Below are 115343 nucleotides of genomic sequence, written 5' to 3' on the forward strand. Positions count from 1 at the left end.
GCGGAACTGCTGGGCCGCTGCCAGTCCAAAGGCCTCTCGATCGGCGAGATCATGTTCGTCAACGAGCGCGCCTCCCGCACCGAAGAAGAGATCCGCGAAGGCCTGCTGCACATCTACTCCGTGATGGAAGGCTGCGTCGAGGTCAGCCTCAAACGCACCGGGCTGCTGCCCGGCGGACTCAAGGTCCGCCGCCGTGCGCCGGACTGGCACGAGCGGCTGATGAAGGAGGACAAGGATCGGGACCCGAAGTACTGGCAGGAATGGGTCAACCTGATCGCGCTGGCCGTGAACGAGGAAAACGCCTCCGGCGGCCGCGTGGTCACCGCCCCCACCAACGGTGCCGCCGGGATCATCCCCGCCGTGCTCTACTACGCGCTGCACTTCGCCCCCGGCATGGACAAAGCCACCCAACAGGACCGGGACGACGTGGTGGTCAAGTTCCTCCTGACCGCCGCCGCCATCGGGGTGCTTTACAAGGAGCAGGCCTCGATCTCCGGCGCCGAGGTGGGCTGCCAGGGCGAGGTCGGCTCGGCGTCCTCGATGGCCGCCGCAGCCCTGGCCGAGGTCATGGGCGGCACCCCCCAGCAGGTGGAGAACGCCGCGGAAATCGCGATGGAACACAACCTGGGCCTCACCTGTGACCCGATCGGCGGGCTCGTCCAGGTCCCGTGCATCGAACGCAACGCGATCGCCGCCGCCAAAGCCATCAACGCCGCCAAAATGGCGCTCTGGGGCGACGGCACCCACCGCGTCTCCCTCGACGAAGTCATCGTGACCATGCGCGAAACCGGCAGGGACATGAGCTCCAAATACAAGGAAACCGCAATGGGCGGCCTCGCCGTCAACGTCGTGGAGTGCTAGGAAGCTGACCGTGGCCGGCTGGGGCTGACTGGCGCTGGCTGACGGGCTCCCGCTGGATTGGCGCTAGTTATGCAGCGCCGCCCACAGGTTCAGCGAGGATGCGTACACGATCCAGGACAGGTAGGGCAGCATCAGCAGCCCTGCCGTCCGGCTGATCGGCCCGAAGAGCACCACCGTCACGGCCACGGCCACGGCCAAAGCCACGATGATCCCGAACGCGATCCACAGCGCCGGCGTCCCGAGCACCGGGTACAGGGCAAAGAAGACCGGCGTCCAGAGCAGGTTCAGCCCCAGCTGCACGCCGTAGGCCGTCAGGGCAGCCTTGGACCCCGCGGCGTGGCGGCGCCAGACCAGCCACGCCGCCAAGGCCATGGCGGCGTACAGGACCGTCCAGACCGGACCAAAGACCCAGTTGGGCGGGGACCACGGAGCCGTGTCCGCGGTGGCGTACCAGCCGTTGACGTGGTTGGCCGTGGCCAGGCCGCCGAGGGCCGCAACGAGCGCCGACGCGCCGAGGAACAGCAGCAGCGCGATCACCTGGGAGAAGCCGCTGCGGGCACCGCTGCCGGAACCCAATGATCGGCCGCCGGGCGCCCCCGGGCGGCCTTCCAGCGGTTGTTGCTGAGCCTGCATGAGACCAGCGTAACCGCCTGGCCCGGACCGGCGGCAGGGTGCGGACCGATAGACTTGGGGCTGCATGTCCGCATGCCGCCGAAGCTCGTACCGCAATGATTGGATACCGCACCCTTGCGAGAATTCACTGCCCGTTTTGCCTCTGCCGAAGAGATTGCCAACTGGGATGCCCACGTCACAGCGAACCCCAACGGCGGCAATCTCCTGCAATCGGAAGCCTTCGCCGAGGTCAAGCAGCACTTTGGCTGGAAGCCCCTGCACCTTGTTTATGAGTCGGCCGATTACACGAGCTACAACCTGGTCCTGGAGAAGTCCTTTCCGCTCCTCGGCAAGCTCTGGTACCTCATCAAGGGGCCCGATGTGGCGTGCGTCGAGGACATCCCCGGGATCGCAGCGGCGAACGCGGACTTCGTCAAAAGGGCCAAGCTGGGCGTCTTCGCGATCAAGATCGAGCCGGATGTCGTTTTGTCCGACGACGCCGCGCGGATCCTCGAGGGGGCGGGCCTGGTCAAGACCCACAACCTGCAGCCCAACGACTCCACAGCGCTGCTCGATATTGCGCCCGAGGAAAACCAGCTGCTGCGCAACCTGCACTCCCGGGGCCGAAACGCCGTGCGCCGCGCCATTCGCGAGGGCGTGGAAGTCCATAACGTCGAGCCCACGGAAGAGAACTTCCGGGCCATGTATGCCCTGATGACCACCACGGTGGAAGCCAAATCCCAGGTCCGGGTGCGCGAGTACGAGTACTACCGCCAGTTCTGGACCAACTTCCTGGCCCGTGACCAGGGCCGGCTGCTCTTCGTGTACGAAAACGGCGTGCCCTCGGTGGGCGCTTTTGTGATCAACTACGGCCGCAAGGGAACGTACAAGGACGGCGGCTCCCTGCAGAAGCGGGGCCAGTACGGCGACTCGCACCTCGTGCAGTGGACCGCGATCAACCAGGTCAAGGACCTCGGCTGCATCGAATACGACTTCTGCGGCACGCCGCCGAGCGACAAGCTCAAGGACACGTCGAACCCGTTCCATGGGCTGGGGCTTTTCAAGACCAGCTTCAGCAAGACCGTAACCGACTTCGTCGGCTGCTATGACCAGGTCCTGAGCCCGCTGAAGTACAAGGCCTGGATGACGGCGGGGGAGCGCGTGGCACGCCAGGTCTACACCCGGCGCACGGGCCAGCAGTTCTACTAAACAGCCAACAGGGACAGTGAGGAGGCCGGAATGAACAACGGAAACAACGGCCACCGCAGGCCGCCCACGGACGGCCTGCCCCGGACGCAGCCAATGTCGCCCGTGGAGGTTCGCCAGAACGCGGCCGCGAAGCGCATGTTGCGCAGGCTGGTCCAGGGCGAGAACCCGCCGACGGCGCCCATGAGCATCGTGGACCGGCTCGCCGGCAGCCCCTATGCGAACCCGATGATCCAGGTGGGCGGCGTCGACGCCTCGGCCCGCAAGACGATCGACTTCGCCCTGCATCTGGCGGAATCGATGTTCCGGTACGGCGCCGGAGCCCTCGAAGTCGAGACCAGCATCATCGCCATCACTGCCGCCCTGGGACTCAAGAACATCGAAGTGGACATCACCAACCAGTCGGTGGCCATCAACTATGCCCCCAAGGACCAGACGCCCATCACCCTGCTGCGTGTCGTGCGGTCCTGGACCAACAACTACGCCGGCTTGGCCAAGGTGCACCAGCTCGTCACGGACATCGTCTCCGGCGGCGTGGGACGCGAGGAGGCCGTGCGCCGGCTCGAGGACATCACCCGGAGCGCCAAGCCGTTCCCGCGGTGGATGGTCACCGTGGCCTTCGGCGTGTTCTCTGCCGTCTTCGTCGGCGTCCTGGGCGGTGGGCTGGGCGCTTCGATCGTCGCGTTCCTCTCGAACCTGCTGGTCAGCCTGCTGGCCCGTCAGTTGGGCCGCTGGCGTACGCCGGACTTCTTCATCACTGCCTCGTGTTCGTTCCTGGTGACCATCGTCGCCCTGCTGCTGTGGCGCTTCGGCAGCCCGTTGGGGGTGCAGATTGCCCCCGAGATCGTGGTGGTCGGCGGGATCCTGCTGCTCCTGCCGACCGGACGGCTCGTGTCGTCGGTGCAGGATGCGATCAACGGCTTCCCGGTCACGGCGGCCGGCAGGTTCCTGTCCACCATGCTGACCTTCGGCGCGCTCGTCGCCGGCATCGCCGTCGGCTTCGTTGTCGGGGACATGACCGGCATGGATCCCATAGACGTCACCAAAACATTCCCGCCCAAGTATGACTTGTGGGTGATCGTCATCTTGATCGCCATCGCTGTCCTGATGATCGGCATCACGGAACAGACCAGCTGGAAGCTGCTGCTGCCGACGGCGGCCGTGGGGGTGGTGGGCTATCTGGTCCTGATCGGGGGTGACGCTTTGGGGATCGGGTCCCGCTTCGCCCCGGCCCTCGCCGCCGTGGTGATCGGACTCCTGGCCCGAGTGGTGGCCCTCCGGATGGGCGCCCCGCAGCTGGTGGTGGCCGTCCCGGCAGCCCTGATCCTGCTCCCCGGACTCACTATATTCCGGTCCATGTATGTATTGACCATCGAGGAATCGGAAATCCTCATGGGCGCCGGCGGGATGCTCAACGCCGGGGCCATCGTGCTCGGTGTTGCTGCCGGGATCGTGCTCGGCGACACCCTGGCCCGGCCCCTGACGCGGAGCCTGGCGAGCAACGAGCGGCGCAGGGCCCGCCGCCGCTAGCTCCTGCGAAGATACCCCGTCTGGCTACCCTGAGGCGCCGCGTTTCCCCACTTTTGCCGGGACACGACGGCGTGTCGGCCCGCCAGGCCGGCGTGTCCCGGCGTCGTGGTGGCAAAGGAGGGGAATATCTTGCGCTGTTTTAGATCTTGCGCCGTTAGATCTTGCCGATGGGAAGCTTCTTCTCCGCCTGGAAGTCATCCTCCACCCGGCCCTTGGCCCAGTAGCCCGAGAGGGACACCTGGGCCCGCTCCAGCCCGCGCTGCACGTAGAAAACCTCCCGGAGGCCCTTCATGTAGCCCCGCTCGCCGTGGGCAAAGACGTGCACCCGGCCCTCGGGCCACTCGGCGTCGCGCACTGCCGTGACCAGCAGTCCGCTCTCGCCGGCGGGGGCACCGCCGCGCAGCAGCCAGCGCAGTTCGACGCCGGCCGGCCCGTTGATGGACTGGATGTCGGCGTCACTGTCCACTTCTAGCAGGGCGAGGCCGCGGGCGTCCTCGGGCAGGGACTCGATTGCCGCGCCGATGGCCGGCAAAGCGGATTCATCGCCGGCGAACAGGTACCAGTCGGCGGCCGGATCCGGGTTGTACCCGCCGCCCGGGCCTGTAAAGGTCAGGCGATCGCCGGGCCGGGCCGAGGCCGCCCAGGGACCGGCGAGGCCCTCGTCGCCGTGGATCACAAAGTCAATGGCGAGTTCCTGCGCCTCCGGGTCCACCCAGCGGACCGTGTAGGTCCGGGTGTGTGGCCACTGACTGCGCGGCATGGCTTCCCTGATGGCCCACAGGTCCAGCGGTTCCGGGTATTCGACGCCGGGTTGCGGAAAGACGATCTTGACGTACCGGTCCACGTAGTCGTTGTTGACGAACCCGGCGAAGCCAGGGCCGCCGGCGATGATCCGGACCATGTGCGGGGAGAGTTGTTCCCTGCGCAGGACCATCAGGTCGGTCTGGGGACGCGAGTTCCGGGTGGCGGTGGTGGCGGCGGGGACGGAGGTCATGAAGCTAAGCCTAACGAAGAACCCTGGCCGGGAGCTTTGGGCGCAGGCCTGTTACGGCAGCGGCGGAAGTTCCCAGTCGACCGTCCCGTTGCCCTGTTCCTGCAGCAGGGCGTTGGCCCGGCTAAAGGGCCGGGACCCGAAGAAGCCGCGCGAGGCCGAGAGCGGGCTGGGGTGGGCGCTGGCGATCACGGCAGCGGACCCCAGCAGCGGCCGCACGGACTCGGCATCCTTCCCCCACAGGATCACCACGAGAGGCGCGTGGCCCACCCCGGAAGCGGACGAGCGGTCCGCGACTGCACGGATGGCTGTCGCCGTGACGGCCTCCCAGCCCTTGTTCCGGTGTGAGCCCGCCGCCCCGGCCCGGACACTGAGCACCCTGTTGAGCAGCAGTACGCCCTGCTCCGACCAGCGGCTGAGGTCCCCGTGGACACGCGGGGGAAAGCCGAGATCGGCCTGAAGTTCCTTGTAGATGTTGGCCAGGCTGCGGGGGATTGGCCGGGTGGCACCGTCCACGGCGAAGGACAACCCCACAGCGTGCCCCGGCGTCGGATACGGATCCTGGCCCACCACCAGCACCCGGACGCCGGCCAGCGGCTGCCGGAAGGCCCGCAGCAGGTTTGGCGGCGATGGCAGCACGCCATGTCCGGCGGCCACTTCGTCGGCGAGGAAGGCCAGGGCTTCCCGCAACTGCGCCTCCACCGGCGCCAGTGGGGCCGCCCAGTCCGGAGCGACCAGCTCGCTCAGCGGCCGGCGCGCCAGGTCCGCGAAGCTGGGGCCGCCGGCGGCTCCGGGTTCCAGCTCGAACAGCGCGTCGGCGTCAAACCCGGGATCAGAAGCGGAGTCAAACTCGGAATCAAACACAGCACCCATTCTTCCGCAGGCGCCGCCCATTTCGGCCCCCCGCCGAATGACAACCCTGTCATTCGGCCGTAGCATGGGGACTGACTTTTACCGGATCCAGCCAAGGAGTGTGTCGTGGCCGAAACAGCGCAAGAGTACGTGCTCGCGGGGGACTATGTAGCCGACGCAGCCGCCGGCGCGGGCCTGGACGGGGTGTCCGCGGAGTCTCCTCTGAGCGCCCGCGACCAGCAGATGCTGGCCTTGGAGCGGCAATGGTGGAAGTACGCCGGGGCCAAAGAACAGGCCATCCGCGAGCTGTTCGATCTGTCCGCCACGCACTACTACCAGATCCTCAATGCCCTCATTGATACCGAGGATGCGCTGGCCCACGATCCCATGCTGGTCAAGAGATTGCGTAGACTACGTACATCACGCCAACGTGCCCGCACTGCCCGTCGTCTGGGAACAGATTCGTAAAGTCGCGTCACGAGCAGTCGGATGCGCACGTCCTGTTGCGTCCGTTCCGGCCTCGGGCACCCCGTATGAAATCAGCAAGGACGTCGTCTTACCATGACCAAATACGCTCGGGATGAATTTGACCGGGTCCCGGAGACCTCTACCCGGCAGGGTGTCCACCGGGCCGTCGCAGCATCGCGCCGCCGGAGCCTGGCACCCATCCTGGCGGCCGGCTGCGTAGCCTTGGCCGTCGGCCTGGTGGCCTTCCTGCTCCTGCCGAAGCTCGGATTCCCCGCAGGCCAGGCCGCAGCCGTGACCGCAGGTGACAGCGCGTCCGCATCTGCCGGCAGTAGCGCGTCCGCCTCGAGCCCCGTGAGCCCCACGCCGACGAACCCGGAGCCGGCCGGCACGGAACCCGCCGCGGCGCCGTCGGCTTCGCCTTCAGCGACGCCCAGCGCCCCAGCCGCCGCTGTGGACAAGACGCAGCCGGTGACGATCTACAACGCGACCACCACCGCTGGCCTCGCCACCAGGGTCGGCGGCACCGTCACGTCCGACGGCTGGGCCCTGGGCGAGAGAGGCAACTGGGGCGGAGTCCCGCAGCAGACGTCGGTGATCTTCTACAGCGGCGTCGAGCAGAAAGACAATGCGGAGGCACTCGGAACCCTCCTCGGCATCGACACCCTCGTGGACTCCGCCGAGTTCAACATGCCCCTTGTCGTTGTGCTCGGCCCCGGCTACCAGTAGCCAAATCCGGTTACGCCTCAATAACTATTAGGCGGCGGCCCTGCCCGCCGCCTGCGTTCCTGGGGGACGCTGTGGGTACAGTATCTGCGGATTTCTCTTCGCAGTCCGCGGCCCACATCGAGGTGGGCCGCACGCAAGCTAGCTGAAAGTGTGGACACCATGGCACTGGGAACCGTCAAATGGTTCAACGCCGAAAAGGGCTACGGCTTCATCACCGTGGACGGCTCCGAGAACGACGTCTTCGTGCACTGGTCCGCGATCGTCGGGGAAGGCTACCGCGCCCTGGACGAGGGCCAGCGGGTGGAGCTGGAAGTCGGCGAGGGCGAAAAGGGCCCGCAGGCTGAAAGCGTCCGGCCCGCCTAGTGGCACTGGCTGCCGTCAAGAACGCCCCGCGGGACGCGGCGAGGCGCACGGGAGGACCTTTGCCGCTGGGCCGCGCCCTGGCGGCAGGCACAGTAGCGGCCCTGGCCCTGACGGGCTGCCTGGGCCCTGCGGGCAGCGCCCGTGTGGCCAGCGCCGACGCGAGCGGTGACGGCACCCTGCGCATCGGCCTGATCCTGGACAACACGGGGAAGCAGAACTTCCTCAACGCCTCCCAGCTCGCGGCCGCCAAGCTTGCCGTCAAGGAGATCAACGCTGCCGGCGGGCACAAAGGCAAACCGGTGGAGCTGCTGCCGGAAACCATCAGCACGGACACCGCCGCCCAGGCCAAAGCGCTGGTTGCCGCCAAGGCCGACGTCGTGATTGGCCCGACTGATTCCAGCCGCGCCCCGGCCGCCATCGACGTGCTGGCCAACGCCAAGGTAGCCGTCATCTCCCCGGCCAACACTGCTGCCGCGCTCAGCAACTACAAGAGCGGCGGCTACTATTTCCGCACCTCGGCCGCCGACATCGCCCAGGCATCCGTCCTCGCCAAGCTGGCCAAAGACGGCGGCGCCAGAACCCTGGCGGTGCTGCACGAGGAAGGCGACTACGGCAAAGAGGTCGCCGCCGCCGTCGGCGGTGCGGCAAAACAATCCGGACTGGAAGTCGTGGCCGACGCGGAGTTCACTCCCGGCCAGGCACAACAGGCTGCCGCCACCGCGAAGGCCGCCAATCCCGACGCCGTCGTCCTGGTCTCGCGCGACGGCGCTCAGGGTGCCATCGCCGAGCTGAACAACGCCGGCCTGGCCGGCAAGAAACTGGTCCTCAGCGACGGAGCAGTCAGCAAGTATGGCTCCGGCCTGGGCACGCGGGCGCTCGACGGCGCACGCGGGATCCTGCCCGGCGTCTTCCCCTCCGCCACCTTCCAGACGGACCTCGTCGCCGTTGATCCGGGACTGAAGGACATGGTGTTTGCCGCCGAGACGTACGACGCCGTCGTCCTGGCCGCCGTCGCTGCCGCCGCGGCAGAGGACGACGCCGGAACCTCCATCGCGGCGTCCCTCGTAGCGGTCTCCGGCGGAACTGCGGCAGCAGGCGCGCCGGGCGGCGGCCAGCCCGCCAGCCAGCCGCCCAGCAAGTCGTGCACGAGCTACAAGGACTGCGCTGATGTCCTCCGGGCAGGCCAGCGCCCGGACTATGACGGCCAGTCCGGACGGATCAACTTTGATTCCCACGGCGACATCACCGAAGCGAACTACATGGTCTACACCTACGGCGAGGACAATCTGCCCACGGCGCACGGCACGGAAGCTGCCAGCAGCAGCGGCGGCTGATCGCTCGTAGCGTATTGTGCCCGCGTGGCGGGCGGTTCCGGCCGGGCACTGCTTGCACTCTCCCCGGGGGAGTGCTAATTATTGAGTTAGCACTCCAGCGCGCTGACTGCTAACACGACGCCCGGTCCGCCCGGCCGCGAAGTGGGGCAGCCGGTCCAGGAGCTAAAGGAACACCTTGCTGGGGTGAGATCCCGGACCCAGCGGCATACAGAGGCCGCGGGGTAGGGATCGTCCGTCGCGGGCACCACAGCGAAGGTTCATTCTTAACGACTGTCCCGAAAGGACTACTGCCGTTATGGCCAAGATCATTGCATTTGATGAAGAGGCACGCCGCGGTCTTGAGCGGGGCCTGAACATCCTCGCCGACGCCGTCAAGGTCACCCTCGGCCCGCGTGGACGCAACGTCGTCCTCGAAAAGAAGTGGGGCGCCCCCACGATCACCAACGATGGTGTTTCCATCGCCAAGGAGATCGAGCTGGACGATCCTTACGAGAAGATCGGCGCCGAGCTGGTCAAGGAAGTTGCCAAGAAGACGGACGACGTCGCAGGCGACGGCACCACCACGGCAACTGTGCTGGCACAGGCCCTGGTCAAGGAAGGCCTGCGCAACGTCGCGGCCGGCGCTGACCCGCTGTCCCTCAAGCGCGGCATCGAGAAGGCTGTTGACGCCGTGACCATCGAGCTCCTGGCCTCCGCCAAGGAAATCGAGACCAAGGAAGAGATCGCCGCCACCGCGTCCATCTCTGCCGGCGACAACGAGATCGGCGCCCTGATCGCCGAAGCCCTCGACAAGGTCGGCAAGGAAGGCGTCATCACGGTCGAGGAGTCGAACACGTTCGGCCTCGAGCTGGAGCTGACCGAAGGCATGCGCTTCGACAAGGGCTACATCTCGGCCTACTTCGTCACCGACGCCGAGCGCCAGGAAACGGTCCTTGAGGATCCGTACATCCTGATCGTCAACTCCAAGATCTCCAACGTCAAGGAACTTGTTGCTGTCCTGGAAAAGGTCATGCAGTCTTCCAAGCCGCTGCTGATCATTGCCGAAGACATCGAGGGCGAGGCCCTGGCCACCCTGATCGTCAACAAGATCCGTGGCACCTTCAAGTCCGTTGCCGTCAAGGCTCCGGGCTTCGGCGACCGCCGCAAGGCGCAGCTGGCCGACATCGCCATCCTCACCGGCGGCCAGGTCATCTCCGAGGAAGTCGGCCTCAAGCTTGAGACCGCCGGACTCGAACTCCTTGGCAAGGCCCGCAAGGTTGTTGTCACCAAGGACGAGACCACGATCGTCGAGGGTGCCGGCGACGCCGACCAGATCGCCGGCCGCGTGTCCCAGATCCGCGCCGAGATCGAGAACTCGGATTCCGACTACGACCGCGAGAAGCTGCAGGAGCGCCTGGCCAAGCTGGCCGGCGGCGTTGCAGTCATCAAGGCCGGCGCCGCAACCGAGGTCGAGCTCAAGGAACGCAAGCACCGCATTGAGGACGCCGTCCGCAACGCCAAGGCTGCTGTCGAAGAGGGCATCGTCGCCGGCGGTGGCGTTGCCCTGATCCAGGCCGGCGCCAAGGCCTTCGCGAACCTGCAGCTCTCCGGTGACGAGGCAACGGGCGCGAACATCGTCCGCGTTGCCATCGACGCCCCGCTGAAGCAGATCGCCTTCAACGCCGGCCTCGAGCCTGGCGTCGTCGTGGACAAGGTCCGCGGCCTGCCCGCAGGTCACGGCCTCAACGCCGCCACCGGCGAGTACGTCGACCTGCTGGCCGCCGGCATCAACGACCCGGTCAAGGTAACCCGCTCTGCCCTGCAGAACGCGGCTTCCATTGCCGGCCTGTTCCTCACCACCGAGGCCGTTGTAGCCGACAAGCCCGAGAAGGGTGGCGCCCAGATGGGCGGCGGCGACGACATGGGCGGCATGGGCGGCATGGGCGGTTTCTAACCACCCTCGCCAGCCATTACCGGCTGTTCGACGACGGCGGTCCCACCTTCGGGTGGGGCCGCCGTCGCCGGTTAAGCGCGGTCCCCGCCCGAGGGAGCGTCAGTGGGCGTCGGCGGGTTCTGGCAGGATAGGTCAGTGACGATTACAGCAGCGGCCGACGGTTCGGCCTTAGGAAATCCTGGCCCGGCCGGCTGGGCCTGGTACGTGAATGACGACTGCTGGCGGGCCGGTGGATGGCCCCACGGTACGAACAACCAGGGCGAATTGATGGCGGTGCTGGACCTGTTCCGGGCGACGGCACACGTGCCCCGGGAAGACCTGCTGATCCTCTGCGACAGCCAGTACGTCATCAACGCCGTGACCAAGTGGATGCCCGGCTGGAAACGCAAGGGATGGCGCAAGGCCGACGGCAAGCCGGTGCTGAACGTGGACCTCCTCAAGGACATCGACCAGGCGCTGGTGGGCCGCAAGTACACCTTCGAGTGGGTGCGGGGCCACGCGGGGCACGAGCTCAACGAGGCGGCAGACGTCCGCGCCCGGGCAGCGGCCACGTCGTACCAGCAGGGCGTAGCCGTCCGGCAGGGCCCCGGGTTCGGGACTCCGGACGGCGAGACGCAGCCGGCAGGCCCCGCGGGCGAGACGCAGCCGGCAGGCCAGCCGGCCTCCACGGTGCCGCAGCCGGCCCCGGCACAGCCCGCTGCACCACAGCCCGCCACGTCGCCGGCCGCGACCCGGCCGCAGGCAGCCCCGGCGCCTTCCGGCCAGCAGGAACTCTTTGGCGCACCAGGGACCTACGACGAACCAGACCTCTTCAGCGAACTCGAAGAAGAACCTGCCGTGGCCTTGGCAGAGACCAGCCCCGAAGCCGTCGTCGAGTCCCTCGAACGGGAACTGCTCCGCCCGGAAACCCGGGAGGACCTGGGCCGCACGGGCGTCCTGCTCCACCCGGACTTCACCGAAATCGGCAGCTCCGGCCGGATCTGGACCCGCGACGCCATGATGACGTCACTGGAGGACAACCCGGGCGGACCCGTGGAGCTGGAGCTATTGGGCGCGGACCGGCTGGGCGAGAAGACCGTCCTCTTGACCTACCGCAGCCACACGCGCGAGGGATCAGCCCTGCGCAGCTCCCTGTGGGTCCTTGAAGGCGCGCAATGGCGTCTGCGCTTCCACCAGGGCACACCCGAGGCCTGACGCCGCGTGGGGCTCACGTGAAGCGCTGCGCATTGCCCAGCTCCGCCTGCGCGTAAGTGGCGGCCGCGGAATTCAGCGCGAGGTTAATGGACGCCAGGGAAGCCTCGACCCTGCCCTGGGTCAGCGTCCACTCGGCCACCAGGGTTTGGAAATTGGTCGCCGCGGAGCCCCGCCAGCTGCCCTGGAGCTCGTCCAGCCCCCGTTTCATCGCATGGACGTCCGCGCTGATCCTCTCCACCGTGGCCTGGACGTTGGCGGACTTCAGCTGGAGGAGTTCCGTATCGACGGAGATGATGCTCATGGGAATGCCTCTCGAATGTTCGGGAGGCGGCCGCGGCCCGGCGGAGCATGGTGAACGTCAGCGGTGGGGTCTGCGGTGAGGGTTTCGTGAGGGTTTGCGGTGTGAGCTGGTGGGGGAGCGGCTGCCTCATCCGGATCTTCCGGACACCCCGAGCGTAGGCGGGCAGCGCGCCGGCCGGACACCGCCGTCGGCTCCTATGTGGATAAATCTGCTGTGGACAGTTCCTTGGCCTCTTCGTTCAGGAACGGGATGCTGACCACCAGCGTGGCCCCGCCCCCGTCAGTCTTCCCGACCCGCACGGACCCGGAATGCGAGCCGACGATGGCGGCCACGATCGCCAGGCCAAGTCCGCTGCCGCCGGTCTCCCGGGTCCGGGAGGTGTCGGCCCGGTAGAAGCGCTCGAAAATACGGGCCGCCTCGTCATCCGGGACGCCCGGTCCGTGGTCGCGGACCTCGATCACGGACTGCCGTGCTCCGTCCGGTGCGGTCCGGACCCCGACGCCAATTTCGACCGGGGTGCCCTCCGGCGTGTAGCGCAGGGCATTGCCGACCAGGTTGCTGACCACCTGGCGCAGCTTGGCTTCATCGCCCAGCACCGGGGCGGCAGCGGGGGCCCCGCCGTCAAGGCCGGTGAGGGTGATGGTGCGGCTGCGGTCGGTCGCCTGGGTGTCAACCACGGCGTCGTTGGCCAGCAGCAGCAGATCCGCGGGTTTCTGCTGCAGCGGGCGCTGTTCATCGATCCTGGCCAGCAGCAGCAGGTCTTCCACCATGGCTCCCATGCGTTTGGCTTCGCTTTCGATCCGCCCCATCGCCGTGGCCACGTCCTCCGGAGTGGACAACGCCCCGTGCCGATACAGCTCGGAGAACCCGCGGATGGTCACCAGCGGGGTGCGCAGTTCGTGCGAGGCGTCGGCGGCGAAGCGCCGCATCCGTGCCTCGGACGCCATCCGGGCGGCGAACGCCGTCTCAATGTGCGCGAGCATGGCATTGAGCGAGCTCCCAAGCCGGCCCACCTCCGTGCCCGGGTACTCCACTTCCACACGCTGGGACAAATCTCCCGCCGCGATCGCCGCGGCCGTCTTCTCCACCCGGGCCAGCGGCCGGAAGGATCGCGAGACGGTCCACGTGGCGATGAAGAATGCCAGCACCAGCGTCAGCAGGCCCACGCCCACCACCACCAGGGCGGCATGTTCCATCACCGAATCCACGGGGTCCAGCGGCAGCCCAATCACGACGACGGCGCCGCGGTTGTTGTTGTCCACCACGGAGACGGCCACGACCCTCCAGTTGCCGCCCTCGGATCCGCGGACTTGGAAGGGCATCTGCTGGCGTTCCCGGGCCTCGACCGAGGAAAAGGTGCTGATGGCGGGGTGGGAGTCCTTGTCGCCGCCGAACATGTAGGGCGGCAGGCCGGGGCTGAAGAGCATCAGCGAGTAGTCGGTGGGGACGGTGGAGTTGGTCTCCTGCAGCTGGCTGAAGGACTGCTGCTGGCGTGCGGATTCGACGGCGGCCCTGAGCTTGTCATCCACCTGGCCCTGCAGGAAGCTGTGCAGCAGCGTCAGTGTGCCCGCCCCGGTGGCCGTGAGGGCCACCAGCATGATCGCCATCATGATGGCCACCAGCTGCGAGCGCAGCGACGCCGATTTCCAGCGGTACAGCAAGGTCAGCGCTTCTCGGCAGTCCGCAGAACGTAGCCGACGCCGCGCTTGGTCTGGATCAGTGCCGGGGCATCGGGATCGATGTCCACCTTGCGGCGCAGGTAGGAGATATAGGACTCCACGATCGAGGCGTCGCCGTTAAAGTCGTACTCCCACACGTGGTCGAGGATCTGGGCCTTGGACAGGACCCGGTTCGGGTTCAGCATGAGGTAGCGCAGGAGCTTGAACTCCGTGGGCGAGAGCTCGATTACGGTGCCGCCGCGGCGGACCTCGTGGGCGTCGTCGTCCAGCTGAAGGTCATCGACCCGGATCACGGCGTCGTCGTCGACCTGCGGCTGCGTGCGGCGGAGCACGGCGCGGATGCGGGCCACCACCTCGTCGAGGCTGAAGGGTTTGGTGACGTAATCGTCCCCGCCCACGGTCAGGCCGGTGACTTTGTCCTCGGTGTCGTCCTTGGCCGTGAGGAACAGGACGGGGAAGTGCTTGCCGGCGGCCCGCAGGCGGCGGGTGACGGTGAAGCCATCCATGTCCGGCAGCATGACATCCAGCACTGCCAGATCGGGGGAATGCAGTTCAGCAGCAGCCAGCGCCTCGCGTCCGCTGCCGGCCGAGACGACTTCGAAACCAGCGAAGCGCAGGGACGTGGACAGCAGCTCGCGGATGTTCGGTTCGTCATCGACGACGAGCAGCTTGGCTTCGGGACCGTTCTTCTTCATGTTCCCATGATGCTCCCAGACTCTGGGAGTTTTCTGAATGGGAGATGTGTGTTGCATAACCGAGCCGCGGCAGCCGCCTAGCCTGCGGTGCCGACGTCCTTGGCGTCCATGATCCGGTAGGCGTAGCCCTGCTCGGCGAGGAACCGCTGCCGCTTCGCGGCGAAATCCTGGTCCAGGGTGTCGCGGGCCACGAGCGAGTAGAACCGGGCGGAGCGGCCGTCCTTTTTCGGGCGCAGCAGCCGGCCCAGGCGCTGGGCCTCCTCCTGGCGGGAACCGAACGAACCGGAGACCTGGATCGCGACCGACGCCTCGGGCAGGTCGATGGAGAAATTGGCCACCTTGGACACCACTAGGGTCTGCACCTCGCCGGCGCGGAAGGCGTCGAAGAGCCGCTGGCGTTCCTTGACCGACGTGTCGCCCTTGATCACCGGCGCGCCCAGGCGCTCGCCGATCTCGTCGAGCTGGTCGATGTACTGACCGATCACCAGGAGCTGCTCGCCGGCGTGTTCGGCGACGAGCTCTTCCACCAGCCGGGTCTTCGTCTCGGAAGTGGCGCACAGTCGGTATTTGTCGGCGTCCTCGGCCATGGCATAGGCCACCCGTTCGTCGCGCGGCAGGTCCACCCGCACTTCCACGCAGTCGGCCGGGGCGATGTAGCCCTGGGCCTCGATGTCCTTCCACGGCGCGTCGTAGCGCTTCGGGCCGATCAGGCTGAAGACCTCGCCCTCCCGGCCGTCCTCCCGCACCAACGTGGCGGTGAGCCCGAGCCGGCGCCGGGCCTGCAGGTCCGCCGTCATCCGGAAGATCGGCGCGGGCAGCAGGTGGACCTCGTCGTAGATGATCAGGCCCCAGTCGTTGCCGTCCACGAGCTCCAGGTGCGGGTACAGCCCGCCGCGCTTCGTGGTCAGCACCTGGTAGGTGGCGATCGTGACCGGCCGGACTTCCTTGACGGAGCCGGAGTACTCGCCGATCTCCTCCTCGGTCAGCGACGTGCGTTTGATGAGCTCGTCCTTCCACTGCCGCGCCGCGACGGTGTTGGTCACCAGGATCAGCGTGGTGGTGGAGCTTGTGGCCATGGCGGCCGCCCCGACCAGCGTCTTGCCGGCACCGCAGGGAAGGACGACGACGCCGCTGCCGCCGGCCCAGAAGTTCTCCGCGGCCAGTTGCTGGTAGGGCCGCAGCTTCCAGCCGGATTCGTTGAGCATGATGGGGTGCGGGGTGCCGTCCACGTAGCCGGCCAGGTCCTCGGCCGGCCAGCCGAGCTTGAGCAGCAGCTGCTTGAGCTGGCCGCGCTGGGAGGAATGCACCACCACCGTCTCGCCGTCGATCCGCGGCCCGAGCAGCGGGGCGATCTTCTTGGCGCGGCTGATTTCCTCGAGCACCGGGTAGTCGGAGGTGCGCATGACCAGGCCGTGCTGCGGGTCCTTCTCCAGCCGGAGCCGGCCATACCGGGACATGGTCTCTTCGACGTCGATCAGCAGCGAGTGGGGCACGGGGAACCGGGAGTACGTGAGCAGGGTGTCCAGCACCTTCTCGGCGTCCAGCCCGGCCGCGCGGGCATTCCACAGCCCCAGCGGCGTCAACCGGTAGCTGTGCACATGCTCCGGGGCCCGCTCCAGCTCGGCAAACGCCGCGATGGCGTGCCGGGCTTCCGTGGCTAGTTCGTGATCGACCTCCAGCAGGATGGTCTTGTCACTCTGGACGATCAGGGGCCCGTCATTCACTGGAACAATTCCTCTGTAGCTTCAACGTCGATAATCCGGTGGATGGACAGCACCCGCTCGATCTCCTTGTCCGGATCGAACACCCGCACCCGCCCGCCATTCACAGCTACCGGAACAACCGTCTCGCGGGTGGCATTCCCCATGCTGTCAACGACGTTCATGATGACCCGCTGCCTGAGGCGGATCGCCTTCAGGAGGGTCTCCAGCCCCAGCTGGGTCGCTTCCTCGCTGCCCGGGGCAGCCGCCGGCGGGTGTGAGCCGGAGCCCGGCGCCCGGGCCCCGTCGGCGCGCAGCACGGTCAGTTGGGCCTCGATGTCGGCCTCCGGCGGGGCGGTCCGCGGGGCGGTGTAGACCGGCCGGCCGCTGCCGGGCGCGGGGGTGCTGCGGCGCAGCCGGACGACGGCGGAGGCGGCTTCCTCCAGGATGGGGGCGAGGCCCAGACTCCGGAGGACCTGGGCGGTTTCCCGGGGTGCGGCAGGGGAGACGACCACGGTGGGCGCGATGCGCACCAGCCCGAGGCCGGCGGCGGCCGGGGCGTTGAGCAGCTCCAGCAGGGCAGTCTCGTCCTCGCTTTGGATGAAGCTCGCCGCGGCCCCAACACGGAGCCGGGAATGGCGCGCGGCGGTGTCTTCGATGAGGTACTGGAGGGGCTGCGGGATGGCGGTGGCCGAGTGCTGGCGCAGGAAGTCCAGCATCGCCGCGGCGTCCTGGCCGGCGTCGAGGGCCCGGCGGACGGAGGTGACGGAGAAACGGTAGATGGTTGCCGGTCCCTGCCCTTCGGCCACGGCCATGGTCAGGAGCCGTTCGCTCAGTTCGGGGTCGAGGTAGCCCGGCGCCACCGCCGTCAGGTCCGCCTGCAGCAGGACGTGCTGCAGGGCCGCCGGCAGGTGTTCGCCCAAAATCCCCAGGGCATCATCCGGCTGCTCGGCGGCGATCGCGGCGCCCAGCTGGCTGAGCGCCCCGGAGCCGATCAGGCCGAGCATCTCGGCCTCCGCGAGGATGCCGCGGATCAACGAGCTGAAGCGCCTGGCCATCCGGGGCTGCGTCCATTCGGCACGCTCCAGCACGGCGGCGGTGTCGAGAACGGGGGCCTGCCCGTCCGGCGCCGCGGCCTCGAGGGTGAGTTCGTGCAGGATTTCCAGGACCCGTTTGCGGACCACCGGGGCGTCCGGGCGCTGCGCCTCGGCAGAGAGCGCATTGATGGTGGTCCCGGCCGGGCCCCGGTGGCCGGCCGGGCCCGGGGCGGCAGCATTCACGGGCTGGCCTACGAGGGACGGCGCGCGCTCGCTGGCCAGCCAGGCGTTGACCAGCCACAGCCACTGCTCCTGCCGCGGCAGCGCCAGCCACTCCAGCTGCGGCGGCTGCACCCACGCAGAACTGTCGACGTCCAGGCGCAGCAGGCCGGCCATGCCGCAGAGCTCCGCGAGTACGCCGGCCTCGTGTACGTCCATCCGCAGGGAATCCGCCAGCCGCTTCATCTCCCGGACCCCGACGCCCCCGCTGCGCAGCGTCGCCAGGGGCTGTTCGCGCACGGTGTAGAGCACTTCGCCCACGAGCCGCAGCGTCTCGGCGATAGCGCCCAACGCGGCGTTCCGGCGCAGCCCTGCGCTCGTGTGGCCAAGCCGGGGGACGGGCGGCGCGAGGGAAAAGTTCTCGATGACAAACCCGCCGCGCAGCGACACTCCGACGCTGTGCGGCAGTTCGACGTGGGCGGCGTCGAGCGGCACCAGCAGCCCCCGCGCCAGCAGCCAGTCCACGGGGCCGACGTCGGCGCTTTCGTGGAGCACTGACGCCCGGCGCTGCGCCTGCGGGACGGCGCCCATCGCCCAGTTCCCGAACCGGGCCAGAAGGGCGGCGGTCCGATCCGGTGCGGTGGCCAGGATCTGCTGGAGCGATTCCGGTGTTGCAGTCCAGTGCTGCAGGGACAGGGCTGCTTCCATCGGCGTCGTGGCGGGGGAGATGGACGCCCCGCCGCGGTGCAGTTCCGCGACCAGCTGCACCACGCGCTGCGCAAACGGGGGCTGGAGCCGCACAAGTTCGGTGTAGCTGCGCCCCAGCCCCGCAGGGTAGATGCCGATCACGTCCTTGAGGCTGCCGACCGGAAGGTAGTGGCGCTGCTTGGCGGCGGCGGGAGTCGCGCCGTGCGGCGGATCGGCTCGGTTGACCAGGGCCAGATCCTGCAGGGAATGGAGGAGCCGGTCGATGGCGGCAACCGAGGAGCCGTTGATCAGTTTCTTCAGCATCGCCGCCGATGCGCTGTGCCCGGTATCGGCGTTGGTGCACAGGTGCAGCGTTTCCAGAACCTGCATCTGCGGGCGGTTGAGCCGCTCGAGCGCCCGCTGCACGCTGACGCGTCCGCTGGCACGGGCGGCGAGGGCGGCGAAGTCCGGGACGCCGGGAGAAATCAGGTCCGGCCGCGCGGAGAACAAGGCCCGCAACGATTCGTCGCTTCGTGCCTGAAGTTCCTTGCTGAGCGCGCGGATGAGAGACATCGCTCCAACGTTACCTTTCGCCGGGCCCGCGTGGGCGGCGCCGTGCAGCCACAGCGTCCACCACCAGCGCCACCATGAGCAGGAATGCCATCGGGAGACCGTAGAGGGCCGTCGAGGTAATCCAGGCAGGTGCCACGGCATTGTTGAAGGCCATGGCCATGACGGCGCCGACGGAAGCAAGGGACAGCACAGCAAGCGTGGCCGCAACGATCATGAGGGGCCGCCGGTAACGCGTCAGTGTCATGTGGGCAACGCTAACAGTCCAGCATCCCCCGCGCCTCAAGCCGCTAAAGTGAACCAGGCAGGATAACCTTGGAGATACAGACCAACACGGTCCAGGCAGTCATACCCTGAACCCGCGTATCCATGCGGATGCGGTGACCGCCGGCCGTGTCCCCGCAGAACGAAGAAGGTTGATTACGTGCCTACCGGCAAGGTCAAGTGGTATGACAAGGAAAAAGGCTTCGGATTCCTCGCGGGCGAGGACGGCCAGGAAGTCTTCCTGCCCAAGTCCGCGCTGCCTGAGGGCATCACGGAGCTAAAGGCCGGAACGCGTGTTGAATTTGGTGTAGCCGACGGACGCAAGGGTGCCCAGGCCCTCGGCCTGCGCGTACTGGACAAGACGCCGTCCATCGCCAAGGCCAAGCGGCCCAGCGCCAGGGACCTCGCCCCGCTGGTCCAGGACCTCGTCAGCGTGCTGGACAACCTGTCCGGGACCCTGTCCGCGGGCAAGTACCCGGAAGGCAACAAGGGCAAGGCGATCGCAGCGGCCCTCCGTAAGGTTGCCGACGAGCTGGACGTATAAGGCTCTTGATGACTCAGGAACCTGATCAGTTGCCGGCGCCGGATGCCGGACCCACAGCGCCTGCCGGAGCCAAGGCAACCGGCTCCAAGCAAGGAATCCGCCCGCGCGCCGGCGTACCCGCCTGGCGCACCGGCAAGCCTGACGCCTTCCTGGCCGCCGCCGTCGACGTCGCCCGCACGGCGGTGGAGGGCATTGCCCCCGCCGAGCAGATCGGCGAGCACATCGGCGCCCGCAGCGAGGGCGACCGCCTGGTGACCCACCTGTTCGAATCCAGGCTGCCCGGATATCTGGGCTGGCAGTGGTACGCCGTGCTGACCCGCAACTCGCGGTCCAAGGTTGTCACGGTGGACGAACTCGGCCTCCTGCCCTCCGAAGACTCCATCCTGGCACCGGCCTGGGTTCCGTGGGCCGAGCGGGTCCGCCCGGAAGACGCGCAGGCTGACGAGGCCGCCGACGAGGCGTCCGGCTCCGAAACGCCGTCGGCCACTGATCGGCAGGATACTGACCAGCAGGACGCTGACGAGGCTCCTGAGACCGACGCCGCGGCGACGAACGACGACGCCGACGAGGCGAACGACGACGAGCGGGAACGCTCCGCGGGCGAGGCCGACTAGCGGTTGGAAGCGTCCGGGAGCGTGTTTGGGGAGGGCTGGGGCTGATGTCCACGTTCAAGTCCCTGCATATCCTGAACTACCGGATCTGGTTCGTTGGCGCACTCATCTCCAACATTGGCACCTGGATGCAGCGCACCGCCCAGGACTGGCTGGTGTTCGCCCACCTGACGGCGCACGATGCCGGGGCGGTGGGAATCACGATGGCCCTGCAGTTGGGCCCGCAGCTGTTCCTGGCACCTGTGGCCGGACTGGTCGCCGATCGCTTCAACCGCAAGCGGCTCCTGGTGCTGACCCAGTCCGCCATGGCGCTGCTGAGCGCCGGGCTGGGCATCCTGGTGGTCACGGGCGCGGCGCAGCTCTGGCAGGTCTACGCCTTCGCCCTGATGCTCGGGGTGGTCTCCGCCCTGGACGCCCCTGTGCGGCAGACCTTCGTTTCGGAACTGGTCCAGGACGACTACCTCTCCAATGCCGTGGCCCTCAACAGCGCGTCCTTCAACGTCGCCCGGATGATCGGCCCGGCAGTCGCCGGCGTGCTCACGGCCGTCGTCGGGCCCGGCTGGGTCTTCCTCATCAATACGCTCACCTTCGTGGCCCTGTTGCTGAGCCTGGCGAAGATCCCGGCGTCGTCGCTGCGGCGGCTGCCGCGGGCGCCGGCGGGCAAGGGCAGGATCCGGGAGGGGCTGCGCTATGTGAGGTACCGTCCGGATCTCGTGGTGGTGCTGGTCGCGATCTTCATCGTGGGAACCCTGGGGCTGAATTTCGCCCTGTTCATCGCGGCCATGGTGGGCACGGAATTCGGCCTCGACGCGGGGGCCTTCGGCCTGATGAATTCGATCATGGCCATCGGTTCCGTCGCCGGGGCGCTGTTGTCCGCCGGCCGCGGCAAGCCACGGCTCCGCGTCATTTTCGGGGCGGCCGGTGCCTTCGGCGTGACCTCGGGCATCGCCGCGATGGCGCCGAACTACTTCTGGTACGGCGTCGCGCTGGTTCCCGTGGGGCTGTTCGCGATCACCATGATGACGAGCGCCAACGGGTACGTCCAGACCACCACGGACCCCGTCATGCGGGGCCGGGTGATGGCCCTCTACATGGCAATCTTCATGGGCGGGACTCCCATTGGGGCGCCGCTCGTCGGCTGGGTGGCTAACACCGCCGGCCCCCGCTGGTCCATGGCGGTGGCCGCAGGCGCCGGCCTGCTGGCGGCCCTGATCGGGCTGGTGTGGATCATCCGCGCAAAACACCTGCGGCTCCACTTCAACCGCCGCGCCCGCGGGCTGCGGTACTTCCGCGTCGAAAGCCGGACCGGCGCGGCCGGTGCCCGCCCGGACGGGCAGCCGGACCGCCTGCCGGACCGCCAGTCCGGAAACGACGACGGCGCCGCCCCGGCACGCGGCCGGGACGACGCCATCGGGCGCTGAGGCTACTTCTTCAGTTCTGCCACAACGAAATCGATGCACTCGAGCAGTGCCGAGACGTCGGCCGGCTCGATCGCCACGAAGGTGGCGATGCGCAGCTGGTTTCGGCCCAGCTTGCGGTACGGCTCGGTGTCGACGACGCCGTTGGCGCGGAGCACCTTGGCGATGGCCGAGGCGTCGATCGATTCGTCGAAGTCGATCGTGGCGATCACGTTGGAACGGTCTTCGGCCCTGGCCACGAACGGTGTGGCGTAACCGGACGCCTCGGCCCAGCGGTAGATGCGGCCGGCAGAATCCGCGGTCCGGCCGGCGGCGAAGTCCAGGCCACCGTTGGCATTGAGCCACTGCACCTGGGCATCCAGCGTCACCAGGGTGGCCAGCGCTGGGGTGTTGTAGGTCTGGTTCAGCCGGGAATTGTCGATCGCCGTCTGGAGGTCCAGGAAGTCGGGGATCCAGCGGTTGCCGGCCTTGATCCGTGCCGCCCGCTCAAGCGCCGCCGGGGAGAACAGGCCAAGCCACAGGCCGCCGTCGGACGCGAAGTTCTTCTGCGGCGCAAAGTAGTACACGTCGGACTCCGCCACGTCCACGTCCAGCCCGCCCGCGGCCGAGGTCGCGTCCACCAGCACCAGGGACCCCTCGTCGGCGCCTGCCACGCGCTGGACGGGGGCGGCAACGCCGGTTGAGGTCTCGTTCTGCGGCCACGCGTAAACGTCGACGCCGGCCTCCGCCCGGGGGGTGGGGCGGGTGCCTGGTTCGGCCTTGATGATGGAGGACTCGGCGAGGAACGGCGCCTTGTTGGTAGCCGAGGCAAACTTCGAGCCGAACTCGCCGAAGGACAGGTGCTGCGCCTTGTTCTCCACGAGTCCGAAGCTGGCAATGTCCCAGAACGCGGTGGATCCGCCCACCCCGAGCACCACTTCATAGCCGTCCGGGGCGCGGAAGAATTCGCTGAGGCCGCTGCGTACCGAGCCGACCAGGTTTTTCACGGGTGCCTGGCGGTGCGAGGTCCCCAGCAGCTTCGACGATGCCGCGGCCAGGGCGTCCATCTGTTCCGGCCGGACTTTGGACGGGCCGGCGCCGAACCGTCCGTCCTTGGGCAGGAGGTTGGCGGGGATCGTGATGCTGGTGTCGCTCACAGTGGCTCCAATTTTCGGCTGGTTCGTAGCGTGGCTGGGAGGTGGCGGGCAGGGATGGCTACACGGACACCCTTTTCATTCTGCCTGTTTCATTCTGCCTGACAGCCCCCGGCGATACGGAAAAAGGCCTGTCACAGTCCGGTCATTGAGACGCACGGGAACGGCTGGCCGGCGGAGGCTGGGACCGGGCTCCGGGCCGATCGAAAATTATCCGGAGTAATTCAAAATAGGCTAGGCTAGCAGCTGACGTACGGCGGTTCCCGCCAGGGCGCATCCTGCATGCAGCCCGCACGCGGTACGGTGGGAATGACGCTAGGACTGCGCTCGAGGAGCTGAGCTGAATGACGGATCTGATCGATACCACGGAGATGTATCTTCGGACCATTCTGGAACTTGAAGAAGAAAACATCGTTGCCCTCCGCGCCCGCATCGCCGAACGGCTCCGGCACTCCGGCCCCACTGTCTCCCAGACCATCGGCCGGATGGAGCGCGACGGGCTGGTGATTGTTTCGGGCGACCGGCACCTTGAGCTGACCGAAACCGGACGGAAACGCGCAATCGGCGTTATGCGCAAGCACCGCTTGGCCGAACGCCTCCTCGCGGACGTGATCGGGCTCGACTGGGCCTACGTCCATGAGGAAGCGTGCCGCTGGGAGCACGTCATGAGCGAACGCGTTGAGCGCAGAATTTTCGAGATGCTCAACCACCCGACAGTCTCACCCTACGGAAACCCGATTCCAGGGCTTGCGGATCTGGGCGGCGTGCCCAATGGCGCCCCCGCGGACAGGGCCGTGAACCTGCTGGAGGCCATGGCCGGCTACGGTGCAAGTTCGCGGGTCACGGTCAACCGGCTCGCGGAGCCGATCCAGGTGGAACCGGAGCTTCTGGCACAGCTCGACGAGGGCGGAATCAGGCCTGGCGCGCTGGTTTCGCTGGAGCGGGTGGGGGAGTACATCTCGGTCCGCGTCCCCGATATCGAGGGCGCCCTGGAACTGCCGCCCGAGGTTGCCGCGCATGTCTTTGTAACAGTCGCCTGACCAGCCACAATGCGCCGGTCATGGGACGACCCATGAGTTGTGCACAATTGCGATTACGGATTTATTACCGGGCGGCTTAATCGCCTATAGTTAGTGCCCAGTACCGATACCAAAGCGTTACCTGATCCGAAGCCGAGCCCTGCCAGCGGATCAGTCGCAGAACCACCTTCTGGCAGGGGCGGGGGAACCACTTTCGGCTGCTACTTCGGCAGCCTCGGGGTGAAGTCCGTCAGCGGCAAGCAGCTTCCACCGAAGAATCCCCTGGGGATGCCTCTGTGCCTGGCTGCTTGCAACGGCGGACCGGGTCTTTGATCTCTCTGACCCGAATCCGACAGCTAACTTCGCAGGCTCTCCAGAGAGGAACCGTTCTTGACCACCCAGACCGCCAGGGGCCGTCGCCGCGCGACCGGTCCCGCTCCGGAGCCGCGTCCTGTCGTCGAGCACATGGCCGAACGCCCGCGTGACGTGCACCGCGATGAACGGCGGCGCCGGCGCAGTCCGTTCCGTCAGGTAACGGAATTTGCCGCGGCCAGCGGAGTAGGGCAGAAGGCCGGGATCGCACTGGCCGCAACTGGACTGGTTCTTACCGTGACGGTCCCCGTCACGAGCCCGGTGATGGCTACAAACGCCGGATCCGGGGCTCTCTCGGCTGCCGTGCAGCCGGATGTCACGGCTGCCGCGGCTGCAAAGGTTGACTTCAGCCGCACCGCCGTCACCACAAAGGGCGATCCGGACGGGAAGCTCAAGCAGCTGCTGAGCGCCCAGTCTGTGGGCACCATCACCCGCGCGGCATCGGCGGGCACCCTTGGTGCGCCGCTGGACCAGTTGGTCACGGCCTCGCCCTTCGGCTACCGCGTCAGCCCCATCACCGGGGGCGCGGGGGAGTTCCACCGCGGCCAGGATTTCGCCGCCCAGTGCGGCACGGCGGTCCACGCAGCCGCCAGCGGCACCGTGACCTTCAACGGATGGCATCCCTTCGGCGGCGGAAACCGTGTGGTCATCGACCACGGCAACGGCCTGGAGACCACGTACAACCACCTGTCCTCGGCCTCGGTCCACGTCGGCCAGAAGGTATCCCGCGGTGACGTCGTTGCGATGAGCGGGACCACCGGCGCCTCCACGGGCTGCCACCTCCACTTTGAAGTGATGGTCAACGGCGACGTCGTTGACCCGCTCGGATGGCTCTAAAAAGACGATGGGCTGCTCTCATCTTCTTGTGACACGCCGTGATCTGAATGTGACATTGAATCCAGACTGCTGTAGGGTTTGAAGCACGCCAACTTTTCCGAAGTTGGCGCTCTTGAGTGGATTGCCTAGCTCTGCCACCGCTCAAGGTCCGTTCGCATTACATCGTCTGGCAGGGGCGGGGGAACCAATTTTGGCCTTCGAAAGAAGGCCTTGGGGTTAAGTCGCAAAGCTTCCCAGGAAGCAGCGCGGCCGGGTGACTCCCATCCGAATCCGACAGCTCACCTCGCAGGCATTGGGAGAGGCTACTTTCGTGTCTTCACGCCACAATTCTGCGCGCATGCGCACCGGCGAGGCTCTGTCGAGCCCGCTGGAATCCACATCACGTGCCGCCCTTGCCGGCGCCCGGATTGGATCACGTTCCGCAGGCTCAATCTCTACCGAGCCCGGACAGCATGCAGTTTCCGCTTTTGGCGCGTCTTCGCAGTACACCCTTCGCTAAGTAACCCATTTCGGGGCGATCCGGCGTACCCCCAAGATGCCGGAGCGTCCTCAGCCCGTGCCCGAAAGCGCGCGGTCCAAGGATCACGAAAGAGAGAACTTAATGACTACTCGTGCAAACGTTGCACGGCACCGCGCCGAGGTCACCAAGACCAACTCGCTGGCTGTTATTGCCAAGGCTGTCGGCGACAACGCCGGCGGCGTGGGCCGTCAGGCCGCGGTCATCGCCGCAGCTTCCGGTCTGGTCCTGACCAGTGGAATCGCAGCCAACGCTGCTGAAACCAATGTTCAGCGCGAATCCACCTCCGCTTCGGCCCTGGAAGTCCAGTCCGCAGCTCCGGCCACCATCTCGGCCGCCTCCACCATCGCGATCTCCTACGAGAAGCCCGCCGTGACCACCACGCCGGCTCCCGTCGTCGAGGCTCCCAAGCCCGTCGTGCAGGTCCAGGACGCCACGGCCTCCCGCGCCGGTGGCACCGAGCTCGGCGTCAGCGGCGGCGTCGCTGCCCAGGCCCCCGCCGGCATCGGAAGCGGCGCCGGCGCGACCATCGCCGCCGCTGCCTACGCACAGATCGGCGTGGCGCAGGACTGCACCGCCCTCGCCACCAACGCCCTGGCCGCCGCCGGCATCCACTACCACGGCTGGCCGGCAGGTTACCTGTCCCTCGGCCGCACCGTGAGCGCCGCCGAGGCACGCCCGGGCGACCTCGCCTACTACCAGAACGGTGGCGTGGGCATGGCTCACATCGCCGTCTACGTCGGCAACGGCATGGCAGTGCACGGCGGCTGGAACGGCGGCACCACCGCGCTGTACAGCGTAAACGTCGGCTCCGGCCCGGTCTTCATCCGCGTCGGCGCCTAAGCAAGAACCCCAGCACTTTTCGAAAGACCCCCGCCTCCTGGCGGGGGTCTTTTGCGTTGCCGCGCAGTGAACTTTCCGCGCCGAGGACTGCGCCGGTGAAAAAATATTCGGTGATCCGGCACTTGAGTGTTTACTCTTGTGTTGTCGATCCATAGCCCGACCATGCAGAGGGCAGCCGGCCCTCGTGCCGCTGGCGGGTGCGGCCGTGAAGAGGTATGCGGATGCGCACTCTCGTTCTGAATGCTGGATATGAACCGCTGGCGGTCATCACCTTCCGCCGGGCGCTCGTCCTTGTCCTGACCGGAAAGGCCAGCGTGGTGGCCGAAGGGGACGACCCCGTTGTCGGCCCGCAGGACATTCTGGGCCGCCCGTCCGTGATCCTGCTGAACCGCTACATCCGGCCCAGGTACAACACGATGACAGCGGTGAGCCGCCGCGGCGTGCTGCGCCGCGATGCCCACCGTTGCGCCTACTGCGGCAAAGCTGCGCACACCATCGACCACATCCAGCCCAAGTCCCGGGGCGGGGCCGACTCCTGGGAGAACCTGGTGGCGGCGTGCCTGCGGTGCAACAACGCCAAGAGCGACCATACGCCGGCGGAGATGGGCTGGAAGATCGGTTTTGTTCCGGGGCCCCCAAAGGGGGCCATCTGGCAGATCAAGGAGCTCGAGAAGCCGACGCCGGCCTGGGATCCGTTCCTGCTGCCTGAATCAGCCGCCTGACCTGCCGCCTGATCAGCCGCTGGAATTGCTGCCGGCGCAGGTCAGGCCTGATTCGGTGGCAGCAGGCGGCGCGCTAGGCTGAACCGGTGGAGTTCGATGCCATCATTCTCGCCGGGGGAAGGTCCTCCCGCCTTGGCGGCGTGCCCAAATCCGGGCTGATTTACGACGGCGCCACTCTCCTTGGCCGGTCCCTGCAGGCCGCGGGTGCCGCGGGCCGCACGGTCGTCGTCGGCCCCGACCCCGGGGACTTGCCCGGCGGCGTCCTGACCTGCCGGGAAGACCCGCCCTTCGCGGGGCCGGCCGCTGCCATCGCCGCGGGGCTTGCCGCCCTGGCCGCCGACCACGCGAGCCGGCACGCAGCAGCCGCTCCCTTTACCCTGGTCCTGGCCTGTGACATGCCGCGGTCAGCCGACGCGGTCCGCGCCCTGTCCGGGGCGCTGGCCGCGTCTGCCGCAGGTGCGGCGGAACGGGACGGGCGCGACGGCGTCATGGCCGTCTCGGCCGACGGCCGGAAGCAACCGCTCGCGGGCTTTTATGGCACAGCTGCGCTACAACGTTCTGTTGAGGACGCCGCAGCCCGGGGCAGCCTGGAAAACGCGTCGGTCTTCGCCCTTCTTGCTAGGCTGGACGTGCGGGAAGTTCGCGTTCCCCCGGGGTCCACGGATGATGTCGACACTTGGGATGACGCGTCCGCATTAGGGGTATCCGGCAGGAATCCCGACCGCGGTCCGGGCTCCGGCCCGGCTCTCCGCAGCTGAACTCGACCATGGAGGCAAACGGTGAAAAGCCAGGATGAAACGCTGGAAGACTGGTGCCGTGCCCTGCTCCAGGCCTTGGAGCTCGACGACGTTGAGATTGACGTGAATGAGGTCCTCGCCCTGGCCGGCGTGGCCGCCCACTCCGTGGTGCGCCCGGCGGCACCGCTGACCACGTTCATTGCCGGCTTTGCCGCCGGTCTGGCCTCGGGCTCCGGGCAGGCCACGGACTCCGCGTCTATGGAGGCCGCGATGGCCGTGGCCCGCCGGCTCGCCACGGACTACGCAGCCGCCGAAGCTTCCGGGGCATGACGGCGGCGGCCCCGGACGGCAGCGGAACCACCGCCCCTGGCAGAGACGGCGCTGGAGACGGCCTCGGGGACCCTCACATTCCGGCGGGCGAGGACGCTGCGAACCAGGACCCGGTGCACCCCGAGACGGCCGGCGAGGCTGCGGACGAGGAAGTTGCGGACGAGGACACTGCGGAGGAGCCGCACGGGCACCTGGCCCACACCTGGCAGGAGGCCCGTCAGCTCGCGTTCGACTGCGCCACTCCCATCCCGGCCGCCCCTGTCCCGCTCCGGCAGGCGCTGGGCCGGACCCTCGCAGCGGACGTCGTTGCCCAGCAGGACATACCCCATTATGCTTCCTCCGCCATGGACGGCTGGGCCGTCAACGGCGGCGGCCCCTGGATCCTGGCCGAACCCGGCCAGCGGCTGGCACCGCATCAGGCAAGCCCGATTGCCACCGGCGGCCTCATCCCGGCCGGGACCAAGGCGGTGCTGCGCAGCGAAAGCGGCATCATCGACGCCGACGAGGACGGCCTGCCCGTCCTGAAACTGGGGGGCAATGCGAAACCGGGAGACCCGCGCAATGGCGACCACATCAGGAAGGCCGGGGAGGAAGCCGCCGCCGGAGACGTCCTGATCCAGCGCGGCACGGTCCTCAACCCCGCCCATCTGGCCCTCGCCGCGCTGGCCGGAAGCGACACCCTTCCGGTGCTCGGCAAGGCCTTGGTGCGACTCGTCTTCACCGGCTCGGAGGTCGTGACGAGCGGGATGCCGGCGCCCGGGCAGGTCCGCGACACCTTCGGACCCCAACTCGCCGCCGTGGTGGGAATGCTCGGCGGGATCTGCACCGAAGAAGTGAAAGTGGGCGACACCGATGCCGAATGGCTCGCCGCCCTCGAAGACACCGATCCTGCCGGTGAAAACCTGCCTGCCGACGTCGTGATCACCACCGGCGGTACGGGACGCTCCGGAACGGACCACCTTCGGCGCTCGGTCGCCGAGCTCGGCGGCCGCCTGCTGATCGACGGGATCGCCATGCGGCCGGGCCACCCCGCCGTGCTGGCCGAGCTGCCGGACGGCCGTTATGTCCTCGGCCTGCCCGGAAACCCGCTCGCGGCCATGATGGCGCTGTCCACGATCGGGGCCCCGCTCATCGCCGCCCTGGGGCACGGAACCGTCCCCCCGCTCAGCGAAGTGCCCTGCGGCTCGACTATTGACGCCGATCCGGGCCGGACCCGGCTCATGCCCTTCCGGCTGCTCTATGGCATGGCATCGCCGGCGCAGCACACCGGCTCGGGCATGATGCGCGGCCTGGCCGCCGCCGACGGTGTTCTGGTGGTCCCGCCCCATGGCGTGCAGCTGGGGGAAATGGTCCCCGCCTTCGCCCTCCCGTGGGGTGCGCCGCTGCCTGACGCTTCGGCGGCGGCCGCCGCACAGAAGCCGGCGGCTAAGCGGCCCACCAGGAAAACCGCGGCCAGCGACGGACCGGTGGACTGGAGTGCCCTCCTGGGCTGAGCCCAAGCCTGTTGCGCCGGCGTCAGGACCTGGCGGGTGGCTTCAGGATCAGGCACTTACAATGATGGAACCAGCCAAAGAATCAACAGCTGCAAGATTCAAACAGCCGCACAATATGTTGCTTAGGAGCACCGGATGGGCCGTGTGACGCAGCGCCGCAAGGTGCACAAGATCGTCCTGGACGGGTCCCCGCAGGCCCTCGAATTTCCGGTCCGGCACCGGGAGGACGTCCTCGCCGTCGAGGAACCGCTGGAAATCCGGCTCGGCGACATGTCATTTTCCGTCACCATGCGAACGCCGGGCAATGACTTCGACCTCGTCGCAGGTTTCCTCGTCTCGGAGGGAATCATCTGGGCTCCCGAACAGCTGGTTTCGCTCAGGTTCTGCGCCGGTGAAGACGCCGACGGCATGCAAACGTTCAACGTGGTGGAGGCTCAACTCCGGCCCGACGTCGTACGGCCCGAGACCGGACGCAACGTCTTTACCTCCAGTTCCTGCGGCATCTGCGGGACGGACTCGATCGATGCCGTGCGCAAGTCCTCGCACTACAGCCCCGCACAGGATCCGCTGACCCTTCCCGTGGAAACGCTCGCGGCCCTCCCGGACGCCCTCCGGTCCGCCCAGGAGGTCTTCGAGGTCACCGGCGGTGTGCACGCCGCCGGACTCTTCAGGATCGCCGACGACGGTTCGGCCGAGTTGCTGTGCCTGCGCGAAGACGTGGGCCGGCACAACGCGGTGGACAAGGTGGTGGGCTGGGCGCTCCGCGAAGGCCTGCTCCCGCTCCGGGGCACCGTGCTGCAGGTGTCCGGCAGGGCGTCGTTCGAGCTGGTCCAGAAAGCGGCCCTCGCCGGAATTCCGGTCCTCGCCGCTGTCAGCGCCCCCTCCAGCCTGGCGGTCGAGCTCGCCGAGGCCAGCGGGATGACCCTGGCCGGGTTCAGCCGCCGGACCAGCCTGAACGTATATGCAGGCCAGCAGCGCGTCGCGGTTCCGGCGCCCGCCGCCGGCTAGCGGCAACACTTGGCCAACAGGTTCCCCGCGGCGTAAGTTTTATCCATCGATTAGAGTCGATCGGACCCCCAGCGCTGAAGAGGACCACATTGCACGACGACCGCCGTCTTACGGAAGTCCGGCTTGACCGCTTTCTGCGTGACCGCATCGCACCGGCCGTCTACCCGCGCAGTGTGCCGCTGACGCTTAGCAGCTGGGACGCGCCGGACGAACCCGTGCCGGTGCTGGAGGCACTGCGGCAGGAGTTCGCGCCCCAGGAACACGGCGCGGCCTGGGGCCGGCCGTGGAGCACCAAGTGGATCCGGCTCCGGGGTGAGGTGCCGGACGGCTGGGGAACCGCGGCGGGCACCTCGGTGGAAATCCTCGTGGACCTGGGCTTCAGCGGCGACCTCCCGGGCTTCCAATGCGAAGGCATTGCCTGGCGGTCCGACGGGACGATCATCAAGGCGATCTCGCCACGGAACCAGTACATCCCACTCAAGCTCCTGGGCAGCGGGATGGCCGTCGACTTCTACGTCGAGGCCGCGGCCAACCCCGACTTGTCCCAGAACTGGACCTTCGCAGCCACCCCCTACGGTGACAAAGCGACGTCGGGCAGCGAGCCGAAGTACCGCCTCGGCAGGATCGCCATCGCCGAACGCAACCAGACGGTCTGGGAACTGCAGCAGGACATCCTCACGCTCAGCGGGCTCATGCACGAGCTGCCCATGGACCTGCCCCGCCGCCACGAAATCCTGCGGGCACTCGAACGCATGCTGGACATCATGGACCCCGACGACGTTGCCGGGACCGCAGAGGCCGGACGGGCCGCCTTGGCCGGTGTCCTGTCCCGGCCGGCCTACGCCTCGGCACACCAGCTCGTGGCCACGGGCCACGCCCACATCGATTCGGCCTGGTTGTGGCCGGTCCGGGAAACCATCCGCAAGTGCGCCCGGACGTTCTCCAACGTCGTCGCACTGATGGACGAGGATCCCGATTTCATCTTTTCGTGCTCCTCAGCCCAGCAGCTCGCGTGGATGAAGGAGTACTATCCGGAGCTCTTCGGGCGCATCCGGGACAAGGTCCGCGCCGGCCAGTTCGTTCCCGTCGGCGGGATGTGGGTCGAATCAGACTCCAACATGCCCGGCGGCGAGGCCATGGCGCGGCAGTTCCTCGAGGGCAAAAGCTTCTTCCTGGCCGAATTCGGAATCGATTGCCAGGAGGCCTGGCTGCCGGACACGTTCGGGTATTCCGCCGCCCTGCCGCAGATCATCAGGGCCGCAGGCAGCCGCTGGTTCCTGACCCAGAAGATCTCATGGAACCAGGTCAACAAGATGCCCCACCACACCTTCAACTGGGAGGGGATCGACGGCACCCGGGTGTTCACCCATTTCCCGCCGGTGGACAGCTACAACTCCGATCTCAGCGCCCGGGACCTGGCGCACGCAGAACGGAACTACCGGGACCACGGACGCGGAGGCACCTCGCTGGTTCCGTTCGGGTACGGCGACGGCGGCGGGGGACCCACCCGCGAGATGCTGGCCGCGGCGCAGCGCGCGGCGGACCTGGAAGGATCCCCGAAGGTGCGGCTCGGCTCGGCTGCCAGCTTCTTTAGCCAGGCCCAGGCCGAGTATGAGCCCCTGCCGGTCTGGGTGGGGGAGATGTACCTGGAACTGCACCGCGGCACCTACACCAGCCAGGCCAAGACCAAGCTGGGCAACAGGCGCAGCGAGCACCTGCTCCGGGAAGCCGAACTCTGGAGCGCCACCGCGGCTGTGCGGGCCGGGCACAGCTACCCGGCTGCGGAGCTCAAGCGTCTCTGGCGGCTGGTCCTGCTGCAGCAGTTTCACGACATCCTGCCGGGGAGCTCCATCGCGTGGGTCCACCAGGACGCCGAAAGGAACTACGCCGCCGTCGAACGTGGGCTGGAAGCGATCATCACCAACGCCGCGGCGGCGGCCCTCGGCACCGGGAGCCGGGAATTCCTGCTCAACGCCGCCCCGCACGAGCGCCAGGGCGTGCCTGCCCTGGCCGCTGCCGAGCCGGTCCGGCCCGAGCAGCCGGTAGGGGTCATCGAGGCCGGCGGCGGCTACATCCTGGACAACGGCATCATCCGGGCCGTGGTGGATGCCAACGGACTGCTGGTCTCCCTCGCGGACCGTGCCACTGGACGCGAGGCGATTGCTCCCGGCAAGGTCGGCAACCTCCTGGAGCTGCACCGGGACACGCCCAACGAATGGGACGCGTGGGACATCGACGCCTTCTACCGCAGGAACGTTGTCCCACTGGTAGAGGCGCGTTCGGTGACGCTGGAGCGCGACCCCCTAGGGGAAAGCCCGGACGCCGTCGTGGTGGTGGAACGGACGGCCGGCTCCTCGGCCGTGACCCAGCGGATCGCACTCGCCGCGGGCGCCGACTCGCTGGCGATCACCACAGTCGTGGACTGGCAGGAGAGCGAAAAGCTGCTCAAGCTGGGCTTCGCGCTGGATGTCAAGGCGGACCGGTCGGCGGCGGAGACGCAGTTCGGGCACGTGTTCCGCCCCACCCATGTCAACACGTCCTGGGAGGCGGCGAAATTCGAGATCTGCGCCCACCGCTGGATCCACGTCGCCGAGCCGGGCTACGGGGTGGCCATCTCCAACGCGTCCAGCTACGGCCACGACGTCACCCGTAACGTCCGGGAGGACGACGGCGGCACCACCACCACGGTGCGGCTCTCGCTCCTGCGGGCACCGAAGTTTCCGGATCCCGGCGCGGACCAGGGCAGGCACGAGCTGTACGTCACGATCCGCCCGGGCGCCACGATCGCCGACGCCGTCAAAGAGGGCTACCGCACCAATCTTGCGCCGCGTGTGGTGCATGGGGCCCACGGGGTGGAACCGCTGGTCACCGTGTTCAACCATGCCCTCGTCATTGAAGCGGTCAAACTCGCTGAAGATGGTTCCGGCGACGTGATTGTCCGGCTGTACGAATCGCTGGGGGAACGGTCCACCGGCCTGGTGAAGGCCAATTTCCCGGTCCGCGGGCTGCACGCCGTGGATCTGTTGGAACGGCCCGTCGATGCCCCGGGAGTGACGGCAGGCCGCGATTTCGCCGAGCTCACCTTGCGGCCGTTCCAGCTGGTCACGCTGAGGTTTGTGCGCTGAAAGGCAGGGGCCGCTCTCCCGCCGGGGAATCCGGACAACACTGTCGGGAACAACCGGAAAACGCCGTTAAACAGGCTGAGTGGGAGCGGTCCAACCGGACCGCTACCACTCATCCCCCCAATGGCGCTTGGACGGCTGCCTCTGCTTCGCACGGCTGACTTCCGTACACGAAGCGATTGCCGCTTTCACACATTCATGATTCTTTCACGATCTAATGATTTTGTGAATGGCTTACCATTCGTTGTTGCGGAATGTTGCGCGAGTGTTACCAGATTTCTTCGCAACGAGCCCGGACGCCCAGAACAGTCCCAGGCCCAGGACATAGCCCAGGACGGCCAAATAGTTGACCGTCTGCTGCGCGAGGAGCCAGGCTTCGGGAGCAAAGGAAGCGGGGACGCTGCAAGCGGTGGCGAGGGCGCCCAAGCATGTCAGGAGGGCCGCGGCACGCACCAGCCGCGGCAATTGGCTCCTAGTGGTGGCCAGCAAGGCCGGCAGCAGGGCGAGGGAGACAAAAGCAGGATATGTGCGGCCGGCCGCGGCGTAGAACGGCGCCAGGACTGCATTCCGCCCGCCGTTGTCCGCGATGCCCAGCAGGCCCGTCGAGGATCCGCGGGTGTCCATGAGGAAGAAGGTCACTGCCACGGCGACGGCGCTGACGGCCAGGGCCCAGCGTCCGGCCGGGCCCGCAATGTAGCGGTAGCCGCGCTCGTCGGCCAGTCCCGTCGCCACGCGCAGACCTACCAGCAGGACGGCCGCGAACACGAGGAAACGCAAGATGAGATGGGTGAGGTTCCATCCTCCCAGCGCCCCGTCGATCGCCTCATAGGGGCCGGTCACTGAGAGCAGGCTGCATAGGGTTGCGAGCACCAGGATCCAGAAGACGGTCCTGTTCCGCCCCTGGATCGCATCCGGAACGCGAAGGAGGAGCACCACGGTGCAGATGATCAGCGTGCCCCACTGGAGGGTTGCAATCATTCCGGGTTTCCCCCCACGTCGCTTGCCTGCTCAGCCCGCAGATGGTCAGGTTATGCCAGCTTGCTTCTTTGGCGCCCGCTTCGCAAGAGTCTTGGCCAGCCAGATCAGGGACAGTCCGAGGACCAGGCACAGGACCGCCGAGTAGTTGAAGACGTACCGCATGAATCCGAGGGACGGAGGTATAACCGGGGAGAGCAGGCTCAGGGAAATAGCCACGGTGCCCAGTGCCAGCAACGCTGCGCTGGACCGTACCAGGACGGGGAGGCCGCTGCGCAGGGTCCGCACCATGGCCGGAAACAGGGCCACGGTGATGAACGCCGGGTAGAGGCGCCCTGCGGCCCCGTAATACTCCACCAAGGCTGCATTGCGGTCATCCTTGGCGAACACGGCGACCAGCCCGGCCGAGGAGCCGGCCGTGTCCATCATGAGGAAGACCAGCACAACCACCGCCGAGGCAGCTGCGGCTACCGCAATTCCAACAGGGCCGGTGATGAGCTGCAGGGCGTCGCACGCGCTGAAGCCCCGGGCCACCCGGACACCAAGAAAGAAGATGACGGCGAAAATGACGAAGCGCAGCACCAGGTTGGCGATGTTCATGCCTCCCAGGGCTTGGTCCACCGCCAGGTACGGGGCATCGATGCTGAGCAGGATCGCCAGGGTCATGAGCGCAAAGATCCAGAACAGGGATCGGTTCTCGCCCCGGAGGACGCTGGGCACGCGGACAAGCGTGGCGACGCAGCACACCGCCAGCGTGGTCCACTGCAGGATCGCGATCATCCGAGGTTCTCCCAAATCTTTTCTGTTTGTGCCTGCTCCTGCTCATGGCGCCGCAACGATTTTCCGAGCGCCTGAAGCCGCTCCCCGGCCAGGGCGCTCAGTTCGCCGTCGGAAAGGGCGTCCAACGCGGCCTGCCTCGCCCCTGGCGTCCAGCCGGCCTCAGCCTCGGTTATCAGGCCCGTGGCGACGAGCCCGCCCGTGAATCCTACGCCCGCCGCGCGGGCAGTCGCGACCGCCAGCTCGGGGGACAGCCGGTTGGCCGTGAGCTGGGCCGAATAATTTTGCGGTGCCACGCCGGTGGCAGCCGAAACCCGGTGACGCAACTCACCGTCGTCAATCGCATCCACCCAGTTCCGGACAGACGTGGCGTGCGGGGCGGGCGTCAGTGCCGGGGTCATTGAGCTGCCATGGTCTCCATAGCCGCCGTAGGCAGGGGAAGAACGGGAAATGACTGCACGCAACAGGTCCATGGTGGCAACCTGGCTGACGAGTTCGCCCGGGGTCGGCGGCTGCGGCGGGGCGGCCAGCTCCGCATAGTGGTCGAAGGAAGCGAGTTCCGCCAGCGGACTCAAATCCAGAGCCCGGCTGATGCTGACCAGAGTGGTTTCAGCTACTTTTCCGCGCACCAGCTGCTGCGCGAAGGTGGTGCGCTTGATCCCGGAGATCCTGCAGAGATCGGCCGTGCTCGCGGATGGGGCAACCCGGTGAAGCCAGAGTTGGAACGCCTTTGCGGGTAATGGCATCTAGGGCTTCCTGCGGAGTCGATGGGCAGTATTGCTACTGGCATGCGGTAGGGCAGCGGCGATTGGGGCGGGGGGTGACAGCGGCGTCACGGGGTTGGCTGGGATTTTACGTGAGGTGCTAATTCAACTATGCTAAATGGTCGAACCCGCTGGTCCGTACACCCCCCAAGTCCGGACCGGCGGGTTCTTCTATGCCCGGCTGGTTTTCGGCCCGTCGGAACGGGCGGTTTCTCCCAGTCGGGACGGCCAGTTTGGGCCGCAGTGAGAGGATGAACTAATGACTGCAACCCTTGTTGCCAAGGACCTTTCCGGGGGTCACGATCACCGCACACTCTTCTCAAAGCTGTCCCTGACCGTAGCGCCCGGTGACGTCGTCGGCGTCGTCGGCGCCAACGGTGCCGGCAAATCCACGCTGCTGCGGCTGCTGGCCGGCGTCGACGATCCGCAGGAAGGCACCGTGAGCCTGGCCCCCGCCGACGCCTTTGTAGGCTGGCTGCCGCAGGAACACGAACGGATTGCCGGCGAAACGGTCGCCGGCTATATCGCCCGGCGCACAGGCTGCGCCCAGGCGACCCTGGAGATGGAGTCCACCGCAGAAGCGTTGGGCTCCGGCGCTCCGGGCTCCGACGACGCCTACTCCCTGGCGTTCGACCGCTGGATGGCCTCCGGCGCCGCCGACCTGGAGGACCGCATCCCGCCCGTCCTGGCGGACCTTGGCCTCGATGTGGGCCCGGACGCCGGAATGACTGGCCTGTCCGGCGGCCAGGCGGCCCGTGTGGCGCTCGCCGCCCTGCTGCTGAGCCGGTTCGACATCGTGCTCCTGGACGAACCCACCAACGACCTGGACCTCAACGGCCTGGCCAAGCTCGAGGCCTTCGTGCAGGGCCTGCGCGGCGGCGCCGTCCTGGTCTCGCATGACCGCGAGTTCCTGGCGCGCTGCGTCACCACGATCGTGGAACTGGATCTGGCCCAGAACTCGGTCGCGGTGTACGACGGCGGCTACGAGGCCTACCTGGAGGAACGCGCCGTCGCCCGCCGGCACGCCCGGGAACGCTTCGAGGAGTACGCGAACACCAAGGCGGACCTCGTCTCCCGGGCGCGCACGCAGCGCGAATGGAGCTCCCAGGGCGTCCGGAACGCCATGAAGAAAAACCCGGACAATGACAAGATCCGGCGCGCGGCCAGCACCGAGTCCTCCGAAAAGCAGGGCCAGAAGGTCCGGCAGATGGAGTCCCGCATCGCCCGGCTCGAAGAAGTTGAAGAGCCGCGCAAGGAATGGCAGCTGCAGTTCAGCATCGGGGCGGCGCCACGGTCCAGCGCCGTCGTGGCCACCCTGCGCGACGCCGTCGCGGTGCAGGGCGACTTCACCCTGGGCCCGGTGAACCTGCAGCTGAATGCGGGGGAACGGATCGGGATCACGGGTCCCAACGGAGCCGGGAAATCTACCCTGCTCCGGCTCCTGCTCGGCGTCCAGCAGCCCGACTCCGGTGACGCGTCCATGGGTGCGTCCGTGGCCGTCGGGGAGATCGACCAGGCCCGCGGCCTGCTGGCCGGCGAGCTGTTGCTCGCAGACGCCGTCGAGGCCGTCCTGACGGACCAGACACCGGCGGAGGTGCGCACCCTGCTGGCCAAGTTCGGCCTCAAAGCCGATCACACCAACCGGTCGGTGGAGTCCCTCTCCCCGGGGGAACGGACCCGGGCCGCCCTGGCTCTGCTGCAGGCCCGCGGCGTCAACCTGCTGGTGCTGGACGAACCCACCAACCACCTCGACCTGCCCGCCATCGAACAGCTCGAGGAAGCCCTCGACAGCTATGACGGCGCGCTGCTGCTGGTCACCCATGACCGACGGCTGCTGGAAAACGTTCGCCTTGACGTGCGCTGGAACGTCGAGAACGGCGTCGTCACCGAGTTGCACGCCGATGCCCCGAAAGGCGCCACCACATGAGCATGGACCGGGTTGCCTGGAGCTCCCTCTACAACATCACCCGCGCCTCCAGCGGGTCCAAGCCGTTCTCGAAGGAGACGCTGAAGCGCGTCTTCAGTTTTGCCCGCCCCCACCGCGGCAAGCTGATCGCCTTCGTACTGCTGTCCATCGTGATGGCCTTCCTGGCAGTCGCCACCCCGGTCCTCGCCGGGCAGGTGGTCGACGCGATCATCGCCCACGCGGATGCCGGAACCGTGATCTGGCTGGCCGTCCTGATCGCCGTCGTCGCGGTCGCCGAGGCCGGAATCGGCCTGGTGACGCGCTGGATGTCCTCCACCATCGGTGAAGGCGTGATCGTAGACCTGCGCACGAAGGTCTTCGACCACGTCCAGAAAATGCCGATCGCCTTCTTCACCAGAACTCGGACAGGGGCCCTGGTCAGCCGGCTGAACAACGACGTCATTGGAGCGCAGTCGGCATTCGCCGGCACGCTCTCCGGCGTGGTCAGCAATGTCGTGGCCCTGGCGCTGACCCTTGCGGTGATGCTGAACAAATCGTGGCTCGTGACGGTGCTCGCCATGATCCTGCTGCCGATCTTCCTGATCCCGGCCCGCCGGATGGGTTCCAAGCTGGCCGATCTGCGGCGCGAAGCCGCCGAACACAACGCCACCATGGGCACCCAGATGACCGAGCGCTTCTCCGCGCCCGGCGCCACACTGGTCAAACTCTTCGGCCGCCCCGATGAGGAATCCCACGAGTTCGCCCTCCGGGCCGGCCGGGTCCGGGACATCGGCGTCCGCACCGCCATGCTGCAGTTCACCTTCGTCACGGCGCTGACGCTGGTCTCAGCCCTGGCCCTCGCCCTGGTCTACGGACTGGGCGGCTGGCTCGCGCTCGAGGGTCAGCTGGCCGCCGGCGACGTCGTGGTGCTCGCGCTGCTGCTCACCCGCCTGTACGCGCCGCTGACGGCCCTTTCGAGCGCACGGGTGGAGGTCATGAGCGCCCTGGTCAGCTTCGAGCGTGTCTTCGAGATCCTGGACCTCAAGCCGCTCATCCAGGAGAAGCCGGACGCGGTGGCCTCCCCGCCCGGTCCGCTCTCGCTGGAGTTCGACAACGTCCGGTTCGCCTACCCCTCGGCGGAGAAGGTCTCGCTGGCCTCCCTCGAGGACGTGCTGACCCTGGACACCCGCGGCGGCGAGGAAGTGCTGCACGGCATCAGCTTCCGGGTGGAAGCCGGGCAGACCGTGGCCCTGGTCGGCTCCTCAGGGGCGGGCAAGTCCACCATCGCGCAGCTCCTGTCCCGCCTGTACGACGTCGACTCGGGCGCCATCCGCTTCGGCGGCACCACGCCGGGCACGGACGTGGACATCCGCGACCTCACGTTCGCGTCGATGCGCGGGACTCTCGGCATGGTGACGCAGGACGGCCACCTGTTCCACGAGAGCATCGCCTCCAACCTGCGCCTGGCCCGCCCGGAGGCCACCGAAGAGCAGATGTGGGATGTGCTGCGCCGTGCCCGGCTCGAAGACATGATCCGGTCCCTGCCCGATGGCCTGGACACCGTGGTGGGGGAGCGCGGCTACCGGCTCTCCGGCGGCGAGCGGCAACGCCTGACGATCGCCCGCCTGCTGATCGCGCAGCCGCGGGTGGTCATCCTCGACGAAGCCACCGCCGCGCTGGATTCCACCAACGAGGCCGCCGTCCAGGAGGCGCTGGGCGCCGCGCTGGAAGGCCGCACCGCCGTCGTGATCGCCCACCGTCTCTCGACGATCCGCGCAGCGGACGCGATCCTCGTGGTGGAGGGCGGCTCGATCGTGGAGCGCGGTACCCACCGGGAGCTCCTTGCCGCCGAGGGACGCTATGCGGAGCTGTACCGGACGCAGTTCTCCGAGGCCAGCGCGGTCGCTCAGGAGGCTGTGCCCGGCTACTGAGACGGTGGTTGGCGGCCGGTGCGGTCCGGTACTGGTCCTAGCCCGCTGAAGGTTTGGCGGACAGGGCAGGCAGCACATGGTCCGTCAGCAGCGGGGCGAGGTCTGCCGGCAGCTCGGCGGACAGGTCCAGCCAGCGAATCTCTGCGATTTCCGCCGACGGCCGGGCGCTCCACACCCCCGGTGCCGTGAAGACGGTGGCCTCGATCTGGGTGGCCGCCTCGTTGGCGGCATCCGCCAGCCAGCAGCCCAGCAGGTCCAGCCGGTCCGGGGCCAGCACGATCCCCACTTCTTCCTGGAGCTCGCGCGCCGCTGCCTGGGCCGCCGTTTCGCCGGGCTCGGGTTTGCCGCCGGGGTGCATGAACTTGTCCGTGCCCCGTTTGCGGACGGTCAGGAGGCGTCCGGAGCGATCGAAAACGCAGACGGCGGAGACGACAATGCGCGGATTCACCCTGCACGCCTTATGTCCGGCGCGGCATCCGTCGATGCGTCCGGTGCAGCCTGTGGTGCCCGGCCTGGTCCTGCTTCCAGCCGACGCAGGACGGACTCCAGCAACTGGTCCTTGGCAGGCCCTGTGACGTCCCAGTGGTAGCCCCATTGGGCCGGTCCGAGGACCCTGTACGTCACGCGGTAGGTGTCAGGGTCGCACCAGTGCTCATCCTGGTTGGCCTGGCCGGCAAAGCCCATGCGGTGGAAGGGGCGGCCGTCCGGGAAGTACACGTCCAGGACATCGGGCGTGTCCGCCGGCTGCAGCAGATATTCCCGGCTCGCCTGGGCGGTGAACGGCGTGCCGCCTACGGTTGCCCACCGCACGGTGCCTTCTTCACGCCACAACAGGCCGTCGTCGTCGGCAGTGAAGCGTACGACGCCGGTGAAGGTTCCGCGGGTCCCGGTGGCGCGGTCCAGCAGTGTGCGGTCGACGGACCAGGAGCCGCGCAGGTAGGCACGGAGATCAAAGTCCGGACCCGGGTCCGGGGTTTCGTCCGGGGCAGGAATGTTCAAGTGCCCTCGATTGGAATCGAACCAACGACACCGGCTTTAGGAGAGCCGTGCTCTATCCACTGAGCTACGAGGGCGGGCATCCGCGGGCGGCCGGGGCCGGTCCGGTCGGACACGGATATAAGCATACAAGGTGAGCGCGCGTACTACGCTCTTGGCATGACTGCAGGAACCACCGAACTTTCCGCCGGAGCCCTCTACTACCCGGATGTGGCCGCGACCCGGTTTTACGTTGGTGCCCTCGCGAAGCTGAGCGTGCTGCAGTATTTCGTGGCGGAAGCGGCTGTGATCGGCGCCTGGGCGGGAGAGGATCCATACAGCCGCCGCACGGGCTACATCAGCGACCTCGGCGCCGTGGCGTGCGGGGAATTCGACGGCCGGGACGTCTGTTCGCCGGCGCATCTGTTGATGAACGCGTCCTTTGTGATCCAAGGCCTTGGCATGATGATCGGGGCGCTCCTGCTCGGCTCGGCGCTCCTGTGCTGTGCCGCGCGGGCCGRCGTGCCCTTCAGGCGCGGCCGGGCGCCGGGCCGGGCGCGTTGGGGCGCGGGGGCCGTGGCCGCGGGGGCCGCCCGGCTGCTGACCGGCACCGCCGGGGCAGGAACAATCATCGTGGGGCTGGTGCCCGAAGACACGGGATCGGCCTGGCACATGGCCGGCGCACTGATGTACTTCGCAGCCGGGGCCCTGGCGCTCCTGGTCCTCGGCTGGGTTTGGCTAAGGCAGACGCCGCTCGGGTGGTTCATCCTGGCCTGCGGCGCCGTGTCTATGGCGGCGCTCATTGCGGGCGGACTGACGGGCATGCACGTGCCGGAACCAGGCACCCTCGAGCGGCTCATGGGTTACCCCATAACGGTTGGCATCGCCGCGGCCGGCCTCGTCATCGCCCAGCGGGTCCAGCACGAACGCACAGTGCGCAAGCACGCCCGGGCCCAGACCCGCTGAGGCAAACTTGCCCGGGCCCAGACCCGCTGAGGCAAGCTCGCCCGGCCCGCTGGGCCGGGGCCCTGGAGAAGGCGCTTAGGGTGTCGGCGCAGCGGTCGCCGTCGCCTTGGCCATGATCTTCATCAGTTCCTCGTCCCGCAGCTTTGACCACGGCGACTCCGGCGATCCCTGCAGCGCAGCTTCGGGGCTGTCGGTCTGGGTCCACCATTTTGCTTCGAAGACCCGGCCTTCGAAGAGCACCCGGGCGCCCTTGCGGTAGACCGTGGCCGGCTGCCACGCGGGGGCCGTCCCGGCCGGTGCCGTCAGCTGCGGCGTCGGCCGGTCGGCGGCCAGGACCGGACCGATAATGTGCCAGGGGGTCGCGGTGCCTTGGAGGACGGGATCATCCGGGGTGTCGGCGCGGGTCCACCATTTGGCCTCGTAGACGTTCGAATGCCACACGATCCGCTCTCCGGCGGTGTAGGCGGTGTTCTCGGACCACACCGGATACGGGCTGGTGGAGGGGTTGTCGCTGACGGCCGGGACCGGCGTCTGCGCAGCCGCGGCGGCCGGCGCAGCCGAGGGGCTGGCCACGACGCCCGCGCCGAGGATCGTGGCGAAGGATGAGCTTCCCTGGTCCACGCCGCTGCAGCCATCGGAAACCTTCGTTACGTCCGGGAAATTCTGGCTGCAGGTGCGGTCACGGTTCAGGGACCACATGGAAAGCCGGCCGATGCCGCGGGCACTTGCGTAGGCGCTGAGTTCCTGCGCGTCCTTCAATGTGAAAATCTCGCCGGCGACGTCGTTCTGGCCGATCATCGGCGTCAACCCGACCTTCCGCCAGACCGTCCCGCTGCCCATCTCGGTGCCGGCGGTCCGATAAAGGCCGGTCAGCTGCTGGTGGGTGGCTTCCGCGGCGGACACCGCGTTCTCGTACATCGACCGGCCCGGCAGCATGCTCCCGCCGTAGTCCATGGTCATGGCGTTCACCCCGGCGAGGTCGACCCCCGCAGTGATCATCTTCTGGACGGCCTCGCTGCCCGCCGCCGTGAGACCGTTGGGATCCGCCGGCAGTGTCAGCCAGACACTCAGGGACTTCCCGTCGCGCTGGCGGTCCTGCTGGAGCGCGGCGATGGCCGCCGAACGCCGTTCAAGGGCCGCGGCGTTGGAAAGGGCCTCGCCTTCGACGTCCAGATCGATGCTGCTGACCTTATAGCGGTCCAGGACGGTCCGGTAAGCCGACTTGAGCTGGGCAGGATCGGTGCACGTAACGGCCAGCTCCTGGTTGGCCAGCCCGCCGAAGGACACCGCCACGGTGCCGCCGAGCTGCTGGAGCCGGGCCACCCGCCGGTCCAGGTCCAGCGAGGCCGCGGCGTCGGAGAGGGAGTAGGCGGCCCCCCAGGAAGGCGAGCACGGGTCCTTGGGATCAGCCACCACGAAGGACAGCACGACTTTTTCGGCTTCCTTGGACGCCGGGTCCTCGAATGCGTACCGGGGCGTCGCCGTGACGTCCACATATCCCGAGAAAACGGACGGGATGGCCTCGGCCGCCCGGACGTCCTGGAAGTTGCCCCATGCGGCCACGCCGCCGGCGGCGGCCGCCACGACGGCGCCGACGAGGACACCCAGCCGGACCACTGATAGTTTGCGGCCTGGGAAGCGTTCGGACACGGGGTCCCCCTTGTGTGTCTTTCGGTGAGCAGCCGGGCATGCGCCGGCAGCCGGCATCAGCTCGTGAAATTTCCGGGGTGTCTGATGTCCGGCAAGCCTCTGACCTTGCATTATCATAAGGGCACTCACCGGAACATTCCGGTGCGGCGTGCGGGTTTTGCCGTAGGCGCGCGCCAATATGCCGACTTTGCAGTCTTATGGGGACTAATGCCAGATCAGCTTGTCTTGCCGCGCGTGGATTCGGAAAGCGCGACCACCGAACAAAAAGGTCCGGTCCGGCGCCGTCAATGGGGGTCAGAGCGGCGTTCCGAGCCGCTGTCGATTGTTCATCCGAGGCCGTCCCGGCGCAAAATAATCCTCGGCCGCCTGGGAATTCTCACGACGCTGGCGGCTTGGGTAACCTACGTTATTTCCACCATTCTGAAAGAGCTCGCTGACAACCCCAATGCGGGTTTCAGGTTTCAGTTTGAGACGGTTTCCTATCTTGTCGTCGTAACATTTCTGACGTTTTCGGCCCTCATGTATCTGATGGCCCGGCAGGGGGCCCTGTACCGGTTCCGCGACCATGCCAGGGTGCCTCGCGGCGAGCTGGACCGGCACTTCGCCGAGTCCTCGGAGGGCATCACGGTGTTGGTGCCCTCCTATGCCGAGGAACCCCAGGTGGTGCGGGCCACACTGTGGTCCGCGGCGCTGCAGGAGTTCCCGGATCTCAAAGTGGTGCTGCTCCTCGATGACCCGCCGCATCCCTCGGACCTGGGTGACCGGGTCCGGCTGGACAAAACCCGCGGGCTGACCGCGGAGATCGCCGCCGAGCTCAGCGTCCCGGCCGCGCGCTTCAACGCTGCCCTGGCCGAATTCCGAAGCCGGGATAAGGCGCACGGGCGCGGTACTGCGGCCGAGGTGGCCCTGCTGATCGCCGAATATGAGGCAGCCGCCGAATGGCTTGAATCGATGGCGGCTGCCGAAACAGTGGAGGATCACGTCGACGAGTTCTTTGTCGACCTCGTCCTGATGGGCCTGGCCCGCGAGCTGAGGCTCGTGCTCCTGGGACTGAACGGCGCGCTGGCCCAGCAGACCTCGCCGCCGCGCACACGGATCGAAGAGCTTTACCTCCGGCTGACCTGGATCTTCAACGTCTCCACCGAAACGTTTGAACGCAAGAAGTACGCCAGCCTGTCCCACGAGGCGAACAAGGCCATGAACCTCAACGCCTACATTTCGCTGATGGGTCACACCTGGCACAAGGAAACCACCGCCGACGGCGTGGTTCTGCGCAAGGTAGCGGCCGGCGTCGTTCCTGACCTGGACGGCGAGATCATGGACGTCCCGGACACGACCTATCTGTTGACGCTCGACGCCGACTCGCTGCTTTTGCGCGATTACTGCCTCCGGCTGGTCTACTTCCTGGAATCGGCCGGCAACGAGCGCGTCGCCGTCACCCAGACGCCGTACTCTTCCTTCCGCGGGGCCCCTACCCGCATCGAGCGGGTCGCCGGAGCCACCACTGACCTCCAGCACATCCTCCACCAGGGCATGACCTACTACGGTGCGACCTTCTGGGTGGGCGCCAACGCCGTCATCCGCAAACGCGCCCTGGAGGACATCGTCGAGGTGGAGACCACCGGCGGCTTCGAAATCCGGACCTACATCCAGGACCGAACCGTCATCGAAGATACCGAATCCAGCATCGATCTCGGCCAGCACGGCTGGACCCTGGTGAACTATCCGGAACGGCTCAGCTACAGCGCCACACCCCCGGACTTCGGCTCCCTCGTGGTCCAGCGCCGTCGCTGGGCGAACGGCGGCCTGCTGATCCTGCCCAAGCTGTGGGTCCAGCTCCGCCAACACCGGTCCGAGCGCCGCGCGATCCTGTTCCGGGAGGTGCTGCTGCGGGTGAACTACATGGCGTCCATCGCGTGGGCGAGCTTTGGCCTCGTCTTTCTCCTGGCGTACCCCTATGACAGCAGGCTGCTGAGCCCGATCGTGTTCATCGCCGCCCTGCCGTATTTCCTGGCCATGGGCAGCGACCTGCGCGACTGCGGGCACCGCTTCAGTGACATCCTCCGGATCTACGGCTTCAACCTCGTGCTGCTGCCGGTAAACCTGGCCGGCGTGCTGAAATCGCTGCAGCAGGCCGTCACAGGCGACAAGATTCCCTTCGCCCGCACCCCCAAAGTCAAGGACCGCACCGCCGCCCCGGCGATCTACGTCCTGACGCCGTACGCAATCGTCGCCTTCTCGCTGCTCACCGTCTGGCGGGACGCGCAAGTGGGGAACTGGGGCAATGTGGCCTTCGCCTCCGTCAACGCCGTCCTGGCAGCGGGCGCGATCCGCGCTTACATCGGAGTCTTCAATTCCGCGGTGGATGTCTTCCTCGGGGTGGTTAACTGGCTATATGTCAGTCCCAGGCCCAAGAAGGCGCAGGAGAGCCCCGTGATTGCCAAGTCAGCCGAGGAAGTCGACTGGGAAACGATTCTCTATCACGGCGACCGGCGGCTGAACCGCGACCTCCGGGGCTCCACCGACCGCCGCCGTCGAATTGCGGTGCGATGACGCTCGAGGCCCTGGCCGGGCCCGAGGGGCGGCGGCCGGAGGGGCTGCCGGACACGGCAGCGGCCGCAGCCGGCGCCGTCCTGGGAGCGGCGGCACTGGCCGCGGCCCAGGAGATCGACGGGTCGCTTGCCGACGGTGGCGCCGCCCGTAGCATCGGGGTGCGCATGATCGACGGCGGAATCATCGAGGTCCTGCTGCCCCCAAACCAGGAAATCGAGGGTCCGGAAGCGCGCATCGCCGGTGACATCGTCCGTTCCCTCGCCGCGGGACGGCGGATGCCGGTGCTCCTGGTGATCACCGGCGTCGTGGGTGTCAGCATGGAGGCGCGCCAGATCTACAGCGGTTCCATAGCGGCGACGGCGTTCGCCCTGGTGGGCGAGAGCCCGGTGGATCGGGTCATTGCCCACTACCTCCTGCGATCAAGAAGCGAGACGATCCCGGCCCAGTTCTTCACCTCTGAATCCGCGGCCGTCGAGTGGCTAAGGCAGTACACCCGTGAAGAATGAAGCACCGGACCCCAGGCTGCACGCCCTTGTCGAGGGCATCGTGCGGATCGCCGGAGGCGATCTGAGCACCCGGATCCCGCATTCCGGAGCCCGCGACGACGTCGCCGCCGTCATTGCCGGCATCAACCTGATGGCCGATGACCTGCAGACCATCTACCAGGAGCTGGAGGAGCGGGTCGAAAGCCGCACGGCCATGCTGCGCGAGGCGCAGGTGGAGCTCGAACGCATGGCGCTGACCGACCCCCTGACCCAACTCGCCAACCGGACGGCACTGAACTCGGTCCTGAGCCATGCCCTGGCGGAGTCCTCGCGCGGCGAAATGCCGCCGGCCCTCCTGATTCTCGATCTCGATTCCTTCAAGGGCATTAACGACACCCTGGGGCACAGCGCCGGCGACGACGTCCTGCGGGCTATCGCACGCCGGCTCCAGGACGCCGTTCGCGAAACGGATACTGTGGCGCGTCTTGGCGGCGACGAATTCGCCGTCATGCTGCCGAAGTCCAATCTGGTCCGGGCGCGCAGGGTGGCCAACAGGATCCTCAAGGCGCTCAGTGAGAGCCTCGACGTCGGGGACCTCAAAATCACGTGCGGAACGAGCATCGGCCTGCGGATCGCGGAACCCGGCCAGTCAGTCGATGACCTGGTCATGGAAGCCGACACGGCCATGTACGCGGCCAAAGCGCAGCAGCACAGCAGCATCAAGGTCTTCGAGCCGGCCCTGCTGTACGCGCGCAGGCTGCAGAGCGTCATGGTTACGGAAATGCGCGAAGCAATCCGGCAGGACCAGCTGACCCTGCACTACCAGCCGGTGGTGGACCTCGCCACGGGCCGAATTGAGGGCGTCGAGGCGCTGGTCCGGTGGAACCACCCGGAGCGTGGTCTGCTCATGCCGGACCAGTTCATTCCCCTGGCCGAGGAAACCGGCATGATCGTTGATTTGGGTCACTGGGTGCTGCGTAATGCTGTGCGTCAATTGCGGAAATGGCAGCAGGAATTGAAGGTGGACAGCACCTTCAACGTCCGCGTCAACATTTCCACCACCGAGCTTCAAAATCTCGAGCTGATCGAACATGTGCGCGACATCCTCCGGGAAACCGGTGTGGATGCATCAAACCTGATCGTGGAGCTGACGGAATCCATGGCCGTCACTGGCGGTGACGTCGACCAGTATTCGCTCAATGGCCTGCGGCGTCTCGGCGTGCAGCTTGAGATCGATGACTTCGGGACCGGCTATTCCTCCATCAGCTACCTGCGCAAGCTGCCCGTGAACGTGGTCAAGATCGACCGCAGCCTGATCAGCGGCCTGGGCGACGACGAGCAGCAGCGGGACTTCGTGGCGGCGGTGCTGCATCTGATCCACGCCTGCGGCCTGAAGGCGCTGGCCGAGGGGATAGAGACGCAGGAGCAGGCGGACGTGCTCCGCGAGATGGGCTGCGGCAGCGGCCAGGGCTACTATTTCGGCCGGCCCGCACCGGCCGCCGACGTGGTGGCGTTGTTTGGCCGGAATTAGTAAGTTCGGTTCGTAGTGCCGAGTCTTGATGGTTATTTTCGGAAGTTTAAACAGCGACGGCGGGTGCCGGAATCAATTCCGACACCCGCCGCCTGTCAAAGCAGTCTCCGTTACTTCTTGATGGAGTCCGGCCACCAGCCGATAGCGGCGATTGAGCTGTGTCCGGAGGTGTCAGCTGCAGCAGAAATCGCTGCGGAGGCGGACATTCCAGCGGTTGCCAGCGCACCGGCGACGAGGAGTGTTGCAAGGGTCTTCTTCATTAGGACTCCTGATACGTAAGAGGCTGATGTGACTCATGTGACTTGTGGTGCAGATTTAGTATAGGGCCAAACGACACGCCGCTGTATAACGATTCGCTCCGCAATGTGCGAAGTCGTGTTACTCGCGCGAAGCTTCGGAAGTCCTGAGTCAATATTGCGCAGGTCTTGCTTGCGCGGTTTGTTCGTTTCCGCTCCCGCGGCAACGGATAATTGAGACATGCAACAAAGCTCCGTTTCCCCCTCGTACGCCGCTGCAGAGCTGCAGGCGCGCGAGCTCCGGTCCAGTCACGACTTCAGCGAGGCCGCGAACGCCGCGCAGATGGCCGCGGATATTGCCAGTGCCGAAGGTGATTCGTCGTCATGGTGGCACATGACGTTGTTCCGGGCCGAGAGCCTCATTGCCGCCGGAGAAATTGAAGCTTGCGCGGAACTTGCCGGCACATTGATTGCTGAACCCCGGGGCGGGAACCGGCAGCTTCAGGCCCAGGTACACATCCTCCTGGCCCTGACCCGCCGGGGCATGGGTCTGCTTGAAGAGGCAGCCGACGAGGCCAGAATCGCAACGGACCTCATGGACGGCGAAGACGACGTCGAAATCGCGGTCAAGGCCCGGCAGGCCCTCATCGCGGCGCTCGCGGACAGCGGAAGACTCGACGAAGCATGGGCCGAAAGCCTCATCATGGCCGACATCATCTCGGGCGAAGTCGATGATCAGTTGGTGGGCAAGGCGTACTGGGTCATCGGAAACGTCGCGTTCCTTTGCAGCAAAGTCGCCGAGGGGCTGCACTATCACGAGCTCGCCGCCGGCACGTTTTCGCCGGCGCGGAACCTCACTGTCTGGGCAAAGTTCAATAAGGCTTCCGCTGCCATGCGGCTCGCCGCCGACGTTGCGGACGCGGACACGCTGCGCTGTATTGAGCGCGCGGAACTCGCCACCGACGTCATTGGCGGCACTGAGGAAGACCACATTCTGCTCAAGTTGAACCGCGGCCACTGGAACTTCCTGGCCGGGGACCAGAATGCGGCGATCGCTACTCTTGATGGCATCTTCCCGGTCCCCGAAAAGACGTCGCCGCAAATACTGGGCGAGGCATATCTGCTGCTGGGCCGGTCGCACGCCGCTTTGGGAAACAGGGCCGAAGCGCGGAAACACTTACTGGAAGCCGCCGACCACTTTGAGAAGGCAGGAGCCCCACAACGTGCGGAGCAGACCCTTGAATTCCTGAACGAAGTGCCCTGACTCCGCGCTGAGGTGGACATGCCCTCCGCCGACGGTGAGGGTTGGACATAATGGCAAGATGTCCACGGGCAGCGCCCAAGGATGGACATGCTCCGCGCTCGAGGCCGCGTGCGAGGGACGACTCCACCCGCCGCGACCAAGGCTGGGCATGTCCCGCGTCCTAAGCCGCGGGTAGGTAAATGGCTCTGGCGCGTGGATCAGGACTGGGCATGTCCCGCGGTGGGGGAAGCCGCGGCAGCCTTGCGTCCAAGGAACACGGCCGCACCGCCGGCCAGAAGGCTCAGCGCCAGGAGTACCCAGCCGGCCACGGTGAGCCCGGAGGCCAGGGCGACCTGGCCGCCGTCGAGAGTGCGGACGGACATCATTTCGTCGATCACCGTGTTGCCCCACAGCCGGACCACGACAAAGAGCAGCGGCAGCGCCCACAGCGCCCAGCGCAGAGATTTCCGTGCCACGTTGGTTCCGATCAGCAGCAGCCAGGTGAAGCCAAAGATCAGCGGGAAGAGCATGCCGGCCGTCTTGTGGACGTAGTTCAGCTGGCCCCGGGCGTCGGCGTCCATGGCCGCGCGCAAGTGCTCGACGAAGCCTTGGTCAAAGCCGCCGACCAATGAGTCGGGCATTGCCTGGCCGCCCGACAACTGCGTGAGCTGGTTGAGGGTGAGCAGGTGCAGATACCAGAACAGGAACAGGCTGGCCACGACTCCGGCGATCACAATCAAATTGCTGTTGCTCTGTGCCTTCTGCGGTGTCCGGTTGGTGGTCGGATTGATCACCGGCGGGAGATGGTGCTGGGGGACCGCCGCGTTAGCGCCGTGCTTTTTGATCCGCTGCGCGGGTGTCTTGGCCATGGCTCCATTATCGCCCGTTCCGCACGGCCATTCGGAACAGCAGTCCGCGCCGGCTGTTCACTGTCAACGGGCGCCGATAGTCTGGGACGCGTGACCGAAATAGGAAAACACCGGCTTGGCCGGCATAGCACCGCAGATCTCGACCCGTCACTGGATGACTACCAACTGGCCGAGGCCCTGGTCCGCGAGGCCGGCACGCTGGCGCTGTTGATGCGGCAGGCGGGTCTTGAGGGCAGGCAGAAGACGTCGGTCTCCGACGTGGTCACGGCCGCCGACCACGCCGCCGAGTCCTACGTGCTGGAACAGCTTCGGCGCTGCCGGCCCGATGACGCCGTCCTGGGCGAGGAGGGAGCCTCCGTGGAGGGCAGCACCGGCCGGACCTGGGTCATTGACCCCGTCGACGGGACCTTCAATTTCCTGCATGGATCCACGTACTGGTGCTCGGCCATCGCCCTGAAGGATTCCTCCGGTGCAGGACTCGGCGCCATCTTCCAGCCGGAGGAGGACAAACTCTGGCTGGGCGGGACGTCCCGGGCAGCAACGCTCAACGGCGAAAAACTGGTGACTTTCCTCCCCGGCGCGTCCGGAGGCACCGGGCGCTCTGACACGCCGGTGTCTGAACTCGGCGCGGCAACGTACATCCACCCGACGTGGCTTGCCGATCCAATGTGTGCCATGYCCTGGCACGCAGCAGCGACGTCGGCGGCCTCGCTTCGCATGTTCGGGTCCGGCTCCTGCGACCTCGGCCGGGTGGCGGACGGGGAGCTCGGCTGCTGGTTCCAGCACAGTTGCCCCGAGTGGGACTGGCTGCCCGGGAAGGCAATCGTCGAGGCGGCCGGCGGCGCGACCGACGTCGTCCGGGTCAACGGACTCGACTGGTTCATCGCGGGAGGCACGACGGCGGTGCGGCAGTTGCGTGCCGCGCTCAGCTCCGGCGCCGTCGGCTAGGCTTCCCACCCGGAGGACCTGGCCGGGGGGACATGCTCATTCCTTAGCCCCAGGGTCCGTGGGACATGCTCATTCTTCGCGCCGAGGACCGGGCAAATGGGATGGTGTCCGGTGGTGGCGGTGTCCGCGGAACATGCTCATTCCAAAGTCCAATCTCCGGGGGACATGCTCATCCTTCGCTGCCCGGGCTGGACATAAGGGCACTATGTCCACTCGACGCGGGTGGGGGAGGGCATGCTCATTCCCAAGTGCAGTCTCCGGGGGACATGCGCATTCTCTGCTGCCGTGCCGTGCCATCTCTTGGGGACATGCTCATTCGTTAGCGAAGTCTCCGCGGGACATGCTCATTCTTCGCGCCGAGGACCGGGCAAATGGGGATGGTGTCCGGTGGTGGCGGTGTCCGCGGAACATGCTCATTCCACAGTCCAATCTCCGGGGGACATGCTCATTTCTCAGCGAAGTCTCCAGAGGGCATGCTCATTTCTTAGCGAAGTCTCCAGAGGGCATGCTCATTCCTTGGTGAAGTCTCCGTGGGACATGCGCATTCTTCGCGGCCAGGGCTGGACATAAGGGGATTATGTCCGGTGGTGGCAGTGTCCGCGGAACATGCTCATTCCACAGTCCAATCTCCGGGGGACTTGCTCATTTCTTAGCGAAATCTCCAGAGGGCATGCTCATTCCTTGGCGAAGTCTCCGTGGGACATGCGCATTCTTCGCTGCCAGGGCTGGGCATGAGGGGATTATGTCCACTGGGCACGGGCAGGGGAGGGCATGTCCCGAGGGGCGGACGCGGCTGTCAGTGGCACCGCCTAGACTTAGATACACCATGGATATGTTGTTTGACCCTTACGCCGACGGACCCTTCCAAGCTGCCTCCAAGGCGGCGGCAGGCACAAAATCGCGGGCCGGGTCCGGCCTGGCCGGCGTGGATTCAGGGTCGGATCTTGCCCCGCACGGCGGCCCGCACGGCGGCAGCGCGCACGGCGGCGGCCCGAACGGCGGCAGCGCGCACGGCGGCCCTGACGGCGGCTGGGACCGCCCGTCGCTTCCGAACGCCAGCGAACTCCTCGAGGGGCTGAACCCCGAGCAGGAAGAAGCGGTCAAGCACGCCGGCAGTGCCCTGCTGATTGTGGCCGGGGCGGGATCGGGCAAGACCCGCGTGCTCAGCAACCGGATCGCCTACCTCATCGCCACTCGGCGTGCCCACCACGGCGAGATCCTGGCCATCACGTTCACCAACAAGGCCGCGGCCGAAATGCGGGAACGGATCGAGGCACTGGTCGGCGGCCGGGCCAAGACCATGTGGATTTCCACCTTCCACTCCTCCTGCGTCCGGATTCTGCGTCGCGAGGCCAAGAATGTCGGGCTGAACTCCAACTTCTCGATCTACGACTCCGCCGACTCACTGCGCCTGATCACGCTGGTCGCCAAGAACCTTGACCTTGACCCCAAGCGCTTCGCGCCCAAGGCCATCCAGCACAAGATTTCCGCGCTCAAGAACGAGCTCATCGACGCCGACAGCTACTCCTCCAGTGCCAATTACAACGAACCATTCGAGCAGGCCGTCGCCGAGGTCTTCAAGGGCTACACCCAGCGCCTGCGCCAGGCCAACGCCATGGACTTCGATGACCTGATCGCCGAGACCGTCTACATGTTCCGGGCCTTCCCGGCGCTCGCCGACTCCTACCGGCGCCGCTTCCGGCACGTCCTCGTGGACGAATACCAGGACACGAACCACGCCCAGTACGCCCTGGTGCGCGAGATCGTCGGCGAGGGCCCCGATGCCGCCGAGCTCACCGTCGTCGGCGATTCAGACCAGTCCATCTACGCCTTCCGCGGCGCGGACATCCGCAACATCGTGGAGTTCGAGAAGGACTACCCGGACGCCCGCACCATCAAGCTCGAGCAGAACTACCGCTCCACCCAGACCATCCTCAGCGCCGCCAACTCGGTGATCTCCCGCAACCCCAACCGGCCGGAGAAACGGCTCTGGACGGCCGAGGGCGACGGCGAGAAAATCGTCGGCTACGTCGGCGAGAACGAACACGACGAGGCCCAGTTCATCGCCAAGGAAATCGACCGGCTCCAGGACGAGGGCAATCTGCGTCCCGGCGACGTCGCCATTTTCTACCGCACCAACGCCCAGTCCCGCTCGATCGAGGACGTCCTGGTCCGGGTGGGACTGCCCTACAAGGTGGTCGGCGGCACCCGCTTCTACGAGCGCAAGGAGATCAAGGACGCCCTCGCCTACCTGCGGGTCCTGGTTAACCCCGACGACGACGTCAACCTCCGCCGCATCCTCAACGAACCCAAGCGCGGCATCGGCGACCGCGCAGAGGGTGCCGTCGCCTCCCTCGCAGAGCGTGACCGGACTTCCTTCATGGCTGCCGCGAGGCGAGCCGATGAAGCCCCGGGCATGGCGACCCGCTCGGTCAACGCCGTGCTGGGCTTCGTGAAACTCCTCGACGACCTCGCCGAGGTGGCCTCCGGCTCCGGCGCGGCCGCGGCGCTGGAAGCAGTGCTCGAACAGACCGGCTACCTCGCCGGGCTGCGTTCCAGCACCGACCCGCAGGACGAATCGCGGGTGGAGAACCTCGCCGAGCTGGTCGCCGTCGTCCGGGAATACGAACGCGACAACCCCGAGGGCTCGCTCGGAGCCTTCCTGGAGCAGGTCTCCCTCGTGGCCGACGCCGACCAGATCCCGGACGCCCCCGGGGCCGATATCGACGCCGCCGTCGCCGAAGCCAAACGGCTCGGCGTCGTGACCCTGATGACCCTGCACACTGCCAAGGGCCTGGAGTTCCCGGTCGTGTTCCTGACCGGCATGGAGCACGGGCTGTTCCCGCACCAGCGCTCCGCCACGGATCCCAAGGAACTGGCCGAGGAACGCAGGCTGGCCTATGTGGGCCTGACGCGGGCCCGGAAGCGGCTCTACCTGACCCGCTCCGAAGTGCGCAGCATGTGGGGCCAGAGCCAGTACAACCCCGCCAGCCAGTTCATCGAGGAGATCCCGGCCGAGCTGGTCGAATGGAAACGGGAAGGCGCCAGCCGCCAGAGCGGGGGCTGGGGGAGCGGTGCCGCGATCGGGTCCAGCCGCTACGGCGGATCGTTCTGGGGTGCCGGGACCGCCCGCGGTGCCGCAGCCAGCCCGTCCGCGGGCTTCAACGCCGATGTTCCCGCCGCGGTGGCCAAGAACAGGGTCCAGCCGCAGAAGGAAGTCGTCGCCGTCAGCGTGGGGGACAAGGTCAACCACACCAGCTTCGGCAACGGCACCGTCCTGGCGGTGGAAGGCGCCGGGGACAAGACGGTCGCCAAGGTGAAGTTCGACGTCGGCGAGAAGCGGCTGCTGCTGCGCTACGCGCCGCTGACCAAGCTGGACGCCTAGCTGGACGCATAGCTGAACCCCTAGCGGGAGCCGGGTGACTGGTCGGCGTCAGCACCCCGCGCTGCCGGCGGCACCCGTCCGCCGGCGCCCCGCGCTGCCGGCGGCACGGGCTGTTCCCGTACATTACGAACCCGCCGCTGCAGCCGGCGAACATCCCTTCCGCACGCCGTCGGACACCCCAAAAACCCCGTAATCTAGCGGTTTTTCTACGCTCCATAGAATAGTGTCCTTACTCACATAACGGGTACTCTGGAACGGGCTGGTCCGATCGAAGGACTAGAGTTCCCAAAGGAGCATTGCGCCGTGTGGCTCGTTTCCAAGCTTGTCGCAGGGTGCGTTTATTCCGCAGCCCGGTAACCGCGAGTACGTGGGGTCCGGCTGTACAGAAACTACTTCGACGTAGAAGGACACTAAACCGTGGACCTGTTTGAATATCAGGCGCGCGATATGTTCGAGGCGCACGGTGTACCCGTGCTTGCTGGCATCGTGGCGCACACCCCTGAAGAAGCAAAGGCAGCTGCCGAGAAAATCGGCGGCGTAACTGTCGTAAAGGCGCAGGTCAAGGCCGGAGGCCGCGGCAAGGCCGGCGGCGTCAAGGTCGCGAAGACCGCTGACGAAGCGTTTGAACACTCCACCAACATCCTCGGGATGGACATCAAGGGCCACACCGTCCACCGCGTGATGATCGCCCAGGGTGCAGACATCGCCGAGGAATACTACTTCTCCGTCCTTCTGGATCGGGCCAACCGCAACTACCTGGCCATGTGCTCGGTAGAAGGCGGCATGGAAATCGAGCAGCTCGCCGTTGAGCGCCCCGAAGCCCTGGCCAAGATCTCGATCGACCCGGCCGTGGGCATCGACCAGGCCAAGGCTGACGAAATCGTCGCCGCTGCAGGCTTCGCCGAGGAACTGCGTGGCAAGGTCGCCAGCGTAATCCTGAAGCTCTGGGACGTTTTCAAGAAGGAAGACGCCACCCTCGTGGAGGTCAACCCGCTGGTCCTGACCGGCGCCGGTGACATCGTTGCCCTCGACGGCAAGGTCTCCCTCGACGAGAACGCCGACTTCCGCCACCCCAAGCACGCTCACCTTGAAGACAAGGACGCTGCTGACCCGCTCGAGGCCAAGGCCAAGGCGCAGGACCTCAACTACGTCAAGCTGGACGGCGAAGTCGGCATCATCGGTAACGGTGCCGGTCTGGTCATGTCCACCCTCGACGTCGTTGCTTACGCCGGCGAGAACCACGGCAACGTCAAGCCCGCCAACTTCCTGGACATCGGCGGTGGAGCGTCCGCCGAGGTCATGGCAGCAGGCCTCGACGTCATCCTGGGCGACCCGCAGGTCAAGTCCGTCTTCGTCAACGTCTTCGGCGGCATCACCGCCTGTGACGCCGTCGCCAAGGGCATCGTCGGTGCACTGGCCGAGCTGGGCCACTCCGCGAACAAGCCGCTGGTAGTCCGCCTCGACGGCAACAACGTTGAGGAAGGCCGCCGCATCCTGGCCGAGGCCAACCACCCGCTGGTTACTCTGGCCGCCACCATGGACGAGGGCGCCGACAAGGCTGCCGAGCTCGCCAACGCAGCGAAGTAGAGGGACTCGACTATGTCTATTTATCTGAACAAGGACTCCAAGGTCATCGTCCAGGGCATCACCGGCGGCGAAGGCACCAAGCACACCGCCCTGATGCTCAAGGCCGGCACCAACGTTGTTGGCGGCGTCAACGCCCGCAAGGCCGGCACCACGGTCCTGCACGGCGACAACGAGATCACCGTTTTCGGCACCGTCAAGGAAGCCATGGCCGAGACCGGCGCTGACGTTTCCATCGTCTTCGTGCCGCCGGCATTCACCAAGGACGCCGTCGTTGAAGCCATCGAGGCCGGCATCGGCCTGGTCGTGGTCATCACCGAAGGCGTGCCGGTGCAGGACTCCGCCGAGTTCTGGGCACTGGCCCAGTCCAAGGTTGACGCCAACGGCAAGCAGGTCACCCGCATCATCGGACCGAACTGCCCCGGCATCATCACCCCGGGTGAGGCCCTCGTCGGCATCACCCCGGCGAACATCACCGGCAAGGGCCCCATCGGCCTCGTCTCCAAGTCGGGCACCCTGACTTACCAGATGATGTACGAACTGCGCGACCTCGGCTTCTCCACCGCCATCGGCATCGGCGGCGACCCGGTCATCGGCACCACCCACATCGATGCCCTCGAAGCCTTCGAAGCCGACCCGGAGACCAAGGCGATCGTCATGATCGGCGAAATCGGTGGCGACGCCGAAGAGCGTGCCGCCGACTACATCAAGGCACACGTCACGAAGCCTGTTGTTGGCTACGTGGCCGGCTTCACCGCTCCGGAAGGCAAGACCATGGGCCACGCAGGCGCCATCGTCTCGGGTTCCGCGGGCACCGCCCAGGCCAAGAAGGAAGCCCTCGAGGCTGCCGGCGTCAAGGTCGGCAAGACGCCGTCCGAGACCGCCAAGCTCCTGCGCGAGGTCTTCGCGACCCTCTAGGTCCGAGGCACCACAGCACTACAAGCGACGCGGGGTCACTGACGGCCCATTCCACTCGGTGGGATGGGCGCGAAGGGACCCCGCGTTGCTTCTTTAAATACAACTTTGAGTACGACGGCGGCAGGCCACCTTCCCCCGGGAGGTGAGCTGACGCCGTCGTACTCTTTAAGGCCCCTGCGTTCCTAGACCTTGGCCCCGGTGAGGACTTCCTCGAGCTTTTCGTAGGCTTCGGACAGGCCGCCCTCCATGCCGGACTGCGCCATGCCATCGCGGGCCTCCATGCTGGGGTAGACCGCGTGGGCGCTGAGCCGCGAACGGCCGCCGCCGAGGTCCTCGAAGGTCAGGAACTCAATGCTCACCACATCGGGGTAGCCGTCGAACTCGAAGGTCTGGATGGCGAAGTCGTTCTCGCGGACGGTGTGGAAGACGCCGCTGAAAACATAGGCGCTGCCGTCCGGCCCGGTGTGGGTGTAGCGGTAGCCGCCGCCGGTCCTGAAGTCGTAGTGGCTAACGCTCATGGTCATCTGCCGCGGCCCCAGCCACTGGGCCACGAGCTCCGGGTCCTTGTGTGCCCGGAAGACCTCGGACACGGGAAAATCGAATTCGCGCTCGATATCGATGAAGGGCAGCCCCTCGGGGACCGTCAGTTTCAGTGCGTTGCTCATGATGCGTCCTTTGCCTGTGTGCCGCCGCGGGCGGCGCGGATTTCAAGCACGGCGTCAAGGCTGCGGAATTGCCCCTCGCGGACCAGCCGGTACTGGTCGATCCAGGCGGTGAGCGCTTCCAGCCGTGCGGGATTCAGGTGCACGGGCCGGCGCTGGGCGTCACGGGTGCGCGTGACAAGTTGCGCCTGCTCGAGGACCTGGATGTGTTTCGAGACTGCCTGCTTGCTGATCGCGAAAGGCTCCGCCAGTTCATTGACGGTGGCCGGACCCCGGCTGAGCCGGGCGATGATGCGGCGGCGGACCGGATCGGCGAGGGCGAGGAAGGCCGCGTCGAGCTCGGCGTCGTCACGTGCTTCCACTCGGTGTCCCACCTCCTCGTCCCAAAGTCTCCGCGTCCCAAATCTCCGCGCAATCAGGATCTCTGCGCAACTCAGATTGTAATCAACGAACTCGTTGATCAACCTCTACGTTGTTAACGTACCGCCGAAGCCGTAGTCCGTGCAATACCCCAAACGGCGTGGAAATCCTTGCGTCCCTTCGTTCGAGTTTGTTAGTATGTCAGGACAAACTACCGAAGGAGATGCGAGTGCCTCTCGTGCGAATTGATGTCAATCAGGGCCGCAGTGCGGAGCAGCTCCGCGGAATCAGCGGGGGAATCCATGCTGCGATCGTGGCCGAATTTGGCATTCCGGAGCGGGACTACTTCCACGTGCTGACCGAACATTCCGCCGGGCAGATTGTCGCCCAGGATGCCGGGCTCGGCTTCGAGCGAACACCGGATGTGGTGATGATCCAGATCTTCACCCAGGCCGGGCGCAGCCAGCCAGCCAAGCAGTCTCTGTTTGCCGCCATTGCAGACAGGCTGGCCGACGTGGGGGTTGCCGGCGAGGACGTTTTCATCGGATATGTGGAGAACACCGCGGGGGACTGGTCGTTCGGCTTCGGGCGGGCCCAGTACGTCACCGGTGAGCTTGGGGTCCCTGCCAAGTAACTGCCGCGGCGATCCCGGCCCTTCTGGCGCCGCAGCGACACCCGGGCCGAGGGGCTTTTGAAGGCTCCCGTGTCATGTTGTAAATATGTCAGTACAAACCTTTGACAGTACATGGATTCTAAGGCAAAGTAGTGGTTGTGGCCCGGCTCACGCCGGCCCCTAAGCACCGAATAAGCACCGAAGCTCAGGCTGCGCAAAGGTATCGAGTTCACACCAGAAAGGTCCACGATCACCGTGACCCACGAATTGCTTACGATCGGGCGAATCAGTGTTGATATCTACCCGAACGACATCGGGGTGGATCTGGAGGATGTCACTTCCTTCGGAAAGTACCTTGGCGGATCCCCGTCCAACGTAGCGGTCGCCGCTGCCCGCCACGGCCGGCGCACCGCCGTCATCACCCGCACCGGCGACGACGCCTTCGGCAAGTATCTGCACCGCGAACTGCGCAAGTTCAACGTGGACGACTCCTTCGTCACGGCGGTCAAGGAGTGGCCCACAGCAGTCACGTTCTGCGCCATCAAGCCGCCGGAAGACTTCCCCCTCTACTTCTATGGACGCTTCCCCACAGCACCTGACCTGCAGATCAAGGCCGAGGAGCTGGACCTGGACGCCATCAGGGACGCCGGAATCTTCTGGTCCACCGTCACCGGTCTCTGCCAGGAGCCCAGCCGTACCGCCCAGCTCACGGCACACGAGGCACGGCCCCGCACCGGCCTCAAGGAAGGCCAATTCACCATTCTGGACCTCGACTACCGGCCGATGTTCTGGACCTCCGAGGAGGATGCCCGGGAACAGGTAGCCAAGATCCTGCCGCACGTCACCGTCGCGATCGGCAACGACAAGGAATGCGCCGTCGCCGTCGGTGAGGGCACACCGGACGAACAGGCGGACCGGCTGCTCGCGGCCGGCGTCGAAATCGCCGTCGTGAAGCTGGGCCCGGAAGGGGTCATGGCCAAAACCCGCACCGAACGCGTGGTTTCCGCCCCGGTACCTGTGGAAACCGTCAACGGCCTCGGTGCCGGCGACTCCTTCGGCGGGGCCTTCTGCCACGGCCTGCTCTCCGGCTGGCCCCTGGCCCAGGTCCTCGACTTCGCCAACGCCGCCGGCGCCCTCGTCGCCTCCCGCCTGTCCTGCGCCGACGCCATGCCGACGCCGGAAGAAGTCACGGGCCTGCTCGCCGAACGCGGCCGCCTGCTGCCGGGTACCTACGCCCCCGAAGGAGCAGCACTGTGAGTGCAAACCCAGCCGGCGCCACCGTTGCGGTGAACGACGATCCCCGCCGCTATGAGCACCTGAGCATCATCCGGCTCGAAGACCCGGAAGCGATTGCCCGCGCCGCCAAGGCCCGGCGCCGCCACCCCGGCGTCCGGTCCCACCGGCAGAACTTCATTGTCGCCGCCGACCACCCCGCCCGCGGCGCCCTCGCCGTCGGGAACGATCCCGTGGCCATGGCCGACCGCCGCCAGCTCCTGGACCGCCTGCGGATCGCCCTGGCCAACCCGGACGTGGACGGTGTCCTCGCCTCACCGGACATCATGGACGATCTGCTCCTGCTCGGCGCGCTCGACGGCAAGCTGCTTTTCGGCTCGATGAACCGCGGCGGGCTCTCCGGCCTGGTGAACGAATTCGACGACCGCTTTACCGGCCACACCGCGGCCGCGCTCGAGGCCCTGGGCGCCGACGGCGGCAAGATGCTGACCCGCATCTGCCTCGATGACCCGGACACGGTGGCCACCCTCGAAGCGACCGCGAAGGCCATCGACTCCCTCGCCGAACGCAAGCTGATCGCCATGGTGGAACCGTTCCTCTCTGTCCGTGAAAACGGGAAGGTCCGCAACGACCTCTCCACCAACGCCGTCATCAAGTCAGTCGCTATCGCCGAAGGCCTCGGCGCGAGCAGCGCCTACACCTGGATGAAGCTCCCCGTGGTGGCCGAGATGGAACGCGTCATGGCGTCCACCACGATGCCCACCGTGCTCCTCGGCGGAGACCCGGAGGGCAGCCAGGACGACGTGTTCTCCAGCTGGCAGGCTGCCCTGGCCTTGCCCGGCGTCCAGGGCCTCACCGTCGGCCGGACCCTGCTCTACCCGCAGGACGGCGACGTCGCCGGCGCCGTGGCAACCGCCGCCTCACTGCTGCACCACACCGAATCCACCCGCACCAAAGAAGTATCGGAGTAGCTTCCCATGGGAATGAGCCCTGCATCAGGAACACGCAGAATGACGGTCGCCCAGGCCGTCGTCGAATACCTGTCCAAGCAGTACACCGTTGATTCGGTCGGCGGCCAGGACTTCCGGGAACGCCTGATTCCGGGCACGTTCGGCATCTTCGGCCACGGCAACGTGGCCGGCGTCGGCCAGGCCCTCAAGCAGTACCAGCAGCTCGATCCGACGATCATGCCGTACTACCAGGGCCGCAACGAACAGGCCCAGTCCCACCAGGCCGTCGGCTTCGCCCGCCACACCCGCCGCCGCCAGACCTTCGCGATCAGCACCTCGATCGGCCCGGGTTCCTCGAACCTGCTCACCGGTGCGGCGCTGGCCACCACGAACCGGCTGCCGGTCCTGCTGCTGCCGAGTGACACGTTCGCGACCCGCGCCGCCGACCCCGTGCTGCAGCAGCTCGAACAGCCCTATGCCTACGACATCACCGTCAATGACGCGTTCCGGCCGCTGTCGAAGTTCTTTGACCGCGTTTCCCGGCCCGAGCAGCTGTTTTCCGCGTTTCACCACGGCCTCCGTGTCCTCACCGACCCGGCCGAGACCGGCGCGGTCACAATCTCGCTGCCCCAGGACGTCCAGGCCGAAGCCTTCGACGTGCCCGCGGAATTCCTGGCCGAGCGCGAATGGCGGATCCGCCGTCCGGACGCCGACGACGAGGACATCCGCCGCGCCGCCGAGGCGATCCGCGCCGCCAAGCGCCCGCTGATCATCGCCGGCGGCGGCGTGCTCTATGCCTACGCCAACGAGGAACTCGCGAAGTTCGCCGAGCTGACTGGCATTCCGGTCGGCAACACCCAGGCGGGCGTCGGCGTCCTGCCCTGGGACCACAAATTCTCCCTCGGGGCCATCGGCTCCACCGGCACGACGGCGGCGAACGCCATCGCCGCCGAGGCGGACCTCATCATCGGGATCGGCACCCGCTACGAGGACTTCACCACTGCGTCCCGGACCGCGTTCGAGAACCCGGCCGTGAAGTTCATCAATATCAACGTCGCCGCCATCGATGCCTACAAGCACGGCACCTCGCTGCCGATCGTGGCCGACGCCCGCAAGGCCCTGGTGAAGCTGAACCAGGCCCTCGGCGGCTACCGCATCGGCGCGGACCTCGAACAGCAGATCGCGAACGAGAAAAAGCGCTGGGACGCCACCGTGGACGAGGCGTTCGATACCCGGTTCACGCCGCTGCCGGCGCAGAACGAGATCATCGGCGCGAYGAACCGCGCCATGGACCCCCAGGACGTCGTCATCTGCGCCGCCGGCTCGCTCCCCGGTGACCTGCACAAGATGTGGCGCGTCCGGGATCCGTTCGGCTACCACGTCGAATACGCCTACTCCTGCATGGGCTACGAGATCCCGGGCGGCCTCGGGGTCAAGCGCGCTGCCCTGGCCGAAGCCGCGAAGGGCGGGGCGCAGCGCGACGTCGTCGTTATGGTGGGGGACGGCTCCTACCTGATGATGCACACCGAACTCGTCACCGCCGTCGCCGAGCGGATCAAGCTGATTGTGGTCCTGATCCAGAACCACGGCTACGCCTCGATCGGCTCGCTCTCCGAATCCCTCGGCTCCCAGCGCTTCGGCACCCAGTACCGGGCCCTGGACGAGGAGCACCACAGCTTCGACGACGGCGAACGGCTCCCGGTGGACCTGGCCCTGAACGCCGAAAGCCTCGGCGTGAAGGTGATCCGGATCGAACCGGGGGAGAAGGTCATCGCGGAGCTCGAGCAGGCCATCCGCGATGCCAAGGCCGCCCCCGAACGCGGCGGCCCGATCGTCATCCACGTGGAATCCGATCCGCTGCTGGATGCGCCCAGCTCCGAGTCGTGGTGGGACGTTCCGGTCTCCCAGGTCTCCGAGCTCGACTCGACGAAACAGGCTTTCCAGACCTACACCGCCCACAAGGCCCGCCAGCGCAAGCTGCTCGGCTGACCCCCCTTCAACACCACGAACAGCCACAGACCAAGGAAGTCCATCACCATGTCAACGACGACCGTCACCACCATCCGCCACTTCATCAACGGCGCCGAAACCGCCGGCGAGGGCACCCGCACCCAGCCCGTCTACAACCCCGCCACCGGCGCCGTCTCCGCGGAGCTGCGGCTGGCCAACCGGGCCGACCTGGACGCCACCGTTGCCGCCGCCCGCGCCGCCGCCGATTCCTGGGGCGATATTTCCCTGGCCAAGCGCACCGCGGTGCTGTTCAAGTTCCGCGAACTCGTCGCCGCCCACGTGGACGAGCTCGCCGAGCTGATCACGGCCGAGCACGGCAAGGTCCTCTCCGACGCGAAGGGCGAGATCGGCCGCGGCCTGGAGGTCATCGAGTTCGCCTGCGGCATCCCGCAGCTGCTCAAGGGCGACTACTCGGACCAGGTCTCCACGGGGATCGATGTGTTCTCCTTCCGCGAGCCGCTCGGCGTCGTCGCCGGCATCACCCCGTTCAACTTCCCGGTCATGGTGCCGCTGTGGATGGCCCCGATGGCGATCGCCACCGGCAACGCCTTCATCCTCAAGCCCTCCGAGCGCGACCCCTCCGCCTCCATGCTGCTCGCCAAGCTGTGGAAGGACGCGGGCCTGCCCGACGGCGTCTTCCAGGTCCTGCACGGCGACAAGGAAACGGTCGACGGCCTCCTGACCCACCCGGACGTGGATGGCATCTCCTTCGTCGGTTCCACCCCGATCGCCCGGTACGTCCACGAGACCGCCACCAAGCACGGCAAACGCGTCCAGGCCCTGGGCGGCGCGAAGAACCACGCGATCATACTGCCCGACGCCGACCTCGACAACGCCGCCGACCACCTCGCCGCCGCCGCGTTCGGCTCCGCCGGCGAGCGCTGCATGGCCATCTCGGTCGCGGTCGCCGTCGGTGACGCAGCGGACCTGCTGGTCAAGAAGGTCGAAGAGCGCGCACTGGCCGTCAAGGTCAACAACGGCACGGCCCCCGGCGCCGACATGGGACCCGTCATCACCCCGGCATCCAAGGAACGCATCGTCCGGATCGTCACCGAAGCCGAAACCGCAGGCGCCGCCTTGGTGGTGGACGGCCGCGACCTGGTGGTCCCCGGCCACGAGGACGGCTTCTGGGTCGGCCCCACCGTCCTGGACCACGTCAAGTCCGAGATGACCGCCTACACCGAGGAAATCTTCGGGCCCGTCCTCGTCGTGGTCCGGGTCGAGGACCTCGACGCCGGCATCGCCCTGATCAACGCCAACCCCTACGGCAACGGCACCGCGATATTCACGTCCTCCGGCGCCGCAGCCCGGAAGTTCCAGCGCTCCGTCACCGTGGGCATGATCGGCATCAACGTCCCGCTGCCCGTGCCGGTGGCCTACCACTCCTTCGGCGGCTGGAAGGCCTCACTGTTCGGCGACAAGCACATCTACGGCCCCGAAGGCGTTTCCTTCTACACCCGCGGCAAGGTGGTCACCTCCCGGTGGCCCGAAGCCAGCCACGCCTCCGGCGCCTCCTACAGCTTCCCCTCCAACTGATCCCCACCTCGACCAACCACGATCGATTGCTCCGTAACCGCCGTTTTGAGCGTCGAAAACGGCACTTGCGGAGCAATCGATGAGAAGGATTCGAAATGACTGAGAACAAGCTGATCATTGGCACCGCGCCGGACTCCTGGGGCGTCTGGTTCCCGGATGACCCCCAGCAGACCCCGTGGGAGCGCTTCCTCGACGAGGTCGCCGAATCCGGCTACAAGTGGATCGAGCTGGGCCCCTACGGCTACCTCCCCACCGACCCGGCGCGGCTGGCTGAAGAGCTCAAACAGCGCGACCTCAAGGTCTCGGCCGGGACTGTGTTCACCGCTTTCCACCGCGGCCTGGACCAGTGGGACATCGCGTGGGAACCGGCCCGCAAGGTTGCCGAACTCACCGCCGCGATGGGCGGGGAGCACATGGTGGTCATCCCGGCGATGTGGCGCGACGACGTTACCGGGGAAGCCGTGGAGAGCGGCGAGCTCAGCGAAAAGGCCTGGGCCGACCTCTTCGCCGGCCACAACCGGCTGGGCAAGACGCTGCTGGAGGACTTCGGCCTGAAACAGCAGTTCCACTCGCACGCCGACTCCCACGTCGGCGCGCAGGAGGACATCGAAACCCTGCTTGCCGCCACCGACGCCCAGTACCTCAACCTCTGCCTGGACACCGGCCATGCCGAATACTGCGGGGCCTCCAGCCTTGAGCTGATCAAGAACTACCCGGACCGGATCGGCTACCTGCACCTGAAGCAGATCAACCCGGACATCCTCAAAAAAGTAAACGCGGAAAACATGACCTGGGCCGCCGCCAACCTGGCCGGCGTCATGACCGAACCGCCGAACGGCCTGCCGGACCTGCGCGCCGTCATCGAAGCCGTGGAGGCGCTGAACCGGCCGATCTTTGGCATTGTGGAGCAGGACATGTACCCCGTGGCCTTCGATGTCCCGATGCCGATCGCCAAGCGCACCCGCAACTACCTGCTCTGCTGCGGCTCCCGCACCGCCGTCAACTAGTTCCACTAGATTCGAAAGAAGACCCACCATGACAAAGATCCTCCGCGTGGCCGTCATCGGCGCCGGCCGTATGGGCGCAGATCACATCCAGCGGCTCAACACCCGCATCCACGGCGCGGAAGTCGCCGCCGTCGTCGACGTCGACCTCTCCCGCGCGCAGGCCGCCATCGAAGGCATCCCGGGCGCCGTCGCCCTGACCGACGCCGAGGAAGCCCTCAACAACGGCGACGTCAACGCCGTGCTGATCGCCACCCCCGGGTTCCTGCACGAGGACATCCTGCTCAAGGCGATCGCCAAGGACATCCCGATTCTCTGCGAAAAGCCGCTCACCCCGGATGCCGGGTCCTCCTGGAAGATTGTCGAGGCGGAGCAGAAACTGGGCCGCAAGCGCATCCAGGTCGGCTTCATGCGCCGCTTCGACGCCGAGTACGCCGCCCTTGGCAAGATTATCCGCGACTCCGAACTCGGCGAGCTGCTCATGCTGCACCACCAGCACCGGAACCCCACCACCCCGCCGGGCTTCACCAACGAGATGCTGATCAACGACTCCGTGGTCCACGAATTCGACGCCATCCGCTACTTCACCGGCGAGGAAATCACGTCCGTCCAGGTCCGCCTCGGCAAGCCCACGAGGAACGCCCCGGCCGGCCAACACGACCCGCAGCACGTGCTGATCGAGACCGAATCCGGTGTCCTGGCCGACGTCGAAATCTACGTCAATGCGAAGTTCGGCTACGAGGTGGCCACCCAAGCCTCCTTCGAGGACGGCATCGTCAGCATCGGCGGGGACAAGGGCCCGTACACCCGCAGCGACGGCCGCTGGGGCGGTAATGTCACCCCCGGCTTCGAGGAACGCTTCGGGGCAGCGTACGACGTCGAAATCCAGTCCTGGGTGGACGCGGCCCTGCGCGATGAGATCGGCGGCCCCACCGCCTGGGACGGCTACGCCACGGCAGCGTGCTGCGAGGCCGGCGTCGAGGCGCAGAAGAACGGCGAGAAGGTCACCGTAAAGCTCAACGCCAGGCCCGCCCTGTACCGCTAGGAACCCTGCCGGCCGGCGCCCTCTCCTGCCAACATCGCGGCGCCGGCCGCACGTCCGCCAGATCGACCATGGAGTGTTCACCGTGAAAATCGCCCTTGACCCCACCCCGTTCCACCACAGCCACGGACTCCTCGAGTTCCCGCGCGTGGTGGCCGACCTCGGCTACAAGTACATGCAGATGACCCCGCACGCCGATTTCATCCCCTTCTTCAACCACCCGAAGGCCGACGACGAGCTTGTGGGCCAGCTGAAGGCGGCCTGCAAGGACGCAGGAATCGAGATCGCGTCGGTGCTGCCCGTGCTGCGCTGGTCGGGCCCGGACGAGGACGCACGCGAGGCCGCCGTCCGCTACTGGAAGCGCGCCATCCAGATCACCGTGGACCTGGGCGTTGGCACCATGAACACCGAGTTCAGCGGCCGGCCGGAGAAGGCCGAGGAATCCGAGCGGGCCTTCTACCGCTCCATGGAGGAACTGCTCCCCATCATCGAGCGGGAGGGAATCGACCTGCTGATCGATCCGCACCCGGACGACTTCGTCGAGGAGGGCCTGGCCGCGATCCGGGTGATCCGCGGGCTGAACTCGAAGAACGTGGGCCTGGTCTACGTGGCCTCGCACAGCTTCCACATGAAGAACGCGCCGCTGGAGATCATGCGGGCCGCCGGGGACAAGCTCCGCCTGGTCCACGTCGCCGACACGATGGACCACCACGCCTCCCACGGACTGCGCTACATCACCAACCCGCCCGGGAACCCCGTCCGGGTGCACCAGCACCTGAAAATCGGCGACGGCGACGTCAACTGGGACGAGTTCTTCGGCGGGCTGCAGGAGATCGGTTTCCTGGACCGCGAAGACACGGTGATGGTCTCCAGCGTCTTCGCCGAGGACGACAACGCCGAGGAGGTCTCCCGGTACCAGCTGGAGACCATGAAGCAGCGCGTCGCGAAGGCGAGCCTATAACTGCGGCCGATATGAGGTCGCTAGCCAAACCGGCGACAAACTAGTCCCCGCCCGAAGAAACCCCCGCCCCGGCACCACCCAACTGACTCGCAGTTAAGGCCGTTCTGAACCCTCATAACGGCCCCTGCTGCGAGTCAGTTGGGTGCGGGCGGGGGTTTTTGCGTTGTGGCGGTTGTGGCGGTTGTGGCGTTGTCGCGCGCGAGGCGGTTGGCGGGCTAGACCGCGGCGTGCAGGCGGGGGAGGGCGTCGACCAGCGGCGCCAGTTCCGGCACCTCCTGGGCCTCGGCCAGTGCCCGTTCCAGTGTGGCGTCGTGAACCGGCCTGCTCTGCTCGAGCAGCGTGATGCCGCTGGGGGTGAGCTCGGTGTAGATCCCGCGGCGGTCATCCGCGCACAGGATCCGGGTCAGCAGACCGCGGTCTTCGAGCCTGTTGACCAGGCGCGTGGTGGCACTCGCGCTCAACGCGGTGGCGCGGGCCAGTTGCTGCATACGCATGTGCCAGCCGTCCTGCCGGCTCAGCGCGTCCAGCACGGTGTACTCCACCACGGAGAGCTGCGCCTCGGCCTGCAGGGAACGCTCCAGCTCGGACTCGATCAGCCCGTGCAGGGCCGCCAAGGTCCGCCAGCCTTGCGCCCGGACCTCGACGGCGTCGTCCTTGATGCCCATCAGGTGTTTCCCTTCAGTTCGTATGCCCGGCGGGGTGGTGACGGGCACATTAAATGATAGTTGCTTGCGCGCTCTATCTGCTTGTGCAAGAATAAATAACGCGTCTGCAACTACTAGCTTACGCGCCATACCCCATCCCGTACAGCTTTGTAAGGAGCACCCCCATGCCTGTTGGCCTGATAGCCCTCGCCCTCGGCGGGTTCGGCATCGGACTCACCGAGTTCGTCATCATGGGCCTGCTGCCGCAAGTGGCCGCAGACTTCCACGTCACCGAGGCCACCGCGGGCTGGCTCATCTCTGGCTATGCGCTCGCCGTCGTGGTCGGGGCGCTTGGCCTCACCGCTGCCGTGACGCGCTTCGAACGCAAGCCCGTGCTGGCCGTGCTCATGGTGCTGTTCATCGCCGGTAACCTGGTTTCCGCCATTGCGCCCGATTATTCGCTGATGATGATCGGCCGCATCATTGCCGCGCTGGCGCACGGCGCATTCTTCGGTATCGGCGCGGTGGTGGCCGCCAGCATGGTGGCGCCCAATAAGAAGGCCGGCGCGATTGCGATCATGTTCACCGGCCTAACGGCGGCGAATGTGCTCGGTGTCCCGTTCGGCACCATGCTGGGACAGGCCGCGGGCTGGCGCTCCACGTTCTGGGCCATCACGGTCATTGGCGTCCTCGCCCTGGCCGGCATCCTCGCCCTTGTGCCAAGGACCGGCTCCGGCGAATCAGCCGCTGGTTCTGCCTCTGGCGGCCTGCGCGGCGAGCTCCGCGCCTTCCGGTCCGGGCAGGTCTGGCTCTCCATCCTCGTCACCATCCTCGGCTACGGCGGCATGTTCGGCGCCTTCACCTACATCGCCTTCACCCTCACCGAGGTCACCGGCTTCTCCGCCGCCACGGTGCCGTGGCTGCTGATCCTCTTCGGCGTCGGGCTCTTCATCGGCAATACCCTCGGCGGCAAGGCGGCCGACAAGAACGTGGACCGCACGCTGGTCGTTGTCCTCGCCATCCTGGTGGTGGTGCTCGTGCTCTTCGCCCTGACCGCGGGCAACCAGCCGGTGACCATCGCCACCATGGTGCTGCTGGGCGGCTTCGGCTTCGCCACGGTTCCGGGACTGCAGATGCGCGTCATGAAATACGCCAGCAGCGCTCCCACCCTGGCCTCCGGCGCCAACATCGGCGCCTTCAACGTCGGCAATGCCCTGGGCGCCTGGCTGGGCGGCGTCACCATCACCGCCGGGCTCGGCTACACCTCGCCCATCTGGGCCGGCGCCGGGATCACCCTGCTTGGCCTGGCCGTGATGGTCTTCGCTGCGGCACATGCCAAGCGCCTGCCGACGGCCGGCGGATCAACCGCTCCCGTCACCGCAGCGGCGGAAACCAGCACCGACCTTCACGCCACCGAGGCCGCAGCCGTTGCCCGCTGACCGCCTGTCCGCTGACCGCCCGACCGCAACCACAGGAGACACCATGAACTCAATTCCCCATATCGTCCTCAACAACGGGGTGCGGATGCCACAGCTGGGCTTCGGCGTCTTTCAGATTCCCGACGCCGAGACCACCGAGGCGGTAGCAGCGGCGCTCGAGGCCGGCTACCGGAGCATCGACACGGCTGCCATCTACGGAAACGAGACCGGAACGGGCCGCGCGCTCGCGGAATCCGGTATCGCCCGGGAAGACCTGTTTGTCACGTCCAAGCTCTGGATCGACGACCTCGGCTACGAACCAGCCCTGGCTGCTTTCGACGCGAGCCTGGACAAGCTGGGCCTCGACTACCTCGATCTTTACCTGATCCACTGGCCCGCTCCGGCGTCCAACCAGTACGCCGACTCCTGGCTGGCACTTGAGAAACTCCTTGCAGACGGCCGGGTCAGGGCCATCGGCGTCTCCAATTTCGAGCCGGGGCACCTGCAGCGGCTCATCGACCTGGGCGGAACGGTGCCGGCCGTCAACCAGGTGGAGCTGCACCCGGCCCTGCAGCAGCACGACGTGACGGTGTTCAACGCGGCACACGGCATTGCAACGGAGGCCTGGAGCCCGTTGGCCCAGGGTGCCCTGCTGGCAGATCCGGCCATCCGGGAGATCGCCACCCGGCACGGCAGAACCCCGGCGCAGATCATTCTGCGCTGGCACCTGCAGCAGGGAAGGATCGTCATTCCGAAGTCAGTGACGCCGGCCAGGATCCGGGAGAACCTGGATGTGTTCGGCTTTGATCTCGCCGCGGGCGAACTGGCAGCCGTGGATGCCCTTGAGCGAAGCGGACGCACGGGACCGGATCCGGCCACATTTAATGGCTAGCCGAACGGCCTAGCGGCCGAATGGCAGCCGCGGGTCCAGGTCCTGGCCCTCCCAGGTCTGGCGGATCCAGCCGTGGTGCGGGTCATCGCTGATGAGCCAGTCGCGGACCGGGCCAGGGCCGGCCATGACGTTGAGGTAATACATGTCGTAGCCGGGGGCGGCCATGGCAGGTCCGTGCCATCCGTAGGGCACCAGGACGACGTCGCCGGTCCGGACCTCGGCCGCAACGTCGATGGGCCGGTCGTCGGAGGCGTAGACGCGCTGGTACCCGATGGCGTCCTCGGCGCCCGGGCGCTGCGGCGCCCCGGGCGTCACACGGGTTTCGAAGTAGTAGATCTCCTCGAGGCTGGTCTCGCCGTCCTTCTCCTCATCGTGCTTGTGCGGGGGATAGGAGGACCAGTTCCCAGCCGGGGTGAGGACCTCGCAGACGATGAAACGGTCCGCCTCCAGCGCGGCGGGGGTGCCGAAGTTGTGGACCTGGCGGGAGCAGTTGCCCGCTCCACGCAGTTCCACCGGCGTCTCGGCGGCGGTGATGAGGCGGGTCGGGTAGGAGGCTTTGGCCGGCGCGGTGGCTACCGCCACGCGTCCGCCGTCGGCCGAGGTGATGGCCACCCCCTTGCCGGTTCCCGTGTAGAGCACGTCGCTGGGGCCGCTGAAGACGCTGTCCCGGCCGGCCAGGGGATAATCCTGCCCGGCCACGGTCGCCACGAAGGAGCCGTTGAGCGGGATCACGATGCGTTCTTCCGCGGCGCCGTCCAGTCCGACGGCGCCGCCGGCCGCCAGGGTGGCGACCTTCAGCCCGGTATGCGCCCAGCCGTCCACCTCCAGTGCGGAGTCGGACGTTCCGATGGAAACGTCCCACTTGCCTTCGGCGGCGGTGCCGAGCGGATAGACCCAGTTGGCCATGGAAGCTGCCCTTTCGTTGTCGCGCCGGAGGAAGGCGCGTGTGTGTGCGTGGTTGGAGCCGGTGGCGCCCGTCGCTGGGCGCCTACCTCTGGACGCTTATCTTTGAACACTTACCTCTGAACGAGTGTCATTTCGAAGCTGTAGGAATCCGCCCGGTAGACGTGGTGACCGGTTTCCACATTGCGTCCGGTGTCGTCCACGGCGGTCCGCTCCATGGTGACCAGAGCGGAGCCGGGCGTGGTCTCGAGCAGCGGCGCCTGGTAGTCGTTGGCGATCATGGCGCCGATCCGCTGCGAGGCCAGGCGGAAGTTCACGCCGCCGTTTCGCAGGATGGCGTAGAGGCCCTGCGAACCCAGGCTCGCCTCGTCGATGGCCGTAATGTCGTCCCGCACCCAGTTCTCCATCAGGGCCAGCGGTTTGCCGCCCACTTTCCGGAGCCTGGTGAAGTGGTAGACCTTGGCGCCGACCGGCAGGTGCAGGGCTGTCCGGGTCACTGCGTCCGCCTCTTCGTGCGAGAAGCTGAGCACGTCGGTGGTGGGCTTGCTGCCGTTGTTGCTGAGGTCGTCGTAGAGGCTGGACAGTTCCAGCGGGCGGCGGACCTGGCTGGAGACCACCTGGGTGCCGACGCCGCGCTTACGGACCAGAAGGCCGGAGCGGACCAGCTCATCCATGGCTTTGCGCATGGTGGGCCGGGAAAGGTTCAGCTGGGCGGCCAGGTCGATCTCATTTTCCAGCCGGCTGCCGGGCTCCAGCAGCCCCGTGTGTATCGCTGCCTCGATGCCCTGCACCACTTGGTGGTACAGCGGCACCGGGGAAGAGCGGTCGATCCGCAGATTAAGTTGATTCGCCACTGGGCGTGCTCCCTTGCGCTCCGCGGCGGCCGAAGTGCCGGCCGCTCCGCGTATGTCAGGCTATGTTCGCTTGATAGGACATACTGCCTTTTTCTGATAGTAGCAGGGCCGCCGCGGGCAGCCAAGGGCCGTCCTGAGGCGCCGGGAGAGTAGGGGCTGGGCGGACACGTTCGGCATGGTCAGGTCCGAAAATTTGTGGACTCTTCGGCATTGTGTTACGTCAAAACATCCTAATGTCAGGACAAACTATTGACAACTGTGATTGGAGTCACCATGATCGGTTGTAGATGGCTCACGGACTGACGCGATGAAGCGGTCGGCGTGGCCCGGAATCAAAGGAGATTGATCGTGACCAAGTTCTCGTGGCGGAAGGCGACCCTCGTGGCGGCCGTTGTACCCATGCTGGCCCTGAGCGCGTGTTCCAGCACCGGCGGCAAGCCCGCAGACTCAGGCGCTGCGGCCGGCGGCGGCCAGGTTGCCTCGACGCCCCGCATTAAGATCGCCTTGATAACCCACGCACCGGCGGGTGACACGTTCTGGGACACCGTCCGCAAGGGCGCCGAGGAAGCGGCCGCGAAGGACAATGTTGAACTGCTGTACACGGGTGATCCGGAAGCCGGCCGGCAGGCCCAGCTGATCCAGCAGGCCGTGGACCAGAAAGTGGACGGCATCGCCGTAACCCTGGCCACGCCGGACGCGCTGAAGGACTCGCTGAAGAAGGCCACTGACGCGGGCATCCCGATTGTCAGCCTGAACGCCGGCGAAGGGGTCTCCCAGGCACTCGGAGCCTTCACCCACTTCGGCTCCAACGAGCAGCTCGCCGGTCAGGCCGTGGGCACGAGGCTCGCTGCCGAGGGTTACAAGCACCCGGTCTGCGTCATCCAGGCACAGGGTCACGTAGGCCTGGAAGCCAGGTGTGCCGGTGTGAAGGCCAAGGTGCCCGGCACAGAGATCCTGTACGTGAACGGTGCGGACATGACCTCCGTCGAATCGACGGCAACCGCCAAGCTGCAGGCATCCAAAGACGCTGATGTCATCATCGGTCTGGGCGCTCCCATCACCCTGACCCTCCTGAAGTCCGTTGCGACGGCCGGAAGTTCGGCCAAGGTTGCCAGCTTCGACCTGAACAAGGAACTGGCCCAGAAGATCGACGACGGCAGTGTGCTGTTCACGGTGGACCAGCAGCCGTGGTTGCAGGGCTACAGCGCGGTCGATGCGCTGTGGCAGAACAAGCGCGGCGGATTCAAGATCGGCGGCGGCCAGCCCGTCCTGACGGGACCCGCGATCGTCGACAAATCAAATGCGGCCGATGTCCTGAAGTTCGCCGAGCAGGGTATCCGCTAACAGCCCGCTGGCCGGGCCGGTTCGCGCCGGCCCGGCAGCAAGGAGAATTATCATGACCATCACCCAGACAAAGACCACATCGCCGGCGCCCGATGAGCGCGTCGCCAAGCGCAGTCCGTTCCAGAAACTTCTCGGACGTCCCGAGGTCGGTGCCCTCGTGGGCGCGATCGTCCTCTTCATCTTCTTCGCGTTGGTTTCCCCGACGTTTACCCAGCCCGGCGCCCTGGCGACCATCCTCTACGGCAGTTCCACGATCGGGATCATGGCGGTGGGGGTGTCCTTGCTGATGATCGGCGGCGAGTTCGACCTTTCCACCGGCGTCGCCGTGATCACCTCGGCGCTGACGGCGTCGCTGTTTAGCTGGTACTTCACCACGAACGTCTGGGTCGGCGTCGGCCTGGCCCTGGTGGTGTCCCTGTCCATCGGCTTCATCAACGGCTGGATCCTGATCAAGACCAAGCTGCCTTCCTTCATCGTCACCCTCGCCACGTTCCTGATGCTGACCGGCCTGAATCTGGGCCTGACCCGGCTGATCGGCGGCTCCGTGTCCTCACCCTCGATCTCCAACATGGAGGGCTTCGCCTCCGCCCGGGCGATCTTCGCCTCCTCGGTGAACATCGGCGGCGTCGACATCAAAATCACCGTGTTCTACTGGTTCGCGCTTGTCGCGGTGGCCACCTGGGTGCTGATGCGGACCCGGGTGGGCAACTGGATCTTCGCCGTCGGCGGCGACGCGAACGCGGCCCGCGCCGTGGGCGTGCCGGTCAAGGCCACCAAGATCGGCCTGTTCATGGCCGTGGGGTTCTGCGCCTGGGTCCTGGGCATGCACAACCTCTTCGCCTTCGACACCGTGCAGTCCGGTGAAGGCGTGGGCAACGAGTTCCTCTACATCATCGCCGCGGTGATCGGCGGCTGCCTCCTCACCGGCGGCTACGGCTCGGCGATCGGCGGCGCGATCGGCGCGTTCATCTTCGGCATGGCCAACAAGGGCATCGTCTACGCGCAGTGGAACCCGGACTGGTTCAAGTTCTTCCTGGGCCTGATGCTGCTGCTGGCCACCATCGTCAACCTCATCGTCAAGCGCCGCGCGGAACTGAAGTAAAGGGGCCCCGAGAAAATGAATGCCAAAGAGATCGACCAGCAAACGCTGCTCCAGAACGAAAAAGACCCCCTCACGCACACGCCCGTGCACCTGCTCTCCCTCGACGGAGTCGGCAAGCACTACGGCAACATCATCGCCCTGTCCGATGTCACCATGGCGGTGGACAACGGCCGCGTCACCTGCGTGCTGGGCGACAACGGCGCGGGCAAGTCCACCCTGATCAAGATCATCGCCGGCCTGCACCAGCACGACGCCGGGGTGCTGAACATCATGGGCGAGGAACGGAAGTTCGATTCACCCCGTGACGCCCTGGACGTCGGCATCGCCACCGTCTACCAGGACCTCGCGGTGGTGCCCCTGATGCCGATCTGGCGGAACTTCTTCCTCGGCTCGGAGCTGACGAGCGGTTTTGGCCCGTTCAAGAGCATGGACGTCGAGAAGATGAAGGACATCACGCTCAAGGAACTCGCCGAGATGGGCATCGACCTGCGCGACGTGGAGCAGCCCATCGGCCAGCTCTCCGGCGGTGAACGCCAGTGTGTCGCGATCGCCAGGGCCGTGTACTTCGGCGCGAAGGTCCTGATCCTGGATGAGCCCACCGCGGCCCTGGGCGTGAAGCAGTCCGGCGTGGTCCTGCGCTACATCCTGCAGGCCCGCGACCGCGGCCTCGGGGTCATCTTCATCACCCACAACCCGCACCACGCCTTCCCGGTCGGTGACCGCTTCCTGTTGCTCAAACGCGGCAAGTCGATCGGCTACTACGACAAGAAGGACATCACCCTGGACGAACTCACCGCCCAAATGGCCGGCGGCGCCGAACTCGCCGAACTCGCCCACGAACTCGAACAGCTCGGCGGCCACGGTGACGTGGTCAAGGAAGTCCAGGGCGAAGTCGCCGACGTGTCCCAGACCACCGGCAAGAGCTACGAGTAACTGCCGTCCCAATTCCTGAAAGGACAAGCCTTTGGCTTATCTCAACCGCAACCCGTCCGACGCCGCCGTGCCGGTGCGGATCGGACTCATCGGCTCGGGCTGGATGGGCGCCTTCCACGCAGAGAGCATCGCCCGCCGGGTCCCCGGCGCCGTCCTTGCCGCCATCGCGGATCCCAACCTTGAATCCGCCGGGGCGCTGGCCGGCGCCCTGGGCACCACGAAGGTGACCGCCGACGCCGCCGACCTCCTGGCAGACCCGGAGATTGACGGCGTCGTCATCGCCAGCCCCGCACGCTTCCACTCCTCCCTGATCGGCCAGGCCGCAGCCGCCGGAAAGCACGTCTTCTGCGAGAAGCCCGCCGGGCTGGGACTTGAGGAGCTCGACGCCGCCCTTGCCGCCGTCGACACCGCCGGGGTGCACTTCCAGATCGGCTTCAACCGCCGGTACGCCGCAGACTTCCAGGCAGCCAAGAAGGACCTCGCCGCCGGAATCGCGGGGCAGCCGCAACTGCTGCGTTCGCTGACCCGGGACCCGGGCACCGGAAGCATCGGCCACGCCGCAAGGATCCCGGCGTGGACCATCTTCCTCGAAACCCTGATCCACGACTTCGACACCCTGAACTGGTTCAACGAAGGCGCCGAACCCGTGGAGGTCTACGCCGTCGCCGACGCGCTCGTGGAACCGGGACTGCGGGACCAAGGCTTCCTGGACACCGCCGTCGTGACCATCCGCTACAGCAACGGCGCGATCGCCGTCGCCGAGGCAAACTTCAGCGCACTCTACGGCTACGACATCCGCGGGGAGGTCTTCGGCTCCAAAGGCATGGTCCAGGCCGGCCGCGCCACCGAAACCGCAGCCCGCCGGTTCACCGCCGAGGGGATGTCCGCCGACACCCCGCGGCTGAACGTCGAGCTCTTCCGGCAGGCCTACACGGATGAGCTGGTGGACTTCGCCGACGCCGTGTGCGCCCGGCGTGACGGCCGAAGCGACGGCCGAAGTCACGGTATGGCGCCGGAGCCGAAGCCTTTCACCCTCACACCGGGAGCCAACGACGCCCGGCGCGCACTGGCCATGGCGCTGGCCTGCATCGAGTCGGTCAAGCAGGGCACACCGGTGCCCGTCAACGAGAAGGCAGTCCTCTGATGCGGCTCGCCGTCTGCGCTGAGATGGTCTTCACGGACCTGCCGTTCACGGAGCGGGTGCGCCGGCTCCACGACGCCGGCTTCGACGTCGAACTCTGGGACTCGCGGTCCAAAGACATCGGCGCGCTCCAGGCCACCGGGGCGGTGTTCTCGTCCATGACCGGATACACCGCCGGCAGCCTCGTGGATCCGGACACGGCCGACGAGGTGGTGCGGACCGCCGAAACCCTGATCCCCACCGCCCTGGAGCTGGGTGTCAGCCGGCTGGTGGTCCACCCGGCCGAACTCGTCAACGGCCACGCGGCCCGGCCGGTCTACCGCTCCAGCGGCCACATGTGGGCCACCGGTGCCCGGACCCTGGAACGGCTGGGGCACCTCGGCGAGAAGCACGGCGTGACGTTCTGCCTCGAGAACCTCAACACCATCCTGGACCACCCCGGCATCCCGCTGGCCCGGGCCAAGGACACCCTGGCGCTCGTGCAGGCCGCCGGGCACCCGAACGCCAGGCTCATGCTGGACCTCTACCACGCCCAAATGGGGGAGGGGAACCTGGTCGAGCTCGTCCGGACCGCCCTGCCGTACATCGGCGAAATCCAGGTGGCGGACGTTCCCGGCCGCTGCGAACCCGGAACCGGGGAAATCAACTACGCGGCCGTCGCCAGGGCGCTCACGGAGGCAGGCTACGAAGGGACCGTTGGCATGGAAGCCTGGGCCAGCGGCGATAGTTACGCCGCCCTGGAGGCCTTCCGTTCAGCGTTCACCGTGACCGCCAAGGCAGCGGCATGAAGGACGTCGTTCTCGGACTCGTCGGCGTCGGCCGGATCGGCGTCATGCACGCCAACAACATCGCCGCCCTCAACGGGGTCCTGAATCCGCAGGGCATCAACGTCCGGCTCCGGCTCACCGACGTCGCCGAGGAGCATGCCCGGACGGTGGCCTCCGGACTCGGCGCCGACTTCCTGCCCTCGGTCCAGGCCTTGCTTGGCTCCGGCCTGGACGGCCTGGTCATCGCCACCGGAACCGGAACCCACCCCGAGCTCATCAAGGCGGGGGTAGACGCCGGGATCCCGGTCTTTTGCGAGAAGCCCGTGGCCCTGAACGTGGCCGACGCCCTGCCGGTGCTCGACTACATCCGGGACCGGCAAGGCGTGGTGCAGATCGGGCATCAGCGCCGGTTCGACGCCGGCTATCTGGAGGCCCGCCGCGCCTACCAGGCCGGCGAGCTGGGCTGGATCCATTCCCTGCGCGCCGTCACGTGCGACATGACGCCGCCGCCGGTCGAGTTCCTGGCCGGCTCCGGCGGGTTGTTCCGGGACTGCTCGGTGCACGATTTCGACATCCTGCGCTGGCTCACGGGCCGCGAAATCGTCGAGGTGTACGCCAAGGGCTCCAACAACGGGGATCCGGCCATTGGTGAGGCCGGCGATGTGGACACGGCCCTCGCGCTGGTGACGTTCGACGACGGCACCGTGGGAACGGTCTCCGCCACCCGCTACAACGGGGCCGGCCACGACGTCCGGCTCGAAATCCAGGGCTCCCGCAACTCGCTGATGGTGGGTCTGGACGACAAGACGGCGCTGGCCTCCGCCGAGGCCGGGATCACCTTCCCCGCGGGGAAGCCGCACCAGACGTTTGCGGAGCGGTTCGAGGCGGCGTACCGGTCCGAAATGGCTGCCTTCGTCGAACTGATCCTGGGCCGCAGGGAAAACCCCTGCACCCCGGAAGACGCCGTGGCGGCCTCCCGGGTGGCCGATGCCGCCCAGGAATCGTTGGCCACCGGCGTCCCGGTCCGCGTGGCGGTGAGCGTCGCCGGCTGACCGCGGCCTCAGGCCCGGGTGCGGCACACCTCGACGAAGGCCCGGAACGGCGCGAGCCGCTGCCCGGCCGGGAGTTCCAGGGCCTCGGGGTGCCATTGGACCGAGGCCACCCAGCGCTCCGGATCCTCCAGCGCCTCGACGGTCCCGTCCTCGGCCACGGCCGTCACCTGCAATCCTCCGGCCACCCGGGCCACGGCCTGATGGTGGCCGGAGGCGATCTTCACGCTTCCGGCACCGGAACCGCTGCCGTAGAGGGCGGCCACCTTGGAGCCTGCCTCGAGGCCTACCTCGTGCCAGGCCCACGGCCCGTTCCCGTGCACCGGCGCGGGCTCGTGGTGCACCACCGTCCCCGGCGCCATGTCCTGGACCAGCGTCCCGCCGTAGAGCACGTTGAGCAGCTGATGCCCGCGGCAGATGCCGAGCACGGGCAGCCCGGCATCGATCGCAAGACGTGCCACGGCGAGATCCAGCGCGTCCTGGGCATGGTTGACGTCGTAGCAGAGATCGGTTTCTTCCTCGCCGTAGAGGCCGGGGTCGAGGTCGCCGCCGCCGGGAAGAACGACGCCGTCAAGGGACACCAGCGCCGCGGCGAGACCGCCGTCGTCGGGCCCCAAAGCGGTGAGCAGCACCGGTTCGCCACCGCCCTCACGCAGCAGCTCCACGATGTACTCGAACAATGCGTTGGCTTCCGCGACGCGCGGGTCGGGATCGGCGGAACTGCTGAGGCGGACGGGAACGCCGATGCGCGGCCGGCCGCGGAGGGGGTTGCGGGAAGTCTGCATGCCTCATTCTGCAACACGATCGCGGACTAGGATTACTAGATGAACCCCCGCTATCTCGTGTCCCGCAGCCGGTACATCCCCGCAGCCCCGGAGGCCATCTTCGAGGTGCTCGCCACGCCTGCCCTGCACAGCGTGATCGACGGCTCGGACACGGTGAAGGGCGTCCAGCCGCGCGGGCCCCGCCGGCTGTATCTCCGGGCCAGGTTCGGCATGCAAATGAACATGCGGGTGAACTACAAGATCCTCAATACCGTCTGCGAGTTCGAGGAAGGCCGCCGGATTGCGTGGCGGCACTTCTACGGCCACGTGTGGCGCTACCTGCTCGAACCGTCCGCGGGCAAGGACGGCACCGCCGGCACCCTGGTCACGGAGCAATGGGACGCGCGGCGGGTGCCCGGCAAGAGCCTGCTCCGGGTGGCAGGCTACCTGCGCCGCCATCCGGCCAACCTGGAACAGACGCTGGCCAACCTCGACGCCTACATGGCTGCGCAGCCGGACATGGGTAATGTGGATGGCAGCACGAAACGAGACTGAAGGTGGGAACTGGGATGGGCCGCAGGACACTGGTCGACGATCTCGTCGACGGCCTGCTGACCGAAATCCTTGACGGAAAGCTCCAGCCCCACAACCCGATCCCGCCCGAGGCCGACATCGCCAAGGCCTACGACGTCAGCCGGCTCACCGTGCGTGAGGCCCTCAAGGCGCTCCGCGCACAAAACATCCTCTACGTGAAGGCCGGCAGGGGAACCTTCGTCAATCCCACGGACAACTGGACCGGCCTGGACGCGATCTTCAAGGCGGCCTCGCACGGCAATGCGGCCGACCAGGTCTCGGTGGGACTAATTGAGATGCGCCGCATGGTGGAGACCGGGGCGGCCGCGCTCGCCGCCAAACGCTACACCCCGGAGCACGCCGAGCGGATGCGCGAGTGCATCGAAGACATGAAGCGCTCCCACGAGTCAGGCGATCTGGACCGCTTCGTCGAAGCGGACATTGGCTTCCATGACGCCGTCCTGAGGGCCTCCGGCAACCCGTTCGTCCGTGCCCTGTTCAGCCAGCTGGGCCAGCTGCTGTACGTGACCCGACGCGAAACCTCGGCCGTCGAGGTGATCCAGCAGCACGCCATCGATTACCACCAGCGGGTCATGGACAGCATCCTGAGCGGCGACGCCGAGCGCTCGCGGCAGGCGATGGATGAGCACATGGACCAGACCAATGCTGACTACGAACGCTACGTCCGGGGCGCCACGTCCTGACGTCCGCCTCCGGACCCTTGACGTAATCCGAATCACATTCTAAGATTTTGCCTAGTTCCTGAATCAGATGTCTGACATCTGACTCAACAAGAATCCTGCAGCACGCGCTTCCAGGCGGGCAGGATGACCTACCCCAATCCACCGATTTCCTCACCCGGCACAGCCGCAGGGCAGGAAACATGTAAGAAGGTCGATGATGACTTCATTAGCCCCCAAGTCCTCGGGACTCGGCGAACTGGGCGACCGCACGCTCCGTAAGGTCCGCCGCCGCGTCATGCCCCTGATTGTCCTGCTCTACTTCGTTGCCTACCTGGACCGTAACAACGTCGGATTCGCCAAACTCACCATGAGTGAGGACATCGGCCTGAACGCCGCTGCCTACGGCCTTGGCGCCGGCATCTTCTTCCTCGGATATGCCCTCCTGGAGATTCCCAGCAACTTCGGCATGTACAAGTTCGGGGCCCGGAAATGGCTGGCCCGCATCCTGATCACGTGGGGCATCTTCGCCACCGCCATGTGCCTGGTGAACGGTGAAAGCACCTACTACATCGTCCGGTTCCTGCTCGGTGCCGCCGAGGCCGGGTTCTTCCCGGCGATACTGTTCTACCTGACGCTGTGGTTCCCCGCCGCGCAGCGCGTCACCGTGCTGGGCATCTTCATCCTTGCCCAGCCGGTATCCAACGCGCTCGGTGCCCCGGTATCCGGGCTCCTCCTGCAGATGGACGGCGTCATGGGCCTCCAGGGCTGGCAGTGGCTCTACATCATCGAAGGCATCCCGGCGATCGCCCTTGGCCTCCTGACGCCCATCCTCATGACGGACCGCCCGCGGGACGCCAAATGGCTCGAGACCGACGAGCGCAACTGGCTCACCGCCACCATGGACGCCGAACTGGCTGCCAAGTCCCAGTCGGGCAAGCACAACTTCATGGCCGGGCTCAAGGACAAGCGCACCCTGGTCTACTCCGCCCTGTACTTCGGCCTGGTGTGCGGAATCTACGGCCTGGGCCTGTGGATGCCCACCATCGTCGCAGCCCTCGGCAAGTTCTCCACGGCCGAGGTCGGCTTCATCGTCTTCATCCCCTATGCCGTGGCCGCAGTATTCGTCTACTTCTGGAGCAAGCGCGCGGACCGGACCGGCAAGCGTGCCTGGCACGCCTCGGTCAGCATGGTCCTCGCGGCCGTCGGACTCGTGGCCGCCGGCTACCTGCTGCCGGTCAACCCGATCCTTGCGATGATCGGCCTGACGGTCTCGGCCATGGGGATCTACGGGGCCATCGCCCCGTTCCTCTCGATGCCCTCCGCAGCCCTGACCGGTGCGGCCGCCGCTTCCGGACTGGCCCTGGTGAACTCCCTCGGAAACCTCGGCGGCTTCGTCTCCCCGTACGCCGTCGGCCTCCTCAAGGACGCGACCGGCAGCAACCAGAGCGGGCTGCTGTTCCTGTCCCTGTGCCTGTGCATTACCGCCGTGGCCACCTACCTCTACGCCCGCAGGCGCCCCGAGGGCGACGCCGCCCTTGACCCCGCGGTCGCAGCGGCTGCCGCCGTCGTCGTCCCGACCAAAGTACCCTGATCCCGAACTCCCCTGAAGGAACCTTCGTCATGACATCCATTACCCCGTTCCCCACTGAGCGCACTGTGGTCCTGACCGGCGCCGCGTCAGCACGCGGCATCGGCCGCGCCGCCGCCGACCGCCTGGCCAGCGAGGGCTGGTCCATCGCAATCCTGGACATCAATGCCGAGGACGCCAGCGCCGCTGCCGCCGAGATCGGTTCCAACCGTGCGGTCAAGGCCATCGGCGTCGGCGCGGACGTCTCCGACGCCGCGTCGGTGGACCGGGCCATCACCGAGATCGAGGGCTCGCTGCCCCCGATCGTGGCCCTGGCCAACCTGGCCGGCATCAGTTCCCCGACGACGTTCATGGAAACCACGGTCGAAGAATGGGACAAGGTGTTCGCCATCAACATGCGCGGATCCTTCATCGTCTCCCAGCGGGTGCTCAAGGGCATGATCGAGCGCAAGATCGGCCGGATCGTGAGCATCTCCTCGATTTCGGCACAGCGTGGCGGCGGCACGTACTCCAAGGTCGCCTACAGCGCGTCCAAGGCCGGGATCATCGGATTCACCCGCGCCCTGGCCCGCGAGGTGGGCGAATTCGGGGTCACGGTCAACGCGATCGCCCCCGGCCCGATCGACACCGACATCATGGGCGGCACGCTGAGCGAGGAACGAAAGGCACAGATGTCGGAGGGCATCATGATGGGGCGGGTCGGCAGCCGCGAGGAAGTGGCGGCCCTGATCGCCTTCCTGCTCGGCCCGGACGCCGGTTACATCACCGCGGCCACCTACGACATCAACGGCGGCCTCCAGGTCTCCTAACCTGAACGCACCACCCCGTTGCGCTATCACTCTTAGGCCTTAAGATCCCGGAATGGCCGCCAAGAGTGATAGCGCAACGGGGTTTAAGCGCTAGCCGCTCAGAGATCCTTGCGGCATTGGGCATGGCCGAGTTCGTAGAGTCCGTTGAGGTCCCCATCGGCAAGCCCGTCCGGGGCCCCGATCTCGGGATACATCAGCTGGGCCGGGTCATCGACATGCTCCAGACCCATCACATGGCCGAGCTCGTGCAGGATCACGGCCGTGGCATAGGCCGCGCCCTCGGCCCGGTCCAGGTCTTCCGCGATTTGCGGGGCATCCAGTTCCAGGCTGCCGGTGACGAAGCTCTTGGGACCGTCGCCGAAACTGAAGTGGGTGCTCCCGCCGGTGCCGATCACCGGGCCTTTGAGCTGCGGTGCCTGTTCCGGCGTGGTCCAGGCAATCAGCAGCGGCGCCCACCGGTCCCCGTAAAGATCCTTCTGGTAGGGCGCACGGGTGGGCGAAGGGGCCTCGGACGTGGGGCCGTCATTGATGAACGTGATCCCGGTGGCCTCCGAGATCGTCCGGATCGAGTCCTCCACGAGCCGCTCGGCACCCTGCGGAGCCAGGGCGGCATTGACGACATAGTGCAGCGGACGGCACGGCGAGTAACCCACCGGAGCGCCGTCGTCGTTCGTTGCGAGGAACTTGTACGAGGTGCTGGCGGCCTCCGGTTTCCGGGGCGCGCCGAGGGGCTGGTCCTGCTCCTCGAGCCCGGGCGGGGGAGTGTCCGTCCGGTCTCCTCCGGCCGGCACGGCAGGCTGGCCGGACTCCCCGCCGGCACGCGGCTGCGCCTGCAGGTCACTGCCTGCGTTGTTCTCTGCGTTGTGCCCTGTTCCGCGGGTGACCTCGAAGAGGCCCGTGAACCGGGGATCGCCGTAGACGAGTCCGGCGGTGAGGAAGGCCGCGCCGGCGATCACCGCAGCGGCGGCCAGGTTCCTGACAATCCGCAACGCGGTGGCGGACCGGCTGTGCCGCGGCCCGCGGTCCCGAAAAACGGGGCCGTCCACTAGCCAACCACGGCGCCAAAGGCCATGCCGAGCAGGTAGGTCACGCCGGCGGCCCCCATGCCGATGCCCAGCTGGCGCAGGCCGCGGGTGGCGGGCGACGTGCCCGAGAGCAGGCCCACGACGCCGCCGGTGAGCAGCAGTGCCAAGCCGACGAGGGACGCGGAAACCACCAGCGCGGCGAGTCCCGTCATGCCCAACAGGAACGGAATGATGGGCACGATCGCGCCGGAGGCGAAGAAACAGAAGCTCGACGCCGCCGCGCCCCAGGCGGTGCCGACAGCCTCGTGCTGGTCCTCGCTTTCGGGCAGTTCCGGGCGCAGGGACAGGCTCGGATCGCAGTCGCAGTCCAGCAGGCCCATCCGCTCTGCGACGCGGTGCTCGGCTGCCTCGCGGGACATGCCGCGGGCCAGGTAGACGAGCAGGAGTTCGTTGTGCTCGATATCCAGCAGCGGCGCCGCCGCCAACGTGATCTGGGTGGGACGGGTGGCGGCGAGGAGCTCGCGCTGCGACCGCACGGAAATGAATTCGCCGGCCCCCATGGACAGGGCACCGGCCAGCAGCCCGGCGACGCCGCTGAGGAGTACCACCTGGCTTCCCACGCCCGAGGCCGCCATGCCCATGACGAGTGACAGGTTGCTGACCAGCCCGTCGTTGGCGCCGAAGACGGCGGCACGGAACGTTCCGGCCAGCCGGTTGCGGCCCCGGGTGGCCAGTCCACGGACCACTTCTTCATGGATCTGCTCGTCGGCGACCATGGCCGGGGTGGCAAACGATTCGGTGGCGTAGGGGGAGCGGCTCTCTGCCCGCTGGGCCAGGGCCAGGACGAAGACCGAGCCGAAATGCCGGGCCAGGAAGCCCAGGAGCCGGCTCCGCAGTGAGGCATGCCGGTCCTTGCCGGCGTGATCGCCCAGCAACTGGAGCCAGTGCGCCTCATGGCGCCCCTCGGCCTCGGCCAGCGCCAGCAGGATGGCGCGCTCCTCGCCGGCGCGGTTCTGCGCCAGGTCACGGTAGACGGCCGCCTCGGCGCGCTCATCGGCGAGATACTGGCGCCAGCGCTTGATGTCCGCCGGGCTCGGATCTGCACTGGGTGCGGTGCTCGAATCTGAACTGGGTGCGGTGCTGGGTGTGGTTGCGCCGGGGGCGGCGGAGGCCTGTGTCGGGTGGTGCTGCGAAGAATCGTTGCGGTCCGATTCGGTGTGCTGAGACACGAGAAACTCCTGGGTTTGGTCGGGCATGGTCCGGCCCCATTGCGACTCCAGAGTACCCCGTAATTCCGCGCTTTTCAGGCTGGCCATCCTCAGCGGAAGGTTTAGGGAGGCCGTAACTGTCCTGCCGCGGCGGGGCCGCCCGCAGCCGCTTTCCGGCAGCAATCCTGAGCCCTTGACCGCCCGTGTCCGCGGTGTTCGAATGAAACCCAGGGCGGGGTCCCCGGGGCCTTGCCGCCACCGAAGCCGCACGGAGGTTGCACCATGGATAGCACCGCATCACATCCCATCCAGCCGGCCCGGGAGTCACTCGAGTCCGATCCCGCCTACGACTACGCCGAGGACGCGCCCGTCAGCGACGTTGCGGAGACCGAGGACGAGGAGCTTCTCGAAGAGGCAGATCGGCTCGTGCCCCTGGACGCGGAGGACTTCCTGGGCGACGAGAAGCCGGTGGTGCCCCTGGAAGGGGAAGAATTCCTTGAGCCTGAAGAGAATGAGTGATTCGCCAAAGGCCTTAAAGTCCGACGGCGGTGCCTCCCCCTGCGAAGGGGAGGCACCGCCGTCGGACTTAATCCGCGGAAACTAAACCAGCAGGACCTAGTGCGACGGAACCGAAATGTGTTCGCCCTCGGATGCCTCGCCGGCAACCCGCCGCTGCCAGTTCTTCCAGACGGCGGAATCCGTCGGCTTGGTCAGCAGGGACACGACGATGTAGACGACCGCGGAGGCCGCGAGGCCGTAGTAGATCGGCTCGTTGGCGTAAATGCCGTCCAGCGGTACCTCGGCGTTGATTTCCAGGACGATCATGGTGCCGAGCGTGATGACGGTGCCGACCGCCATGGAAGCCGCGGCGGCCACGCCGGTGCCGCGCTTCCACACCAGGCCGCCGAGGATGGCCACGAGCAGGCCGCCGACAAGGATGTCGTAGGCAATGGTCAGGGCGGCGACGACGTCCTTGGTGATGATGGCGATGACGATCGCCACGAGGCCAAGGCCCAGGACCCACATGCGGTTGGCCTTGACGTCGTGCTCGGGATTGTCAGTGTCATCGGTGTTGATCGTCTTGCCGAACCAGCTGGCGACGAACGGGACCACATCGGCGCGGGCCACCGTGGCGGCGGCGATCAAGGCACCGGAGGCGGTGGACATCATGGCGGCGACGGCGGCGGCGAGCACGAGGCCACCGATGCCGATGGGCAGCAGGTTGGTGGCGACCTCGGCGTAGACAACGTCCTTGCCCAGGGCCTTGACGTCGATGTTCGGCAGCGCGACGCGGGCGCCGAGGCCGATCAGGGCGCCGGCAGCGCCGTAGAGGATGCAGTAGACACCGGCGGTGGCGCCGCCCCAGCGGGCAACAGTTGGGGTCTTGGCGGTGAAGACGCGCTGCCAGATGTCCTGCCCGATCAGCAGGCCCAGGGTATAGACCACGAAGTAGGTGATGATGGTCTGGACCCCGATGCCGTCAATCTGGAAGAAGCTGGCGTCCACACGGGCGCGGATCCCGTCGAGGCCGCCGGCGGCGTTGAGCGTGAACGGCAGCATCAGCACGAAGATGCCGACGGTCTTGATGACGAACTGGACCTGGTCGGCCAGGGTGATGGACCACATGCCGCCGATGGTCGAGTAGACCAGCACGATCGAACCGCCGACGGCGATGGCGAGGGCGCGGTCCCAGCCGAAAAGCACCACGAAGATGGTGGCGTAGGCGCTGGTGGAGGTGGCGCACAACATCAGCGTGTAGGCAAGCATGACGATGCCGGAGGTCTGCGTGGACTTGCTGCCGTAGCGCAGGGTCAGCATCTGCGAGACCGTGTAGATCTTCAGCTTCTGAATAGTGGGGGCGAAGAGCAGGCTCAGCAGCAGCACGCCGGCGCCGATCGCGACCACGAGCCACATGCCGGAGATGCCGAACTTGTAGCCGAGGCCGACGCCGCCGACGGTGGAGGCGCCGCCGAGCACGACGGCGGCCATGGTGCCGGTGTAGAGGAACGGCCCGAGACGGCGGCCGGCGACCAGGAAGTCGCTATTGTTCTTGGTGCGGGACTTGCCCCACCAACCGAACGCCAACATGGCGGCCAGATACACCACCACAATGGCGATGTTGACGAAATTTGCTTCCATTATGGGCTCCTTGGAGCTGATTGGCAGCGGATGCGGGCTTGCCGGCCTCAACAGTGTGTTCGGCAAGGCTGCTGCTGCGTGTAGTGGTTGGAGGAGGATGTCCGTCGGAACCTCCAGTTTTGCCTTATAGGCAACACATGTTGCCCAAAAGAGTATGTTGTGACCCCGGTAACAGTCAAGGCGCAGTGCGTCCCGCCGCCGCTTCCGCGTCACGAAGGCCCGCTCCCGCTAGGATTGCTCCAATGATGGGGCCGAGCGGCCGGCCGTGAAAGGTTCCTAAATGAAGGCTCTACCAGTTGAACCGAGCAATGTTCCCGTTGCCATCGGTTCGCGGATCCGCGCCGCCAGGCAGTCCCAGCGGCTCACCATTGAGCAGGTCGCAGACGCCACCGGGCTCACCAAGGGATTCCTCAGCCGCGTCGAGCGGGACCTCACCTCGCCCTCCGTTGCCTCCCTGGTGACGCTGTGCCAGGTCCTGTCCATCTCGATCGGCGACCTCTTTGCCGCCCCCGAAACGCACCTCACGAAGCAGAATGAGGGCCCCCGAATCTCGCTCGGCGGCGAGGGGATCGTCGAGCGGCTGCTGACCGCACGCTCGGAGCGCCGGGTCCAGATCATCCAGGCAGTGATCGAGCCGCGCGGGCGCGGCGAGTCCGAACTCTATGCCGTGGACTGCGATGTCGATGTCCTGCATGTGGTCAAGGGAAGCATCCGCCTGATCCTCACCAATGAGGAATTCGAGCTCAGCGCCGGGGACACTGTGACGTTCCCCGGCCGGGAACCCCACACCTGGGTCAATCCCACGGACGACGCCGTCGAGGTGCTGTGGGTGCTGGTGCCTGCCGCCAGCCGCTGAGGGCGACACTGCAACAGTAACCACCACCGGAACCGCAACTACCGGATAAACCACCACTGCGCGCAATCCGGAAATACACAGGACGAGCGGAAGCCGCTCACGCAAATCTCAACTTGGGGGATTCCATGAACCGCAACAACGTCTTTCTGTCCCTGGCACTGGCCGCCGCGCTCGCGGCTGCCCTTGGCCTCAGCTCCTGCGCCGCCGCGGGCCAGCGCGCCGGCGAAACGGGAGGCAGCCCCGCCAGCGAAACAGCGGCCCCGGCGCAGCAGGAATCCGGCCCGGCCGCCTCGGCCGTGTCCTCCGCCGCGCCGGCCACGCCCACCTCCAGTGCCTCCGGCACCCCCGCCCCGGCCACGCCGACGGCCAGTGCGGTGGCCGGCGTGAAAACGTTCACTTTCCCGGACGGGCACCTGTCCTTCTCCTACCCGAGCGACTGGTCCATCCGGGTGGTCGGCTCACCCGAGGACGCCACCAAGCTGCGGGGTATGCAGGCGGTCGTCGCCGACGCCACCGGCAACGAACTGGCTTCCATCGTCAGCAGCACCAGCGCCAGCAACGCTTCCGGCCCGGTGGCCCGTACCGTGCTGGACACCGCTCCGGTGCCGGGGCTGAAAGATGTGGACGGCGCACAGCTGGCCTTCGGCTTCGCGTTTGATTCCTTCGCCGATCAGTCCGATTTCCACATGAGCGTCCGCAAGGAACGCGACTTCGCGCCCACGGTCTCTGACTCCGGCTCCGCCTACGTCAGCTTCGCCAACGGCGGGGCTGAAGCCAAGGTGCTCTTCGGCAGCCCGGCGTTTGCCTCCGTCGACGCCGCCAAAGCCTGGATGACCACGGAGCAGTACGGAAAGCTCAAGCACCTGCTGCTGACCCTCAAGTACAGCTGACCTCCCGGTCCTTGGCGAGAGGGATCCCGGTGAGATTTACGTCACATTCCGGCAATCTGCCGGAAACGGCAATTTAATGCCCGGAGCCCTCGCGTAACGTGCCCGCAAGAATCGGAAAGCCTTCCCGAAACACACCCTGAGTAGCGTCAACTGCGGGGGGACGTGCACCAGTCCCAAACGACACATGGCTCGCCGCATCGGCGCCCTCGGAGCGCCGGCACTCGAGGAAGGCTCCCGCTATGAAGTTCTCTGTGCTTGCAGTAGGAATGGCAACAGATCCGCAGGTCCTTGACCCCGGATCGACCGCGTGGATGCTCACGGCGTCCGCTCTGGTCCTCCTGATGACCCCCGGGCTTGCGTTCTTCTACGGCGGGCTCGTCAGAATGAAGTCCGTCCTCAACATCATGATGATGAGCTTCGGCGCCATGGGCGTGGTGGCCGTCGTCTGGGCCCTGTGGGGCTACGGTCTGGCTTTCGGCCCGGATGCGCTGGGCGGCTTCGTTGGAGATCCCTTCACTAATTTCGGCCTGAGCGGTCTGACCACCAGCATCGGCACCAAGGCGCCAGGCCTGCCGGACATGATATTCGTCGGCTTCCAGGCCACCTTCGCCATCATCACCGTCGCGCTTATCAGCGGGGCCGTGGCGGAACGCGTCAGGTTCGGACCCTGGCTCCTCTTTGCTGCCCTCTGGGTCACACTCGTCTATGCTCCGATCGCGCACTGGGTCTGGGGCGGCGGCATCTTCGGACCCACCGGCATCATCGGCAGCAAGATCTCCGCCCTCGACTTCGCCGGCGGCACGGTGGTCCACATGAACGCCGGCATAGCCGGACTCATGCTGGCGGTGGTCCTGGGCAAGCGGCTCGGCTTCATGAAAGACCCCAACATCCGCCCGCACAACCTGCCGTTCGTCATGCTCGGCGCCGGGTTGCTCTGGTTCGGCTGGTTCGGCTTCAACGCCGGCTCGGAACTCGCCGCCGACGCCACGGCCGCCCTGGCCTGGACCAACACCCTGCTTGCCACCAGCGCCGCCCTGCTGGGCTGGCTGTTTGTGGAGCGGCTGCGCGACGGGCATGCCACCTCGCTCGGCGCCGCCTCGGGTGCCGTCGCGGGACTCGTGGCCGTCACCCCGGCCTGCGGATACATCGACCCCATCGGGGCCATCCTGATCGGCGTGATCGCGGGGGTCGTCTGCGCGCTCGCCGTCGGGCTGAAGTTCAAGATCGGACTCGACGACTCCTTGGACGTCGTGGCCGTGCACTTCGTGGGCGGCCTGTGGGGGACCCTGGCCCTCGGATTCTTCGCTCTTCCGTCCGCCAAGACCGCCGGCGGCCTCTTCTACGGCGGCGGCCTGTCACAGTTCTGGCCACAGATCCTCACCGCCCTGATTGTTACAGCGTGGAGCGCCGCCATGACCACATTGATTGGCTTCGCGATCCACAAGAGCATCGGCATGCGCGTTTCCGAGGCCGACGAACTCTCCGGCATCGACGTGACGGAGCACGCCGAAACAGCGTACGAACTCCTCATGGTCGGCGGCAGCTTCCACCCCGGCGACCCGCATGCCCGCACTGAGGCTGCCCACGCTCACGCCGCCGCCCAGCCCGAAGCCCAGGCCAACGCCGAAGGTGAGGCCCAGGCCGAGGCCGAAGGTGAGGCCGCCCGCGGCAGGGTGCCGTCATGAAGCTCGTCACGGCCATTGTGCGGCCGGAGCGGGTTTCGGCCGTCAGTGCGGCTTTGGAGCGGGCCGGAGTCAACGGCCTGACCGTGAGCCAAGCCAGCGGCTATGGCCGGCAGCGGGGCCACACCGAGGTGTACCGGGGTGCCGAGTACAACTCCGACCTGCTGCCCAAAGTGAGGCTGGAAGTCCTGGTAGACGAGGACGCCCTCGGCGCCGTCATGGCGGCCATTGAAGAGGGCGGGCGCACGGGCCGGTTCGGCGACGGCAAAATCTGGATCATTGAGGTGCGCGACGCCGTCCGCGTCCGGACCGGGGAACGGGGCGCTTCGGCCATCGCGTGAGGTAATTGGTAAACAATTGATGCGCAATACGAAACTTCGAGTGTATGATGGCTATCACAACCGTCGGTCAATCCTCGAAGGAGAGGCTTCTTTTGGAAGAGCTGCGCATCGAGGCCAATGGCAACCTTGGCCCCATCGATTCATCCCGCGTCCCACGCTACGCCGGGGCTGCCACTTATGCCCGTCTGCCGCGCCTGGACCAGGTGGCCAAAGCAGACGTCACGGTGGTCGGCGTGCCGTTCGACACCGGCGTCTCCTACCGCCCCGGCGCCCGCTTCGGAGCCAACCACATCCGCGAGGCCAGCCGCCTGCTGCGGCCGTACAACCCGGCGTGGGACGTCAGCCCCTTCGAGAACATCCAGGTTGCCGACGCCGGCGACATGGCCGTCAACCCGTTCAACATCAACGAGGCCATCGAAACCATCCAGCAGAACGCCCTTGACCTGACGGCGGCCGGCAGCAAGCTGGTGACCCTCGGCGGCGACCACACCATCGCCCTGCCGCTGCTGCGCGCCGCCGCCGAGCGCGCCGGCGGGCCCGTTGCCATGCTGCACTTCGACGCGCACCTGGACACCTGGGACACCTACTTCGGCGCCGAGTACACCCACGGCACTCCCTTCCGCCGCGCCGTCGAGGAAGGCATCCTGGACACCGAGGCCATCAGCCACATCGGCACCCGCGGTCCGCTTTACGGCAAGAAGGACCTCGACGACGACCACCGCTTCGGCTTCGGCATCGTCACCTCCGCCGACGTTTACTACCAGGGCGTCCTGGAGACGGTGGCCAAGGTCCGGGACCGGATCGGGAACCGCCCGCTCTACATTTCGGTGGACATCGACGTCCTCGACCCCGCGCACGCGCCGGGCACCGGCACGCCGGAAGCCGGCGGCATCACGAGCCGCGAGCTGCTGGAAATCATCCGCGGTTTCCGCGGCATGAACCTGGTCGGTGCCGACATCGTCGAGGTTGCCCCGGCGTACGACCACGCCGAGATCACCGGCGTGGCGGCAAGCCACGTCGCCTACGAACTCGTGACCCTGATGGCGGACCGCGCCGTCGAAGGGGACCGCTTCGGTGCCCCGAACGGCTACGCGGCCCAGGCCCTTGGCCAGGAATCCCGCCGCCCCGCCGGCTTCGGCTCCTCTGTGGCTTCGCCGGTGGCGTCGCGATGACTGGCGTGCGCAACGGCGGGGACCTCGTCGTCGAGACTCTTGAGGCGCTCGGCGCCAAGACGGTCTTCGGCATCCCGGGCCAGCACGCCCTGGGCCTGTTCGATGCGATGGGCCGCGGGAACCTGCACTTTGTCTCCTCCCGGGTCGAGAACAACTCGGCGTTCGCCGCGGACGGGTATTCCCGTGCCACCGGCGAGGTCGGCGTGCTGTTCCTGTCCACCGGCCCGGGTGCGCTGACGTCCCTGGCCGGGCTGCAGGAGGCCTATGCCACCGGCGTTCCCATGGTGGTCGTGGCGAGCCAGATCCCGCTCGAGGGTCTCGGCGCCCGGCGCAAGGGCATGCTGCACCAGCTCGATGACCAGAAGGCCTCGGCCGCGAACGTCACCAAGTCCCAGCGGCTGATCCAGCACGCTTCCGGCATTCCCTCGGCCATCCAGGATGCGTGGACCGAGGCGATCTCCTCGCCGCAGGGCCCCGTGTGGCTGGAAGTCCCGCAGAACGTCCTGCTGGACCCCATCATGGTGCCTCCCGTGGAGGACGCCCTCGCAGAAGCTGCGGACAACCCGCCCCGGGTGGAGCTGATCCGCGAAGCCGTGAAATGGCTCTCGACGGCGGAGCGTCCCGCCATCATCGCCGGCGGCGGCACCCGCCGTGGCCGGGCCGAAAAGTCGCTGCTCTCGATTGCGGAGAAGCTGCGGGCGCCGGTGATCTGCACGCCGGGCGGCAACGGCGCGTTCCCGTGGAACCATGAGCTCTCGCTGCAGTCCTGGATCGAGGACCAGTACATGACGGAGGTGCTCGAGGACGCCGACGTGCTGATCGTCATCGGCTCCTCCCTGGGCGAGGTCACGTCCAACTACTTCACCTTTGAACCGCGCGGCCGGATCATCCAGATCGACGCCGAGCCCCGCGTTCTGGAATCCAACCGTCCGGGCCTGGGCATCCGGGCGGACGCCGGCCAGGCCCTCGCCGCGCTCGACGCCGCCCTGACCGAGCCGCACGGGGAACGCGCCGACTGGCACGGCACGGCTCCCGAGACGCTCGTCAAGGACACCCTGGCCAAGGTCAGGGCCCGGCTCGAGTCGCAGGACCTCGGCAAGGAACTGAAGTTCATGGCCGACATCCGCGAGGCCGTTCCCGCGGGCATGCAGACGTTCTGGGACATGACCATCTCGGCCTACTGGGGCTGGAGCTGCTGGGATGCCCGCGATGGCCAGTTCCACTCCGCGCAGGGCGCCGGCGGGCTGGGCTTCGGCTTCCCCGCGGCGATCGGCGGCGCCGTCGGGCTCGAAACCACCGGCACTTCCGCCGGTTCGGCCCGGGTGCTGGCCGTCTCCGGCGACGGCTCGGCGATGTACTCCATCTCCGAGCTCGCCACCGCCAAGCAGCACAACGTCCCGGTCACCTGGCTGATTGTGGACGACGGCGGCTACGGCATCCTGCGCGAATACATGGTGGGCGCCTTCGGCAAGGCCACGGCCACCGAGCTCGCCCGGCCCGACTTCGTCAAGCTGGCAGAGTCCTTCGGCGTCCCGGCCGTACGGGTAGCCCCCGGAGATGTGGGGGACGCCCTGAAGGCGGGCTTCGCCGCGGACGGCCCCAACGTCGTCGTCGTCGAAACCCTGCTCCAGATGTTCGGCCCCACCCACCTGGCCACGTAGCCGGGCCCGAACACCGCAGCAGCACCGCACTAAACACCGCACAGCGCGGACCGGCCGGGTCTGCCCCTCACCACGAGGGGCAGACCATCCGCCATGTCAGTCGAATCCAACGCTGCAGCCAGGCTCGTCTACCAGATCTTCGACCTCCAGCGCGCCGTGCGCTGCGTCGCCGCCGCCAGCCTGCGCGGGCAGGACACCGGAGTGGCGCTGCAGGGCGTTCTTCGCTTTGTGGGGGAGGGCGAATCCCGGGCCACGTACCTTGCGGAGCGGCTCGGCGTCAGCGCTCCGGTCCTGAGCCGGCACATCGCCGAGCTCGAAGACCACGGCTATGTGGTCCGTCGGCCGGACCCGGAGGACGGCCGCGCGCAGCTGATCGCCCTGTCCGCCTCCGGCGCGGAGAAACTGCGCCTCATCGAAGACCAGCGCACGGCCACGCTCCAAGGCCTGCTGCAGGACTGGAGCCAGGACGACGTCGAACTGACGGCGCGCACCCTCGAAAAACTTGCTGAGTCCCTCAGGACCTCAGCCCGGGCAACGACGGCCGGACCCACGAATACGACCGAAATTGTTGAGGAGTAAATATATGGCTAGCCACGCTGCCGCCACAGGACCGGACACTGCGCCGTCCCCGGCCCTGTCAGACATTCCGCAGGGGACATCACGCGCACCCCAGACCGCCGCAGACCCTGCGGCGATGACCCACCGCCAGATCATGGAGGCGCTCACCGGGCTGCTGGCGGCGTTCTTCACCGCCATCCTGAGCAGCACGATCGTCGCCAACGCGCTGCCCACCATCATGTCCGAGCTCAAGGGCACCCAGACGGACTTCGCCTGGGTGATCACCGCCGCGCTCCTGGCCAACGCGGCAACCACCCCGATCTGGGGCAAGCTCGCGGACCTCTTCAACAAAAAGGTCCTCGTCCAGCTGAGCATCGTGATCTTCGTGGCCGGCTCCGTCATGGCCGGCCTGTCCGAGACCATCCCGCTGCTGCTGACCGCCCGTGTCATCCAGGGCATCGCCATGGGTGGCCTCACCGCACTGGCCCAGGCCATCATCGGCTCGATGATCCCGCCGCGCGACCGCGGAAAGTACTCCGGCTACATGGGCGGCGTCATGGCCGTGGGCACGGCGGGCGGCCCGCTGCTCGGCGGCTTCATTGTCGACAGCCCGCTGGGGTGGCGCTGGACGTTCTTCGTCTGCGTCCCGCTCGCGGTGGTCGCGCTCATCCTGCTGCAGGTCACGCTGAAGATCCAGCACGTCAAGCGTCCCGCCAAGATCGACTGGCTCGGCTCCATCCTGTTGACCTCCGGCGTGAGCCTGCTGCTCATCTGGGTCTCCTTTGCAGGCAACCCCGACTACTACGACTGGTGGTCGTGGCAGACGGTCGCCATGGTGGGCGGCGGCGTCCTGCTCCTGGGCCTGCTGGTGCTGGTGGAATCCCGGGTAGCCCAGCCCATCATCCCGCTCAAGATCATCTCTGAGCGGACCACCGCCCTCGCGATCCTCGCCTCGGTGGCCGTCGGCGTCGGCATGTTCGGCTCCTCGACCTTCCTTGGCCAGTACTTCCAGGTGGCACGCGGTGCCACCCCCACCGAAGCCGGCCTGCTCACGCTGCCCATGATCGCTGGCAACCTGATCGGTTCGGTCGCCTCCGGCATGCTCATCAGCCGCACCGGCAAGTGGAAGCGGTACCTGGTGGCCGGCGCCATCCTGCTGATCGGCGGCCTGGGCCTGGCCGGCACCATGGACCACACCACTGACCTGTGGCTGACCGGCATCTACACGGCCATCCTCGGCGTCGGCCTGGGCCTGCTGATGCAAAACCTCGTCCTCGCCGTCCAGAACACGGTCCAGGCCAAGGACATCGGCACGGCCAGCGCCTCCGTTGCCTTCTTCCGCTCCGTCGGCGGAGCGATCGGCGTCTCGGTCCTCGGCGCCGTGCTGGGCAACCGGGTCAAGGAGCTCGTCACGGAGGGGCTCGCCTCCGCCGGAATCCAGGTCCCGGCCGGATCCGCGGGGGCAAGCATGGACCTCAAGGACATGCCGGCACCGATCCGCGACATCATGCGGGCCGCCTACGGTGACGCGATCGCTGAGGTCTTCCTGATCTCTGCAATCATCGGCCTCGTGGCGCTGGTTGCCATCCTGTTCATCAAGGAACGCCCGCTGCGGCGCACCGTCGACGTTCGGCCGGACCCCGCCGGGCAGGCAGGGGACGCCTCGGGTGCCGTTGTAGCTATGAGGAGCGCCGGGAACGACGCCGTCGAGGAAGCATCGTCAGCCGGCGGAACCGGCATCGTGGACCTGGACCGGGAATTCATCGAGGTGCTCAGCCGGGAGCGCGCCGAATCCCGCTTCCCCGATGCCGCCCGACGGGATGCCGACCTTGGCTTCAGGGCCAGCATTGGCAGCGGCCAAGATTCGGGTCCGGATTCCGATGTGGCTGAGTTCGGTGCGGACCGGGCGGCCGAGAGGGAGGGCGCCCGCCAGCGGTCCCGGACTTTGGTGGCCGAGAACCGGCCCGAGGCAGCCGACGTCGTACCCGTGCTGCTCCAGACCCAGCAACTGCTCGCGGAACAGCAGCTGCAGCTGGCGGACGCGCTACGCGCCGTGTACGAGCAGGCCGCCGAGCAGCGTGCAATCGCCGCGGAACAGGCCCGGGTTGCCGAAGAGCTCACGGCCCTGCACCGCCAGCTTGCCAAACAGCGCAAGATGCAGCGCGCGGCCGCCGACTACATCGCAACCCACGGCCAGCACCGCACCGACTAGCGCCGACCCGCACCGCCGGACCGTCTAGTGGATCCCAGAGACCCCGCGGCCGCCCCAGATGGCAGCCGCGGGGCCTTCGTGCGGCCTGCGTTCGGGTGGCAGGGCCGCGGCAGGGCCGCGGCAGCGCTGCACGCAGGTGTAAAAATACGCCGTTTGGATGATATTTGGTGTCCCGTGTTCCACCCGGGCGGGGGATTTCGTAGGGTTGGGTGGCCAAGGCTGTCGGCCCCAACGGATAGTCTTCAATCAGCTTTTCAACTCACCTCATTTTCCGGTCTTTCGTATCGTCCGGCCTTCCCAAAGGACTCGTGGGCATGCTCGTCACCCTCATGCGGCGCTATTCACAGCCGTATCTGCCATACATCGCGGCTGTGGTCATCTTCCAGTTGGCCTCGACCATCGCTGCTTTGTACCTCCCCAGCCTCAATGCCCAGATCATCGACGAGGGTGTCTCCCGCGGCGACACGGACTACATCTGGCGCACCGGCGGCGTCATGCTCGGCGTCGCGCTGATCCAGGTGGCCACCGCGATCGCCGGTGTCTACTTCGGCTCGAAGGCCGCGATGGCGTTCGGCCGGGACCTGCGCCGCGGCGTCTTCCGCAAGGTGAGCAGCTTCTCGGCGCGGGACGTCAACGTCTTCGGCGCCCCCACCCTGATCACCCGCGGCACCAATGATGTGCAGCAGGTCCAGATGCTCATGCTCATGGCGCTGAACTTCATGGTGGCCACACCCATCATGTGCATCGGCGGGATCTTCATGGCCGTGCGCGAGGACCTCAACCTGTCCTGGCTCGTCTGGGTTTCCGTGCCCCTGCTCGTCGTCGTGGTGGGCTACCTTGTGGTCCGCCTCATGCCGCTCTTCCGTTCCATGCAGGAGAAGATCGACCGGCTCAACGGTGTCCTCCGCGAGCAGATCATCGGCATCCGCGTGGTCCGGGCCTTCGTGCGCGAACCCCACGAGGCCGAGCGTTTCGGTGCGGCCAACAAGGACCTCACCGACGTCTCGCTGGAGATCGGTTCCCTGTTCGTGCTGATGTTCCCCGCCATCGGCATGATCCTGCACATCTCCACGGCCGCCGTGCTGTGGTTCGGTGGCCAGCGCGTCGATGCCGGCGAAATGCAGATCGGCTCGCTGACGGCCTTCCTCCAGTACCTCCTGCAGATCCTCATGGCCGTCATGATGGGCACCTTCATGGCCATGATGATTCCCCGCGCCTCGGTCTGCGCCGACCGGATCGGTGAAGTGCTCGACGTCGAACCCTCCATCCACGAAACGCTCACCCCGGTGGCGCCGGCCGCAAAGGCCGGACGCGTCGAATTCCGCAACGTGACCTTCGCCTACCCCGGCGCCGAGGCCCCGGTGCTGAGCAACATCAGCTTTACGGCCGAGCCCGGACAGACGGTGGCGATCATCGGCTCAACAGGGGCCGGCAAGTCCAGCCTGCTGGCCCTGCTGCCGCGGCTCTACGACGCCGAGTCGGGCGAGGTCCTCCTCGACGGCGTTCCCGTCACCCAGCTGGACCGGGCCGAGATCACGCAGCGCGTGGCCATGGTGCCGCAACGGCCCTACCTGTTCTCCGGGACCATTGAGCACAACCTGCGCTTCGGCAAGCCCGAGGCCACGGACTCGGACCTGTGGGAGGCCCTGACGGTCGCCCAAGCCGCGGAATTCGTGCGCGAGAAGAAGGGCGGCCTCGGCTCGCGGATCGCCCAGGGCGGCACCAACGTCTCCGGCGGCCAGCGGCAGCGGCTGTGCATCGCCCGCGCCCTCGTCACCGAACCCAAGGTCTTCCTGTTCGATGACTCGTTCTCCGCCCTTGACGTCGCCACCGACGCCAGGCTCCGCCGGGCGCTCAAGGCCAAGACGGCCGATGCCACGGTGATCATCGTCGGCCAGCGCGTGTCCACCATCGCCGATGCGGACCAGATCCTCGTGCTGGACAACGGCAGGATCGTGGACCGCGGAACACATGAGGAACTGTTGGAAAGCTCCAGCACCTACCAGGAAATCGTCGAATCCCAGCTGAGCGCGGAGGCAGTGGCATGAGCACCAACGAGAAAGTCTCCACCCCGCCGCCCAAGGCAGCCGACACCATCGCGGCCGGAACGGACGCGACCGACCTGACGGACGATGACTTCATCGAGGAGGAGTACACGCCCGGCGAGGCCGACGGCGGCATGTTCGGCGTGCCGGCCAAGAAGGCCCAGCACTTCTGGCCCTCGGCCAAACGGCTCATGGGGCTGCTGAAACCCGAGCGCGCCGGCATCATCGCCGTGCTCGCCATGGTGACGGTCGCCGTCGTCCTCAACGTCATTGCCCCGAGGATCCTGGGCCAGGCCATGGACGTGATCTTCGCCGGAGTGGTCGGCAAGCAGCTCCCGGCCGGAGCCACCAAGGAGCAGTTCATCGAAGGACTGCGCTCCCAAGGCCACAACAACTTCGCCGACATGCTCTCGAAGATGGACGTCGTGCCGGGTACGGGCATCGATTTCCAGAAGCTCGCATTCCTCATCAGCGTGGTGCTGGTGATGTACTTCGTCGCCAACATCTTCCTGTGGCTCCAGGGCTATGTCCTCAACGTGCTTGTCATGCGCGTAGTCCGCACGCTGCGCGATGACACCGAGAAGAAACTCAACAAGCTCCCGCTGAACTACTTCGATACCCGCCAGCGCGGCGACATCCTCTCCCGCGTCACGAACGACGTCGACAACATCCAGCAGGCGCTCCAGCAGGCCTTCGCCCAGCTCGTGAACTCGGCCCTGACGGTCGTCGGGATCGTGATCATGATGTTCATCGTCTCCTGGCAGCTGGCCCTGATCGCGCTCGTCGCCCTGCCGCTCTCCGGCGTGGCCGCCGGTATCATCGGCGCCCGCAGCCAGAAGCTCTTCGCCGCCCAGTGGAAGAACACCGGCGAGCTCAACGGCCAGATCGAGGAATCGTTCTCCGGCCACGACCTCGTCCGCGTGTTCGGCCGCGACGCCGACATGCTGGCCCGCTTCGACGAGCGCAACGAAGAACTCTACAAGGCCAGCTTCGGGGCCCAGTTCGTCTCCGGCATGATCATGCCGGTCATGCAGTTTGTCTCCTACCTCAGCTATGTGGGGATCGCCGTCGTCGGTGGGCTGCGGGTGGCCTCGGGCGCCATGAGCCTGGGCGACGCCACGGCGTTCATCCAGTACTCGCGCGAATTCACCCAGCCGCTGGGCCAGATGGCCGGCATGGCCAACATGCTGCAGTCCGGTGTCGCCTCCGCCGAGCGGGTCTTCGAATTCCTCGACGCCGACGAACAGGACGCCGAGACCGCCACCGAGCACCTCCCGGCGAAGACGGACGGACACGTCGAGTTCCAGCACGTCACCTTCAGCTACACGCCGGACAAGTCACTGATCGAGGACCTGTCCTTCACGGCCGAGCCCGGACACACGGTCGCGATCGTGGGACCGACCGGGGCGGGCAAGACCACCCTCGTCAACCTCGTGATGCGCTTCTACGAACTCAACGCCGGCAGCATCACCCTGGACGGGGTGGACATCACCCGGTTGAGCCGTTCAGAACTGCGCGCCAAGGTCGGCATGGTGCTGCAGGACGCCTGGCTGTTCGGCGGAACCATCTACGAGAACATCCGCTACGGCAAGCTGGACGCCACCGAAGAGCAGATCATGGCGGCGGCCAAGGCCACGTTCGTGGACCGCTTCGTCCGGGCATTGCCGGACGGCTACAACACGGTCATCGACGAAGAAGGCAACAACGTCAGTGCCGGCGAAAAGCAGCTGATCACCATCGCCCGGGCCTTCGTGGCGAACCCGTCGCTGCTGATCCTGGACGAGGCCACGAGTTCCGTGGATACCCGCACCGAAGCCCTGGTCCAGAAGGCCATGGCAGCGTTGCGCACGGAGCGGACCAGCTTCGTCATCGCCCACCGCCTCTCCACCATCCGGGACGCGGACACCATCCTCGTCATGGAGGACGGGCAGATCGTCGAGCAGGGCCGGCACGCCCAGCTGCTGGCCATGCACGGCGCGTACTACCGGCTGTACATGTCCCAGTTCGCCGGCGAGGACGCGGACGCCGCCTTGGCCGATTCCGCGGAGGACGCGACGGCGGTGCACAGCTGAGCGCCGCCGGGGAGGGCACGGCCGCCGGGGACGGCCCCGCCGGGCAGGGCCCGGGCACGGTGCCCGGGCGCCTCGAGGTGGACGTGCCGATGCGCTGGAGCGACATGGATGCCTATGGGCATATCAACAACGTCCAGATTGTCCGGATCCTGGAGGAAGCACGGATCGCGGCGTTCGGCCCGCCCCAGGGTTCCGGGCTGCCGGGGACCGAACCCCTGGTGTCGCTCTTCAACGAAATCCCGGAAGGGACGCTGGCGCTCGTGGTCGAGCACAAGATCCGGTACGTCAGGACGCTGGAGTACCGGAACGTGCCCGCCGTCGTCCAGCTGTGGATCGGGGCGGTCAAGGGCGCCAGCTTCGACATCCACTATCTGGTGCAGGATCCCGTCACGCGGGAGGACTGCGTCCGGGCAACGAGCCATCTTGCCTTCGTGGATGAGGCAACCGGCCGCGTGCTGCGGCTGACACCGGAGCAGAAGGAGCGGCTGGCCCCGTACACCCGAGCCCACCCGGTTCCATAGCCTCTATCCCGGTTCTCGTCACGGCTCCTAGAATGAACAATCCCGACGCATAAGGAGGCGTGGTCGCCGTGAACATGGGCAAAAACATGCATCACTACATGGGCAAGAACATGCATCACAACTTAGGCAGCACCTTGCACCAGAACTTGCACAAGCAGCACACCCGCAAGAAGAAGTGGAACGAGCTCTCGCCGATGTCGCGGTTCGGCACCATTGCCGCTGGCATCGTCCAACTCTCGTTGCTCGTTGCGGCCCAGACGGACATCACCAGACGGCCAGCTGCGCAGATCCGGGGCAGCAAGGCCATGTGGCGGCTTGCCACCCTGGTGAACTTCATCGGCCCGGCAAGCTATTTCACGTTTGGTGTGAAGCACCGGCCTGTCGCGAAGTAGTAGTAGTTGCAGGCCGGCCGCCCTGCATCTACTGGCCGGTAGATTTAGGGCGGCGTTAAATGGGCGCGTTCAGTTTAAGCCTGTAAATTGAACGTATGACCCCAACCAAGAAGCCTGCCCTGCACCGCGCCCTCGGTATCTCCAAGGAGATTGAAGACGCGGCGTGGTTTGTGCTGGGCCCGGGGTTGCTCGGCAAGGCGTCCTCCTTGGACGGCCGCACCAAAACTTGGTCCGTCCAGGCTGCCGCGGAGTTGCTGGAACGCCTCGAACGCGGCGTTCCCGATCCCAAAGCGCCGATGATGACCAACCTGCGCCAGAACCTGGAGGATGCCACCCGCGGGGCGAAGCAACTGGCCGTGGAGTTGCTTTTCCTCCAGTCGCTGCCGCTTGCCCACGAGGTCAAGTCGCTGAAGGTCAAGCGGGCCCGCGTCGCCGAGGCGGCGTCCTGGCTGGAGCCTCCGCTTGAGCTCCCCGACGAGCTCTATGCGGGCATGACGGACCACGGCGTGATCCGGGACCGCACTGCGGAATTCAACTGGACCATCTGGGACCACCTGAAATGGCTCTGCCGATTCGTGCAGCACGTCGCGCAGCGGCCGGGCAACGTCGTCCAGGCCGCGATCAAGGATCCGCTGGCCTTCCACCGGCTGGTCGCCGGGACCCCGGATGACCAGCCGGCCATCCGCCGCAGCATTGAGTTCCTGGTCTGGCCCAGCTACTTCGAACCCGTCGTGGCCGATGTCGAACGGCAGGAGATCCGCGACGCCTTCGCCTCCCTGGTGGGCGGGGCCAAGGGGGACAGCGACGAGGACATTTCGGCGGACATCCACAGGATCCGCCTGCACCTGGACCAGCAGGCCGGGCAGCGGATCGACTGGTACTCCCGCCAGCTGGTGAGCCAGTGGCGGAAGGTCGGCGACCCCGGCCGCCGCGCCTGGCTCCTGCGCACTCACCACGACAACGCCGAGCTGCTGGGGGAGTGGCGGGACCAGGAAACGGTGACGCTCGACGTCGAACACCTCCGCCTGCTGGACCCCGGCGTTAGCGCCGGGCTGGTCCAGAACGCCGTTGACGAAGACTACAAGCACCTCGGCTACGTGGAGCGTGAGGACACCAAGACCGCAGTCTTCGCCTTCCTGAGCGTCATGAAGCCGGGTGACCTCGCGCTCTACCAGAGCTTGGGCAAGGTCCGGATCGGCGTGGTCCTGGGCGAACCGGAGCACGGCAAGGACAACCGCCAGCTCGGCCGCAAGGTCCGCTGGTTCGATGAGGAACACGACGCCACCGGGCTGCCCCGCCACGTGCAACGCCAGCTGACCACTTCCGGCAACATCGTGGACATCACCCGCGTGATCCAGGCGCTCGAGGCGCTCCTGCCGGCAGAAGCGGAAGCCGAGGACGACGACGGCGCCGCGCCGGATGCCGCCGTCGAACCGGTCTGTGACGGGTTCCGGCCGCTGACGCCGGAGTTCGCCGAGTCCCTGCACATGGACCTGGAGCCGCTGCAGGAAATCGCCGAACTCCTCGAGGAGAACCGGCAGCTGGTGCTCTACGGTCCGCCGGGAACGGGCAAGACGTACCTCGCCAAGCACCTCGCCGCCGAGCTCGCCGGCGACACCACGGACGAGCGGGTCAAGCTGGTCCAGTTCCACCCGTCGTACGCCTATGAGGACTTCTTCGAGGGCTTCCGCCCGGACAAGACGGACGAGGGCCAGGTGTCCTTCAAGCTCGTGGCGGGCCCGCTGCGCCGGCTCGCCGAGGAAGCTGCCAAGCCCGGAAACGAGAGCAAGCCGTACTTCCTGATCATCGATGAGATGAACCGGGCTAACCTCGCCAAGGTGTTTGGCGAGCTGTACTTCCTGCTCGAATACCGCGATGACCGCATCTACCTGCAGTACAGCCCCAACGAGCCGTTCACTCTGCCGGACAACCTCTACATCATTGGCACCATGAACACCGCGGACCGCTCCATCGCCATGATGGACGCGGCCATCCGGCGGCGCTTCTCCTTCATCGAGCTCCATCCGAAGACGGAGCCCGTGAAGGGCTCGCTGCTGCGATTCCTCCGGGCGCGCGACCTGGACACGACGCCAGCCCTGCTGCTTGACGCCTTGAACGATGCGATCGACGAATGGGACCGCGATCTCATGATCGGGCCCTCCTACTTCATGAAGAAGTCCGCGCAGACGCCCAAGGGCCTCCGCCGAATCTGGAAGTACGAGCTCATGCCGCTGCTGGAGGAGCACTATCACGGCCAGCTCAACCGTGCCCAGCTCGAGGAGCGGTTCGGGCTGGAACAACTCCTGGGCCGCCTGGCGAATGCCTAGGCTGGCCGGGGATGCCGTAGCGCTGGGCAGCTCGTCGGACCGTAGTCCGTCGGACCGCGGTGCGTCGGGCCGCGGTTCGGCCGGCGCTTCGGCCGGGCGGGGCTCATCCGGACGCGGTTTATCTGGGCGGGGCGGCGCGGCGGTGCCGTGCCGCCACATTGTCCTCGACGAACTCTCCGCCGGCGTCGTGGAGCGGCTTGATCCGGATACTGCGGCCTACATCAACGCCAGCGGCCTGGCGAAAGCCTCGCCGATGGGCATGGGCCTGTACCGGATCGAACCCGTGGGGAGCGTGGGCTCGGTGCGCACTCCCGCCGTGCAGCTGGAGGTGCGGCCAAAGGGACGGCTCGGGCTGAACCGGCTGCTGTTCCTGCTCGGCTACGCGGGGGACCAGGGGTTCCGGGACGATTCGGTTGCCGCGGTGGAGCATACCGACCTTTGGAGCGCACTGGCCGAATCGCTGGCGCAGCTCGCGGACCGGGCGCTGAGCCGGGGCGTGCTGCAGGGGTACCTCATGGTGGAAGAGTCCCTACGGACCGTTAAGGGCCGGATCCGGATGTCGGACCAGATTTCCCGCCGGCCGGGGATGTTGGTCCCGCTGGAAGTCTCCTATGACGAGTTCACCGAGGACATCGCGGAGAACCGGATTCTGCGGGCCGCGCTGGAACGGATGTCGCAGGTGCCGCGCGTGCGGCCGGAAGTCCTCAGCCGGCTGCGCCAGCTGAAGGGAAAGCTCGACGCCGTGACGCGCCTTCAGTCCGGCGCGCCGCTGCCGCAGTGGCGGCCCAGCCGGATGAACACCCGCTACCACGCGGCCCTCCGGCTCGCCGAACTGATCCTGCGGAACGCCTCAGCGGAGGCCGGCGACGGCAAGCAGCAGTCGGCGTCGTTCGTGGTGGACATGGCAAAGGTGTTCGAGGACTTTGTGGGAACAGCCCTGCGCGAAGCCATGGGCGCCTACCCCGGAGAGATGCGGTTGCGCTACAACGCGCTGCTGAACGAGGCCGTCCGCGACTCGGACCGGATTGTGGTCCAGCCGGGGGCCGTCCACTTCCTCGGCGGCCGGCCCGTGATGGTGTACGACGCCAAGTACAAGGCCGCGGCCGACGTCGGCGCATCCCTCTCGGGTGACCACTACCGGATGCTGGCCTACTGCACATCCTTGCGGGTGCCGACGGCGTGGATCGTTTACCCGGGAGCAGGGGAAATCAAGCTGCGCCGGATTCTCAATACCGACATCGACATTGTCGAGTTCCCGCTGGATCTGTCCCTGCCGCCGTCGGAAATCCTGGCCTCCGTGGCAGATCTTGCCCAACAGTCCTGGGGCGAAGTGCTCCGGCAGGCCAGTATCAGCCGGTCAGCCAGCTAGGCGGATTCCTGCTGGTCGGCCACTGTCCGCAAATGTTCCAGGAGCGCCCTTTCCGGCTGGCCCGGATTGTTCGCGACGTGCCACCGGAGTTTCTCCCGGACTTCAGCTTCTTCCGGGTCGGTGCCAGCCAGAACCTCGTCAATGATCGAAGTCGACTGCCGGCGCAGCGGCTCCAAATCAGGGTCCGCTCCGTGGAACTGGTGGGGCCGGACGCCGCGGTGTCTCGTGTGGCCGAGGCGGCGGAACGGCAGAACGGTGGGACCGGAATCTGTGGGAGCGGAACCTGTGAAACTGGAATCGGTTGGCGCGGCAGCCGTTTCGGGCTGTTCGTTGGACATCAGCAAGTGCGGCATCGTGCGCTCTCCCGTGTTTGCAGTACGCGTTGGTACTGACCGAATAATGCCTAAAGCCCCCGGAGTCGAATATTAGCTGAGGCCGTTCAGCCCGCACCGGAGGTGGCCCTCGCGACACGCGGGACTTTGCTGCTCGGCGAAGGTCCTCAGGCGGGTTCGTCCCTGGCGGGGCCCGGGAGGAAAGGACCCTGGAGGAAAGCGTCGAGGCGGAGCTCCAACGCCGATCGATCCTTCATCTCGCACTCCCACACGGTGAGGACTTCCCAGCCGTCGAGTTCGAGCTGAAGCCGCTGGGCGGCATCGCGGTTCCGGGTTCGCGTGCGCTTGGTTTCCCAGAACTCGGCGTTTGCCTGGGGCGCGTGCTGGCCCACCCGGCAGTCGTGGAAATGCCAGAAGCAGCCGTTGACGAAGATGACCTTGCGGCGGCCTGCGAAGACGAGATCGGGGTTGCCCGGGAGTTTGCCGCCGCCCGCGGTGCCGTGCAGGCGATAGCGGTATCCCTTCGCGTGCAGCAGCCTGCGGACCAGCATTTCCGGCTTGGTGTTCTTGCCCCGGATCCGGGACATGTTCCAGCTGCGCCGCTCCGGAGTCAGCTTGTCCGCCATCATTTAAGTCTAGGCGGGTGCTGAGTCTTGGCGGCTGCCGTGGCTGTGGGCGGTGGGTGGCCGCCTTGGCGGCGGGGGCGGCTTTGGCGGTGGAAGGCGCGGCGGGGTCGGCGGGTCCGGGCCGGACCCCGGGCCGGTAGTCGCCGTCGGGGGTTAGATCTCCCGTTCCGGCTGTTCGCCGAGCAGGAAGTGGCGGCCGCTGACCGACGTCGGCGTAATTTCGACGTAGAAGTCCTTGAGCGTTGGAACCCAGGATTTGAGCCCGAGAGCATCCGCGGCGGCGATATCCGCCGACTTGTCGAGAACGCGCGCAGTGCCGCGCAGGACCACGGACCATGCTTCGTCGGACAGGACGCCGTCCGTTTCGAAGAGTACTTTCGAATTGATGGTGAGCTCGGCCAGTTTGTCGCCAGGGGCGGTGCGAAGGAACAGTTTCCGGCCCCCGACCACGTAGTTCACCGGGAAGATGTCAGGTTCCCCGGCCACGGTGACCACGAGCCTGCCGTGTTTGGTGCTCTCAACCAGTTTCCAGGTTTGGTCGTCGTCCAGCTTGAGGATGGGATCGCCGTCTTCGTGTTCGAACATCATGGGTTCATTGTTCTGGGCCGGGCCTGCGCTGGCTAGGGGCTAAAGCACTGGCGGGGGACTACCGGGGTGGTCTGCCGGTATGCGGTGGCCGGAGCAATCCGCCTGTGGATAATTTTGACCGGCAAAATGTGATCTCGGTTACCCTTAAGCCACGATTTGGCTTCAAGCGTCTTGATTTTCTATCGGGGGAGTAGCTGACCATGACATCTCGCACTTCGCTTTCCGGTCCCTGGCGAGCTTGTGCGGTCGCTGTGGTGTCGATTTCCCTGATGTCCGTTGCAGCGTGCACAGGTGGTGGAACTCCGTCTCCCGGATCACCGCCTGCTGATTCGCAAACTCCGTCCGCGTCGTCCACGCCGAGTGCAACTCCCACACCTACCGCCAGCTACAAGCCCGCCGACGCGACGGGCAAAGCGCAGAACGTGCCAGTGCCAGAGTTGCCGGACGCAGCGAAAGCGGAGACGAAGGAAGGGCTGGAGGCGTTTGCGCGGTACTGGTTCGAGCAACTGAACTTCGCGTACGAGACTGGCGCTTCGTCAGGGTTGGACTCCGTCACCTCGACTGGATGCGAGTTCTGCTCAAACATCACGAGCTCATTGAAGACAAATTATGAGGGCGGCCGATGGTTGGTCGGCGGCCATATCGAGACACCCTCAATTAGCACGACCTTCGAAGCCCAGACCGACGGTCAGTATCAGATTGCCGTCCAGGTTCAGCAGTCGAGGATTACCTATTTCGACCCGGGCGGAACGGAATTCAGGAAACCTACGCCGCCATCAGATACAGGCAACGTAATGCTGGCGGCGTTCAAGAATGGCGCGTGGCAAATTACTGCTCTCCACCCGCTCCGGTGAGCGCGTCAGTGTTTCGACCCTGGCTTAGAACTCTCAGGTTGCTCGTTGGCGGGCTAATCTTGGCAGGTTCCCTAGCCCTACCCCTTTTCGCGATGGCTGATGAAGGAGGCATCGATTCCGGATTCGGAAACCAGGGGGTAGATGTTGGCGGTTGGAGACTGGATCCCGCCACCGGCAAATTTGTTGCCCTCCAGCCGGGTGCCACATTCGCGGATCCCTTCCAGTACAAATACGAACTGCAGTGCCACTTGGGCGGAGGCGATTTTGACGCCGACTGTCTCGCTGGCACAGTGGACTGTTCGAGCGGGCCGGATGGTAAGGCCGGCATTCCCGTTGTGTGGTTGAAGGCGCCGGCGGGCGTACCCAACCCGACCTGGTCATTTCACTCCGGTCCAACGTGTCTCTTCGATCCCAGGCCAGCGGACTTGCTGCCCAGAATTGCAGCGATGATTCAACGCGAGTTCCAAAAACTTCCGATAGTTGCAGGAATGTCGACAGCCCAACCCAGCCCCAACACACTCCGGGGAGCCGAGACGAACTTTTTTGCCAGCGCTGCAGATCAGCAATTCGACATCACAATCTTGGCCCAGGCCGTCCACGTCACCGCCAAGCCGGTGCAGTACACCTGGAGCTATGGCGACGGCGCTTCGCTCGGCCCGCAAACGGCGGCCGGTGGGCCGCTTCCGCAGGACCGCTGGGGCGAGAAGACCCTGACGAGTCACGTGTACACCCAGACCGGCGACTTCCCTGTGGTTCTGACAACGCATTTCCAGGGAACCTACTCCGTGAACGGCGGACCGCCCCTGCCCATCCCCGGCCAAGGGCAATTCAGCTCGCCGCCGCAGACCGTCAGTGTCTGGCGGTCGATCACCAGAAACTACGCAGACACGTGCCTGCAGAATCCCCAAGGCCAAGGCTGCCCGGGCGTTGCAGCGCCATGAGTACCGCGGTGGGCGCCGACGGCGGCGGGGCTCCCGCCGTCGTCGTTATTACGTGAGCCGGGCGTCCACCCGTAGTGATCCGAGTCTCACATGGAATAGTTGCAGGCGCCTTGCAGTTGTCGACTCTGGACCCATTCACTGTGAAAGGAATTGCGCATGCTGTTTTCCCCGATGACCCTCGGCGAGCTGGAACTGCCCAACCGACTCGTGATGGCGCCGCTGACCCGCCTTCGCTCCGGCCAGGACGGAATCCCGGGACCGTTGGTTGCTGAGCACTACCATCAGCGCGCCTCGCTTGGCCTGATCGTCAGCGAGGGCACTTACCCGAGCCCGGCCGGGCGCTCGTACCCGGGCCAGCCCGGCATCGTCACCCCGGAACAGATTGCCGGCTGGACGAAGGTTACGGAAGCCGTTCACGCCGAAGGCGGCCGCATCTTCGCGCAGATCATGCACGGTGGCCGGGTTTCGCACGAGGACATCAACGGCGGCCACCAGGTGGTTGCGCCGAGCGCCATCGCCGTCGAGGCGGAGACCCGCACGTACAAGGGCAAGCAGGCGCACCCCGTGCCGCACGCCCTGACCACCGACGAACTGCCCGGCATACTCCGGGAAATTGTCCAGGGATCGCTAAACGCGATCGAGGCAGGGTTCGACGGCGTGGAGCTGCACTCCGCCAACGGCTACCTGCTGCACGAATTCCTGGCACCGTCGTCGAATCAGCGTGACGACATCTACGGCGGCTCCCCGGAGAATCGGGCCCGTTTCGTGATCGAAGTTGTGAAGGCTGTGGTTGAGGCCGTGGGCGCCGAACGCGTCGGTATCCGGATCTCTCCGGAGCACAATGTCCAGGGTGTCACCGAACTGGACGCCGCAGACGTCAGCGAGACATATCGCCTGCTGGTGGATGCTATTGCGCCGCTGAACCTCGCCTACCTGAGCATTCTGCACAACGAGCCCACCGGCGAACTGGTCCAGGACCTGCGTTCACGATTCAACGGGGCTTTCCTAGTCAACACCGGATTCGGCGTCATCACCACCCGGGATGAGGCCATCTCGCTGGTTGCCGACGGCCACGCAGACGCCGTCGTCGTCGGACGCCCGGCCATCGCGAACCCGGACCTCGCCCGCCGCTGGCGAGAAGGCCTGCCGGTCAACGAGCCCGATCCCTCCACGTTCTACGCCGAAGGCGCCGAGGGCTACACCGACTACCCGGCGTACCAGAACTAGGGCAGCGGCACACCTTCACGGCTGGACATGTCCAGCCTTGGCAGCGAAGAGTGGGCAGAATACCCTTCTGCCCACTCTTTGGGTTAAAGAATGGGCATGTCCGGCGTCCTATAGGATCTGAACATGCAACTAGCTTCCTCCGGGAGTCGCCCTGAGGGCCACTACGCGGGCCGTCCCGTCAGCCGCCAGGTCCTCGCGGACCACGTCTACGAAGAGCTTTTGGCGTCGCTGATGGACGGGCGGCTCGAGCCCGGGGCAGCCGTGAGCATCGATGGCACCGCCCGGGAGCTCGACGTTTCCCCCACGCCGGTGCGCGAGGCGCTTGCCCGGCTCGAACACACCGGAATGGTTCGCCGTGTCGCGCTCAAGGGTTACCGGGTGGCGCCGATGTTCACCCGGGAGGACTTCGCCGAACTCATGGAAGCGCGGCTTGCCATCGAGCCCGTTAATGCCCGTTTGGCGTGCGCCCGGCAGACGCCGGCGCACCGTGCAGAGCTGGCCATGGCCGTCGCCGACCTCAAGAAGGCGCCGCGGGGCCCGTCGTTTGCCGAATACCGCGACTATCTGGAAGCCGATGAGCGGTTCCACCGGTTGATCGCGGAACAGACCGGCAACCAGTTCATGGTTGCCGCCTACGCCGCGCTCGGCGGGCAGGTCCAGCGCTTCCGCCTGTTCGGCGGGGTGGGCATCACGGACGCGGAACAGGCGATCGCCGAGCACCAGGCGGTCCTGGACGCGCTGTCCTCGGGCGACCCGGAGAAGGCCGCAGCCGCCATGGCCGAGCACGTGCGGAAGGTGCGCGGCCGCGCCATCGCTGACGCTCCCGCAGAATAAGTCTCCGTCCCGCGGGTGGCCGCAAAAGGCTTACGAAGGCAGCCGCAGCGGACCCCGTAATAACTTTCTTGTGACCCTCTTCACAATTAGATCGAAGACCCTATAGGATCTTCGATTGTGACGGCTATGGTGCCGGCATTGGGAGTCACAAGGGAGTGAAGAGTGCAGACTGAAACTTTGGCCGCAGGGCCCAAGGAATCCGCAACACGCCGCACCATTAAGAATCTGCGGTGGTGGATCCTCGGCTGGGCGCTGGCCGCCGGCATTATCAACTACATGGACCGCAGCGCGATCTCCATCGCCGCGCCGCAACTGATCAAAGACTTCGGCATGACCCGGACGGATATTGGCCTCCTGGGCACCGTGTTCTCCTGGACCTACGCTTTTGCCCAGCGCCCGCCGGCTGGCTCGTGGACAAGCTGGGCGCGCGCCGGATGTACTTCCTGGCAATCGCCGGCTGGAGCATCGCGACCGCGCTGATGGCCACCGGTAGCAAGATGTGGCAGTTCGTCACCTTCCGCTTCCTGCTCGGCATCACCGAAGCCCCGAACGGGCCGGCGTCGGCCAAGCTCACCGCTGACTGGTTCCCACGGGCGGAGCGCGGACAGGCCACCGCCATCTGGGACAGCGGTTCCAAGTGGGGCCCCGCCATCGCCCCGCCCGTCCTGACCGCCATCATGCTCGCCTTCGGCTGGCAGGCCATCTTCATCTTCCTCGGCGTCGCTGGCCTCGTGCTGGCGCTGGCCTTCTTCCTGTACTACCGCGCTCCCGAGGAGCACAAGCGCATCAGCGCGAAGGAACTGGACTACATCGAAAGCCAGCGCACCACCCAGCTCCTGACTGCCAAGAAGGTCTCGTGGCTCGGACTCTTCAAGCACCGCCAGATCTGGGGCATGATGGCCGGCTTCTTCTGCGTCATCTGGATCTGGAACATCTTCATCGTCTTCCTGCCGCTGTACCTGCAGGAAGAACGCGGCGCCAGCATCGCCAGCTCCGGCTGGCTCGCCGCCGTGCCGTACCTCGGCGCAGCCATCCTCGGGATCACCGGCGGCTGGGTCATGACGCGCTACTCGAAGAAGGCAGGCCGCGATCCGCTGCTGGCCAAGCGCCACGTGATGTCCGTAGCCGCGATTGCCGCCGGCATCCTGATCTGCCTCATCCCGTTCGTGGATTCCCTCCCGCTCGCCATCGCAGTCATGACCGTGGCACTGGGCTTCGTCGCCACCATGCAGGCAGCCGCCTGGGCCATGCCCGGCGACATCGTGGACAACTCCCAGGTTGCCTCTGTCGGTGCCATCCAGAACTTCGGCGGCTACTTCGGCGGCGCCTTCGCCCCGCTGCTGACCGGCGTGATCGCCGACGCCACCGGCTCCTACGCGCCGTCATTCGTCATCGGCGGCATCATCGCGGCCCTCGCCGCCGTGGCTTACACCGTGCTGGTCCGCGAACCCATCAAGGACAAGACCGCAGTACTGCAGACAGAAAGCTGAACCGACGCATGAGCACAGCAACAAATGCATTGACGACGACGGCGGTCGCCAACTCGGCGGCCGCCCCGGCGGCGGGAACCACCCCGGCGGGAAACACCCCTGGGGGAACCGCCCGCCCGCCGTTCACCGTGGCCGTCACGGCCGACGCCGCCCGGCCGGACGGAAGCTCCATTCACGGGGACCTGGGGCTGCAGCGGCTCAGCGAGCACGGCATCGGCTGGAACGTCCTGCCCAGCTACACGGACCCGGTTCCGCTGCCGGACCTCGCCGGGGTCCAGGCCGTGCTCTCACTCGGACACATCGCCTTCGATGCACGCACCGTGGACCACGCCCCGGACCTGAGGCTGATCGCAAGATTCGGGGCCGGCTACGAGACCATCGACTTGGACGCCTGCACCCGCGCCGGCGTCGTCGTCACCAACACCCCGGATGCCATCCGGCGGCCGTTGGCAGTTGCGGGGCTGACCCTGCTGCTGGCGCTCTCGCACAAGCTCCTGGCCAAGGACAGGCTGACCCGGACCTCTGATTGGGCGCAGCGCGAGCACTACCGCGGCGCGCCGCTCGTGGGGCAGACGGTCGGCATTGTGGGCTTCGGCAGCGTGGGCGCCGAGCTTGCCCGCCTGCTGGCCCCGCTCGGGATGAACGTTGTGGGCAACAACCGCAGTGGCCGCCATGCGGAGGCCGCCGGGCTCGGCGTCGAGCTGCTGGGCCTGGACGAGCTCCTGGAGCGCTCGGATTACGTTGTGCTCTGCGCCGCGCTGACCCCGGCGACCGAAAAACTGATCGACGCCGCCGCGTTGGCCCGCATGAAGCCAAGTGCCTACCTGATCAACATCGGCCGCGGAAAGCTCGTGGACACGGATGCCCTCCGGGACGCCCTGCGGGACGGCCGGATTGCGGGCGCCGGCCTGGATGTCTTTGAGCCGGAACCCCTGCTTCCCGACGACGAGCTCCTGACCTTGGACAACGTCGTGCTTTCCCCGCATTCCCTGTGTTGGACCGAGGACTTCACGCGGGACGTCGCGTCCAGCGCCATTGCGTCAATCCTGGCAGTCGCGGCAGGGGAGCGCCCTGCCAACGTCCTGAATCCGGAGGTGTTCGTAACCGCGGCTTTCGCCGCGAAGCGCCGGTAATCCCAGATGTGACCTTGACAACACTCGTTCGATAGTAAATCCTATAGGAAACAGGATTCCACGAAGGAGTGAACCCATGGCTTACACAGCCGAAAACTGGCCCATCACCGCAGCGCTCCTGCAGTTCCCGGGAACCGACGCGCAGGGTACCCACGTCAACGACGCCGATGCCTCCGCTTGGGCCGAGGTCCTCACCGAGGTCAAGGAAGCCGGCTTTGCCAACGCAGACCTCACGGACAGCTGGGTCCGTCCCGGCGACCTGAGCTCCGCGCGCCTTGCCGAGTTCAAGCAGACCGCGGACAACGTGGGCATCGGCGTTCCGGTCATCTCGGCCATTCGCCGCAGCGTGATCGAGGAAGGCAACTGGGAGGCGAACCTGGCCTACAGCCACCGCACCATCGACGCCGCCGCCGAACTGGGCTGCGAGGTGGTCTCGTTCGGACTGCACCAGGCCATCACGCCGGAGCAGCAGAAGCAGTTGTGGTTCTGGACCGTCGAAGGTTACAAGGATCCGGTGGGGGACAAGGAAACCTGGGGCAAGGCCGTGACCCGCCTGCGGGAACTCGGCCAGCACGCGGCCGAGGTCGGCGTCCTGCTCTCGCTCGAAATGTACGAGGACACCTATCTCGGCACCGCGGACCAGTCCGTCCAGCTGGTCCAGGACATCGGCCTGGCCAATGTCGGCATCAACCCTGACATCGGCAACCTCATCAGGCTGCACCGCCCGATCGAGGACTGGCGCGAGATGGTCGCCAAGACCCTGCCGTACTCCAACTACTGGCACATGAAGAACTACATCCGCGACGAGGACGTGGCCCGTGACACCTACGTCGCGATGCCGGCCCCGATGGAAAGCGGCCTCATCAACTACCGCGAGGCATTCAAGGTGGCGCTCTCCGTTGGCTTCCAGGGCATCCTCTGCACCGAGCACTACGGCGGCGACGGCCTCAGCGTTACGGCCAGCAACCAGGACTACCTCCGCCGCCAGGTCCTGCCGAAGACCGACGGCTACACCCTCGGCCAGAGCCAGGTGGCCCAAGGCCGGCAGCAGCCCGCAACCACGTCACTCACCAGCGTCTGACACGAGTCGGACCCGGCGCCTGGTGCGGCCGCCAAGCTATTTGGGGGCGGCCGCACCACCCCACCTCCAACTCAGCTCTCTACCCACAGCATTAGTTCTCCAACACGGATTCAATGAGGAACCATGACCCAGATCTTCGATAATCCCGCTGATTTCGCGGATGAGGCACTGGACGGCTTCGTGGCGGCCAACCGCGGCTACGTGGCCCGTGTCGACGGCGGCGTCGTCCGCTCCACCGAAGTCCCGGCCGGGCAGGTGGCCCTGGTGGTCGGCGGCGGCTCCGGCCACTACCCGGCTTTCGCCGGCCT

General features: G+C 66.8%; 106 protein-coding genes, 1 tRNA gene, 1 pseudogene and 2 riboswitches (1 of these 110 running past the window's edge). Of the genes and pseudogenes, 76 read left to right on the forward strand and 32 right to left on the reverse strand.

Annotated features, from left to right (window positions below):
- Positions 1-861 (forward strand): L-serine ammonia-lyase (locus AC1DZQ_RS18130; protein ID WP_476964801.1); only part of this gene is annotated, 861 nt, incomplete at its 5' end.
- A 63-nt stretch (positions 862-924) separates the two neighbouring features.
- Here the strand turns inward: AC1DZQ_RS18130 and AC1DZQ_RS18135 are convergent.
- Complete coding sequence (locus tag AC1DZQ_RS18135; protein WP_476964802.1) at positions 925-1494, reverse strand: TspO/MBR family protein; 570 nt, start codon at positions 1492-1494, stop codon at positions 925-927.
- A 114-nt stretch (positions 1495-1608) separates the two neighbouring features.
- Between AC1DZQ_RS18135 and AC1DZQ_RS18140 the strand changes: the two genes are divergently transcribed.
- Entirely contained in the window at positions 1609-2682 is a 1074-nt protein-coding gene (locus AC1DZQ_RS18140) for a lipid II:glycine glycyltransferase FemX (protein WP_476964803.1), read from the forward strand.
- A 30-nt stretch (positions 2683-2712) separates the two neighbouring features.
- Positions 2713-4209 (forward strand): threonine/serine exporter family protein, encoded by a 1497-nt coding sequence (locus AC1DZQ_RS18145; RefSeq protein ID WP_476964804.1) that lies wholly within the window; start codon positions 2713-2715, stop codon positions 4207-4209.
- A 154-nt stretch (positions 4210-4363) separates the two neighbouring features.
- Here AC1DZQ_RS18145 and AC1DZQ_RS18150 read toward each other — a convergent pair whose 3' ends face one another.
- Complete coding sequence (locus AC1DZQ_RS18150) at positions 4364-5203, reverse strand: siderophore-interacting protein (RefSeq protein WP_476964805.1); 840 nt, start codon at positions 5201-5203, stop codon at positions 4364-4366.
- A gap of 51 nt (positions 5204-5254) precedes the next feature.
- Positions 5255-6073, reverse strand: coding sequence for a uracil-DNA glycosylase (locus AC1DZQ_RS18155; protein ID WP_476964806.1), 819 nt, complete (start codon positions 6071-6073; stop codon positions 5255-5257).
- A 174-nt stretch (positions 6074-6247) separates the two neighbouring features.
- Here AC1DZQ_RS18155 and AC1DZQ_RS18160 point away from each other — a divergent pair, with 174 nt between their 5' ends.
- From AC1DZQ_RS18160 to AC1DZQ_RS18185, 6 genes are all read left to right on the forward strand, one after another.
- Entirely contained in the window at positions 6248-6520 is a 273-nt protein-coding gene (locus AC1DZQ_RS18160; RefSeq protein WP_476964922.1) for a DUF3263 domain-containing protein, read from the forward strand.
- A 93-nt stretch (positions 6521-6613) separates the two neighbouring features.
- Positions 6614-7246: a LytR C-terminal domain-containing protein gene (locus AC1DZQ_RS18165; protein WP_476964807.1), complete on the forward strand. Its 633-nt coding sequence runs from the start codon at positions 6614-6616 to the stop codon at positions 7244-7246.
- A 159-nt stretch (positions 7247-7405) separates the two neighbouring features.
- Positions 7406-7609: a cold-shock protein gene (locus AC1DZQ_RS18170; protein ID WP_026266832.1), complete on the forward strand. Its 204-nt coding sequence runs from the start codon at positions 7406-7408 to the stop codon at positions 7607-7609.
- A 59-nt stretch (positions 7610-7668) separates the two neighbouring features.
- Positions 7669-8943: an ABC transporter substrate-binding protein gene (locus AC1DZQ_RS18175; protein WP_476964923.1), complete on the forward strand. Its 1275-nt coding sequence runs from the start codon at positions 7669-7671 to the stop codon at positions 8941-8943.
- A 295-nt stretch (positions 8944-9238) separates the two neighbouring features.
- Complete coding sequence (gene groL / locus AC1DZQ_RS18180) at positions 9239-10876, forward strand: chaperonin GroEL (protein ID WP_476964808.1); 1638 nt, start codon at positions 9239-9241, stop codon at positions 10874-10876.
- A 135-nt stretch (positions 10877-11011) separates the two neighbouring features.
- Complete coding sequence (locus AC1DZQ_RS18185) at positions 11012-12070, forward strand: RNase H family protein (RefSeq protein WP_476964809.1); 1059 nt, start codon at positions 11012-11014, stop codon at positions 12068-12070.
- Positions 12071-12083: 13 nt separating this feature from the next.
- Here AC1DZQ_RS18185 and AC1DZQ_RS18190 read toward each other — a convergent pair whose 3' ends face one another.
- The 6 genes from AC1DZQ_RS18190 to AC1DZQ_RS18215 all read right to left on the reverse strand — a co-directional run bounded on the left by AC1DZQ_RS18190 (position 12084) and on the right by AC1DZQ_RS18215 (position 19205).
- A complete protein-coding gene (locus tag AC1DZQ_RS18190; RefSeq protein ID WP_026538909.1) occupies positions 12084-12371 on the reverse strand; it encodes a WXG100 family type VII secretion target in 288 nt (95 codons plus the stop codon).
- Positions 12372-12565: 194 nt separating this feature from the next.
- On the reverse strand, positions 12566-14032 hold the full coding sequence (locus AC1DZQ_RS18195; RefSeq protein WP_476964810.1) for a sensor histidine kinase: 1467 nt from the start codon (positions 14030-14032) through the stop codon (positions 12566-12568).
- Between the two features lie 2 nt (positions 14033-14034).
- Positions 14035-14745, reverse strand: a complete 711-nt coding sequence (locus tag AC1DZQ_RS18200) for a response regulator transcription factor (protein ID WP_018775770.1) — start codon at positions 14743-14745, stop codon at positions 14035-14037.
- Between the two features lie 77 nt (positions 14746-14822).
- Positions 14823-16469 carry a DNA repair helicase XPB gene (locus AC1DZQ_RS18205; protein ID WP_476964811.1) on the reverse strand — a complete coding sequence of 549 codons (1647 nt, stop codon included), beginning with the start codon at positions 16467-16469 and terminating at the stop codon, positions 14823-14825.
- On the reverse strand, positions 16466-18961 hold the full coding sequence (locus tag AC1DZQ_RS18210) for a helicase-associated domain-containing protein (protein WP_476964812.1): 2496 nt from the start codon (positions 18959-18961) through the stop codon (positions 16466-16468). Before AC1DZQ_RS18210 ends, AC1DZQ_RS18205 begins: the two co-directional genes overlap by 4 nt.
- Positions 18962-18971: 10 nt before the next feature.
- Positions 18972-19205 (reverse strand): hypothetical protein, encoded by a 234-nt coding sequence (locus tag AC1DZQ_RS18215; protein WP_476964813.1) that lies wholly within the window; start codon positions 19203-19205, stop codon positions 18972-18974.
- Positions 19206-19382: 177 nt separating this feature from the next.
- Here AC1DZQ_RS18215 and AC1DZQ_RS18220 point away from each other — a divergent pair, with 177 nt between their 5' ends.
- The 3 genes from AC1DZQ_RS18220 to AC1DZQ_RS18230 are packed head-to-tail and all read left to right on the forward strand — an operon-like array spanning position 19383 to position 21798.
- Positions 19383-19766, forward strand: coding sequence for a cold-shock protein (locus tag AC1DZQ_RS18220; protein WP_018776003.1), 384 nt, complete (start codon positions 19383-19385; stop codon positions 19764-19766).
- A gap of 8 nt (positions 19767-19774) precedes the next feature.
- Positions 19775-20380, forward strand: coding sequence for a DUF3027 domain-containing protein (locus AC1DZQ_RS18225; protein ID WP_476964814.1), 606 nt, complete (start codon positions 19775-19777; stop codon positions 20378-20380).
- A 44-nt stretch (positions 20381-20424) separates the two neighbouring features.
- The gene (locus AC1DZQ_RS18230) at positions 20425-21798 is read left to right on the forward strand and encodes an MFS transporter (RefSeq protein WP_476964815.1); all 1374 of its coding nucleotides are present in this window, start codon (positions 20425-20427) and stop codon (positions 21796-21798) included.
- A 2-nt stretch (positions 21799-21800) separates the two neighbouring features.
- Here AC1DZQ_RS18230 and serC read toward each other — a convergent pair whose 3' ends face one another.
- Positions 21801-22931 (reverse strand): phosphoserine transaminase, encoded by a 1131-nt coding sequence (gene serC / locus AC1DZQ_RS18235; RefSeq protein ID WP_476964816.1) that lies wholly within the window; start codon positions 22929-22931, stop codon positions 21801-21803.
- A gap of 341 nt (positions 22932-23272) precedes the next feature.
- Here serC and AC1DZQ_RS18240 point away from each other — a divergent pair, with 341 nt between their 5' ends.
- The 9 genes from AC1DZQ_RS18240 to AC1DZQ_RS18280 all read left to right on the forward strand — a co-directional run bounded on the left by AC1DZQ_RS18240 (position 23273) and on the right by AC1DZQ_RS18280 (position 33931).
- Positions 23273-23968: an iron-dependent transcriptional repressor DtxR gene (locus tag AC1DZQ_RS18240; protein ID WP_476964817.1), complete on the forward strand. Its 696-nt coding sequence runs from the start codon at positions 23273-23275 to the stop codon at positions 23966-23968.
- 150 nt (positions 23969-24118) lie between these two features.
- Positions 24119-24333: riboswitch (cyclic di-AMP (ydaO/yuaA leader) on the forward strand.
- A 4-nt stretch (positions 24334-24337) separates the two neighbouring features.
- Entirely contained in the window at positions 24338-25156 is an 819-nt protein-coding gene (locus AC1DZQ_RS18245; RefSeq protein ID WP_476964818.1) for a M23 family metallopeptidase, read from the forward strand.
- A 136-nt stretch (positions 25157-25292) separates the two neighbouring features.
- Positions 25293-25462: riboswitch (cyclic di-AMP (ydaO/yuaA leader) on the forward strand.
- 295 nt (positions 25463-25757) lie between these two features.
- Positions 25758-26516: an NlpC/P60 family protein gene (locus AC1DZQ_RS18250; RefSeq protein ID WP_476964819.1), complete on the forward strand. Its 759-nt coding sequence runs from the start codon at positions 25758-25760 to the stop codon at positions 26514-26516.
- Positions 26517-26737: 221 nt separating this feature from the next.
- Positions 26738-27238 carry an HNH endonuclease gene (locus tag AC1DZQ_RS18255; RefSeq protein ID WP_026266867.1) on the forward strand — a complete coding sequence of 167 codons (501 nt, stop codon included), beginning with the start codon at positions 26738-26740 and terminating at the stop codon, positions 27236-27238.
- Between the two features lie 86 nt (positions 27239-27324).
- Positions 27325-27996, forward strand: a complete 672-nt coding sequence (gene mobA / locus AC1DZQ_RS18260) for a molybdenum cofactor guanylyltransferase (protein ID WP_476964820.1) — start codon at positions 27325-27327, stop codon at positions 27994-27996.
- Positions 27997-28017: 21 nt separating this feature from the next.
- Positions 28018-28305, forward strand: coding sequence for a DUF6457 domain-containing protein (locus AC1DZQ_RS18265; protein WP_476964821.1), 288 nt, complete (start codon positions 28018-28020; stop codon positions 28303-28305).
- Positions 28302-29798: a molybdopterin molybdotransferase MoeA gene (locus AC1DZQ_RS18270; protein ID WP_476964822.1), complete on the forward strand. Its 1497-nt coding sequence runs from the start codon at positions 28302-28304 to the stop codon at positions 29796-29798. Before AC1DZQ_RS18265 ends, AC1DZQ_RS18270 begins: the two co-directional genes overlap by 4 nt.
- Before the next feature lie 135 nt (positions 29799-29933).
- Positions 29934-30806, forward strand: coding sequence for a formate dehydrogenase accessory sulfurtransferase FdhD (fdhD, locus tag AC1DZQ_RS18275; RefSeq protein ID WP_476964823.1), 873 nt, complete (start codon positions 29934-29936; stop codon positions 30804-30806).
- Positions 30807-30895: 89 nt separating this feature from the next.
- The gene (locus tag AC1DZQ_RS18280; protein WP_476964824.1) at positions 30896-33931 is read left to right on the forward strand and encodes an alpha-mannosidase; all 3036 of its coding nucleotides are present in this window, start codon (positions 30896-30898) and stop codon (positions 33929-33931) included.
- A gap of 231 nt (positions 33932-34162) precedes the next feature.
- On the opposite strand, the gene AC1DZQ_RS18285 is transcribed toward AC1DZQ_RS18280, so the two are convergent.
- Genes AC1DZQ_RS18285 through AC1DZQ_RS18295 form a run of 3 tightly spaced genes read right to left on the reverse strand, consistent with a single transcriptional unit; the run spans position 34163 to position 36426 of the window.
- Positions 34163-34906, reverse strand: coding sequence for a hypothetical protein (locus tag AC1DZQ_RS18285; protein ID WP_476964825.1), 744 nt, complete (start codon positions 34904-34906; stop codon positions 34163-34165).
- A gap of 45 nt (positions 34907-34951) precedes the next feature.
- The gene (locus AC1DZQ_RS18290; protein WP_476964826.1) at positions 34952-35683 is read right to left on the reverse strand and encodes a hypothetical protein; all 732 of its coding nucleotides are present in this window, start codon (positions 35681-35683) and stop codon (positions 34952-34954) included.
- On the reverse strand, positions 35680-36426 hold the full coding sequence (locus AC1DZQ_RS18295) for a hypothetical protein (protein ID WP_476964827.1): 747 nt from the start codon (positions 36424-36426) through the stop codon (positions 35680-35682). Before AC1DZQ_RS18295 ends, AC1DZQ_RS18290 begins: the two co-directional genes overlap by 4 nt.
- Positions 36427-36703: 277 nt before the next feature.
- On the opposite strand from AC1DZQ_RS18295, the gene AC1DZQ_RS18300 reads away from it, so the two are divergent.
- Complete coding sequence (locus AC1DZQ_RS18300; protein ID WP_476964828.1) at positions 36704-38371, forward strand: ABC-F family ATP-binding cassette domain-containing protein; 1668 nt, start codon at positions 36704-36706, stop codon at positions 38369-38371.
- Positions 38368-40281 (forward strand): ABC transporter ATP-binding protein, encoded by a 1914-nt coding sequence (locus AC1DZQ_RS18305; protein ID WP_476964829.1) that lies wholly within the window; start codon positions 38368-38370, stop codon positions 40279-40281. The genes AC1DZQ_RS18300 and AC1DZQ_RS18305 overlap by 4 nt, the downstream gene beginning before the upstream one ends.
- A gap of 37 nt (positions 40282-40318) precedes the next feature.
- Here the strand turns inward: AC1DZQ_RS18305 and AC1DZQ_RS18310 are convergent, their stop codons facing one another.
- From AC1DZQ_RS18310 to AC1DZQ_RS18320, 3 genes are all read right to left on the reverse strand, one after another.
- Positions 40319-40729, reverse strand: a complete 411-nt coding sequence (locus AC1DZQ_RS18310; protein WP_476964830.1) for an NUDIX hydrolase — start codon at positions 40727-40729, stop codon at positions 40319-40321.
- Entirely contained in the window at positions 40726-41280 is a 555-nt protein-coding gene (locus AC1DZQ_RS18315; protein WP_476964831.1) for a DUF6314 family protein, read from the reverse strand. Before AC1DZQ_RS18315 ends, AC1DZQ_RS18310 begins: the two co-directional genes overlap by 4 nt.
- A gap of 1 nt (position 41281) precedes the next feature.
- Positions 41282-41354, reverse strand: a tRNA-Arg gene (locus AC1DZQ_RS18320).
- A gap of 82 nt (positions 41355-41436) precedes the next feature.
- Here AC1DZQ_RS18320 and AC1DZQ_RS18325 point away from each other — a divergent pair.
- Positions 41437-42222, forward strand: coding sequence for a DUF998 domain-containing protein (locus AC1DZQ_RS18325; protein WP_476964832.1), 786 nt, complete (start codon positions 41437-41439; stop codon positions 42220-42222).
- 75 nt (positions 42223-42297) lie between these two features.
- Here AC1DZQ_RS18325 and AC1DZQ_RS18330 read toward each other — a convergent pair whose 3' ends face one another.
- Positions 42298-43872, reverse strand: a complete 1575-nt coding sequence (locus tag AC1DZQ_RS18330) for a chitinase (RefSeq protein ID WP_476964833.1) — start codon at positions 43870-43872, stop codon at positions 42298-42300.
- A 519-nt stretch (positions 43873-44391) separates the two neighbouring features.
- On the opposite strand from AC1DZQ_RS18330, the gene AC1DZQ_RS18335 reads away from it, so the two are divergent.
- Genes AC1DZQ_RS18335 through AC1DZQ_RS18345 form a run of 3 tightly spaced genes read left to right on the forward strand, consistent with a single transcriptional unit; the run spans position 44392 to position 48441 of the window.
- Positions 44392-46425 (forward strand): glycosyltransferase family 2 protein, encoded by a 2034-nt coding sequence (locus AC1DZQ_RS18335; RefSeq protein WP_476964834.1) that lies wholly within the window; start codon positions 44392-44394, stop codon positions 46423-46425.
- Positions 46422-46931: a DUF7793 family protein gene (locus AC1DZQ_RS18340; RefSeq protein WP_476964835.1), complete on the forward strand. Its 510-nt coding sequence runs from the start codon at positions 46422-46424 to the stop codon at positions 46929-46931. Before AC1DZQ_RS18335 ends, AC1DZQ_RS18340 begins: the two co-directional genes overlap by 4 nt.
- A complete protein-coding gene (locus tag AC1DZQ_RS18345) occupies positions 46921-48441 on the forward strand; it encodes a putative bifunctional diguanylate cyclase/phosphodiesterase (protein ID WP_476964836.1) in 1521 nt (506 codons plus the stop codon). Before AC1DZQ_RS18340 ends, AC1DZQ_RS18345 begins: the two co-directional genes overlap by 11 nt.
- A gap of 110 nt (positions 48442-48551) precedes the next feature.
- Here AC1DZQ_RS18345 and AC1DZQ_RS18350 read toward each other — a convergent pair whose 3' ends face one another.
- On the reverse strand, positions 48552-48701 hold the full coding sequence (locus AC1DZQ_RS18350) for a hypothetical protein (RefSeq protein ID WP_476964837.1): 150 nt from the start codon (positions 48699-48701) through the stop codon (positions 48552-48554).
- 217 nt (positions 48702-48918) lie between these two features.
- Here AC1DZQ_RS18350 and AC1DZQ_RS18355 point away from each other — a divergent pair, with 217 nt between their 5' ends.
- Complete coding sequence (locus AC1DZQ_RS18355) at positions 48919-49941, forward strand: tetratricopeptide repeat protein (protein WP_476964838.1); 1023 nt, start codon at positions 48919-48921, stop codon at positions 49939-49941.
- A 197-nt stretch (positions 49942-50138) separates the two neighbouring features.
- Here AC1DZQ_RS18355 and AC1DZQ_RS18360 read toward each other — a convergent pair whose 3' ends face one another.
- Complete coding sequence (locus AC1DZQ_RS18360) at positions 50139-50789, reverse strand: hypothetical protein (protein ID WP_476964839.1); 651 nt, start codon at positions 50787-50789, stop codon at positions 50139-50141.
- A gap of 90 nt (positions 50790-50879) precedes the next feature.
- Between AC1DZQ_RS18360 and AC1DZQ_RS18365 the strand changes: the two genes are divergently transcribed.
- The 4 genes from AC1DZQ_RS18365 to sucD all read left to right on the forward strand — a co-directional run bounded on the left by AC1DZQ_RS18365 (position 50880) and on the right by sucD (position 57624).
- Positions 50880-51737 carry an inositol monophosphatase family protein gene (locus AC1DZQ_RS18365; RefSeq protein ID WP_476964840.1) on the forward strand — a complete coding sequence of 286 codons (858 nt, stop codon included), beginning with the start codon at positions 50880-50882 and terminating at the stop codon, positions 51735-51737.
- 832 nt (positions 51738-52569) lie between these two features.
- Complete coding sequence (pcrA, locus tag AC1DZQ_RS18370; RefSeq protein ID WP_476964924.1) at positions 52570-55122, forward strand: DNA helicase PcrA; 2553 nt, start codon at positions 52570-52572, stop codon at positions 55120-55122.
- Between the two features lie 417 nt (positions 55123-55539).
- A complete protein-coding gene (gene sucC, locus AC1DZQ_RS18375; RefSeq protein ID WP_018776032.1) occupies positions 55540-56709 on the forward strand; it encodes an ADP-forming succinate--CoA ligase subunit beta in 1170 nt (389 codons plus the stop codon).
- 12 nt (positions 56710-56721) lie between these two features.
- On the forward strand, positions 56722-57624 hold the full coding sequence (gene sucD, locus AC1DZQ_RS18380) for a succinate--CoA ligase subunit alpha (protein ID WP_090582639.1): 903 nt from the start codon (positions 56722-56724) through the stop codon (positions 57622-57624).
- A 182-nt stretch (positions 57625-57806) separates the two neighbouring features.
- Here the strand turns inward: sucD and AC1DZQ_RS18385 are convergent, their stop codons facing one another.
- Positions 57807-58289, reverse strand: coding sequence for an SRPBCC family protein (locus AC1DZQ_RS18385; RefSeq protein WP_476964841.1), 483 nt, complete (start codon positions 58287-58289; stop codon positions 57807-57809).
- Entirely contained in the window at positions 58286-58648 is a 363-nt protein-coding gene (locus tag AC1DZQ_RS18390) for an ArsR/SmtB family transcription factor (protein ID WP_476964842.1), read from the reverse strand. Before AC1DZQ_RS18390 ends, AC1DZQ_RS18385 begins: the two co-directional genes overlap by 4 nt.
- 227 nt (positions 58649-58875) lie before the next feature.
- On the opposite strand from AC1DZQ_RS18390, the gene AC1DZQ_RS18395 reads away from it, so the two are divergent.
- The 8 genes from AC1DZQ_RS18395 (at position 58876) to AC1DZQ_RS18430 (ending at position 67995) form a co-directional block, all read left to right on the forward strand.
- The gene (locus AC1DZQ_RS18395) at positions 58876-59280 is read left to right on the forward strand and encodes a tautomerase family protein (protein ID WP_476964843.1); all 405 of its coding nucleotides are present in this window, start codon (positions 58876-58878) and stop codon (positions 59278-59280) included.
- Positions 59281-59514: 234 nt separating this feature from the next.
- Positions 59515-60516, forward strand: a complete 1002-nt coding sequence (gene iolC / locus AC1DZQ_RS18400) for a 5-dehydro-2-deoxygluconokinase (RefSeq protein WP_476964844.1) — start codon at positions 59515-59517, stop codon at positions 60514-60516.
- Positions 60513-61463, forward strand: a complete 951-nt coding sequence (locus AC1DZQ_RS18405) for a Cgl0159 family (beta/alpha)8-fold protein (RefSeq protein WP_476964845.1) — start codon at positions 60513-60515, stop codon at positions 61461-61463. Before iolC ends, AC1DZQ_RS18405 begins: the two co-directional genes overlap by 4 nt.
- A gap of 39 nt (positions 61464-61502) precedes the next feature.
- Positions 61503-63431 carry a 3D-(3,5/4)-trihydroxycyclohexane-1,2-dione acylhydrolase (decyclizing) gene (iolD, locus tag AC1DZQ_RS18410; protein WP_476964846.1) on the forward strand — a complete coding sequence of 643 codons (1929 nt, stop codon included), beginning with the start codon at positions 61503-61505 and terminating at the stop codon, positions 63429-63431.
- A 48-nt stretch (positions 63432-63479) separates the two neighbouring features.
- The gene (locus tag AC1DZQ_RS18415; RefSeq protein ID WP_476964847.1) at positions 63480-64988 is read left to right on the forward strand and encodes a CoA-acylating methylmalonate-semialdehyde dehydrogenase; all 1509 of its coding nucleotides are present in this window, start codon (positions 63480-63482) and stop codon (positions 64986-64988) included.
- 95 nt (positions 64989-65083) lie between these two features.
- On the forward strand, positions 65084-65995 hold the full coding sequence (locus AC1DZQ_RS18420) for a sugar phosphate isomerase/epimerase family protein (RefSeq protein WP_476964848.1): 912 nt from the start codon (positions 65084-65086) through the stop codon (positions 65993-65995).
- Between the two features lie 28 nt (positions 65996-66023).
- Positions 66024-67037, forward strand: coding sequence for a Gfo/Idh/MocA family protein (locus AC1DZQ_RS18425; RefSeq protein WP_476964849.1), 1014 nt, complete (start codon positions 66024-66026; stop codon positions 67035-67037).
- 82 nt (positions 67038-67119) lie between these two features.
- Positions 67120-67995 carry a sugar phosphate isomerase/epimerase family protein gene (locus tag AC1DZQ_RS18430; protein ID WP_476964850.1) on the forward strand — a complete coding sequence of 292 codons (876 nt, stop codon included), beginning with the start codon at positions 67120-67122 and terminating at the stop codon, positions 67993-67995.
- A 215-nt stretch (positions 67996-68210) separates the two neighbouring features.
- Here AC1DZQ_RS18430 and AC1DZQ_RS18435 read toward each other — a convergent pair whose 3' ends face one another.
- Positions 68211-68660 carry a MarR family winged helix-turn-helix transcriptional regulator gene (locus AC1DZQ_RS18435; RefSeq protein WP_476964851.1) on the reverse strand — a complete coding sequence of 150 codons (450 nt, stop codon included), beginning with the start codon at positions 68658-68660 and terminating at the stop codon, positions 68211-68213.
- Positions 68661-68824: 164 nt separating this feature from the next.
- On the opposite strand from AC1DZQ_RS18435, the gene AC1DZQ_RS18440 reads away from it, so the two are divergent.
- Positions 68825-70078, forward strand: coding sequence for an MFS transporter (locus AC1DZQ_RS18440; protein WP_476964852.1), 1254 nt, complete (start codon positions 68825-68827; stop codon positions 70076-70078).
- 43 nt (positions 70079-70121) lie between these two features.
- Entirely contained in the window at positions 70122-70949 is an 828-nt protein-coding gene (locus AC1DZQ_RS18445) for an aldo/keto reductase (RefSeq protein WP_476964853.1), read from the forward strand.
- Positions 70950-70958: 9 nt separating this feature from the next.
- On the opposite strand, the gene iolB is transcribed toward AC1DZQ_RS18445, so the two are convergent.
- The gene (iolB, locus tag AC1DZQ_RS18450; RefSeq protein ID WP_476964854.1) at positions 70959-71855 is read right to left on the reverse strand and encodes a 5-deoxy-glucuronate isomerase; all 897 of its coding nucleotides are present in this window, start codon (positions 71853-71855) and stop codon (positions 70959-70961) included.
- A 110-nt stretch (positions 71856-71965) separates the two neighbouring features.
- Positions 71966-72706 (reverse strand): GntR family transcriptional regulator, encoded by a 741-nt coding sequence (locus AC1DZQ_RS18455; RefSeq protein ID WP_476964855.1) that lies wholly within the window; start codon positions 72704-72706, stop codon positions 71966-71968.
- A 348-nt stretch (positions 72707-73054) separates the two neighbouring features.
- On the opposite strand from AC1DZQ_RS18455, the gene AC1DZQ_RS18460 reads away from it, so the two are divergent.
- From AC1DZQ_RS18460 to AC1DZQ_RS18485, 6 genes are read left to right on the forward strand one after another with little or no spacing between them, the layout of a single operon-like run.
- Positions 73055-74050 carry a substrate-binding domain-containing protein gene (locus tag AC1DZQ_RS18460; RefSeq protein ID WP_476964856.1) on the forward strand — a complete coding sequence of 332 codons (996 nt, stop codon included), beginning with the start codon at positions 73055-73057 and terminating at the stop codon, positions 74048-74050.
- A gap of 52 nt (positions 74051-74102) precedes the next feature.
- Positions 74103-75152, forward strand: coding sequence for an ABC transporter permease (locus AC1DZQ_RS18465; protein WP_476964857.1), 1050 nt, complete (start codon positions 74103-74105; stop codon positions 75150-75152).
- 15 nt (positions 75153-75167) lie between these two features.
- Positions 75168-76085 carry an ATP-binding cassette domain-containing protein gene (locus AC1DZQ_RS18470; RefSeq protein WP_476964858.1) on the forward strand — a complete coding sequence of 306 codons (918 nt, stop codon included), beginning with the start codon at positions 75168-75170 and terminating at the stop codon, positions 76083-76085.
- A 31-nt stretch (positions 76086-76116) separates the two neighbouring features.
- Entirely contained in the window at positions 76117-77229 is a 1113-nt protein-coding gene (locus tag AC1DZQ_RS18475; protein ID WP_476964859.1) for a Gfo/Idh/MocA family oxidoreductase, read from the forward strand.
- Positions 77229-78014 carry a TIM barrel protein gene (locus tag AC1DZQ_RS18480; protein ID WP_476964860.1) on the forward strand — a complete coding sequence of 262 codons (786 nt, stop codon included), beginning with the start codon at positions 77229-77231 and terminating at the stop codon, positions 78012-78014. Before AC1DZQ_RS18475 ends, AC1DZQ_RS18480 begins: the two co-directional genes overlap by 1 nt.
- Positions 78011-79045 (forward strand): Gfo/Idh/MocA family protein, encoded by a 1035-nt coding sequence (locus tag AC1DZQ_RS18485; RefSeq protein WP_476964861.1) that lies wholly within the window; start codon positions 78011-78013, stop codon positions 79043-79045. Before AC1DZQ_RS18480 ends, AC1DZQ_RS18485 begins: the two co-directional genes overlap by 4 nt.
- Positions 79046-79053: 8 nt before the next feature.
- Here the strand turns inward: AC1DZQ_RS18485 and AC1DZQ_RS18490 are convergent, their stop codons facing one another.
- Positions 79054-79827, reverse strand: a complete 774-nt coding sequence (locus AC1DZQ_RS18490; protein WP_476964862.1) for a gamma-glutamyl-gamma-aminobutyrate hydrolase family protein — start codon at positions 79825-79827, stop codon at positions 79054-79056.
- A gap of 39 nt (positions 79828-79866) precedes the next feature.
- Here AC1DZQ_RS18490 and AC1DZQ_RS18495 point away from each other — a divergent pair, with 39 nt between their 5' ends.
- From AC1DZQ_RS18495 to AC1DZQ_RS18510, 4 genes are all read left to right on the forward strand, one after another.
- Positions 79867-80361 carry an SRPBCC family protein gene (locus AC1DZQ_RS18495; RefSeq protein ID WP_476964863.1) on the forward strand — a complete coding sequence of 165 codons (495 nt, stop codon included), beginning with the start codon at positions 79867-79869 and terminating at the stop codon, positions 80359-80361.
- Positions 80362-80375: 14 nt separating this feature from the next.
- Positions 80376-81083: a FadR/GntR family transcriptional regulator gene (locus AC1DZQ_RS18500; protein ID WP_476964864.1), complete on the forward strand. Its 708-nt coding sequence runs from the start codon at positions 80376-80378 to the stop codon at positions 81081-81083.
- A gap of 193 nt (positions 81084-81276) precedes the next feature.
- Positions 81277-82653 carry an MFS transporter gene (locus AC1DZQ_RS18505; RefSeq protein WP_476964865.1) on the forward strand — a complete coding sequence of 459 codons (1377 nt, stop codon included), beginning with the start codon at positions 81277-81279 and terminating at the stop codon, positions 82651-82653.
- A 29-nt stretch (positions 82654-82682) separates the two neighbouring features.
- Positions 82683-83459 (forward strand): SDR family NAD(P)-dependent oxidoreductase, encoded by a 777-nt coding sequence (locus AC1DZQ_RS18510; RefSeq protein ID WP_476964866.1) that lies wholly within the window; start codon positions 82683-82685, stop codon positions 83457-83459.
- A 98-nt stretch (positions 83460-83557) separates the two neighbouring features.
- Here the strand turns inward: AC1DZQ_RS18510 and AC1DZQ_RS18515 are convergent, their stop codons facing one another.
- A complete protein-coding gene (locus AC1DZQ_RS18515) occupies positions 83558-84505 on the reverse strand; it encodes a matrixin family metalloprotease (RefSeq protein ID WP_476964867.1) in 948 nt (315 codons plus the stop codon).
- The gene (locus tag AC1DZQ_RS18520; protein WP_476964868.1) at positions 84505-85713 is read right to left on the reverse strand and encodes a VIT1/CCC1 transporter family protein; all 1209 of its coding nucleotides are present in this window, start codon (positions 85711-85713) and stop codon (positions 84505-84507) included. Before AC1DZQ_RS18520 ends, AC1DZQ_RS18515 begins: the two co-directional genes overlap by 1 nt.
- A gap of 261 nt (positions 85714-85974) precedes the next feature.
- Between AC1DZQ_RS18520 and AC1DZQ_RS18525 the strand changes: the two genes are divergently transcribed.
- Positions 85975-86211, forward strand: coding sequence for a hypothetical protein (locus AC1DZQ_RS18525; protein ID WP_476964869.1), 237 nt, complete (start codon positions 85975-85977; stop codon positions 86209-86211).
- Between the two features lie 96 nt (positions 86212-86307).
- On the opposite strand, the gene AC1DZQ_RS18530 is transcribed toward AC1DZQ_RS18525, so the two are convergent.
- Positions 86308-87831: a sodium:solute symporter family protein gene (locus AC1DZQ_RS18530; protein WP_476964870.1), complete on the reverse strand. Its 1524-nt coding sequence runs from the start codon at positions 87829-87831 to the stop codon at positions 86308-86310.
- 280 nt (positions 87832-88111) lie between these two features.
- Between AC1DZQ_RS18530 and AC1DZQ_RS18535 the strand changes: the two genes are divergently transcribed.
- From AC1DZQ_RS18535 to AC1DZQ_RS18600, 14 genes are all read left to right on the forward strand, one after another.
- Positions 88112-88687 carry a helix-turn-helix domain-containing protein gene (locus AC1DZQ_RS18535; protein WP_028275626.1) on the forward strand — a complete coding sequence of 192 codons (576 nt, stop codon included), beginning with the start codon at positions 88112-88114 and terminating at the stop codon, positions 88685-88687.
- 125 nt (positions 88688-88812) lie between these two features.
- Complete coding sequence (locus tag AC1DZQ_RS18540; RefSeq protein ID WP_476964871.1) at positions 88813-89577, forward strand: hypothetical protein; 765 nt, start codon at positions 88813-88815, stop codon at positions 89575-89577.
- A 239-nt stretch (positions 89578-89816) separates the two neighbouring features.
- Complete coding sequence (locus AC1DZQ_RS18545) at positions 89817-91262, forward strand: ammonium transporter (RefSeq protein ID WP_476964872.1); 1446 nt, start codon at positions 89817-89819, stop codon at positions 91260-91262.
- Positions 91259-91600: a P-II family nitrogen regulator gene (locus AC1DZQ_RS18550; protein ID WP_476964873.1), complete on the forward strand. Its 342-nt coding sequence runs from the start codon at positions 91259-91261 to the stop codon at positions 91598-91600. The genes AC1DZQ_RS18545 and AC1DZQ_RS18550 overlap by 4 nt, the downstream gene beginning before the upstream one ends.
- Positions 91601-91692: 92 nt before the next feature.
- Positions 91693-92772: an agmatinase gene (speB, locus tag AC1DZQ_RS18555; protein ID WP_476964874.1), complete on the forward strand. Its 1080-nt coding sequence runs from the start codon at positions 91693-91695 to the stop codon at positions 92770-92772.
- The gene (locus AC1DZQ_RS18560; protein ID WP_476964875.1) at positions 92769-94433 is read left to right on the forward strand and encodes a thiamine pyrophosphate-binding protein; all 1665 of its coding nucleotides are present in this window, start codon (positions 92769-92771) and stop codon (positions 94431-94433) included. The genes speB and AC1DZQ_RS18560 overlap by 4 nt, the downstream gene beginning before the upstream one ends.
- Before the next feature lie 93 nt (positions 94434-94526).
- Positions 94527-95012 carry a MarR family winged helix-turn-helix transcriptional regulator gene (locus AC1DZQ_RS18565; protein ID WP_476964876.1) on the forward strand — a complete coding sequence of 162 codons (486 nt, stop codon included), beginning with the start codon at positions 94527-94529 and terminating at the stop codon, positions 95010-95012.
- Positions 95013-95127: 115 nt separating this feature from the next.
- Positions 95128-97203 (forward strand): MDR family MFS transporter, encoded by a 2076-nt coding sequence (locus tag AC1DZQ_RS18570; RefSeq protein ID WP_476964925.1) that lies wholly within the window; start codon positions 95128-95130, stop codon positions 97201-97203.
- A 314-nt stretch (positions 97204-97517) separates the two neighbouring features.
- A complete protein-coding gene (locus AC1DZQ_RS18575) occupies positions 97518-99251 on the forward strand; it encodes an ABC transporter ATP-binding protein (RefSeq protein ID WP_476964877.1) in 1734 nt (577 codons plus the stop codon).
- Positions 99248-101320, forward strand: a complete 2073-nt coding sequence (locus AC1DZQ_RS18580; protein WP_476964878.1) for an ABC transporter ATP-binding protein — start codon at positions 99248-99250, stop codon at positions 101318-101320. The genes AC1DZQ_RS18575 and AC1DZQ_RS18580 overlap by 4 nt, the downstream gene beginning before the upstream one ends.
- An 89-nt stretch (positions 101321-101409) precedes the next feature.
- Positions 101410-101841, forward strand: coding sequence for an acyl-CoA thioesterase (locus tag AC1DZQ_RS18585; RefSeq protein ID WP_476964926.1), 432 nt, complete (start codon positions 101410-101412; stop codon positions 101839-101841).
- Between the two features lie 59 nt (positions 101842-101900).
- On the forward strand, positions 101901-102233 hold the full coding sequence (locus tag AC1DZQ_RS18590; RefSeq protein WP_476964879.1) for a hypothetical protein: 333 nt from the start codon (positions 101901-101903) through the stop codon (positions 102231-102233).
- 95 nt (positions 102234-102328) lie between these two features.
- Entirely contained in the window at positions 102329-104560 is a 2232-nt protein-coding gene (locus AC1DZQ_RS18595; RefSeq protein WP_476964880.1) for an McrB family protein, read from the forward strand.
- The gene (locus AC1DZQ_RS18600) at positions 104553-105929 is read left to right on the forward strand and encodes a 5-methylcytosine restriction system specificity protein McrC (protein ID WP_476964881.1); all 1377 of its coding nucleotides are present in this window, start codon (positions 104553-104555) and stop codon (positions 105927-105929) included. The genes AC1DZQ_RS18595 and AC1DZQ_RS18600 overlap by 8 nt, the downstream gene beginning before the upstream one ends.
- On the opposite strand, the gene AC1DZQ_RS18605 is transcribed toward AC1DZQ_RS18600, so the two are convergent.
- The 3 genes from AC1DZQ_RS18605 to AC1DZQ_RS18615 all read right to left on the reverse strand — a co-directional run bounded on the left by AC1DZQ_RS18605 (position 105926) and on the right by AC1DZQ_RS18615 (position 107475).
- A complete protein-coding gene (locus AC1DZQ_RS18605; protein ID WP_476964882.1) occupies positions 105926-106267 on the reverse strand; it encodes a hypothetical protein in 342 nt (113 codons plus the stop codon). The genes AC1DZQ_RS18600 and AC1DZQ_RS18605 overlap by 4 nt on opposite strands.
- A 161-nt stretch (positions 106268-106428) precedes the next feature.
- Complete coding sequence (locus tag AC1DZQ_RS18610) at positions 106429-106887, reverse strand: very short patch repair endonuclease (protein ID WP_476964883.1); 459 nt, start codon at positions 106885-106887, stop codon at positions 106429-106431.
- 153 nt (positions 106888-107040) lie between these two features.
- Positions 107041-107475 (reverse strand): pyridoxamine 5'-phosphate oxidase family protein, encoded by a 435-nt coding sequence (locus AC1DZQ_RS18615; RefSeq protein WP_476964884.1) that lies wholly within the window; start codon positions 107473-107475, stop codon positions 107041-107043.
- Positions 107476-107744: 269 nt separating this feature from the next.
- On the opposite strand from AC1DZQ_RS18615, the gene AC1DZQ_RS18620 reads away from it, so the two are divergent.
- The gene (locus AC1DZQ_RS18620) at positions 107745-108329 is read left to right on the forward strand and encodes a DUF6318 family protein (protein ID WP_476964885.1); all 585 of its coding nucleotides are present in this window, start codon (positions 107745-107747) and stop codon (positions 108327-108329) included.
- Between the two features lie 77 nt (positions 108330-108406).
- On the opposite strand, the gene AC1DZQ_RS18625 is transcribed toward AC1DZQ_RS18620, so the two are convergent.
- Positions 108407-108577, reverse strand: a complete 171-nt coding sequence (locus AC1DZQ_RS18625; RefSeq protein WP_476964886.1) for a hypothetical protein — start codon at positions 108575-108577, stop codon at positions 108407-108409.
- 240 nt (positions 108578-108817) lie between these two features.
- On the opposite strand from AC1DZQ_RS18625, the gene AC1DZQ_RS18630 reads away from it, so the two are divergent.
- From AC1DZQ_RS18630 to dhaL, 8 genes and pseudogenes are all read left to right on the forward strand, one after another.
- Positions 108818-109270 carry a PKD domain-containing protein gene (locus tag AC1DZQ_RS18630; RefSeq protein WP_476964887.1) on the forward strand — a complete coding sequence of 151 codons (453 nt, stop codon included), beginning with the start codon at positions 108818-108820 and terminating at the stop codon, positions 109268-109270.
- 156 nt (positions 109271-109426) lie between these two features.
- A complete protein-coding gene (locus AC1DZQ_RS18635) occupies positions 109427-110497 on the forward strand; it encodes an alkene reductase (protein WP_476964888.1) in 1071 nt (356 codons plus the stop codon).
- A 123-nt stretch (positions 110498-110620) separates the two neighbouring features.
- On the forward strand, positions 110621-111331 hold the full coding sequence (locus tag AC1DZQ_RS18640; protein WP_476964889.1) for a GntR family transcriptional regulator: 711 nt from the start codon (positions 110621-110623) through the stop codon (positions 111329-111331).
- Positions 111332-111607: 276 nt separating this feature from the next.
- Positions 111608-112350 (forward strand): annotated as a pseudogene (locus AC1DZQ_RS18645) (MFS transporter); the annotation flags it as partial.
- Entirely contained in the window at positions 112342-112821 is a 480-nt protein-coding gene (locus tag AC1DZQ_RS18650; protein WP_476964927.1) for an MFS transporter, read from the forward strand. The pseudogene AC1DZQ_RS18645 and the gene AC1DZQ_RS18650, both read left to right, overlap by 9 nt.
- Before the next feature lie 8 nt (positions 112822-112829).
- Positions 112830-113954, forward strand: coding sequence for a 2-hydroxyacid dehydrogenase (locus AC1DZQ_RS18655; RefSeq protein ID WP_476964890.1), 1125 nt, complete (start codon positions 112830-112832; stop codon positions 113952-113954).
- A 76-nt stretch (positions 113955-114030) separates the two neighbouring features.
- Positions 114031-115035, forward strand: coding sequence for a sugar phosphate isomerase/epimerase family protein (locus AC1DZQ_RS18660; RefSeq protein ID WP_476964891.1), 1005 nt, complete (start codon positions 114031-114033; stop codon positions 115033-115035).
- Positions 115036-115158: 123 nt separating this feature from the next.
- Positions 115159-115343 carry the 5' portion of a dihydroxyacetone kinase subunit DhaL gene (gene dhaL / locus AC1DZQ_RS18665; RefSeq protein ID WP_476964892.1) on the forward strand. 1588 nt of this gene lie beyond the right edge of the window, so only the first 185 of its 1773 coding nucleotides appear in the window; the start codon lies at positions 115159-115161; its stop codon lies beyond the right edge, outside the window.

This window comes from Arthrobacter sp. P1_C12_2 (assembly GCF_056406415.1).

Bases quoted from the DNA above. Each gene is read 5' to 3' on its own strand.
- AC1DZQ_RS18135 (WP_476964802.1), bottom strand. From the start codon at position 1,494: ATGCAGGCTCAGCAACAACCGCTGGAAGGCCGCCCGGGGGCGCCCGGC.
- AC1DZQ_RS18145 (WP_476964804.1), top strand. From the start codon at position 2,713: ATGAACAACGGAAACAACGGCCACCGCAGGCCGCCCACGGACGGCCTG.
- AC1DZQ_RS18150 (WP_476964805.1), bottom strand. From the start codon at position 5,203: ATGACCTCCGTCCCCGCCGCCACCACCGCCACCCGGAACTCGCGTCCC.
- AC1DZQ_RS18155 (WP_476964806.1), bottom strand. From the start codon at position 6,073: ATGGGTGCTGTGTTTGATTCCGAGTTTGACTCCGCTTCTGATCCCGGG.
- AC1DZQ_RS18165 (WP_476964807.1), top strand. From the start codon at position 6,614: ATGACCAAATACGCTCGGGATGAATTTGACCGGGTCCCGGAGACCTCT.
- AC1DZQ_RS18170 (WP_026266832.1), top strand. From the start codon at position 7,406: ATGGCACTGGGAACCGTCAAATGGTTCAACGCCGAAAAGGGCTACGGC.
- groL (WP_476964808.1), top strand. From the start codon at position 9,239: ATGGCCAAGATCATTGCATTTGATGAAGAGGCACGCCGCGGTCTTGAG.
- AC1DZQ_RS18190 (WP_026538909.1), bottom strand. From the start codon at position 12,371: ATGAGCATCATCTCCGTCGATACGGAACTCCTCCAGCTGAAGTCCGCC.
- AC1DZQ_RS18200 (WP_018775770.1), bottom strand. From the start codon at position 14,745: ATGAAGAAGAACGGTCCCGAAGCCAAGCTGCTCGTCGTCGATGACGAA.
- AC1DZQ_RS18210 (WP_476964812.1), bottom strand. From the start codon at position 18,961: ATGTCTCTCATCCGCGCGCTCAGCAAGGAACTTCAGGCACGAAGCGAC.
- AC1DZQ_RS18215 (WP_476964813.1), bottom strand. From the start codon at position 19,205: ATGACACTGACGCGTTACCGGCGGCCCCTCATGATCGTTGCGGCCACG.
- AC1DZQ_RS18225 (WP_476964814.1), top strand. From the start codon at position 19,775: ATGACTCAGGAACCTGATCAGTTGCCGGCGCCGGATGCCGGACCCACA.
- AC1DZQ_RS18230 (WP_476964815.1), top strand. From the start codon at position 20,425: ATGTCCACGTTCAAGTCCCTGCATATCCTGAACTACCGGATCTGGTTC.
- AC1DZQ_RS18240 (WP_476964817.1), top strand. From the start codon at position 23,273: ATGACGGATCTGATCGATACCACGGAGATGTATCTTCGGACCATTCTG.
- AC1DZQ_RS18250 (WP_476964819.1), top strand. From the start codon at position 25,758: ATGACTACTCGTGCAAACGTTGCACGGCACCGCGCCGAGGTCACCAAG.
- AC1DZQ_RS18255 (WP_026266867.1), top strand. From the start codon at position 26,738: ATGCGCACTCTCGTTCTGAATGCTGGATATGAACCGCTGGCGGTCATC.
- AC1DZQ_RS18270 (WP_476964822.1), top strand. From the start codon at position 28,302: ATGACGGCGGCGGCCCCGGACGGCAGCGGAACCACCGCCCCTGGCAGA.
- fdhD (WP_476964823.1), top strand. From the start codon at position 29,934: ATGGGCCGTGTGACGCAGCGCCGCAAGGTGCACAAGATCGTCCTGGAC.
- AC1DZQ_RS18285 (WP_476964825.1), bottom strand. From the start codon at position 34,906: ATGATTGCAACCCTCCAGTGGGGCACGCTGATCATCTGCACCGTGGTG.
- AC1DZQ_RS18290 (WP_476964826.1), bottom strand. From the start codon at position 35,683: ATGATCGCGATCCTGCAGTGGACCACGCTGGCGGTGTGCTGCGTCGCC.
- AC1DZQ_RS18295 (WP_476964827.1), bottom strand. From the start codon at position 36,426: ATGCCATTACCCGCAAAGGCGTTCCAACTCTGGCTTCACCGGGTTGCC.
- AC1DZQ_RS18300 (WP_476964828.1), top strand. From the start codon at position 36,704: ATGACTGCAACCCTTGTTGCCAAGGACCTTTCCGGGGGTCACGATCAC.
- AC1DZQ_RS18305 (WP_476964829.1), top strand. From the start codon at position 38,368: ATGAGCATGGACCGGGTTGCCTGGAGCTCCCTCTACAACATCACCCGC.
- AC1DZQ_RS18335 (WP_476964834.1), top strand. From the start codon at position 44,392: ATGTATCTGATGGCCCGGCAGGGGGCCCTGTACCGGTTCCGCGACCAT.
- AC1DZQ_RS18340 (WP_476964835.1), top strand. From the start codon at position 46,422: ATGACGCTCGAGGCCCTGGCCGGGCCCGAGGGGCGGCGGCCGGAGGGG.
- AC1DZQ_RS18350 (WP_476964837.1), bottom strand. From the start codon at position 48,701: ATGAAGAAGACCCTTGCAACACTCCTCGTCGCCGGTGCGCTGGCAACC.
- AC1DZQ_RS18355 (WP_476964838.1), top strand. From the start codon at position 48,919: ATGCAACAAAGCTCCGTTTCCCCCTCGTACGCCGCTGCAGAGCTGCAG.
- AC1DZQ_RS18360 (WP_476964839.1), bottom strand. From the start codon at position 50,789: ATGGCCAAGACACCCGCGCAGCGGATCAAAAAGCACGGCGCTAACGCG.
- pcrA (WP_476964924.1), top strand. From the start codon at position 52,570: ATGTTGTTTGACCCTTACGCCGACGGACCCTTCCAAGCTGCCTCCAAG.
- sucD (WP_090582639.1), top strand. From the start codon at position 56,722: ATGTCTATTTATCTGAACAAGGACTCCAAGGTCATCGTCCAGGGCATC.
- AC1DZQ_RS18385 (WP_476964841.1), bottom strand. From the start codon at position 58,289: ATGAGCAACGCACTGAAACTGACGGTCCCCGAGGGGCTGCCCTTCATC.
- AC1DZQ_RS18415 (WP_476964847.1), top strand. From the start codon at position 63,480: ATGTCAACGACGACCGTCACCACCATCCGCCACTTCATCAACGGCGCC.
- AC1DZQ_RS18420 (WP_476964848.1), top strand. From the start codon at position 65,084: ATGACTGAGAACAAGCTGATCATTGGCACCGCGCCGGACTCCTGGGGC.
- AC1DZQ_RS18425 (WP_476964849.1), top strand. From the start codon at position 66,024: ATGACAAAGATCCTCCGCGTGGCCGTCATCGGCGCCGGCCGTATGGGC.
- AC1DZQ_RS18435 (WP_476964851.1), bottom strand. From the start codon at position 68,660: ATGGGCATCAAGGACGACGCCGTCGAGGTCCGGGCGCAAGGCTGGCGG.
- AC1DZQ_RS18440 (WP_476964852.1), top strand. From the start codon at position 68,825: ATGCCTGTTGGCCTGATAGCCCTCGCCCTCGGCGGGTTCGGCATCGGA.
- AC1DZQ_RS18445 (WP_476964853.1), top strand. From the start codon at position 70,122: ATGAACTCAATTCCCCATATCGTCCTCAACAACGGGGTGCGGATGCCA.
- iolB (WP_476964854.1), bottom strand. From the start codon at position 71,855: ATGGCCAACTGGGTCTATCCGCTCGGCACCGCCGCCGAAGGCAAGTGG.
- AC1DZQ_RS18465 (WP_476964857.1), top strand. From the start codon at position 74,103: ATGACCATCACCCAGACAAAGACCACATCGCCGGCGCCCGATGAGCGC.
- AC1DZQ_RS18470 (WP_476964858.1), top strand. From the start codon at position 75,168: ATGAATGCCAAAGAGATCGACCAGCAAACGCTGCTCCAGAACGAAAAA.
- AC1DZQ_RS18480 (WP_476964860.1), top strand. From the start codon at position 77,229: ATGCGGCTCGCCGTCTGCGCTGAGATGGTCTTCACGGACCTGCCGTTC.
- AC1DZQ_RS18485 (WP_476964861.1), top strand. From the start codon at position 78,011: ATGAAGGACGTCGTTCTCGGACTCGTCGGCGTCGGCCGGATCGGCGTC.
- AC1DZQ_RS18490 (WP_476964862.1), bottom strand. From the start codon at position 79,827: ATGCAGACTTCCCGCAACCCCCTCCGCGGCCGGCCGCGCATCGGCGTT.
- AC1DZQ_RS18495 (WP_476964863.1), top strand. From the start codon at position 79,867: ATGAACCCCCGCTATCTCGTGTCCCGCAGCCGGTACATCCCCGCAGCC.
- AC1DZQ_RS18500 (WP_476964864.1), top strand. From the start codon at position 80,376: ATGGGCCGCAGGACACTGGTCGACGATCTCGTCGACGGCCTGCTGACC.
- AC1DZQ_RS18505 (WP_476964865.1), top strand. From the start codon at position 81,277: ATGATGACTTCATTAGCCCCCAAGTCCTCGGGACTCGGCGAACTGGGC.
- AC1DZQ_RS18510 (WP_476964866.1), top strand. From the start codon at position 82,683: ATGACATCCATTACCCCGTTCCCCACTGAGCGCACTGTGGTCCTGACC.
- AC1DZQ_RS18525 (WP_476964869.1), top strand. From the start codon at position 85,975: ATGGATAGCACCGCATCACATCCCATCCAGCCGGCCCGGGAGTCACTC.
- AC1DZQ_RS18530 (WP_476964870.1), bottom strand. From the start codon at position 87,831: ATGGAAGCAAATTTCGTCAACATCGCCATTGTGGTGGTGTATCTGGCC.
- AC1DZQ_RS18535 (WP_028275626.1), top strand. From the start codon at position 88,112: ATGAAGGCTCTACCAGTTGAACCGAGCAATGTTCCCGTTGCCATCGGT.
- AC1DZQ_RS18540 (WP_476964871.1), top strand. From the start codon at position 88,813: ATGAACCGCAACAACGTCTTTCTGTCCCTGGCACTGGCCGCCGCGCTC.
- AC1DZQ_RS18545 (WP_476964872.1), top strand. From the start codon at position 89,817: ATGAAGTTCTCTGTGCTTGCAGTAGGAATGGCAACAGATCCGCAGGTC.
- AC1DZQ_RS18550 (WP_476964873.1), top strand. From the start codon at position 91,259: ATGAAGCTCGTCACGGCCATTGTGCGGCCGGAGCGGGTTTCGGCCGTC.
- AC1DZQ_RS18560 (WP_476964875.1), top strand. From the start codon at position 92,769: ATGACTGGCGTGCGCAACGGCGGGGACCTCGTCGTCGAGACTCTTGAG.
- AC1DZQ_RS18565 (WP_476964876.1), top strand. From the start codon at position 94,527: ATGTCAGTCGAATCCAACGCTGCAGCCAGGCTCGTCTACCAGATCTTC.
- AC1DZQ_RS18570 (WP_476964925.1), top strand. From the start codon at position 95,128: ATGACCCACCGCCAGATCATGGAGGCGCTCACCGGGCTGCTGGCGGCG.
- AC1DZQ_RS18575 (WP_476964877.1), top strand. From the start codon at position 97,518: ATGCTCGTCACCCTCATGCGGCGCTATTCACAGCCGTATCTGCCATAC.
- AC1DZQ_RS18580 (WP_476964878.1), top strand. From the start codon at position 99,248: ATGAGCACCAACGAGAAAGTCTCCACCCCGCCGCCCAAGGCAGCCGAC.
- AC1DZQ_RS18585 (WP_476964926.1), top strand. From the start codon at position 101,410: ATGCGCTGGAGCGACATGGATGCCTATGGGCATATCAACAACGTCCAG.
- AC1DZQ_RS18595 (WP_476964880.1), top strand. From the start codon at position 102,329: ATGACCCCAACCAAGAAGCCTGCCCTGCACCGCGCCCTCGGTATCTCC.
- AC1DZQ_RS18600 (WP_476964881.1), top strand. From the start codon at position 104,553: ATGCCTAGGCTGGCCGGGGATGCCGTAGCGCTGGGCAGCTCGTCGGAC.
- AC1DZQ_RS18605 (WP_476964882.1), bottom strand. From the start codon at position 106,267: ATGTCCAACGAACAGCCCGAAACGGCTGCCGCGCCAACCGATTCCAGT.
- AC1DZQ_RS18610 (WP_476964883.1), bottom strand. From the start codon at position 106,887: ATGGCGGACAAGCTGACTCCGGAGCGGCGCAGCTGGAACATGTCCCGG.
- AC1DZQ_RS18615 (WP_476964884.1), bottom strand. From the start codon at position 107,475: ATGATGTTCGAACACGAAGACGGCGATCCCATCCTCAAGCTGGACGAC.
- AC1DZQ_RS18620 (WP_476964885.1), top strand. From the start codon at position 107,745: ATGTCCGTTGCAGCGTGCACAGGTGGTGGAACTCCGTCTCCCGGATCA.
- AC1DZQ_RS18630 (WP_476964887.1), top strand. From the start codon at position 108,818: ATGTCGACAGCCCAACCCAGCCCCAACACACTCCGGGGAGCCGAGACG.
- AC1DZQ_RS18635 (WP_476964888.1), top strand. From the start codon at position 109,427: ATGCTGTTTTCCCCGATGACCCTCGGCGAGCTGGAACTGCCCAACCGA.
- AC1DZQ_RS18640 (WP_476964889.1), top strand. From the start codon at position 110,621: ATGCAACTAGCTTCCTCCGGGAGTCGCCCTGAGGGCCACTACGCGGGC.
- AC1DZQ_RS18655 (WP_476964890.1), top strand. From the start codon at position 112,830: ATGAGCACAGCAACAAATGCATTGACGACGACGGCGGTCGCCAACTCG.
- AC1DZQ_RS18660 (WP_476964891.1), top strand. From the start codon at position 114,031: ATGGCTTACACAGCCGAAAACTGGCCCATCACCGCAGCGCTCCTGCAG.